We start from the raw sequence: 110,617 nt of genomic DNA, 5'->3' as shown, positions 1-110,617 counted from the left end.
ATGGCGCTGATCGCCGTGGGTTTCGCGATGTGGGCCCTCGTCGAGCCGGCCGTGGGCCGCCGTTTCTGTTTCCCGGAGAATCCGGACGACCCCGACGCGGTACCGACGGTGTGTCCGTTCGGCGACGAACCGAGCTGGTCAAGCGTGTGGTTCATCGAGTTCGTGGGGATGACGGGCGCGGCCGTCGCCGGGGCGGCGTCCCTGCGCCAGGTGCGGGGTACCGCCGGGCCCTACCACGTGGCCATGGCGCTGCTCCTGCTGAGACTTCCGGTCGGAGCGCTCACGGCCGTCATCGGGCTCCTCTTCCTCAGCGGCCGTTTCTTCCCGGGTCTGACGGGTCTCGACACCCCGACCCAGATCATCTCCTGGGCGGTCGCGTTCGGCATTCTCCAGGAGGTCGTGACCCGTTCCGTCGACCGGCAGGGGGAGTTCCTCCTGGAGAACGTCCGGACCGCCGGGCGGGATCCGGAGGTGAAGCCGGAGCGCAAGCGGCGCAGGTTCGCGAAGCCCCCTCCCAAGGACACCTGAACAGCGCGAAGGCGGCCGCCCCCGGTCGGGGTGGCCGCCTTCGGCGATGGGATCAGAGGGCCGAGCCGGCCTTCCACTGGGCCCAGTCCATGTTCCAGCCGTTGAGGCCGTTGTCCGGGGCCACGGTCTTGTCGCCGGTGTTCTGGACGACGACGACGTCACCGATGATCGAGTTGTTGTAGAACCACGAGCCCGGCGTGCTGGGGTCGTTGGCGCCCTTGGTGTCGGACAGGCCGACACAGCCGTGGCTGGTGTTCACCGAGCCGAAGATGGACTTCGCGCCCCAGTAGTTGCCGTGCACGAAGGTGCCGGAGGTGGTCAGGCGCATGGCGTGCGGCACGTCCTTGATGTCGTACTCGCCCTTGCCGTCGTCGTCGGTGAAGCCGACCGTCGCGCCGTTCATCCGGGTCTCCTTGAACTTCTCGGAGATCACCATCTGGCCCTCGTACGTCTTGTTCTCGGGCGAGCCGGCGGAGATCGGGATGGTCCTGATGGTCTTGCCGTCCTGCGTGACCTTCATCTGCTTGGTCTTCGCGTCGACGTACGTGACCTGGTTGCGGCCGATCTTGAAGGTGACCGTCTTCTGCTGGACGCCGAAGACGCCCTCGGCGCCCTCGACACCGTCGAGCGCCAGCTTCAGCGTGACGGTGGAGTCCTCCTTCCAGTAGTCCTGCGGCCGGCAGTCCATGCGCACGGTGCTGAACCAGTGGCAGGCGACCTCCTGACCGCTGCTGGAGGTGACGGTGACGCCCTTCTGGACGGCCTCCTTGTTGGTGATCTCCTTGTTGAAGTTGATCGACACCGGCATGCCCACACCGACGGTGGAGCCGTCCTCCGGCGTGAAGTTGCCTATGAAACTGTTGGCCGGGGAGACCGTGGTGAAGGACGCGTTCTCGTGGGCCTCGCGGCCGTCGGAGTCCTTCGCGGTCGCCGCGAGCTTGTAGGTGGTGGAGCGCTCGAGCTGGCCGCTCGGCTTCCAGCTGGTCTTGTCGGCGGAGAGCTCGCCCTCCACCGCGGTGCCGTCGGCGGTGGTCATCGTGACCTGGGTCAGGGTGCCCTTGCTCACCGTGACGGCCGCGGAGTTGTTGATGGAGGCGTTGTTCGAGCCGTCCGCGGGTGTGATCTTGATCTGGGCCTCGGACGCCTTCTGCGCCGCCGCCTCGTCGGCCTTGGCCTGCGAGGAACTGCCCTTGTCGCTGTCGGAGGCGCCGCTGTCACCGCCGGAACACGCAGAGAGCACCAGAACACCGCCGAGCAGGGCGGACGCGGCCATGAGACCCCTGCGCCGCCTACTGTCCGTCATCACACGCTTCTCCATCGTCGCCGATTCCCAAAAAGCCCGAGAGTCCCCGTCAAGAACTTCAACGCTACGACCGGTTCGTCCCGTTCCACATCTGTCGAATGTGTGGGCCACGCCACGCCGCCGGGGCGGGTGGTCCGCCCGGGGCCACGATGGCGCGGGTGTCGGTCAGTGCGTCCCTTGAGACGACGGAACCCCGGGGGGTGGTTGCCGCCCGGGGTCACGAATTCCCCAAGACGTTCAGCCGATGCCGCCCCCGCGGCCGTCGTCCTCGCCGGCCGCCCCGTCGTCCTCGTCGACATCATCCTCGTCCAGGTAGCGGTCCGGCGAATCGGGGTCGTGGTCGACGGATTCACAGGACCAGGAGGCCTGGTGCAGTTCGACGCCCGGGATCCTCCCCACCAGGTCGAACGGGTCGACGAGGCAGGCGAGGGCCTCCGCGGTGTCCTCCGTCACAGCGCTCTCGGCGTGCGCCCGCTCGCTCTCGGGCGTCGCCGGGTCCCGCGCCTCCTCGTCGAGCCGCCGCAGCGCGGCACGCGTCACGGCGTCCTCGTCGTCGATCTCCAGGACGAGTTCCACACGAAGCCGGACATAACGTGATGACTCTTCAGTGCTCATGCCCGGAGGGTAAGGCTCCGGGCTCCCGTGACTTTCCCGCGACCCGCGCCTTTCATTAGCATCGGTCCACACGGCCAATTCGCCAGCGTCACAAGGGGATCGATATTCCGTGTCATCCGCTCGCCGTCCGTTGCTGACCGCCACCGCCGCGGGGACCCTCCTGTGCGCCCTGTGGTTCGTCCCGAACGCCAACGCGACTCAGGACACCCCGGCCAGAACGGAGACGTCGACGCAGGTCACGACCCAGGCGCGGGCCGCCTCGGCGGACACCTCCGACGCCGCCGGGACGGACGACGGCGTCCGCCTCGCCGACACCGGAAGCTTCGACACCACCCCGTACGTGGTCGGCGGCACGACGTTCCTCGCCCTCGGCGCGGGCTTCGTGGTTTATTCCGTTCGCCGGGAACGCCTGGGTTTTTGAATTGACTTGACGCCCGCTTGACCACGCCTTCATAGTCCGCCTCATGAAAAGATCATCGGGGGCGCGGCTCTGCGCCGCGATCGCTGTGAGCGCGCTGTCGCTCGCCCTCATCACGGGCTGTTCGGACGAGGGGTCGAAGAAGGGGTCCAAGGGATCCAAGGGATCGGATTCGGACTCCTCCTCGTCGTCGGCCCCGGCCGCGGAGGCGCTGAGCGCGGCCGAGTTGGAGAAGCTGCTCCTCGCGCAGGGCGAGGCCAAGGGGTACAAGGTCAGCTCGGGTGACGACACCCTGCCGGCCTCCAAGGACCAGGTGAAGACCGACAAGGCGGAGTGCGCGCCGCTCGCCCACGCCATGTCCGGTCTGGCTCCGGGCGACACGGACGCGAACGCCAGCAACACCCTCACGGAGGACGTCGCGTCGGGCGCGGCCACCAAGGCGCCGGAGGACATCAGCGGTTCCGACATCGAGAACGCGTTCAAGGTCAACATGACCTTCGTGGGCCTGTCCTCGTACCAGGGCGACGGCGCCCAGAAGGCCGTGAAGGCCGTCTCCGACGGGGTCACGGCCTGCGCCGGCGGGTTCGGCATCACCGCCCAGGGCCAGAAGCAGAAGATCACCAAGGTCGCCTCGGAGAAGGCCTCCGGCAGCGGGGACGAGTCGGTGGCGTTCACCGTGGACTCCGACATGGACGGTGAGGGCACGGCCACCTTCCACACCGAGGTGGTCCGGGTCGGCACCATCGTCGCCACGTATTACACGGTGGACTTCTCCGGGCTCTCGGAAGGCAAGTCGACCGACGTGCCGGCGGCCGTGATCGACGCCCAGGTCGCCAAGCTCCCCAAGTAGACGCCCGGCCTCGGGGCCCCGCCGTCACCGTACGGCGGGGCCCCGAGCCGTCTCAGCGCAGCGGTCCGGTGACCTTCTCCACGGCCGTGACGAGCCGCCCCTCGCGCACGAAGGCGTCCGCCGCCGCGAGGTCGGGCGCCAGGAACCGGTCGGGCCCGGGCCCTCGCACCCCCGCCTCCCGTACGGCGTCGACGACCGCCTGTGTGGCGGGCGCCGGGGTGAGGCCCTCGCGCAGCTCCACCGCCCGCGTGGCGGCGTACAGCTCGACGGCGAGCACCCGCGTGAGGTTGTCGACGGCCGTGCGCAGCTTGCGCGCCGCCGACCAGCCCATGGAGACGTGGTCCTCCTGCATCGCGGAGGACGGGATGGAGTCCGCCGACGCCGGCACGGCGAGCCGCTTCAACTCGCTGACCAGCGCGGCCTGCGTGTACTGGGCGATCATCAGCCCGGAGTCGACGCCCGGGTCGTCCGCGAGGAACGGCGGCAGGCCGTGGCTGCGGTTCTTGTCCAGCAGCCGGTCGGTGCGCCGCTCGGCGATGGAGGCGAGGTCCGCGACGGCGATGGCGAGGAAGTCGAGGACGTAGGCCACCGGGGCGCCGTGGAAGTTGCCGTTGGACTCGACGCGGCCGTCGGGCAGCACGACCGGGTTGTCGACGGCGGAGGCCAGTTCGCGCTCGGCGACCACGCGCGCGTGCGCCATGGTGTCGCGGCCGGCGCCGGCGACCTGCGGGGCGCAGCGCACCGAGTAGGCGTCCTGGACGCGCGGCGCGTCGTCCTGGTGGTGCCCGGTCAGCCCGGAACCCTTCAGCACCGCGAGCATGTTGGCGGCGGACGCGCCCTGCCCGGGGTGCGGGCGGATGGCGTGCAGCTCGGGCACGAGCACCTTGTCCGTGCCGAGCAGGGCCTCCAGGGAGAGGGCGGCCGTGACGTCGGCGGACTTGTAGAGGGTGTCCAGGTCGGCCAGGGCCATGATCAGCATGCCGAGCATGCCGTCGGTGCCGTTGAGGAGGGCGAGTCCCTCCTTCTCGCGCAGCTCGACGGGGGCGATGCCGTGCGCGGCGAGGAGTTCGGCGGCGGGCCGTACGACGCCGTCGGGGCCCTCGGCGTCCCCTTCCCCCATGAGCGTGAGGGCGCAGTGGGAGAGGGGGGCGAGGTCGCCGGAGCAGCCGAGCGAGCCGTACTCGTGGACGACCGGGGTGATGCCGGCGTTGAGCAGGTCGGCCATGGTCCGCGCCACCTCGGGCCGGACGCCGGTGTGCCCGGAGCAGACCGTCTTCAGCCGCAGGAACATCAGGGCCCGTACGACCTCCCGCTCCACGCGCGGTCCCATGCCGGCGGCGTGCGAGCGGACGATGTTGCGCTGGAGCTGGGCGCGCAGCTCCTGGCTGATGTGCCGGGTGGCGAGAGCGCCGAAGCCGGTGGAGACGCCGTAGACGGGGTCGGGCTTGGCCGCGAGCGCGTCCACGATCTCGCGGGCCCGCGCGAGGGCCGCGACCGCTTCCCCGGAAAGCTCGACCCGGGCGCCGCCGCGCGCCACGGCGAGCACGTCGGACGCGGTCACCCCGGACGTCCCCACCACCACAGTGTGCATATCCATATTCAGGAGCGTACGCAGTGAAGACGAGGATGTCACCAGTGGGGGCCGGGTCCACCCCTTACCGACGGGTCACATGCCTGACGGCTCACCGACGGCCCCTCGTCTCACGGCCGGCCCCGGAAGCTGCGCCGCTCGGCGGCCGGTCCCCGCGGCGGCTGGTCGGCGAGGCGGACGACGGGATCGTCGGGCCCCGCCCGCCCCGCGACCACCGGCCGGGCGGCCCGTACGGCCTTCGCGCGGTACTGGGCGGCGTCCGCGAGCCGGAACAGCCGGCGGGCGGAGGACACCGGCCCGATGGGGTCCTCGGTGGAGGCGACCCCGCAGGCCACGCCCTCCCCGAGCTCCAGTTCGGCGGCCCGGCGGCAGAGTTCGTCGGCGACCTTCACCACGTCGTCGGCGGACGGCCCGACCGCAAGCAGACAGAACTCGTCGCCGCCCAGGCGAGCGGCCAGCGCCCCCGGCAGCATCGCCCCGCACAGCGACAGCACCGACCCGAACCGCTCCAGCAGCCGGTCCCCCACGGCATGCCCCTGCGTGTCGTTGACCCGCTTGAGCCCGTTGAGATCGCACACCACGAGGCTCACCACGTCCCCCCGCGTCCGGTGCCGCTCCACGGCCTCCTCCAGCCGTACGTCGACGGCGCGGCGGTTGGCCAGGCCGGTGAGGGCGTCGGTGAAGGCGAGCCGGCGCGCCTCCTCCAGCCGCTCGGTCTGCGCGATCCCGGCGGCGACGACGGCGGCCAGGACGGTGGCGAAGTCGGCGTCGGCACGGTCGAAGACGGGGGTGCCCGAGGAGCGGGCCACGTACAGCTCGCCCCAGGCGCGGCCGTGCAGCACGATCGGCGCGACCACGCACGAGCCGCGTCCGCGCCGGCGCAGGGCGGCGACCCTCTGGTGGCAGTAGCCCGGCCGGCCGGCGGCGGGTCCGTCGGCCGTCTCCACCCAGGCGTTGGGCTCACCGCCGGCCGCCCAGCGTTCGTGCAGGAACTCGGTGATCTCGGGGAACTGGTGCACCGGGTAGGCCTCACCGTCCGGGAACTCGTCCTCGTCCGCGGTGCGGTCGCCCACGTTCACCAGGACCCGCAGCCGCCCCAGCTCCCGCTCCCACACCGAGAGCGCGGCGAAGGCGCCGGCCAGCGCCCGGCACGCGCCGAGCGCCGCGGCCCGCCATGACTCCCTGGGGGTGTGTGCGGCCGCCATCCCCTGTGCGAGCGCCACCACGGCCGCTAGACGTCTGTCGTCACCCATCTCCCCAGGTTAGGGATGTTTGCCACAAAGGAGACACCCGGTGGGCACATGGAGTGACTCGCGCACCCGGCGCCGGGCACTGGGATCCGACGGAGACTCACTCCCCCGGCCACACCGGCTTGCGCTTCTCGTTGAACGCCGCGACCCCCTCCGCCCGGTCCCCCGAGAACGCCACCGCCCGCCACGCCGCGTCCTCCACCTCCAGACCGGCCCGCAGATCCAGCCCCTGCCCGAGCCTCAGCGCCCGCTTGGCCGCCCGCAGCCCCACCGGGGAGTTCGCCCCGATCCGCGCGGCCAGCGCCAGCGCCTCCTCGCGGTCCCGGCCCTCCTCCACCAGCACGTCCACCAGCCCCAGTTCCCGCGCCTCCACGGCCTCCACCCGCCGCGCGCTGAAGATCAGCTCGGCCGCCCGGGCCGCACCCACCCGCCGGGGCAGCAACTGCGTCCCGCCGCCGCCGGGGATCACACCTACGGAGACCTCGGGCAGCCCCACCACGGCCGTACGGTCGGCCACGATCACATCGCAGGACAGCGCCAGCTCGAACCCGCCGCCCAGCGCGAACCCGTGCACCGCCGCCACCGTCGGCACCGGCAGCTCCAGCACGCCGGTGTACGCGCCGCGCGCGACGGGCCGCTGGCGCACCAGGTCGGCGTCGGTGAAGGAGTTGCGCTCCTTCAGATCGGCGCCGACGCAGAAGGCCCGCTCGTGGGTGGAGGTGAGGACGACCACGCGCACGTCCCGGTCGCCGCCGAGCACCGCGCAGGCGGCGGCGACGGACCGGGCCATCTCCGTGGAGACGGCGTTCATGGCCTTCGGCCGGTCGAGGGCCAGCTCCGCGACGTGCCCGCCGCCCCCGTGCCGCCGCACCAGCACGAACTCCCCGAACCGTTCCTCGCTCATGACACCCTCCGGTTAACGCGGGTTAACAACTCTCGCCCGCCGATCATCGCAGCCGCGCCCCGCCGGCGAAAGGGCGGACCGGATGCGACATCTCGGGCCCGACCACCCGTTCGAGTGACATCTCGCCCGACTCCTCCCGCACCGCCCAGGGGAGCGCATAACGTGCGTGCGCCACGGCGTATCGGGGGCGCGCACGCATCGGGGAAAGAAGGCCATGACGACTACACCGGTGAGGACGCCGTCCGCGACCGTCGCGGAGCACACGGGACACGGCGAGTCGGGCGGCGCGGGTCCGGCCGAGCCGGCCCGTCCATGGGCACCGCGCGCCCGCGGCAGGCATCGCCGCCCGCGCCCCCGCAAGGCCCTGTTCGCCGCGGTCGGCCTCGCGCTGGTGGCCGGCGCGCTGAGCCTCGTACGACTGGCTGCCTCCGACCCGGGCGTGGGCGGTTCCGGGACCGCGGAGGCCGGGCCGTACCCCGAGCCCCTCGGCACGGCCGCCGCTACGGACACCGACCGGGCGACCCCCGCGGCGGCCACCGTGCCGGCTCCGCACGCGACGGCCCCCCTGGGCACCCCGAGCGCGAGCCCCACACCGGGCCCGACCCCGGCGACGGCGCCCACGTTCTCTCCGACCTCGCCCGTGCTCACGCCCAGCGGCCTCTACGCCCCGCGCAGCCCGGCGCGGCCCCCGGCTCCGGCTTCCGCGCCCGCGAGAACCGCCCCGCGACCGCCCGCGCCGCCCGGGCCCCCGGCCCCCGCCCCGGGCACGGCCGCTCCCGGCCCGGCGCCGGACCACCCCGGTCTGTGCGTCCCGGTCGTCGGCCTCTGCGTCGACCCGCTCAGCGCGCCCCAGCGCTGAACGGGCGACTCACACTCCGCCGCCGCGCCGGGTCAGGAGCCACGGCTCCACCACGCCGAGCCCGCGCACCGGCCGCTGCCACATCGGCTGGAGCGCGAGACGGTAGGACGGCGGTTCCTCGCCCTCCTTCTCCGCCGCGGCCGCCTCCTCGGCGGCCTCCGCCTCCGAGGCCGGGGCCTCACCGGTACGGATCAGTTCCTCCGCGAAGGCGCTGTCGACGAGGACGGCGTCCCGGGGCGCTATCGACGTCAGGCGGGAGGCCAGGTTGACGGTCGTGCCGAAGACATCACCCATCCGGGTGGTGACCGTGCCGAACGCCATGCCGACGCGCAGCTCCGGCATCGTCTCGTCGTTGCTCATCGTCTCGACGAGCCGCAGCGCGATGTCGGCGGCGACACCGGCGTCGTCGGCGGCGTAGAGCACCTCGTCGCCGAGGGTCTTGATGAGCCGTCCGCCGCGCGCGGCGACCAGGTCGGCGGCGGTGGTCTCGAAGGCCTCGACGAGTTCGCCGAGCTCCTCCTCCTCCATCCGGCGGGTCAGCCGGGTGAATCCGACCAGGTCGGCGAAGCCGACCGCCAGCCGCCGGTCGACCATCTCCTCGTCGTCGGCGGCCTGCACGACCCGGCCGGCGGAGGCGGCGAGCTGCCGGCGCCACACGTAGACCAGGAACTCCTCCAGCTCGGGCAGGAGCAGCTCGACGATGGGGTAGGTGACCTCGGTGCGGGTCATGCCCGGCTCGGGCGGCTCGGTCAGCCCCTCCAGGAAGGAGTCGATCTGCCACTCGGCCAACCGGGCGGTGGTCTGCCCGGTGGAACGGGCCACCTGCACCGCCATGGCCTCGCTCAGCAGGCCCGCCTCGACCAGACCGGCGAGCCGGCGCAGCGCGAGTACGTCGGCCTCGGTGAGCGCCTTCGCCTGGCCTATGTCGGCGAAGCCCATCGCCCGCCAGAAGCGGGACGCCAGCTCCATGGAGACACCGGCGCTGCGGGCCGCCTGGAAGGGGGTGTAGCGCCGCTCGGCGCCCAGAATCAGCTGTTCGAGACGCAGGGCGAGCGGGTCGTCGCCGGTGTCGGCGGCGTGGGGGTCCTCCCGCTCGATCGAGGTCGAGCGCGGGAGAGGGTCCACCCGGCCGTCCGCGCCCGCGCCGGAGCCCGTGTCGTCGACGGTCACGCCTGCTGCCCTTCCGATCTACCGCGGTCAGGTATCGACCGGCCTCAACTCTACGGCAGGTGTGCGCCAGCTCACTCCGTCAGGTCGAGCCGGGGGGTGGGGGGTGCGGCGCCTCCTCGGCGCCGGCGGTCCGTCGACGCGCCCCGGGGAGCCGCGCCTCCCTGGGCTCCCGCCGCGGTTCCAGGTGGGGACTGATCCTTCACGCCCGGCCGCGGGCCGTCGGCGGCCGATCGCGCAGTTCCCGCGCCCCTGGGTGGGCGCAGGCCGGCCCCGCCGTCGAGCCACCCCCGCCGCAGGAGACGCCCGACCCCGGTGCGGACCGGTCCCGTCGGTGGGTCACTGGCGGTGCAGGTGGATGATGTCGCCGGCGCCCACCGGCTGCTGGACGCCCTCTTCCGTGGCGATGACGAGTCGGCCGTCGCCGTCGACCGCGACGGCCTCGCCGGTGAGGGAGCGGTCGCCCGGCAGTTCGGCGCGGACCTCGCGGCCGAGGGTCGCGCAGCCCGCCGCGTAGGTCTCCTGGAGCCCGCAGGCGGCCGGGTCACCGCCCGCCGCGCGCCAGCGGCCGTACCAGTCCTCCAGCGAGCGCAGCACGGCCCTCAGCAGCGGGTCGCGGTCCGTGCTCACCGCGCCGGCCAGCGCCAGCGACCCCGCCTGGGGCACGGGCAGTTCGTCCGTCCGGAGGGTGACGTTGACGCCGACGCCGATGACGACGCCGTCCGGGCCGGCCCGCTCCGCCAGGATGCCGCCGGCCTTGCGTTCCTCGCCGCCGACGGTCACCAGCAGGTCGTTGGGCCATTTGAGTGCCGTGTCCACGCCGGCCGCGCGGGACAGCCCGGTGGCCACCGCGACGCCCGTCAGCAGCGGCAGCCAGCCCCAGCGCTCCACCGGGACCTCCGCGGGGCGCAGCAGGACGGAGAAGAACAGGCCCGAGCGGGGCGGCGCGGACCACTGGCGGTCCAGCCGGCCGCGCCCCGCGGTCTGCTCCTCGGCGACGAGGACGGCCCCCTCCGCCGCCTTGCCCGCGACCGCGAGGGCCACCAGGTCCGAGTTGGTGGAGCCGGTGCGTGGCACGACCGACACGTCGGACCACAGCCCGCCCTCCCGGACGAGCCCACGCCGCAGCGCGGCGGCGTTGAGGGGCGGACGGTCCAGGTCGGACCAGCGATGGGCGTCTGATGCATCTCGCGGCGTCATGCAAGCCACCCTAGGTGTGGTAAACGCCGCACTGCCGATCGTGAGGCACAGCACTACGCTACGGATGAGTAACCGTCCCCCCTTTTGAGCAGGCAGGGAGCCGCATCCCGATGTCCGAGCCGGAAGAGCGCCGCGAGATCCAAGAGTCCCCAGGGATCGACATCCACACGACCGCGGGCAAGCTCGCGGATCTCCAGCGCCGTGTCCAGGAGGCGACGCACGCCGGCTCCGCACGTGCCGTCGAGAAGCAGCACGCCAAGGGCAAGTTGACGGCCCGTGAGCGGATCGAGCTGCTGCTCGACGAGGACTCCTTCGTCGAGCTGGACGAGTTCGCCCGCCACCGCTCCACCAATTTCGGTCTGGAGCAGAACCGGCCGTACGGAGACGGCGTCGTGACCGGGTACGGCACCGTCGACGGGCGGCCGGTCGCCGTCTTCTCGCAGGACTTCACCGTCTTCGGCGGAGCCCTCGGCGAGGTCTACGGCCAGAAGATCGTCAAGGTGATGGACTTCGCGCTGAAGACGGGCTGCCCGGTCATCGGCATCAACGACTCCGGCGGCGCCCGCATCCAGGAGGGCGTGGCCTCGCTGGGCGCGTACGGGGAGATCTTCCGCCGCAACACGCACGCCTCCGGTGTCGTCCCGCAGATCTCGCTCGTCGTCGGCCCGTGCGCGGGCGGCGCGGTCTACTCCCCCGCGATCACCGACTTCACGGTGATGGTCGACCAGACCTCGCACATGTTCATCACCGGCCCGGACGTCATCAAGACGGTCACCGGCGAGGACGTCGGCTTCGAGGAGCTGGGCGGCGCCCGCACCCACAACTCCGCCTCCGGCGTGGCGCACCACATGGCGGGTGACGAGAAGGACGCCATCGAGTACGTCAAGCAGCTGCTGAGCTACCTGCCGTCGAACAACCTCAGCGAGCCCCCGGCGTTCCCGGAGGAGGCGGACCTGTCCGTCACCGACGAGGACCTGGAGCTGGACACGCTGGTCCCGGACAGCGCGAACCAGCCGTACGACATGCACACGGTGATCGAACACGTGCTGGACGACGCCGAGTTCTTCGAGACGCAGCCGCTGTTCGCGCCGAACATCCTCACCGGCTTCGGCCGGGTCGAGGGCCGCCCGGTGGGCATCGTCGCCAACCAGCCGATGCAGTTCGCCGGCTGCCTGGACATCAAGGCGAGCGAGAAGGCCGCGCGTTTCGTGCGCACGTGCGACGCCTTCAACGTCCCGGTGATCACCTTCGTCGACGTCCCGGGCTTCCTGCCCGGCGTCGACCAGGAGCACGACGGCATCATCCGCCGCGGCGCCAAGCTGATCTACGCCTACGCCGAGGCCACCGTCCCGCTGATCACCGTCATCACCCGCAAGGCCTTCGGCGGCGCGTACGACGTCATGGGCTCCAAGCACCTGGGCGCCGACCTCAACCTCGCCTGGCCCACCGCCCAGATCGCCGTCATGGGCGCGCAGGGCGCCGTCAACATCCTGCACCGCCGCACCATCGCGGAGGCCGAGGCGAGCGGCGACAGCCCCGAGCCCGTGGAGGCGGTCCGCGCCCGGCTGATCCAGGAGTACGAGGACACCCTCCTCAACCCGTACATCGCGGCCGAGCGCGGCTATGTCGACGCGGTGATCATGCCGTCCGACACCCGCCGCCACATCGTGCGCGGCCTGCGTCAGCTGCGCACCAAGCGGGAATCCCTGCCTCCGAAGAAGCACGGCAACATCCCCCTGTAAGGAGCCGCTGTGATCAAGGTCGTACGGGGCAACCCGACCCCGGAGGAGCTCGCCGCCGCCCTGGCGGTGGTCCGAGCCCGCGCCGCGGCGGCGTCCGTCACGCCGCCCGGCGCGCCGACGGCGAAGGACGCGTGGGCCGACCCGGCCAGGATCGCGGGCACCCGCCTGCCCCAGCCGGGCCCTTCGACATGGACCCGCACCTACTGGCCGAGCTGAGGGCGGCGGCCCGCCCGGCACACCGACTTGAGTACGCGTACTCAGGCGCGCCCCGCCGGGCAGGCCGCACGCTGGAAGCATGCTGTGGTCCGACCCGAGGAACGAGCCGCCCAAGGAACTCCGCGAGATGCAGGAGACCCTGAGGCGGCTCGGCTGCTTCCTCGCGTTGGCCATGGTGATCGCGATGCTCGTCATCGGCCTGCGGTGACGGCGGCCGCCCGGACCGGCGCCGGCGCTACGCTGACCGCATGACTGATCAGCCGCGCCGCCGTCTCGTGCTCGCCTCCCAGTCCCCCGCCCGGCTGGGCCTGCTGCGTCAGGCCGGGCTGGCCCCCGAGGTGATCGTGAGCGGCGTCGACGAGGACGCCGTCACCGCCCCCACCCCCGCCGAGCTGGCGCTCGCCCTGGCCGAGGCGAAGGCCTCCGTGGTGGCCGCGAAACCCGAGGTCAAGGGTGCGCTGGTGATCGGCTGCGACTCGGTCCTCGACCTGGACGGCGAGGCCCTCGGCAAGCCCGCGGACGCCGAGGAGGCCACCGCCCGCTGGAAGGCGATGCGCGGCCGGGCCGGCACGCTCCAGACCGGGCACTGCGTCTACGACACGCTCAGCGGGCGGTACGCCTCCGCGACCGCCTCCACGGTCGTCCGCTTCGGTGAGCCGACGGACGAGGAGATCGCCGCCTACGTCGCCTCGGGCGAGCCGCTGTACGTGGCGGGCGCGTTCACCCTCGACGGCCGTTCGGCGCCGTTCATCGACGGCATCGACGGCGACCACGGCAACGTGATCGGGATCAGCCTGCCCCTGGTGCGGCGGCTGCTGGGCCGGCTGGGCGTCGGCATCACGGAGTTGTGGGCGCCGGCGGAGTGACCGGAGCGGGGCCGCCGCCCCCCGGGGCGTCCTCCTGCGGGGCGTCGTCCCGGGGCGTGGCGGCCCCCGGCTCCTCGCGGCGGTCGTAGGTCATCAGCAGCAGCACGATCAGCGCCAGCACGACCATCATGAACAGGAAGGCTTTCCAGCCGACCAGCCCCCACACGAACGCGCCGAGCAGCCCGTGCACCACGGCCGCGCTGATCAGCAGGACGCGGCCGAAGCCGGCCGGCGACCGGTCGCGCACCCCCGCCAGCAGGGCGACCAGGGCGCACAGGGCGAAGTAGAGGCCGAAGACGATCCCGCCGGCCTTCGAGGACGTCGACATCATGTCCGGGTCCAGGCCCGCGAGGGACATGTCCTGGCGGTCGACGACGATCCCGAGGAACCAGTTCAGCGCCGCGACGCCGAGCGCCTCGGCGAACAGCACGACCGCCACCACGCACGCCACCGGTCTGCGCACCACCGGGATCCACCCACCTTCGACCCAGCCCCGAGCAGGACTGCGATCACCCCTAGTACGTTCGAGACATCGCGAACGCTACTAACGGGTAAACCCCGGGACAAGGGTTCTGCGCGCGGCAAAGAATCATTGGGCCATTCGTAGGGACTCCACAAAGAAACAGAGTGGGCCGCAGCACGCCCTCACAGAGACCTTGGCCACAGTAGAGGGCTAGGGTTTCCGGGAGGAGTGCTGCGTACGGCGGTACTACAAGGGATTTCGCGGTCGAGTGAGCCTCGCATCACGCTCCGTGTGGGCAAGCTCACCTTTTGGGACGGGTCGAAGAGCCGTGTCGGCAGTCCCTAAACTCGGCTTGTTTCAAGGAGGGAGCCTCAATCGTGCGCAAGGTGCTCATCGCCAACCGTGGCGAAATCGCAGTCCGTGTGGCCCGGGCATGCCGGGATGCCGGCATCGCGAGCGTCGCCGTCTACGCCGACCCGGACCGGGACGCTCTGCATGTCCGCGCCGCGGATGAGGCGTTCGCCCTGGGCGGTGACACCCCGGCCGCCAGCTACCTCGACATCGAGAAGGTGCTGAACGCCGCGCGGGAGTCCGGGGCGGACGCGATCCATCCCGGCTACGGCTTCCTCTCGGAGAACGCCGAGTTCGCCCAGGCCGTCCTCGACGCCGGACTGATCTGGATCGGCCCGCCCCCGCAGGCCATCCGCGACCTCGGTGACAAGGTCGCCGCCCGCCACATCGCCCAGCGTGCCGGCGCGCCGCTGGTCGCCGGCACGCCCGACCCGGTGTCCGGCGCGGAGGAGGTCGTGGCCTTCGCCGAGGAGCACGGGCTGCCGATCGCGATCAAGGCGGCCTTCGGCGGCGGCGGGCGCGGCCTGAAGGTCGCCCGCACTCTCGAAGAGGTCCCCGAGCTGTACGACTCCGCCGTCCGTGAGGCCGTCGCCGCCTTCGGCCGGGGCGAGTGCTTCGTCGAGCGCTACCTCGACAAGCCGCGCCACGTCGAGACCCAGTGCCTGGCCGACCAGCACGGCAACGTGGTCGTGGTCTCCACCCGTGACTGCTCCCTCCAGCGCCGCCACCAGAAGCTGGTCGAGGAGGCCCCGGCGCCGTTCCTCTCCGACGAGCAGGTCGCCGAGCTGTACCGCGCCTCCAAGGCCATCCTGAAGGAGGCCGGCTACGTCGGCGCCGGCACCGTGGAGTTCCTCGTCGGCCTCGACGGCACGATCTCCTTCCTGGAGGTCAACACCCGCCTCCAGGTCGAGCACCCGGTCACCGAGGAGGTCGCCGGCATCGACCTGGTGCGCGAGATGTTCCGCATCGCCGACGGCGAGGAACTCGGCTACGGCGACCCGGTGCTGCGCGGCCACTCCTTCGAGTTCCGCATCAACGGCGAGGACCCGGGCCGCAACTTCCTGCCCGCGCCCGGAACGGTCACCACGTTCGACCCGCCCTCCGGCCCCGGCGTCCGCCTGGACGCGGGCGTGGAGTCCGGCTCGGTCATCGGCCCGGCCTGGGACTCCCTGCTGGCCAAGCTGATCGTCACCGGCCGTACCCGCAAGGAGGCGCTGGAGCGCGCCGCCCGGGCGCTCGACGAGTTCACCGTCGAGGGCATGGCCACCGCGATCCCGTTCCACCGCGCGGTCGTGCGGGACCCGGCGTTCGCCCCCGAGCTGACCGGCTCCACCGACCCCTTCACGGTCCACACCCGCTGGATCGAGACCGGGTTCGTCAACGAGATCAAGCCCTTCACCGCGCCCGCCGACACCGAGACGGACGAGGAGCCCGGCCGGGAGACGGTCGTCGTCGAGGTCGGCGGCAAGCGCCTGGAGGTCTCCCTGCCGTCCTCCCTCGGCATGTCGCTGGCCCGCACGGGCCTGGCGGCCGGCGCCAAGCCCAAGCGGCGCGCGGCGAAGAAGTCCGGCCCCGTGGCCTCCGGCGACACCCTCGCCTCCCCGATGCAGGGCACGATCGTCAAGGTCGCGGTCGAGGAGGGCCAGGAGGTGCAGGAGGGCGACCTGATCGTCGTCCTGGAGGCGATGAAGATGGAGCAGCCGCTGAACGCGCACCGTTCCGGCACCGTCAAGGGCCTGTCCGCCGAGGTCGGCGCGTCGGTCACGTCCGGCGCGGCGATCTGCGAGATCAAGGACTGACGCCCACCCGCGCGGCCGAGGCGCCCGGCGGATCGTTCGACGCGATCCGCCGGGCGCCTCGTTCTCTCCCCGTCGCGGTGGTCAAGCCGGTGCCGTGCCGGAGGATCACCAGGCCCGCGGCACCGAAGCCGACCGCCGTCAGGGCGAAGGAGAGCAGGACGACGGGCAGCACACCGCCGACGAAGCCGGCCACGTCGACCGGCGTGGACAGGATCAGCGCCCAGGCCGCCCACGCCGGGACCGTCCGGCCGCGCGGCAGCGCTTCGTCGAGTCGGTCGTCTCGTACGGCTGCACGCTGAAGGCGGCCAGGAACAGCGGCGGGCCCAGCACCGCGCAGAGCGCGAGCAGCGCGGGCCGGTCAGCGGCGGCGCAGGTCGGCCACCCGGGCCCGCTCTCCGCCCGGCGCCTGCTCGCCGCCGAGGACGCTCGTGGCGCGCAGGCCCGTGGCCGGGACCTGGCCGCGGCGCGGGGCGGGCAGGGGAACGTCCCGGCGCTGCTGCTGGCGGCGCGCCGGGACCGTGTCACCCCCCGGGTTTCCCGACGCCCCGGCCACGGCGATCTGCACCCCCTGGTCCGCCAGGGCCTGGAGCTCGGTCTGGGCGCGGTCGTCGTGCGCGGGCGGCTCGTCCGTGACCAGACGGGTGATGACGTCGGTGGGGACCGTCTGGAACATCGTGTCGGTGCCGAGCTTGGTGTGGTCGGCGAGGACGACGACCTCCGCGGCGGCCTGCACCAGCGCGCGGTCCACCGACGCGGAGAGCATGTTGGACGTGGACAGGCCGCGCTCGGCGGTCAGCCCGCTGCCGGAGAGGAACGCGCGGGAGACCCGCAGGCCCTGGAGGGACTGCTCGGCGCCGCTGCCGACCAGGGCGTAGTTGGACCCGCGGAGCGTCCCGCCGGTCATCACGACCTCCACCCGGTTGGCGTGCGCCAGGGCCTGGGCGACCAGCAGGGAGTTGGTGACGACGGTCAGCCCGGGTACCCGTGCGAGCCGGCGGGCCAGCTCCTGGGTGGTGGTCCCCGCCCCGACCACGATGGCCTCGCCCTCTTCGACGAAGCCCGCGGCGAGGTCGGCGATGGCCGTCTTCTCGGCGGTCGCGAGATGGGATTTCTGCGGAAAGCCGGACTCCCGCGTGAAACCGCCCGGCAGTACCGCACCGCCGTGCCGGCGGTCGAGGAGTCCTTCTGCCTCCAGTGCGCGCACGTCCCGCCGTACGGTCACTTCGGAGGTCTGGACGACGCGGGCGAGCTCACGGAGCGACACGGCCCCGTTCGCTCGCACCATTTCGAGGATCAATTGGCGACGTTCTGCAGCGAACACGAAACTGACAGTAACGCGGGCGACCGTCTGCTTTCAGCTCTTTGCGCCGAATAGCAGAAGTTGTTCGCACACTGGGACGCGAGGTGGTATAGGGGTCTAGTTGCACCGCCTATGCCACCCGCACGGTCCATGCCCCTCCGTGACCAGCGGGGACTGCGGCAGGCCACCGGATGCGCGTCAGGCCTCCGCGCCCGACTTCCGGGTGTGCAGCTGCCGGGCCACCTCGGCGATCGAGCCCGAAAGAGACGGGTACACGGTGAACGCGTTCGCGATCTGTTCGACCGTCAGATTGTTGTCGACGGCGATCGAGATGGGGTGGATGAGTTCCGACGCGCGCGGCGACACGACCACACCGCCGACGACGATCCCGGTGCCCGGCCGGCAGAAGATCTTGACGAAGCCGTCCCGGATGCCCTGCATCTTCGCGCGCGGGTTGCGCAGCAGCGGGAGCTTGACCACCCGCGCGTCGATCTTGCCCGCGTCGACGTCCGCCTGGGTGTAGCCGACGGTGGCGATCTCGGGGTCGGTGAAGACGTTGGAGGAGACGGTCTTCAGGTTGAGCGGGGCCACCGCGTCACCGAGGAAGTGGTACATGGCGATGCGGCCCTGCATGGCGGCGACCGAGGCGAGGGCGAACACACCGGTCACGTCACCGGCCGCGTACACGCCCGGAGCGGTCGTGCGGGACACCTTGTCGGTCCAGATGTGCCCGGACTCGCGGAGCCGGACGCCCGCCTCCTCCAGCCCGAGCCCCGCGCTGTTGGGGACGGCGCCGACGGCCATCAGACAGTGCGAGCCGGTGATGACCCGGCCGTCGGCGAGCGTCACCTCGACCCGGTCGCCGACGCGCTTGGCGGACTGCGCGCGGGAGCGGGCCATCACGTTCATGCCGCGCCGCCGGAAGACGTCCTCCAGGACGACGGCGGCGTCCGGGTCCTCGCCCGGCAGCACCCGGTCGCGCGAGGACACGAGCGTCACCTTCGACCCCAGGGCCTGGTAGGCGCCCGCGAACTCGGCGCCCGTCACGCCCGAGCCGACCACGATGAGCTCCTCGGGCAGCTCACGCAGGTCGTAGACCTGGGTCCAGTTGAGGATGCGCTCGCCGTCGGGCTGGGCGTCGGGCAGCTCGCGGGGGTGACCGCCGGTGGCGATGAGGACGGCGTCGGCGACGAGGGTCTCCTCGCTGCCGTCGGCGGCGCGGACGACGACCTTCCGCGAACCGTCCAGGGCCTGCATGCCCTCCAGCCGCCCGCGCCCGCGCAGCACCCGGGCGCCGGCCCGGGTCACGGAGGCGGTGATGTCGTGCGACTGCGCGAGCGCCAGCCGCTTGACCCGCCGGTTGACCTTGTCGAGGTCCACGCCGACCACCCGGGCCGACTGCTCCAGCGGCGGGGTGTCGTCGGCGACGATGATGCCCAGCTCCTCGTAGGAGGAGTCGAAGGTGGTCATCACCTCGGCCGTAGCGATAAGGGTCTTCGACGGCACGCAGTCGGTCAGCACCGACGCTCCGCCCAGACCGTCGCAGTCGACGACGGTCACCTCCGCGCCGAGCTGAGCGGCCACCAGAGCCGCTTCGTAGCCGCCGGGTCCGCCACCGATGATCACGATCCGAGTCACGTACTCCATTGTCCCGCACGCTTCAACGTCGTACTTCCCCGGGGGCGGGCCGAGGGGCGTTTGTTATGGGAGTGACGCGTGTGCGACTGCCGTACCCTCGTCGCATGTCGCTCTACGCCGCGTACGCCGGCAACCTCGACGCGCGGCTGATGTCCCGCCGCGCTCCCCACTCCCCGCTGCGCGCGACGGGCTGGCTGAACGGGTGGCGGCTGACCTTCGGCGGCGAGCAGATCGGCTGGGAGGGCGCGCTGGCGACACTCGTCGAAAACCCCGCAGAGCCCGCAGACCTCGCGGACCCCGCATCCCCCGCCGCGCAGGTCTTCGTGGCGCTGTACGACCTCGCGCCCATGGACGAGGACTCCCTCGACCGCTGGGAGGGCGTGGGCCTCGGTGTCTACCGCCGTATGCGGGTGCGCGTGCACACCCTCGACGGCGAGGAGCAGGCGTGGACGTACGTCCTCAACGGCTACGAGGGCGGTCTGCCCTCGGCCCGCTACCTGGGCGAGATCGCCGACGCCGCCGAGTCCGCGGGCGCGCCGCACGATTACGTGATGGAGCTGCGCAAGAGGCCGTGCTGACGGGGGCGCGCTCATGGACTTGGGGACCGACGCGGCAACGGGAGATCGCATGGCCCCCACCACGTATGACGTGTTCCGCACGGTCGGCCGCGGTCGGCTGCTGGTCTTCGTCGTCGAGGTCTTCAACGACAAGGACGTCCTGATCACCGACGAGTGACGCCCCTCGCCGGAGACGAGCGACCCCCCTCGTTGGAAACGACAAGACAACGATCGCCATCCCGTGGGCTCTGTCATCTACGCGCGTAGGCCGAGACCGGCTACCCTCATGCGCGTGAACGCATCTCTTCTCCCGGACGACATCCAGGGCGACCCCTACGCCGCCGCCGACGCCGCCGCCACGCGCCTGCGCGAACTCACGGGCGCCGAGACCCACGACGTCGCCCTCGTGATGGGCTCCGGCTGGGCACCGGCCGTGGACGCCCTGGGCGCCCCCGACGCCGAGTTCCAGGTCACCGAGCTGCCCGGCTTCCCGCCGCCGGCGGTCGAGGGGCACGGTGGCAGGATCCGCTCGTACCGGATCGGCGACAAGCGCGCGCTGGTCTTCCTGGGCCGCACGCACTACTACGAGGGCCGTGGCGTGGCCGCCGTCGCCCACGGGGTGCGCACGGCGGTCGCGGCCGGCAGCAAGACGATCGTCCTGACCAACGGCTGCGGCGGTCTGCGCGACGGCATGCGCCCCGGCCAGCCGGTCCTGATCAGCGACCACATCAACCTCACGGCGACGTCGCCCATCGTCGGCGCGAACTTCGTGGACCTGACCGACCTGTACTCCCCCCGCCTGCGCGCCCTGTGCAAGGAGATCGACGCCACGCTGGAGGAGGGCGTCTACGCCCAGTTCCCCGGCCCGCACTACGAGACGCCGGCCGAGATCCGCATGGCCCGCGTGATCGGCGCGGACCTGGTCGGCATGTCGACGGTCCTGGAGGCCATCGCCGCCCGCGAGGCGGGCGCGGAGGTCCTCGGCATCTCCCTGGTCACCAACCTCGCCGCCGGCATGACGGGCGAGCCCCTCAACCACGAGGAGGTCCTCCAGGCGGGCCGGGACAGCGCGACCCGGATGGGCTCGCTGCTGGCGCAGCTGCTGGGCCGGCTGTAACCGTCGCCTCCGCGCGCCGGCGGGTGTCGTCCAGCCCGTCCGGCGCCCGAGGGTCGCGGCGCCCGAAAGAGGAAGGCCGCCGCGCCTGAACAGCAAGGCCGCCGCCGCGTCCGGGCGAGAGCGGGGGTCCGGGGGCCGCGGCCCCGGGACGGGACGGGTGGGGGCGGGGGGCGAACGACCCTGGGCATGCCCAGGCACCCGCACAACCACACAACGAGAGGTTGACCCGAACGTGCAGCACGACGATCTCATCGCACGGGCCCAGGCCTGGCTGTCCGAGGACCCCGACCCGGACACCCGCGTGGAACTCGCCGCGCTCCTCGACGCCGAGGACGTCACCGAACTCGCCGCCCGTTTCAGCGGCACCCTCCAGTTCGGCACCGCCGGTCTGCGCGGCGAACTCGGCGCCGGCCCGACGCGCATGAACCGCGCCGTCGTGATCCGCGCGGCCGCCGGACTCGCCGCGTACCTCAAGGCCGAGGGCGAGGAGGGCGGCCTCGTCGTCATCGGCTACGACGCCCGCCACAAGTCGGCGGACTTCGCCCGTGACACGGCCGCCGTGATGACCGGCGCGGGCCTGCGCGCGGCCCTCCTGCCCCGCCCGCTGCCCACCCCGGTCCTCGCCTTCGCGATCAGGCATCTGGGCGCCGTGGCCGGGGTAGAGGTCACCGCCAGCCACAACCCGCCCCGCGACAACGGCTACAAGGTCTACCTCGGCGACGGTTCGCAGATCGTGCCGCCCGCGGATGCGGAGATCGCGGACAAGATCGCCGCCGTGCCCTCCCTCACCGTCGTCCCCCGCCCCACCGAGGGCTGGGAGGTCCTCGACGACGCCGTCCTGGACGCCTACCTCGCCCGCACCGACGCGGTCCTCGCCCCGGACTCCCCGCGCACGGCCCGCACGGTCTACACGGCGATGCACGGTGTCGGCAAGGACGTCCTGCTGGCCGCCTTCGCCCGGGCCGGCTTCCCGGAGCCCGTGCTCGTCGCCGAGCAGGCCGAGCCCGACCCGGACTTCCCGACCGTGGCCTTCCCCAACCCGGAGGAGCCCGGCGCGATGGACCTGGCCTTCGCGCGGGCCCGCGAGACGGACCCGGACCTGGTCATCGCCAACGACCCGGACGCCGACCGCTGCGCCGTGGCCGTCAAGGACGCCGACGGCTGGCGCATGCTCCGTGGCGACGAGGTCGGCGCGCTCCTCGCCGCCCACCTGGTGGACCGCGGCGCGCGGGGCACCCTCGCGGAGTCGATCGTCTCCTCCTCCCTCCTCGGCCGCATCGCCGAGAAGGCCGGGCTGCCGTACGAGGAGACCCTCACCGGCTTCAAGTGGATCGCCCGCGTCGACGGCCTGCGCTACGGCTACGAGGAGGCCCTCGGCTACTGCGTCGACCCGGAGGGCGTGCGCGACAAGGACGGCATCACCGCCGCGCTGCTGATCACCGAGCTGGCCTCCACCCTCAAGGAGCAAGGCCGCGCCCTTCTCGACCTGCTGGACGACCTGGCCGTCGAGCACGGCCTGCACGCCACCGACCAGCTGTCGGTGCGCGTGGAGGACCTCTCCCTCATCAGCGACGCGATGCGCCGGCTGCGCGAGCAGCCCCCGACACGGCTGGCGGGTCTGCCCGTCGTGCGCACCGACGACCTCACCCAGGGCACGGACAAGCTGCCGCCCACCGACGGCCTGCGCTACACGCTCGACGGCGCCCGGGTCGTCGTCCGCCCCAGCGGCACCGAGCCGAAGCTGAAGTGCTACCTGGAGGTCGTCGTACCCGTCCCCACCCACGCCGCCCTCCCGGCAGCCCGCACCCAGGCCGCCGAACTCCTCACGGCGATCAAACGAGACCTGTCGGCAGCGGCCGGCATCTGACCCGCCGGGCCCCAAGGGGCCCTGCGTCCCACGGGGGTGCCACCACCCGGCGGCACCCCCGAGGCCCATCCGCACGGCCCCCCGGCGACACGCCACACCGGCACCCGCCGGGAAAGCCCCGACGCCACTTCATCCCGCCCCGCGGAGACCACCGAGCAGCCGGAACCCGCCGGGCGGCCCCGCCCGTACACCCGTGCGCCGGTCGCGCCCCGCACCCGTGCGTCCGTCGACGCACGGGCCCCGAGCCGGACCGCCCCGTCTACCCCACCGCCAGCAGGATCCCCAGCACCACGGCCCCCGCGATCGCCGGGCCGACGATCTCCCAGGCCCATCGCACGGTCACCTCGCCCTGGGCGCCCTCGTTCTTCTGGTGCGTGTCCTGGAGCTCCCGCAGCTCGTGCATGATCTTGTCGCTCTCGGCCCGCTCGGGACCGTCCGCCGCCCCGAGCCGCGACCCGCCGCCCGGCCGCGACGACATACCGCCGGCGAGACCGCCGAGCGCCCCGAATCCACCGCCCGAGCGGCCGCGCCCGTCCCGTTCGGCGGCCCGGTCCGCCGCGGCGCGCGCCTCCCGCCGGGCCGCCTTCTTCCGGGCGCGCAGCGAGACCGGGACGGCCCACAGCTGGAACTTCCGGCCGCCCTCGATCACGGCCTCGTTGGTGTACCCGGAGCGCAGCGACACGATCCGCCCCCAGGGCAGCACGATCACCCGGAACGGGTTGCGCACCCGCAGCCGCTCCTCGTTGGCGTACACGGCCGGCCGCAGCGTGAAGGCGACGACCAGCGGCACCACCAGGATCAGCGCCGCGAGCGCCAGCCACGGCGTCCGCCCGCTCCCCGCGACGACCGCGTCGATGCCGAGCCAGCCGACGAGAGCGAGCAGCAGCACGCCACCGGCGATGCCGGCGGGCGACCGGTAGACACGGTCCTTGGACTCGGGGCCCGAGGGCTGCGGCGCTGGTGACTGCTCTTCCGGGGTCGTCATGGCCCCGATTGTGCCGCAGCCCCCGGTACGGGACCGACCCGCCCGGGCGCCGCACCCGGTGCGGGACCTGACCCGCGGGGAGCCGTCCTCCGGGGTGTACAGCCGCTACGCGCGTAGATATGCTCGTCTGGTGACCATGCCCACCAACGCACCCACCGCAGCAGGCGCCCTCGCGGACATCACGTCGTCCGACAGCACGCTGCGCCGTTTCCTCCACGGGCTGCCCGGCGTCGACGCGGTCGGCCTGGAGGCGCGCGCCGCATCCCTCGGCACCCGTTCCATCAAGACGACCGCGAAGGCGTACGCCATCGACCTCGCCATCTCGATGGTCGACCTGACGACGCTGGAAGGCGCGGACACCCCGGGCAAGGTCCGGGCGCTCGGCGCGAAGGCCGTCCACCCCGACCCGACCGACCGCACCACGCCCGCCACCGCCGCGGTCTGCGTCTATCCGGACATGGTGGCCACCGCGAAGGCCGCCGTCGCGGGCTCCGGCGTGAAGGTCGCCTCCGTCGCCACCGCCTTCCCGGCGGGCCGCGCCGCCCTCTCCGTGAAGCTGGCGGACGTCCGCGACGCGGTCGCGGCGGGCGCGGACGAGATCGACATGGTCATCGACCGCGGCGCGTTCCTCGCCGGCGACTACCTGAAGGTGTACGAGGAGATCGTCGCCGTCAAGGAGGCCTGCGGCCCGCACGCCCGGCTGAAGGTCATCTTCGAGACGGGCGAGCTGTCGACGTACGACAACATCCGCCGCGCCAGCTGGCTCGGCATGCTGGCGGGCGCCGACTTCATCAAGACCTCGACCGGCAAGGTCGCCGTCAACGCGACCCCGGCCAACACGCTCCTGATGCTGGAGGCGGTCCGCGACTTCCGCGCCCAGACCGGGGTGCAGGTCGGCGTGAAGCCCGCCGGCGGCATCCGCACCACGAAGGACGCGATCAAGTTCCTCGTCCTGGTCAACGAGACCGTCGGCGAGGACTGGCTCGACAACCACTGGTTCCGCTTCGGCGCCTCCTCGCTCCTGAACGACCTGCTGATGCAGCGTCAGAAGCTGGCCACCGGCCGCTACTCCGGCCCCGACTACGTGACGGTGGACTGATCACCATGGCACCTGCATTCGAGTACGCACCGGCACCCGAGTCCCGGGCGATCGTCGACATCGCGCCCTCCTACGGCCTCTTCATCGACGGCGAGTTCACCGAGGCGGCCGACGGCAAGGTCTTCAAGACGATCAGCCCCAGCACCGAAGAGGTGCTGTCGGAGATCGCCCAGGCCGGCTCCGCGGACGTCGACCGCGCGGTCCAGGCCGCCCGCAAGGCCTTCGAGAAGTGGTCGGCGCTGCCCGGCTCGGAACGCGCGAAGTACCTGTTCCGCATCGCCCGCGTCATCCAGGAGCGCAGCCGCGAGCTGGCCGTCCTGGAGACCCTGGACAACGGCAAGCCCATCAAGGAGACGCGCGACGCCGACCTCCCCCTGGTCGCCGCGCACTTCTTCTACTACGCCGGCTGGGCCGACAAGCTCGGCCACGCGGGCTTCGGCCCGAACCCGAAGCCGCTCGGCGTGGCGGGCCAGGTCATCCCCTGGAACTTCCCTCTCCTGATGCTCGCGTGGAAGATCGCCCCGGCCCTGGCGACCGGCAACACGGTCGTCCTGAAGCCGGCGGAGACCACTCCGCTGTCGGCGCTGTTCTTCGCGGACATCTGCCGCCAGGCGGGCCTGCCGAAGGGCGTCGTCAACATCCTTCCCGGCTACGGCGACACGGGCGCCGCGCTCGTCGCCCACCCGGACGTGAACAAGGTCGCCTTCACCGGCTCCACGGCCGTCGGCAAGGAGATCGCCCGCACGGTCGCCGGCACCCGCAAGAAGCTCACCCTCGAACTGGGCGGCAAGGGCGCCAACATCGTCTTCGACGACGCCCCGATCGACCAGGCCGTCGAGGGCATCGTGAACGGCATCTTCTTCAACCAGGGGCAGGTCTGCTGCGCCGGCTCCCGCCTCCTGGTGCAGGAGTCGATCCACGACGAGCTGCTGGACTCCCTGAAGCGCCGCCTCTCCACGCTCCGCCTCGGCGACCCGCTGGACAAGAACACCGACATCGGCGCGATCAACTCCGCCGAGCAGCTCGCGCGCATCACCGCGCTCGCCGAGCAGGGCGAGGCGGAGGGCGCCGAGCGCTGGTCCCCGGCCTGCGAACTGCCCACCTCCGGCTACTGGTTCGCGCCGACGCTCTTCACGAACGTCACCCAGGCGCACACCGTCGCCCGCGACGAGATCTTCGGCCCGGTCCTGTCGGTCCTCACCTTCCGCACCCCGGACGAGGCCGTCACCAAGGCCAACAACACCCCGTACGGCCTGTCGGCGGGCATCTGGACGGAGAAGGGCTCCCGCATCCTCGCGGTGGCCAACAGGCTCCGGGCCGGCGTCGTCTGGTCCAACACGTTCAACAAGTTCGACCCGACCTCGCCGTTCGGCGGCTACAAGGAGTCGGGCTTCGGCCGCGAGGGCGGCCGCCACGGCCTGGAGGCGTACCTCGATGTCTGACCGGATTTCCGTGCTGAAGACCTACAAGCTGTACGTCGGCGGGAAGTTCCCGCGTTCCGAGAGCGGCCGGGTGTACGAGGTGAGCGACACGAAGGGCAAGTGGCTGGCGAACGCCCCCCTCTCCTCCCGCAAGGACGCCCGTGACGCGGTCGTCGCGGCCCGCAAGGCGTTCGGCGCGTGGTCCGGCGCGACGGCGTACAACCGGGGCCAGATCCTCTACCGCGTCGCGGAGATGCTGGAGGGCCGCAGGAGCCAGTTCGTCCACGAGGTCGCCGACGCCGAGGGTCTGTCGAAGTCGAAGGCGGCCGAGCAGGTCGAGGCGACCATCGACCGCTGGGTCTGGTACGCGGGCTGGACCGACAAGATCGCCCAGGTCGTGGGCGGCGGCAACCCGGTCGCGGGCCCGTTCTTCAACCTCTCCTCCCCCGAGCCGACGGGCGTGGTCGCCGTCGTGGCCCCGCAGGAGTCGTCGTTCCTGGGCCTGGTGTCCGTCGTCGCCCCGGTGATCGCGACGGGCAACACGGCCGTCGTGGTGGCGAGCGAGAAGTCCCCCCTGCCGGCGCTGTCCCTGGGCGAGGTCCTGGCCACCTCCGACGTCCCCGGCGGCGTGGTCAACGTCCTCTCCGGCCGCACGGCGGAGATCGCCGCGCCCCTCGCCGCCCACCAGGACGTCAACGCGATCGACCTGGCCGGCGCCGACGAGACGCTCGCCAAGGAGCTGGAGGTCGCCGCCGCGGACAACCTCAAGCGGGTCCTGCGTCCACAGCCTGTGGACGACTGGTCCGCGACTCCGGGCATCGACCGCATGACGGCGTTCCTGGAGACGAAGACGGTCTGGCACCCGACGGGATCACTGGGCGCCTCGGGCTCCTCCTACTGAGCCCCCGCACACCGCAGGGCCGCGCCTCCTCCCCGTCCGGGGGAGCCGCGGCCCTCTGCCCTGTGCCCTGGCGGCCCAGGACCTTCACGACGTCCCCCAGGACCGGAATCGCCCCGATCGACGGCGCCCGGGCCACCGGGCCGGTCACAGCCTGGCTGGTCAGCGGCTTGAAGCCGGCTAACTGGGTGCCGACGCCGGTGCCGGCCAGCGGGTTGGGCTTGAGGCCGGCGACCGGGCCGGTGACGTAGCCGACCGCGTCGGGTGAGCGTCCGCAGGCCGGCCTGGGCGTCGAGCGCGCCGAGCGGGGCGGCCGGTCGAGTGGGAGGAGGAGTCGTGTCGGGCCATCATTTCCGCCACCTTCTGTCGCATTGGGTAACCGGGTCGACACGAAGGGTGGTTGAGGTGTGACGCGCGCTTCAAAGCCGACCCGCGGGGTCGTTACCGGCCCGGGCGATGCCTCACACTGGTGACCCGTGAGTTCCCAACCGCCCGTTCCCACGCGAGTCGTGCTGCTCTGCGGCCCTTCCGGCTCCGGCAAGTCCCTCGTCGCGGCCCGTTCCGGTCTCCCGGTCCTGCGGCTCGACGACTTCTACAAGGACGGCGACGACCCGACGCTGCCGCTGGTGGCGGGGAGCTCCGACATCGACTGGGACCACCCGGACTCCTGGGACGCGGACGCGGCGCTCACCGCGATCACCGACCTGTGCCGCACGGGCCGTACGGACGTGCCGGTCTACGACATCGCGCTCAGCGCCCGCACCGGCCACGACGCCGTCGACATCGGGCGGACCCCGGTGTTCATCGCGGAGGGCATCTTCGCCGCGGAGATCGTCGAGCGCTGCCGGCGGCTCGGTGTGCTGGCCGACGCGCTGTGCCTGAGCCGGGGGCCGGTGAAGACGTTCCGCCGCCGCTTCCTCAGGGACCTCAAGGAGGGCCGCAAGTCCGTCCCCTTCCTGCTGCGGCGCGGCTGGCGGCTGATGCGGACCGAGCGCTCCATCGTGGCCCGGCAGACCGCGCTGGGCGCGTACGCCTGCGACCGGGACGAGGCGATGGGCCGGCTGGCGTCCGCGGCGGCGGGCGACCACACCCCGACGGCCCGTACGGCCGTCTGACGGCCACCGGGACACACGGAAAAGCGGGACTGGACGGACCCCCCGGCCCTCCAGTCCCGCTTCTGTGCTCCCCCGTGTCCCCCCGGTGGTGCTTCCCCCGTGCTGTGCGCGGTACCGCTGTCCCCGACGTCCCCCGTTGGGTCCCCCCGGTACCGCTCCCCCGTGTCCCCCGTTTCTTCCCCCGTACCTTCCCTCGTCGCCGAGGAAAGCCTTCCCCCGTTACCTCAGGCGACGAGCTCGCCGAAGGCGTCCTCCTGGTCACGGCCGAAGCTGAGGACCTCGTCCTCGCGCAGCCGGCGCAGCGAGCGCCAGATGCTGGACTTCACCGTGCCGACACTGATGTCGAGGATCTCCGCGATCTCCGGGTCGGTACGGCCCTCGTAGTAGCGCAGGACCAGCATCGTCCGCTGGAGTTCGGGCAGCCGGGCCAGCGCCTGCCACAGGACCGCGCGCAGCTCGGTGCCGCGCATCGCGTCCGTGTCGCCGGGCGTCTCCGGCAGTTCCTCGGTCGGGTACTCGTTGAGCTTGCGGCGCCGCCAGGCGCTGATGTGCAGGTTGGTCATGGTGCGCCGCAGGTATCCGCCGACGGCGGCCTTGTCGCTGATCCGGTCCCAGGCCCGGTAGGTCGAGAACAGCGCGCTCTGCAGCAGGTCCTCGGCCTCGAAGCGGTCACCGGTCAGGTGGTAGGCGGTGGCGTACAGGGAGGCGCGGCGCTCCTGGACGTAGGCGGTGAACTCCGCCTCCGACAGCGAGCGACGCTCCCCCGAGTCCTCCCTGTACGCGGCTCCCCCGTGAGCCCCTTCCCCCGTGTGCGTGTCGACCACCGTCATGAAGGCGGTGTGCTGACGCCCGGTGCCGCGAGCGCACCCCCGCCCGCTCACGGCACCGGACTTCTCGGAAACCCGGTGCACGTCGTGCAGGCGCGTGACCACTGCGCTGGTGCTCATGCCGTGCAGCGTGTTCATCTCGCGCCCCCCGTCGTGGACTTCCGGTGTTTCGGCTTGTTTCCGTCGGCCCGGCGTACTGCCTTGCCTGTGCCGAAAAGCTTGCCCGGGCCACTTCATCGCCGTGTCCGTCGACTGTCACAGAGCTGTCACAGGGATCGGTCATGGCGACACCACGGCGTCCGCACGGACAACGGCGTTACGGCGCCCCGGAGACCGGCCCGCGGAGGGCGTGCAGGATCGGTGGGCCCCACAGGTCGAACCACAGTGCCTCCATGGTTCAGAATGAGCCCGTGCCTTCCCTGTTGCTGATCGAGGACGACGACGCCATCCGTACGGCCCTGGAGCTCTCACTGACGCGCCAGGGACACCGCGTGGCGACCGCTGCGAGCGGTGAGGACGGTCTGAAGCTGCTGCGCGAACAGCGGCCGGATCTGATCGTTTTGGACGTGATGCTGCCCGGCATCGACGGTTTCGAGGTGTGCCGGCGCATCCGGCGCACCGACCAGCTGCCGATCATCCTGCTCACCGCGCGCAGCGACGACATCGACGTGGTCGTGGGGCTGGAGTCCGGCGCCGACGACTATGTCGTCAAACCGGTGCAGGGGCGGGTCCTGGACGCCCGGATCCGGGCCGTGCTGCGGCGCGGCGAACGAGAGTCGAACGACGCGGCGACCTTCGGCAGCCTGGTCATCGACCGCGCGGCGATGACGGTGACGAAGAACGGCCAGGACCTCCAGCTCACCCCGACCGAGCTGCGGCTGCTGCTGGAGCTGAGCCGGCGGCCCGGTCAGGCGCTGTCCCGGCAGCAGTTGCTGCGCCTGGTGTGGGAGCACGACTACCTGGGCGACTCCCGGCTGGTGGACGCGTGCGTCCAGCGTCTGCGCGCCAAGGTCGAGGACGTGCCGTCCTCCCCCACTCTGATCCGTACCGTGCGCGGCGTCGGCTACCGCCTGGACGCGCCTCAGTGACAGAAGCACAGGGGGGGTTCCGCGGCTGGACCGCGGTTCGTAAGGGACATCTGTCACGGCTGCGCTTCACCAGCCTGCGGCTGCGGCTCGTCGTGGTGTTCGGGCTGGTGGCGCTGACCGCCGCCGTGTCCGCGTCCGGCATCGCCTACTGGCTCAACCGTGAGGCGGTGCTCACGCGCACCCAGGGCGCGGTGCTGCGGGACTTCGAGCAGGAGATGCAGAACCGGGCCGGCTCGCTGCCCGAGCACCCGTCGCAGGACGAGCTCCAGCACACCGCCGGGCAGATGGCCAACAGCAGCCAGCGCTTCAGTGTGCTGCTCGTCGCCACGGACGCCGGCGGCCGGACGGTGTACGGCAACTCCGGGGGTCTGAACGGCTTCTCGCTGGACGACGTGCCCGAGTCGCTGCGCGCGGCGGTGAACAAGCAGCAGGCCACCACCGGCGGCAACAAGTCGCCGTACCACCTGTACTGGCAGCGGGTCGTCGATCACGGGACGCCGTATCTGGTGGCCGGGACGAAGGTGATCGGCGGGGGGCCGACCGGTTACATGCGCAAGTCGCTGGAACCGGAGGCCAAGGACCTCAACTCGCTGGCCTGGTCGCTGGGGATCGCCACCGGTCTGGCGCTGATCGGGGCCGCGCTGCTGGCACAGGCCGCCGCCACGACCGTGCTGAAGCCGGTGCACCGGCTCGGGGTGGCCGCGCGGCGGCTGGGCGAGGGCAAGCTGGACACCCGGCTGAGGGTGTCCGGCACCGACGAACTCGCCGATCTGTCACGGACGTTCAACCGCACGGCCGAGGCGCTGGAGAAACGGGTCGCGGACATGGCGGCCCGGGACGAGGCGTCCCGCCGGTTCGTCGCGGACATGAGCCACGAACTGCGTACGCCGCTCACCGCCATCACCGCCGTCACGGAGGTGCTGGAGGAGGAACTGGACGCGGAGTCGGGCGGTATCGACCCGATGATCGAGCCGGCCGTGCGGCTGGTGGTCTCCGAGACCCGGCGGCTGAACGACCTGGTCGAGAACCTGATGGAGGTCACGCGCTTCGACGCGGGGACGGCCCGGCTGGTCCTGGACGACGTCGACGTGGCCGACCAGATCACCCACTGCATCGACGCGCGCGCCTGGCTGGACGCGGTCGACCTGGACGCGGAGCGCGGCATCCACGCCCGTCTCGACCCGCGCCGCCTGGACGTGATCCTCGCCAACCTGATCGGCAACGCCCTCAAGCACGGCGGCTCGCCGGTGCGGGTGTCGGTGCGCGAGTCGGCCGAGGAGGTCGTCATCGCCGTCCGCGACCACGGGCCCGGCATCCCCGAGGACGTCCTGCCGCACGTCTTCGACCGCTTCTACAAGGCGAGCGCCTCCCGGCCGCGCTCCGAGGGCAGTGGCCTGGGGCTGTCCATCGCCCTGGAGAACGCGCACATCCACGGCGGTGGGATCACGGCCGCCAACTCGCCCGAGGGCGGCGCGGTGTTCACGCTCCGCCTGCCGCGGGACGCCTCGGAGCTGGCGGAGCAGGGGGAGAAGAAGGACGAGGGGGACACCTGATGACCGTACGCCGCCTGCTCGCTCTTCCGCTGCTGGCCGGGCTGCTCGCCGGCTGCGGGATCCGGGCGACCGAGGTACCGACCGACTTCGGTCCCGCGCCCTCCCGGGTGCGCTGCTCCCTCAGCGAGCCGGACGTGACGACGCAGAGCGCGCGGGGCGTACCGGTCAGGGTGTTCCTGCTGTGCGGCTCCTCCCTCGTCGCCGTGGACCGCAGTGTGCTGGTCCCCGACGGTGCCGCCGGGGCGGCGCGCCGGGTGCTGGTGGCGCAGGGGCTGCTCGACGAACTCGCCGAGTCGCCGTCGTCGGCCGAGAAGGCGGCCGGCTACACCACGGACGTGCGCGGCGGCATCAAGGTGAGCGGCCCGGGCGCGAAGGACCCGGACGACACCCTGCGCCTGAGCACCTCCCCCACCGACCTGACCTCCTACGCCCTGGCCCAGCTGGTGTGCACCTTCTCCGACTCGGCGGCGGCCGAGGGGGACGGTTCGGTGGTCCTGGGCGGCCCCGCCGAGGCCCCGCGCCGCTACGAGTGCACGGACGAGGTCCGCTCCCGCCCGGGCAGCAAGGAACCGCCGTCGACGGAGGTCAAGGACGGCTGAGGCGCCGCGGGTCCGTGCCGAGTGTGGCGCACGCCTCCCGGGCCCGTCCGGAACCGACAGCCCCGGGGGGCGCGTCTAGGGGGTCGTGCAGCGTCAAGGCTCCATCGGCGGCAGCGCCGCGATCCGTGTCCGGGTGGCCGGGAGTGTCCTCCTGGTCGCGCACCTCGTATTCGTCGCCTGGTTCACGCTGCGGCCGCTGCACGTTCCCTGGGTGATGCCCACCAATCTGCACCCGTTCGCGGGCATCCGCGCGGACCTGGAGCTGGGCTGGCCGCAGGCGGTCCGGCGGATCGGTGCGGGGCTGGCGCTGCTGGCGCCCCTGGGTGTCCTGCTGCCCCTGGCCCACGGCCGACTGCACGTCTCCCCGCTGGCCTCGATGGTGCGTACGGTCGCGGCGGGCGCGCTGCTCTCGCTGGCGATCGGGCTGTTGCAGACGGGTGTGCCGGGCCGGGTGGTGGACGTCGACTCCCTGCTGCTGAACACCGTCGGCGTGGCCCTCGCGCACGGCGCGGTGGTCCCGGCGGCCCGGACGTGGCTGCGGCGCAGGAGCGGGCGGGAGGCGTCGGGGGCGGTGCGCCGCGAGGACGCGGAGCCGGAGACGGCTCAGGGTCGGACCCCGACGATTCCCAGGGTCGGGATCGCCCCGTAGAGCGACGCTTCGTCCGGTTCGTCTTCGTAGCGTGGACGGCAGATGAGGCAGCCGGCCGGGCCGCCTCGGACCGACGCTCGCGAAGGAGCCGCACATGTCCAGCCTCGCCCGCCCCACCCATGGCCGCATGATCGGCGGAGTGTGCGCCGCGCTGGCCCGCCGCTTCGGCACCTCCGCCACGACGATGCGTGTGATCTTCCTGGTGTCGTGCCTGCTGCCGGGCCCGCAGTTCCTGCTGTACCTCGCGCTGTGGCTGCTGCTGCCCTCGGAGGACAAGGCGGCCCGCGCGGCCTGGTGAGGTCGTGGGGCCGTGAACGCCGTCGGGGCGCACCCGGTGACTCCGGGGCGCCCCGATGGCGTGCGGGAGGGGTTCAGCCCAGCGGGATCCCGTTCACCGGCAGGTCGTGCGTGGGCAGGCCCTGGCCGACCGGGAGGCCGCCGATGAGACCGGCGGCGGGAGCGGTCGGGCTGGTGGCGAGCGCCTGCTCGGCGGCCGGCTGCACGGCGTTGAGGCTCGTGCCGAGCGCGGGCTGGGCCTGCTCCAGCACCTCACCGGCACCGGGCAGCGAGCCGGTGAGGTTCTCCGCCGGCAGCGTCTGGGTGAGGCCGCTCAGGGTCTGGGTGGCGTCGGGGACGGCCGGGGCGGCGTTGGCGGCACCCGCACCGGCGGCGGCGAAGGCGGCACCGAGAGCGGCGACACCGATGGTCTTGGCAGCAGACTGCTTCATGATAAATGCGTCCTCGAAATGGGATACGGGGAACCGAGCGGTCCCCGACCGTAAAACCCGAAAGGCGCCGACGGCAAACATCGAGATGCGGACGGATCGTGAAGGCCCGTCCGCATTCCATGCCGCACAGAAGCTGCCCGTCAGCCCTCCGAGGATGCGGAACCGCTGGTGGAGACAGTCTGCTGGAACAGCCATTCGGATTTCAGTTCCGCATATCCGGGCTTGATGACGTCATTGATCATCGCGAGCCGTTCATCGAAAGGAATGAACGCTGATTTCATCGCATTGACGGAAAACCACTGCATGTCATCGAGCGTGTAGCCGAATGCGTCGACAAGATGCTCGAATTCCCGGCTCATGCTCGTCCCGGACATCAGCCGGTTGTCCGTGTTGACCGTGGCCCGGAAGTGCAGCCGGCGCAGCAGCCCGATGGGGTGCTCGGCGTACGAGGCGGCCGCTCCGGTCTGGAGGTTGGAGCTGGGGCACAGCTCCAGCGGGACCCGCTTGTCGCGGACGTAGGAGGCGAGGCGGCCGAGCTTCACCGAGCCGTCCTCGGCGATCTCGATGTCGTCGATGATCCGCACGCCGTGGCCGAGCCGGTCGGCGCCGCACCACTGCAGCGCCTGCCAGATGGACGGCAGTCCGAAGGCCTCGCCGGCGTGGATGGTGAAGTGGTTGTTCTCGCGCTTGAGGTACTCGAAGGCGTCGAGGTGCCGGGTGGGCGGGTAGCCGGCCTCGGCTCCCGCGATGTCGAAGCCGACGACGCCCAGGTCGCGGTAGCGGTTGGCGAGTTCGGCGATCTCCAGGGCGCGGGCCGCGTGCCGCATGGCGGTGAGCAGGGCGCCGACGCGGACCCGGTGGCCGTTCGCCCGGGCCCGGCGCTCGCCCTCCCGGAAGCCCTCGTTGACGGCTTCGACGACCTCTTCGAGGGTGAGTCCCTTGTCGAGGTGCTGCTCGGGGGCGTAGCGCACCTCGGCGTAGACGACGCCGTCCTCGGCGAGGTCCTCGGCGCACTCGGCGGCGACACGGACGAGGGCGTCCCGGGTCTGCATCACGCCGACGGTGTGGGAGAAGGTCTCCAGGTACCGCTCCAGGGAACCGGAGTCGGCGGCCTCCCGGAACCAGACGCCGAGCTTGTCCGGGTCGGTCTCGGGGAGGCGGGTGTACCCGGTGTCCCGGGCGAGGTCGACGACGGTGCCGGGGCGCAGCCCGCCGTCGAGGTGGTCGTGCAGCAGAACCTTGGGCGCCCGGCGGATCTGGTCCGAGCTGGGGGTGGCGCCCGTGTGGATGCTCTGGCTCGTCATTTCCGCACTCTAACGCCTACGCGCGTAGATCGTGCGGTGTACAACTCCGTCGATACGTAACGGTGACCGCACGGACGGGTGGAGTACACCGGCCCTTCTGACACTGTTCTGTCATGGCACAGCAAGCGACGCCGGTTCGCACGGCCCGGCTGGGCAGGGCGATCGGTCAGGAGCCGCAGACGGTGGGCGGGGTGGTGCTGCTGCTCCCCGGCGGCGAGGAGGTCTCCGCCCGCAGACCCTCACCCCTGTGGGCGGCCGCCTCGGTGCGCGCCCTGGGGCGCAGACTCGCGCGCGCGGGACGGCAGGAAGGACTCGCCGTGCACGTCGTGCACTACCGCTACCGCGGCTGGAACGGCACCGAGGCCCATCTCGCCGCCGACGCCGCCTGGGCCGCCGAAGAGGTCGTACGGCGCTACGGCGACGTCCCCGTGTGTCTGGCCGGGGTCGACATGGGCGGGCGGGCGGCGCTGCACGCGGGCGGGCACGAGGCCGTCAACTCCGTCCTGGCGATCGCCCCTTGGCTGCCGGAGGAGGACGTGGCCGCGCCACCCGAACCGGTGAAGCAACTGGTGGGGCGGCGGGTGCTGATCGTGCACGGCACGAACGACCAACGGACCGATCCCGAGCTGTCGTTCCGGCTGGCGGCCCGGGCGAAGAAGGCGAACCGGGAGGTCTGCCGGTTCGAGGTGCACTCGGACGGGCACGGTTTGCACCAGTACCGGGACGAGGTGCTCTGCCTCGCGGAGGACTTCGTGATGGGCGGGCTGTTCGGGAAGGTGTTGTCGCGGCCCGTACAGGACGCGTTGGCGGCTCCTCCGCCGCTGGGGCTGAGGATGCCGTTGGCCGTGGGGTTCGGCCGGTCGTTGCGGCGGTAGCGACGGGGTTCAGGCCAGCAGGCTGCCCCTCCTGGAGAGCAGGAACTTCTTGAAGGCCGCGACCGGGGGTGTGTCGGGGTGGCCGTCCAGCCAGGCCACACCGATCTCGCGCACCGCTCGCGGGGCCGTCACGGTCAGCTCCACCACTCCGGGGCGCGGCACCGCCGGAGGGGGCAGCAGGGCCACACCGAGCCCCGCCGCGACCAGGCCCCGCAGGGTTTCCGCCTCCTCGCCCTCGAAGGCGACCCGGGGGCGGAAGCCGGCCTCCTCGCAGAGGTCGTCGGTGATGCGGCGGAGGCCGTAGCCGGGCTCCAGGGTGACGAAGGCCTCCTCGGCGGCCTCGGCGAGCCGGACGCGTCTGCGGGAGGCGAGGCGGTGGTCGGCGGGGACGACCAGGCGGAGTTTCTGCTCGTCCAGGCGGCGGGCGACCAGGTCGGGGGCGTCGGGGACCGGCGAGGTCAGGCACAGGTCGAGTTCGCCCGCGCGCAGCCGCTCCAGCATGGCCTCGCCGTAGTTCTGGACGAGGCTGAAGCGGACCCGGGGGTGGTCGGCGCGGAAGGCGTGGATCAGGCCGGGGACGGTCTCGGCGCCCAGGGTGTGCAGGAAGCCGAAGGCGACCTTGCCGGTGGCCGCGTCGGCGTCGGCGCGGACCTCGTCGGCGGCCTTCTCGATCTCGGCGAGGGCGCGTTCGACGGAGGTGAGGAAGGTGCGGCCGGCGGGGGTGAGGGAGACCGTGCGGCCGCGGCGGGCGAACAGATCGACGCCCAGGTCCTCCTCCAGGCGGACCATCGCCCGGGAGAGGGTGGACTGCGGGACCTGCATCTCGTGCGCGGCCCGGGTGACGTGCTCGGTGCGGGCGACACCGGCGAAGTACGCGAGCCGCGGAGCGAGCAACATCGCCATGTCTTCTGTGTCACTGGACGGTGACAGGCGAGCCTGTGACCTCTGCTGATGCGCCATGGGAACGATTATGGCGATTCCATGCATTGGACGGATGAGCGGGGCCGTCCGTAGGTTCGAGGCATGTCTCCCGCCAGTACCGGGGCGTCCACCACCGTGGGCGCCGGCACGTTCGTTCCTCCCTCCGACTCCCGCATGGCCCCGGGTGGCCCCGGCTACCGCCGGATGAGCCTCGCCCTCTTCCTCGCCGGTGTGGCGACCTTCGCCCTGCTGTACTCCACGCAGGCGCTGCTGCCGTTGATCTCGGGTGAGTTCGGGGTCGCGGCGAGCGAGGCGAGCTGGACGGTGGCGGCGGCGACCGGCGGGCTGGCGCTGTTCGTCCTGCCGATGAGCGCCCTGTCGGAGCGCTACGGCCGCCGTGCGGTGATGACGGCCTCGCTGGGCGTCGCGGTGGGCCTCGGGGTGCTGGTGCCGTTCGCCCCGTCGCTGGGCGCCCTGGTCGTGCTGCGCGGCCTTCAGGGCGCGGCGCTGGCCGGGCTGCCCGCGTCGGCGACCGCGTATCTCGCGGAGGAGGTGCGGCCGCGGGCGCTGGTCACGGCGATCGGTCTGTTCGTGGCCGGCAACAGCGTCGGCGGGATGAGCGGCCGGGTCATCACCGGCTGGGTCGCGCAGGAGTGGGGCTGGCGGGTCGCCGTCGGGGTGATCGGCGCGGTCGCGGTGGCGTGCGCGGTGGCCTTCCGGCTGCTGCTGCCGGCGCCCCGGCACTTCACGCCGGGCTCACTGCGCCCGCGGGTCCTGGCCCGCACGGTCCGCGACCACCTGGCCGACCCCCTGCTGCGCCGGCTGTACGCGATCGGCGCGCTGTTCATGACCGTCTTCGGCGGGGTGTACACCGTCATCGGGTACCGGCTCACGGAGGCGCCGTTCTCGCTGCCGCAGGGCATCGTCGGCTCGATCTTCCTGGTGTACCTGGTCGGGACGGTGTCGGCGTCCGCCGCGGGCCGGCTGGTGGGCCGCCTGGGCCGGCGCGGCGCGCTGTACCTGGCGGGCGGTACCACGGCGACGGGCCTGCTGCTCTCCCTCGCGGACTCGCTGGCGCCGGTCCTGGCGGGCCTGGTGCTGATCACGGCGGGCTTCTTCGCGGGGCACGCGGTGGCGTCCTCGGCGGTCAGCAAGGCGGCGACGACCGGGCGGGCGCAGGCCTCCGCCCTGTACCAGTCGGCGTACTACATCGGCTCCAGCGTGGGCAGCACGGTCGGTGCCATGGCCTTCCACGCGGGCGGCTGGGCCGGCACGGTCGGGGTCGGCGTGCTCGCGGTGCTCGGCGTCGTGACGATCACGGTGTTGGGGACGCGGGCGGCGCGGCGGGAGGTTGTGGCGGGCGCGCGCTGAGGCCCGCTTCCGCGCGCCACTTCCTCGTGTCCCCTCCGCGCGTGTTCGTGTCCCTTCGGCGCGCGCCTCCTCTCCTCGCTTCATCTTCACGTTTCCCCTGTTCAGGGTCCGGTGCTGCGGCTGGAGCTGCTGGGGACGGGGCAGCGGGCGCTGCTGGGCGCGGCGGACGCGCCGGAGGTCCACCGGCATCTGCTGATGTCCGTGCGGCAGCTGGACTGAGCGCCACTGGGAGCGGCCCTGACCTGCGGCTTCGTCGGCTCGGGGGGCCGTTGTCAGTGGGCTGCGGTAGCTTCCGAAGTGCTGGGCGCACAGGCGCGTGACAGAACGGCCACAGGGGTGGGTGGACGACGATGAGTGACGGTACGGCGACGGTGGACGACCTCGACATCAGGCTGGAGAAGCACCGGGTCGAGCTGACCGGCTACTGCTACCGGATGCTGGGCTCCTCCTTCGAGGCGGAGGACGCGGTGCAGGACACCCTGGTGCGCGCCTGGCGGAACTACGACAAGTTCGAGGGCCGCTCCAGCCTGCGCTCGTGGCTCTACCGCATCGCGACGAACGTCTGCCTGGACATGCTCACGGCGGGCAACAAGCGCGCCCGGCCGATGGACCTGAGCGAGTCGACGCCGCTCGCCCAGGCGGCCCTCTCGCCCCGCCCCGACAACACCTGGCTGGAGCCGATGCCGGACGCACGTGTACTGCCCACGGTGGAGGACCCGGCGGAGGCGGCCGTGGCCAAGGAGTCCGTGCGGCTGGCCTTCATGGCCGCGTTGCAGCAGCTGCCGCCCAAGCAGCGGGCGGTGCTGATCCTGCGCGAGGTGCTGGCGTGGAAGGCGAGCGAGGTCGCCGAGCTGCTCGACACCTCGGTCGCCTCGGTGAACAGCGCGCTCCAGCGGGCCCGCGCGACCCTCGCCGAACGGGCGGACGCGGGCGCCGACGCGGCGGTCTCCGACCCGCTGGACGAGCGGCAGCAGAAGCTCCTGGAGCGCTATGTGGCCGCGTTCGAGGGCTACGACATGACCGCGCTGACGGCCCTCCTGCACGAGGACGCCGTGATGACGATGCCGCCGTTCGACCTCTGGCTGACCGGCCACGGCGACATCACGGGCTTCATGACCACGCTCGGTTCGGCGTGCGCGGGCTCCCGTCTGCTGCCGGTGCAGGTCAACGGGCTGCCGGGGTTCGCGCAGTACAAGCCGGACCCGGAGGCGGGCGGGTTCACGCCGTGGGCGATCCAGGTGCTGGAGATCTCAGACGGCCGCCTCACCGGGTTCCACTTCTTCCTCGACACCCAGCGCTGGTTCCCGCTCTTCGGGCTCCCCCTCCATCTCGAAGCGGAGTCCGACGAGGTCCAGCAGGGCGCGTAGCGCGGGGTCGGGGTCGCGCAGGCGGATGCGTCCGCCGGCCCGGCGGGCGGTCAGTTGCAGCCGGGCCAGCAGGTCGACGGCGGTGAGTCCCGGCGGCCCGAGCCCCGCGAGATCGCAGACGACGACCCCGGCCCGGGTCCTCTCCAGCAGTTCCCGTACGGCGTCGCAGAGTTCCGGCACCCGGTCGCGGGTGACGGGCGCGGTCAGGGCGAGTACGGGCGGTGTCGTCGCATCCACGAACGGTAGACCTGGCGGGGGCGCGGAACTCATCGGCGCGGGCTGTGACTGCCGCATGCCCTCACCTGACGCCCTAATATCAATCTGTGGTTGCCTAATGGTTTTAGGTAAGTTACTGATACCCGATGGGCTCTGCCCAAGGCATGGGAGGACCGGGACGCCATGGTGCGCGCAGGGCTGACACCGGAACGCCTCGCCCGGGCGGGAGCCGAGCTGGCCGACGAGGTCGGCTTCGAGCAGGTGACCGTCTCGGCGCTCGCCCGGCGGTTCGACGTCAAGGTCGCGAGCCTCTACTCCCATGTGAGGAACTCCCAGGACCTCCGCACCCGGATCGCCCTGCTCGCCCTGGAGGAGCTCGCCGACCGGGGCGCGGCGGCGCTGGCCGGACGGGCCGGCAAGGACGCCCTGGCCGCCCTGGCGAACGTCTACCGCGACTACGCCCGGGAGCACCCCGGCCGCTACGCGGCGGCCCAGCTGCGGCTCGACCCGGCGACAGCGGCAGCGAGCGCGGGCGTCCGGCACGCCCGGATGACCCGGGCGATCCTGCGCGGCTACGACCTGGCCGAACCCGACCAGACCCATGCGGTGCGACTGCTGGGCAGCGTGTTCCACGGATACGTCAGCCTGGAGCAGGCCGGGGGCTTCAGCCACAGCGCCCCCGACTCCCAGGAGTCCTGGACCCGTGTCCTGGACGCCCTCGACGCCCTGCTGCGGAACTGGCCCGCGGACCCCCTGGCACCGCCCACCGACAGGTAGACGCACCATGCATCCCGCACACGACTGGATCACCACGCCGCTCACCGCCGCCTTCCTGCGCGGCGCGCTGGAGGTGGAGCAGACCGAACGCGGCCTGCTGCCGCACCGCCTGCCCGCCTGGGCCCGCGCCCAGTGCGCCGACGGCCAGCTGGCCATGGTCGAGTCGCAGCCGTCGGGCGTCCGGCTGGCCTTCCGTACCCGGGCCACCGCCGTGGAACTGGACACGCTGCCCACCAAGCGGCTCTACGTCGGCGCCCCGCCCCGCCCGGACGGTGTGTACGAGCTGCTCGTCGACGGCCGTCCGGCGGGGCGGGCGAGTGCCGAGGGCGGCGACGTCATGACCATCGACATGGTCGCCGGGACCGTCGAGCACCGGCCCGGTGAGCCCGGCACCCTCCGCTTCCCGGGACTGCCCGGGGGCGTGAAGGACGTCGAGATATGGCTGCCGCACAACGAGACCACCGAGCTGGTGGCCCTGCGCACCGACGCCCCGGTCGAACCCGCGCCGGCCCCGGACCGCCGGGTCTGGCTGCACCACGGCAGCTCCATCAGCCACGGCTCCGACGCGGCGACTCCGACCACCACATGGCCGGCGCTGGCCGCCTCCCTCGGCGGGGTCGAGCTGATCAACCTCGGGCTGGGCGGCAGCGCGCTGCTCGACCCGTTCACCGCCCGGGTGCTGCGGGACACACCCGCCGACCTGATCAGCGTGAAGATCGGGATCAACCTGGTCAACGCCGACCTGATGCGGCTGCGGGCGTTCGGGCCGGCCGTGCACGGCTTCCTCGACACCATCCGTGAGGGCCGTCCGACGACCCCGCTGCTGGTCGTCTCGCCGATCCTCTGCCCGGTCCACGAGGACACGCCCGGCCCGAGCGCGCCGGACTTCTCCGGGCTCGGGGAGGGACGGCTGCGGTTCGTTCCCATGGGGTCGGCGGCGGAGGTCGCCGGGGGCAAGCTGACCCTGCGGGTCATCCGGGAGGAGCTGCGGCGGATCGTGCGGCAGCGGCGTGCGGACGATCCGCACCTGCACTATCTCGACGGGCGGGAGATGTACGGGGAGGCTGACGCGCGGGAGCTGCCGCTGCCGGATCAGTTGCACCCGGACGCGGTGACGCACCGGCGGATGGGCGAGCGGTTCGCCACGCTGGCCTTCGGGGAGGGCGGCGCCTTCGCGTGAGGGCGGCGGATTTCCGCGCCGCGGCGTCTTCGCGTGCGGGGCGGCGGATCCCGAACGCCGCCGAGGGCGGTGAGGCCGTGGGTGCGCGGGGTGAAGCCGGGGTCCCCCGCCGCCCCGCGCCACCCCAGGCCGCCGCCCCCTTCGCGACTCGCTCAGGCGATCCGCCGCCCCCGTCGCGGCTGCCTCAGGCGATGCGCTCCAGCACCACCGGGCTCGCCGTGTGTTCCGTCCCCGGTGCCGCGATGTCGTAGGAGCCCTGCACCGCCTGGAGGGCGTACTCGAAGCGCTCGGGGGTGTCGGTGTGGAGGGTCAGCAGGGGCTGGCCCTCGGTGACCGGGTCGCCCGGCTTGGCGTGGAGTTCGACGCCCGCCGCCGCCTGCACCGGGTCCTCCTTGCGGGCGCGGCCCGCGCCCAGGCGCCAGGCGGCGATGCCGATGTCGTAGGCGTCGAGGCGGGTCAGCACACCGGAGGACGGGGCCTTGACGACGTGCTGCTCGCGGGAGGTGGGCAGGGGGGCGTCCGGGTCGCCGCCCTGCGCGGCGATCATGCGGCGCCAGACGTCCATCGCGGAGCCGTCGGCCAGGGCCTTCGCCGGGTCGGCGTCCTGCACGCCGGCCGCGTCCAGCATCTCCCGGGCCAGGGCGATCGTCAGTTCCACCACGTCGGACGGGCCGCCGCCGGCCAGGACCTCCACCGACTCACGGACCTCCAGGGCGTTGCCCGCCGTCAGGCCCAGCGGGGTCGACATGTCCGTGAGGAGCGCGACGGTCTTCACACCGTGGTCGGTGCCGAGGCCCACCATCGTCGACGCGAGCTCGCGGGCGTCCTCGATGGTCTTCATGAAGGCACCCGTGCCCACCTTCACGTCCAGGACCAGGGAGCCGGTGCCCTCGGCGATCTTCTTCGACATGATCGAGGAGGCGATCAGCGGGATCGCCTCGACCGTGCCGGTGACGTCGCGCAGGGCGTACAGCTTCTTGTCGGCGGGGGCCAGGCCGTCACCCGCCGCGCAGATCACCGCGCCGGTGGTGTCGAGGACGTGCAGCATCTCCTCGTTGGACAGCAGGGCCCGCCAGCCGGGGACGGACTCCAGCTTGTCCAGGGTGCCGCCGGTGTGGCCGAGGCCTCGGCCGGAGAGCTGCGGGACCGCCGCGCCGCAGGCGGCGACCAGGGGGGCGAGTGGCAGGGTGATCTTGTCGCCCACGCCGCCGGTGGAGTGCTTGTCGGCGGTGGGGCGGGACAGGGACGAGAAGTCCATGCGCTCGCCGGAGGCGATCATCGCGGCCGTCCAGCGGGCGATCTCCCGGCGGTTCATGCCGTTGAGCAGGATCGCCATGGCGAGCGCGGACATCTGCTCGTCGGCGACCTCGCCGCGGGTGTACGCGTCGATGACCCAGTCGATCTGCTCGTCGCTGAGCTCACCGCGGTCCCGCTTGGTGCGGATGACGGAGATGGCGTCCATGGCCATGGCTTTCCTTCCGGATGTTCAGGAATCAGAAAGTGTGCGGCCCCTCTGCGCTTCTTCAGCTTCGTCAGAGGGGCCGCACGGGAGTTACTTGGTGAGATGGTCCGGGCCGAAGGCCTGGGGCAGCATCTCGGACAGCGGCAGGATCCCCGCCGGGGTCTCCAGGAGCAGGCCCGGGCCGCCGAACTCGTACAGCAGCTGCCGGCAGCGGCCGCACGGGACGAGGATCTCGCCCTTGCCGTCCACGCAGGTGAAGTGCGTGAGCCGGCCGCCGCCCGTGTTCTGCAGCTCCGAGACCAGCCCGCACTCGGCGCACAGGCCGAGGCCGTAGGAGGCGTTCTCGACGTTGCAGCCGGACACGGTCCGCCCGTCGTCGACGAGGGCCGCCACGCCGACCGGGTAGCCGGAGTACGGGGCGTACGCGCGGGACATGGCGTCCCGGGCCGCCGCGCGCAGCTTCTCCCAGTCGACGGCCCGGTCGGCGGCGGTCACTTGCCTTGTCCCTTCCGGTACGGCAGACCGTCCGCCTTCGGCATGCGCAGACGCTGGGCGGACAGGGCGAGCACCAGCAGGGTGACGAGGTACGGGGCCGCGGAGACGACCTGGCGCGGGACCTCGTCGGTGTTGGCGTACCAGAGGAACATCACGGCCGAGACCACCAGGGTGACGACGGCGCCGATGTACTTCTTCTTCCAGGCCAGGTAGGCCGCGCCGACCACCAGCAGGATCGCGATGAGCAGGATCAGCGCGTGCACGTTGGTGGTGCCGCCGCGCAGGTTGAGGCTGTCGGTGTAGCCGAACAGGCCGGCGCCGAGGGCGAGGCCGCCCGGCATCCAGTTGCCGAAGATCATCGCGGCGAGGCCGATGTAGCCGCGGCCCGCGGTCTGGCCGTCGAGGTAGACGTTGGACGCGACGATCGACAGGAAGGCGCCGCCGAGGCCGGCGAAACCACCCGAGATGATCACGGCGATGTACTTGTACTTGTAGACGTTCACACCGAGGGACTCGGCCGCGACCGGGTTCTCGCCGCAGGAGCGCAGGCGCAGGCCGAAGGCCGTCCGCCACAGCACCCACCAGGTGGCGGGCACCAGGGCGATCGCGATGACCGTCAGCGGCGAGAGGTTGGTGACCAGACCGCCGAGCAGGCCGGCGATGTCGGAGATCAGGAACCAGTGCTTGTCGTTCAGGGTCTCCAGCCAGTCGGACAGGCCCGGGATGCTGAAGTTGCCCAGCGACTCGATCGGCGGGGACTGCTTGGAGGAGCCCTGCGGGGCGTCCTCGAAGGTGAACTTCGACAGGTAGCGGGTGGTGCCCAGGGCCAGGATGTTCAGCGCCACACCGGAGACGATGTGATTGACGTTGAAGGTGACGGTGGCGATGGCGTGCAGCACGGCGCCGAGCGCGCCGCCGATGATGCCGAAGACGACACCGGTCCACGGGCCCCACTGGTAGCCGGCCCAGGCGCCGAACCAGGTGCCGAGGATCATCATGCCCTCGAGGCCGATGTTGACGACGCCGGCGCGTTCGGCCCACAGGCCGCCGAGGCCGGCCAGGCCGATCGGCACGGCCAGCCGCAGGGCCGTGGACATCTGGCCGGTGGAGGTGATGCCGTCCGCGCCGGAGATCAGGCGGACGACCGAGACCAGGATCAGCACGCCCGCGATGACGAGCAGGAGGACCGGGAGCGAGAAACGGCGGCTGCCCTTGCCGGGCTGCTTCGCCTGGGGCTTGGCGACGGTCGCGGTGGACATCAGGCCGCCACCTCCTTCTTCGAGTTGTTGGCGGCCTCCGCGGCGAGCTCCGCGCCGACCTGCTTCTGCTGGCGGCGCAGACCCCACTGGCGGACGGCCTCGTAGGAGATGACGACCGCGAAGACGATCAGGCCCTGCATGATCGTGGCGATCTCCTTCTCGTACGCGACCGGGGTGGCGTAGTCGAGGGCGGGGGACGCCTTGTCGAGGAAGGCCCACAGCAGGGCGGCGAGGGCGATGCCGCCGGGGTTGTTGCGGCCGAGCAGGGCGATGCCGATGGCGGTGAAGCCGAGGCCGGCCGGGAAGCTCAGGCTGTAGGTGTGGGCGTCGCCGAGCAGCAGCGGCAGGCCGGAGACACCGGCGACGGCGCCGGAGATCAGCATCGCGGTGAGGACCATGCGCTTGGCGTTGACGCCGGAGGCCGCGGCGGCGGTCTCGGACTCACCGGTGGCGCGCAGGTCGAAGCCGAAGCGGGTGCGGTTGAGGACGACCCAGTAGCCGATGCCGAGGGCGACGGCGAGGAAGACCAGGCCGTAGATCTCGCCGACGTCCTCGCCCAGGTCGATGCCGGGCACCCAGCCGGACTCCTTCATGATGCCGGTCGTGTTGTTGTCGCCGACCAGGACGCCGAAGTTCTCGGTGAGGGTGAGGTAGCCGATGAGGCTGGTGGCGATCGAGTTGAGCATGATCGTCGCGACGACCTCGCTGACGCCCCGGGTGACCTTCAGGACGCCCGCGATACCGGCCCACATCGCGCCGGTGAGCGCGCCGACCAGCAGCAGCAGCGGGATCTGGAGGAACGACGGCAGCGCGACGTGCGCGCCGACCACGGCCGTCATCATCGCGCCGAGGCGGTACTGGCCGTCGACGCCGATGTTGAACAGGTTCATGCGGAAGCCGAGGGCGACCGCGAGGGCGGCGATGTAGTACAGCGACGCCTGGTTGATGATCAGGACCTGGACGTCGGAGAAGCCGAGCTGCTCCAGCATCAGCGCGTACGGCTCGAACGGGTTCTTGCCGGAGGCGATCAGCACGATCGAGGTCAGCAGAATCGCCGAGACCAGCGCGATGACCGGACCGGCCACCGCGAGGAGCAACCGCTCCTTGTCGAACTTCTTCATCGGGCCTCGTCCTCCGGGGCGGCTTCTTCTTCGGCGTGCTCGAGGTGTCCGGACGCGGCACCGGTCATGGCCGACCCCAGCTCCTCCGGGGTGATGGTCGCCGGGTCGGCGTCCGCGACCAGCCTGCCGTCGTAGATCACCCGCAGGGTGTCCGACAGGCCGATCAGCTCGTCCAGGTCGGCGGAGATCAGCAGCACGGCCAGGCCTTCGCGGCGGGCCTCGCGGATGCGGTCCCAGATCTGCGCCTGAGCGCCGACGTCCACACCGCGGGTGGGGTGGGCGGCGATCAGGAACTTCGGGTTGTGGCTCATCTCACGGCCGACGATCAGCTTCTGCTGGTTGCCGCCGGAGAGGGAGGCGGCGGTGACGTCGATGCCGGGGGTGCGGACGTCGAACTCCTCGACGATCCGGCGGGTGTCGGCCTGGGCGCCCTTGGGGTTGAGCCAGAAACCCTTGGCGTTGGGGGCCTCGGTGACATGGCCCAGGATGCGGTTCTCCCAGAGGGGGGCTTCCAGGAGCAGGCCCTGGCGGTGACGGTCCTCGGGGATGTAGCCGACACCGGACTCGCGGCGCTTGCGGGTGGGCCAGGGGGTGATGTCCTCGCCGAGGAAGGCGATGGTGCCGGAGTCGGCGTGCTTGGTGCCGATCAGCGCGTCGATCAGCTCGGTCTGGCCGTTGCCCTCGACACCGGCGATGCCCATGACCTCACCGGCGTGGATGGTGAAGGTGACGCCGTCGAGGACCTTCTTGATCTCGCCGCCCTCGGGGGCGAGCGTGGTGCCGCCGCTGGGCTCGGCCTCGATGCCCAGGGAGGCGCCGCCGCTGGCGTAGACGGTGAGGCCCTCGACCGCGATGACGGGCTGGTCGGTGACCGTGGACTCGGCGGTCTCCGGGGTGGGCAGCTCGCTGCCGACCATCATCTCGGCGAGCTGGCGCGGGGTCGTCTCGGAGGGGACGGCCGTGCCGACGGTGGTGCCGCGCCGGATGACGGTGATCTCGTCGGCGACGGAGAGCACCTCGCCCAGCTTGTGGGAGATGAAGATGACGGACAGGCCCTCGGACTTCAACTCGCGCAGGTTGGCGAAGAGGGCGTCGACCTCCTGCGGCACGAGGACGGCGGTCGGCTCGTCGAGGATGAGGGTGCGGGCGCCGCGGTAGAGGACCTTGAGGATCTCCACGCGCTGGCGGTCGGCGACACCGAGGTCCTCGACCAGGGCGTCGGGGCGTACACCGAGGCCGTAGCGGTCGGAGATCTCCTTGATCTTCCTGCGGGCGGCGCCGCCGATGCCGTACAGCTTCTCGCTGCCCAGGACGACGTTCTCCAGGACGGTCAGGTTGTCCGCGAGCATGAAGTGCTGGTGGACCATGCCGATGCCGCGTGCGATCGCGTCGGCGGGGCTGGAGAAGGCGACCTGCTCGCCGTCGACCTCGATGGTCCCCTCGTCCGGCTTCTGCATGCCGTAGAGGATCTTCATCAGGGTGGACTTGCCGGCGCCGTTCTCACCGACCAGGGCGTGCACGGTGCCCTTGCGGACGGTCAGGTGGATGTCGTGGTTGGCGACCACACCGGGGAATCGCTTGGTGATGCCCGCGAGCTCTACCGCGACTGTCGACTGGGCGGTGAGCGGAGGGCTGCTGGACGCGTCGATGGCGCACTCTCCTCGGGAAAGGGGCCGCTCTACGCGCGTAGCGCCCCTGCTTTAAATAGTGCCCGGACCTGATCGGTCTTGTACCAGTACCCGATCCGTTCCGAGCATTCTGCCGCGCGAACGGGGCGCGGGGAGGTCATCTTCCCCGTGCCCCGTTCCGTGGCCGTAACGCTGTCATCACAGCGCTCTTTTGGCCATGCCTGGGACAAGGCCCGATACGGTCGTCAGGAGCTCTTCACCGTGATGGTGCCGCTCTTGATGCCCTCCGCGGCCTTGTTCACCGCGTCCTGGATCTCCTTGTTGCCGGAGAAGGCCGGGTTGGAGGCGGACAGGCTCACACCGCCGTTGGACAGGCTGCCGCGGATCTCGCCGCTCTGCGGCTTGCCGTCCTCGACGGACTTGGCGAGCTCGAAGACCGCGCCCTCCACGTTCTTCATGGCGGAGGTCAGGATCGAGGCCTTGTAGGCCTTCAGCGCGTCCTGCTTGTACTGGTCGGAGTCGACGCCGATCGCCCACACCTTGTTGGCGTTGGCGGCCTTGATGACGCCCTGGCCGGAGAGGCCGGCGGCGGCGTAGACGACGTCCGCGCCCGCGTCGATCTGGCCCTCGGCGGCGCTCTCGCCCTTGTCGGGGCTGGAGAAGCCGCCCTCGGCCGCGGTCTCGGTCAGGTACTGCTCCTTGACCGTGACGCCCTTCTTGGTGTCCTGGACGCCCTGCTTGAAGCCGGCGCCGAACTTGTGGATCAGCGGGATGTCGACACCGCCGATGAAGCCGACCACGTTGGACTTGGTGGCCTTGGCGGCGGCGACGCCGGCCAGGTAGGAGGCCTGCTCCTCGTGGAAGACCAGGTCGGCGACGTTGTCGGCCTTGATGGTGTTGTCGTCGACGATGCCGAAGGTGACCTTCGGGAACTTGGCCGCGACCTCCTTGACGGCCGGCGCGTAGGCGAAGCCGACGCCGATCACCGGGTTGTAGCCCTGCCGGGCGAGGTTCTCCAGGCGCTGGACCTTGTCGGCGTCCGACTCGCCGTCCTGCGGCTCGACCGCGGTCGACTTGTAGCCGAACTCCTTGTCGGCCTTCTCCATGCCCGCGGTGGCGGCGTCGTTGAAGGACTGGTCGCCCTTGCCGCCGATGTCGTACGCGAGCGCGAGGCCCAGGTTCTTGTCGTCGCCGGCGGAGGACGACGAGGAGGACGAGGACGTGCTTCCGCAAGCGGAAATCGTGACGGCGAGGGCTGCGGACGCAACACCCGCAACGGCGATACGGGACACCCGGCGCATGGAACGTGACTCCTTTGTGCAAGCGCCCATACCAGGCGCTGGTTCCGCCGCAGCGTAACGCGCGTAGACCAGACGGAAAAACCCTTCTGTCCGGTCCGTTATCGAGCTGTGGCCGCAGTCGCCGTCCAGATTACGGACAGCGAAGCGCCCCTTGCGGGAAGCAAGGGGCGCCTGGGCTGCGAGGACCTTCGAAGGGCCCGTCCGGCCGGGAACCGGCTACTTGGTGTTGACCTTGACCGTGCCGTCGATGATTTCCTTCTTGGCCTTGTCGACCGCGGCGACGACGTCCGTCATGGCCTTGTACTTCGGGTTGGTGTCGGCGAAGCCGACGCCGTCGTTGGCGAGGCTGCCGCGGACCACGCCGGACAGCGGCTTGCCGTCGTGCACCGACTTCACCAGGTCGTAGACGGCACCGCCGACGTTCTTCAGCGCCGAGCCGAGGATGTAGTCCTTGTAGGCCTTGAGCGCGCTCTGGTTGTACTGGTCGGAGTCGACGCCGATCGCCCACACCTTCTTGGACGCGGCCTCGGAGATCACGCCCTGGCCGGAGAGGCCGGCCGCGTGGTAGATGACGTCGGCGCCGGCCTCGATCTGCCCGCTCGCCGCGTCCTTGCCCTTGTCGGGGCTGGAGAAGCCGCCCTCCTGGGCCGTCTCCGTCAGGTACTGCGACTCGATCTTGATCTTCGGGTTCACGGACCGGGCGCCCTGGACGTATCCGGCTTCGAACTTGTGGATCAGCGGGATGTCCACGCCGCCGATGAAGCCGATGTGCGCCTTCTTGGAGGCCTTGGCGGCGGCGACGCCCGCGAGGTAGGAGGCCTGCTCCTCGTGGAAGACCATGTCGGCGACGTTCTTCGCCTGCACGGTCTCGTCGTCGATGATCCCGAAGGTGGTCTTCGGGAACTTGGCGGCGACCTCCTTGACGGCGCCCGCGTAGATGTAGCCGACGCCGATCACCGGGTTGTATCCGGCCTGGGCCAGCTGGGTCAGGCGCTGCACCTTGTCGGCGTCCGACTCGCCGTCCTGCGGCTCGACGTCCCGGCCGCCGATGCCGAACTCCTTCTCGGCCTTCTGGAAGCCGGAGTAGGCGGCGTCGTTGAACGACTGGTCGCCCTTGCCGCCGATGTCGTACGCGAGGCCGATGCCCTTGCCGGAGTACGTGCCGGACTCGGTGTCGGTCGTCTTGGAGCCCGTGCTGGACTCACCGCAGCCGGCGGCCGCGAGGGCGATGACCGCGACGGTCACCGCTGCCTGGGAGAACCTGGTCCTCCGAGAGTTCCGAGATATCAGACGCACAGCAAGCACCCTTCATCCCCACGGCACCGTCACCGGCCCGCTGTCCCCATTGTCGCGATTGTCGCGCCCTTTCGGCACGGCTTCCCCAACAGGCCGTTCCGGATGGCGGTTTCGGCGCACAGTAACGCGCGTAGAAGGGGAGGGGAACGGGATTCCAGGCGGCCGTTATCGATTCGTGCCACCCCCGCGTCACAACCGGTTCCCGCGGGTTACACCTGGGTGACACAAGGGGACGAAGGGGGACCTTTCGGGCACCCCTTCGGCCGTCGGGAGGGTGCGGTTCAGGCCACCCGGGTCGCCGCGTCCAGCAGCGCGGCGGCCGTGAACAGCTCCACGCCCACGGTGATCGCGCGCTCGTCGGCGTCGAAGTCGCCCTGGTGCAGGTCACGCACGGTGCGCTCGCCCGGGTGGCGCACGCCGAGGCGGGCCATGGCGCCGGGGACGCGCTCCAGGTACCAGGAGAAGTCCTCGCCGCCGAGGCTCTGCTGGGTGCTCTCCACGGAGTCCTCGCCGCGCCGGGCCACCATGGCGTCCCGCAGCAGGGCGGTGACGTCGGGATCGTTGACGACCGGGGGGACACCACGGACGTAGTTGATCTCGGACTTGGCGCGGTGCAGGTTGGCGACCTCGTCGATCGCGGCGACGACCAGGTCGGGGGCCTGCCGCCAGGCCTCGATGTCCAGGCAGCGCACGGTGCCGGAGAGCTCGGCGTGCTGCGGGATGACGTTCGGGGCGTGGCCGCACTCGATCCGGCCCCAGGTCACGGCGAGTCCGGCGCGGGTGTCGACGCGGCGGCCGACGAGCGCGGGGACGTCGGTGACGACCCGGGACGCGGCGGTGACCAGGTCGGTGGTGAGGTGGGGGCGGGCGGTGTGGCCGCCGGGGCCGTCCAGGGAGATCTCCAGCCGGTCGCAGGCGGAGGTGATGGCTCCCTCGCGCAGCCCGATCAGCCCGGCGTCGACCCGCGGGTCGCAGTGCACGGCGATGATCCGGCCGACGCCGTCCAGCGCGCCGTCCTCGATGGCGTCGGCGGCGCCGCCGGGCAGCACCTCCTCGGCGGGCTGGAAGATCAGCCGCACCGGGCGCGGCAGCCGGCCCTGCCGGTGCAGGTCGGCGAGGACCAGGCCGGCGCCGAGGACGACGGTGGTGTGCACGTCGTGACCGCAGGCGTGGGCGCGGTCGGGCACGGTGGACCGGTAGGCGCACTCGGTCTTGGTGTCCGGGATGGGCAGCGCGTCGATGTCGGCGCGCAGGGCGAGCACCGGGACGCCTCCCGCCCAGTCCCCGATGTCACAGATGAGTCCGGTGCCGCCGGAGAGCACGCGCGGCTTCAGGCCCGCCTGTTCCAGGCGCTCCTTGATCGCCGCGGTGGTACGGAACTCCTGGTTGCCCAGCTCAGGGTGCATGTGCAGGTCGCGGCGGAAGGCGACCAGCTCGGCGTGCAGGGCCTCCGGCAGGACGCCGGGGAGCACGGCTTCCCAGGAGGGATCGGCCTCGGACTCTCGGGACATCAGTTGCTTCACCCTCTGAAGGGTAGGACGCCACGGCGGTCGACTGACCCACGATCAACAAAAGATCAGCCCGTTAGGGGAAGAAAAGTTGGCCGCGCGGCGTGTGGCTGCCGTTCGGGATGGGTAAACTCGGCCGGCTTCGGCCGAGCGGATCATGGGATCCGGGCCCGTCCCTCTTTTTTCCTCTCCTCCACGGATACCACGGGCCGCCCGGACCACGCGGGGCTGTCCCAAGGAGCGGAACCACTTCCGTGCGGTCCCCTGGGTACCGGGGGCTGCCGTCCGGGTCCCGGAAGCATCACCTCCACGCGGCGGTTCCGCCACGCCGGGCGGCGGGCGGGGGCGGGGCGGGCAGAGTCCCCTCATGGTGATGATGTGGGAGCCGGCGGAGCCGGTGTGGGCGTGCGCGTGCGGTGAGGACCGGATCCCGGGGTTCCTGGCCCGCCATGCGGCGGGGCTGGTGGTGCTCGTGGTGGTCGTGATGTTCCTGACGGCTTGTGCGATCGCCGTGGCGATGTGGGTTCTCTCGTGGTGGCGGCGGAGGAGGGAGGAGCCCGCCCCGGCGGGTGAGGCGGCGGGCGAGGAGAGTTTCTTCGGGTGGTTCGGCCAAGCGGAGGAGACGCGGGCGGCGGCGGAGCGTCCACCGATGGTCCGACGGGATGAGCCGCCCGGGTGACGGCGGAGGCTGTGGGGTGGGATCGCGGGGGGCGCGGGGTGGGTTCGCGACGGCGGGTTCCGGGGGCGGGGTCGCGCGGCGGGGTCCCAGGGGGGCGGGGTCGGTCCGCGTGAACGCCGTTCCGTGGTCGGGGCGCGCCGGTAGAGTCCGGGTCCGTGAGCGAACCGAACGCCCTCGCGGGCTCGACGGACGCGGAATTCGGCTTCGTACGGGAGGTCCGGGCCTCGTACGACGCGATCGCCGAGGAGTACGCCCGGGAGTTCCCCGACCGGCTGGGGACGCGGCCCCTGGAGGCGGCGCTGCTCTCCGGGTTCGCCGAGCTGGTGAAGGCGCGGGGCGGGGAGCCGGTCGCGGATGTGGGGTGCGGGCCGGGGCATGTGACGGCTCGTCTGAATGCGCTGGGTGTACCAGTGTTCGGGGTCGACGTGTCGCCGCGCATGGTGGCGCTGGCCCGGCGGGCCCATCCCGAACTGCGGTTCCACGTCGGGTCGATGGAGTCGCTGGACCTGCCGGAGCGGACCCTCGGGGGCCTGCTCGCCCTGTACTCCGTCATCCATGTGCCGGACGACCGACTCCCCGTGGTCCTCGCGGAGTTCCGGCGGGTGCTGGCGCCCGGCGGGTATCTGCTGCTGGCCTTCCAGACCGGGGACGGCGAGACGCAGCGGCTGACGGAGCGGTTCGGGCGGGAGATCTGCCTCGACTACCACTGGCGCGATCCGGAGACGGTCGCCGGGCAGCTCGTGCGGGCCGGGCTGGAGATGCGGGCGCGGGTCGTCCTGGAGCCCGACGAGGGCGCGAAGCGGCCCCGGGCCTTCCTTCTGGCGCACCGGCCCGGCTGAGTCCGGGCCGTGGGGCCGTGGTCACCGCGGCCGGGCCGTCGTCACCGGGTTCGGGCCGTGGTCAACCCACCGCTGGGCGGTCGCCGTGGCGGCTGTGGCTACGCGCCGGCCAGGGACAGTTTGGCCGCGAAGCCGAGGAACAGGGCGCCCGCCGCTGAGGTCGCGCCTGCCGAGAGGCGCTTGCGGCGGCGGAAGGCCGCGGCCAGTCTGGTGCCGCCGAATATCAGAGCGCTGAGGTAGAGGACGCTGGCGAGCTGGGCGAGTCCGCCGAGGACCACGAAGGAGAGCGCCGGGTAGGCGTAGCCCGGGTCGACGAACTGCACGAAGAAGGCGACGAAGAACAGGATCGCCTTGGGGTTGAAGAGACTGATGACGAGCGCGCGGCGGAAGGGCCGCTCGTCGGTCGCGGCGGAGGCGTCGCCGTCGGCGGTCTCCTCACTCCGGCTCCGCCACATCGCCCACGCGGCCCGCAGCATCCCCACCGCCAGCCAGGTCAGATACCCGGCGCCCGCGTACTTCACGATCCCGAACAGCACCGCGTTGGCCTGGAGCAGCGAGGCGACACCGGCTGCGGAGAGCGTCATCAGCACGGCGTCCCCGCACCACACCCCGGCCGCCGCGGTGTACCCGGCCCGCACGCCGCGCCGGGCGGCCACGGACAGCACGTAGAGCGAGTTGGGCCCGGGCAGCAGGATGATCAGGACGAGGCCCGCCAGATAGGTGGGAAGGTCGATGACACCGAACATGGAAAGGAGTGTCGCACGCGGGTACGACACTCCCCTCGGTCAGCCGATCAGCGCAGTTCAGAACGCGTCCGACGGCACATACGTCCCCCACACGCCGCGCAGCGCGTTGCACACCTCACCGACCGTCGCACGGGCGCGCAGCGCGTCCTTCATCGGGTAGAGGACGTTGTCCTCGCCCTCGGCCGCCTTCCGCAGGGCGGCCAGCGCCGTGTCGACCGCCGACTGGTCGCGCTCCGCCCGCAGCTTGGCCAGACGCTCGGCCTGCTGCGCCTCGATGGCCGGGTCGACGCGGAGCGGCTCGTACGGCTCCTCCTCGTCGAGCTGGAAGCGGTTGACGCCGACGACGACCCGCTCGCCGGAGTCGGTCTCCTGGGCGATGCGGTAGGCGCTGCGCTCGATCTCGTTCTTCTGGAAGCCGTGCTCGATCGCCGCGACCGCACCGCCGAGGTCCTCGACCTTCCGCATCAGCTCGACGGTGGCCGCCTCGACGTCGTCGGTCATCTTCTCGATGACGTACGACCCGGCGAACGGATCGACGGTCGCGGTCACGTCCGTCTCGTAGGCGAGGACCTGCTGGGTGCGCAGGGCCAGCCGGGCGGACTTGTCGGTGGGCAGGGCGATGGCCTCGTCGAAGGAGTTGGTGTGCAGCGACTGCGTGCCGCCCAGCACCGCGGCGAGGCCCTGCACGGCCACCCGGACCAGGTTCACCTCGGGCTGCTGGGCCGTCAGCTGCACGCCCGCCGTCTGCGTGTGGAAGCGCAGCATCAGCGACTTGGGATTCTTCGCCCCGAACTCCTCCCGCATCACCCGCGCCCAGATCCGGCGCGCGGCACGGAACTTGGCGACCTCCTCCAGGATCGTCGTACGGGCGACGAAGAAGAAGGACAGACGGGGCGCGAAGTCGTCGACGTCCATGCCGGCCGCGACCGCCGTACGGACGTACTCGATGCCGTCCGCGAGGGTGAACGCGATCTCCTGCGCGGGCGAGGCACCGGCCTCCGCCATGTGGTAGCCGGAGATCGAGATCGTGTTCCACTTCGGGATCTCGGCCTTGCAGTACTTGAAGATGTCGGCGATCAGCCGCAGGGAGGGCTTCGGCGGGAAGATGTATGTGCCCCGCGCGATGTACTCCTTCAGCACGTCGTTCTGGATCGTGCCCGTCAGCTTGTCCGCGCTGACGCCCTGCTCCTCCGCGACCAGTTGGTAGAGGAGCAGCAGCAGCGCGGCCGGCGCGTTGATGGTCATCGACGTGGACACCTTGTCCAGCGGGATGCCGCCGAACAGCACCCGCATGTCGTCGATCGAGTCGATGGCCACGCCGACCTTGCCGACCTCGCCGTGCGCGATCGGGGCGTCGGAGTCGTGGCCCATCTGGGTGGGCAGGTCGAAGGCGACCGACAGGCCCATCGTGCCGTTGGCGATGAGCTGTTTGTAGCGGGCGTTGGACTCCACCGCCGTGCCGAAACCGGCGTACTGGCGCATGGTCCAGGGGCGGCCCGTGTACATCGTCGGGTACACGCCACGGGTGAAGGGGTACTTGCCCGGCTCGCCCAGCTTCTCGGCGGGGTCCCACTCGTTCAGGTGCCCCGGTCCATAGACCGGTTCGATCGGCAGTCCGGACTCCGACTCGCGCGCCATGGTGTGATGCCTCCCGCTGAGCAGTTCTCGGGTTACTCGCCAGTTACCCGCCAGTTCGGTCCGACCCTTCGACGGACTGTAGCGGCGGGAGTGCATCCAGTGGAGGGGAGCACGCTGGGAGCTTCCTCACAGGGTGATTGCGGTGCTGGTCACAAGGGTGCACGGCCCGGGCGGGGAACGGCGACAGGGCCGACGTCCGCCGGGGGGGGGAGGGGGAGGTGTGTGGGGCGCGGGCGGAACCGGGGGAACGTGTCCCGCCCGCGCCAGGTGCACGAGCCGTAGGTACGGGGGGAACCCCGGCTCTGTGCGAGGGCCGATGACCAGTCGGCTCACTACTTACTGCGCCCGAGCCGCCGAAAATGTCACACCCGCTGCCAAGAAATTTTCAGCGACTTATAAAACCGCAGGTCAGCGAGTCAGAGGCGGCTGAGGGCGGAGCGCTCGGGCAGCAGTGCGGAGCTGTGGTCGACGCGGTCGCCCTGGCCGGAGCCGGTGGAGCCGCCGGGCCGTCCGGAGCCGGATGACCCGGCGGACCCGGTGGACCCGGTGGAGCCGCCGGGCCGTCCGGAGCCGGTGGAATTGCCGGAACCCCCGCCACCGCCCTTGTCGCCCTTGCCGTCGTTCCCTTCCCTGCCGTCCTCGTCGCCCCTGTCGCCGCCGGTGCCGCCGACGCCGCCGGTCGGGGCGCCGCCCCGGGTGTCGTCCTTCCGGCCGTCGTCGGTGCGAGGGGCCTGGCCGGTCGGGTTCTCCAGGACGCCGGCGCAGTACGCGGGCACGCGCGCGGGGCCGCCGGCCGCGCCCTCCAGGGTGCGGCGGCGGGTGGCGTCCAGGACCTTGCCGTCGCGTACGTCCCGGCAGGCCGAGGGGATCCCGCTCGGCCAGGAGCGGTCGCGGTCCCGGGCGGCCGGGTCGTCGCCGGTGCCGTCCGCGTCCGGGGCCGGTGAACCGCTTACGGCGCCGGGAGCCCCCGTTTCCTTGCCCGCGCCCGGCGTCGCCTTGGGCGAGGGCGACACGAGCGGGCGGTTCGGGCCGGGCGTAGGGGTGGCGGAGACGGAGGCCGCGGGTCCCGGCTCGGCGGTGTCGAACGGTGTCGGCAGCACACCGGTACCGGCCGCGACCGCCACCCCGCCGACCATCCCGACGGCCAGCGCGGCAGCCGTCCCCAGCCGGGCGGGCCTGCTCCAACCGGAACGACGCGCCCGGGAACCCCGTCCGCCGATCCGGACGAGCCCGGCGTCCTCCACCTGTCGGCCGGAAGCCTCGGCGGCCCGAGCGGCACGGAACGCGGCCGCCGCTCCGGCCTCACCACCGCCGTTCGGTTCCGCATCACGGACGACAGCCGACGCGCCCGAGCCCCGTGCGGCACGGAACGCGGCCAGCGCGGCGGCCTCACCACCGCCGGCCCCCTCCGCATCACGGACGACACCGGACGCCCCCGAGCCACGCGCGGCACGGAACGCCGCCAGCGCGGCGGTCTCACCACCGCCCGCTCCCCCGGGCTTGCCGACGACACCCGGCGGCTCCGAGCCACGCGCCTCGCGGAACACGGCGAGGGCCGCCGTCTCGGTGGCGGGGGCGGGGGCCGGGTCGGGGGAGTTCTCGGCGTGCGCGGTGGCCGGTGTCGTCGTGGGGGTGGCGTCGGCCCGGGCCTTGCGGAAGGCCGCCAGGGCCGCCGCCTCGCCGGGGAGTTCCTCGTCCAGGGGGAGCGCGGGGGCCGCCAGGGCGGCCAGGGTGCGGGCCAGGCGGTCGGCCTCGGTGCGGTGCTCGGGGGCGACAGCGTTGTCCGGGGACTCGCCGTTCAGCAGGCGTTCCGCCGTCTCGCGGTCCAGCCACCGACGGGGGTTACGGCCCGTGGGGGACTCCCCGTCCCCGGGGAAGACACAGCGATCGTCGGCCATCACATGTCCTTCTGCGTCCGCGCGCACGCGTGCGCCACACCGGCGGACGTCACCGCGCGCGAGCGCGGTCCTCGCTGGGGCGGCAGTGCGTCGAGCACGCCGGCCGTTTCCGGATCCTCGCCGAGCAGCTCGGCGAGTTTCTTCAGACCGCGGTGGGCCGCCGTCCGCACGGCGCCGGGCCGTTTCCCGAGGGTCTCCGCGGCGGTCTTGGCGTCCAGTCCCACGACGACCCGCAGCACGACCGCCTCGGCCTGGTCCTGCGGCAGCCGGGCGATGAGGTCGAGGGTGCGGCCGGTGGCGAGCGCCTCGATGGCCTCGCCCGCGGTGTCGGACTCGGCGGGCCGGCCGGTCAGCTCGGTCTCGTCGCCGACCGTCGCGGGCCGGCGCCCGCGCATCCGGATGTGGTCCAGTGCGCGATTGCGGGCGATCCGGGCGGCCCAGCCGCGGAACCGGTCGGCGTCGCCTTCGAACCGCTCCAGGTCACGGGCTATCTGCAACCAGGCCTCGGAGGTGACGTCCTCGGCGTCGAGGTCGCCGACGAGCGTCCGGACGTACCCGAGCAGCCGCGGGTGCACCGCGCGGTACACGGCCCGGAAAGCGGTCTCGTCCCCGTCCTGTGCCGCAAGCACCGCGGCTGTCAGCTCCGCGTCGTCCCCCACGTCGTGGTTCCTCGGTTGATGGTTGGTGGTGTCCTCGACCGCAGATGGTCGCGTCGCCCCAGCCGCTCCGCCGTCCGGCGCGAAAGGCACGTTACGACCTGAAACCGCCAGACGTCCATGTCCGTACAACATGCAACTAACTCGTGACGGGGTTCCGGGCCCCGAGGTGTGACAGAAAAGGCACGCACGGCGCTGTAAGGAATACGGGCCGCCGCGCGGCCCGTGCCGCGCGACGGCCGGGGCCTCTCCTGTGGGGGGTGGCGGCCCCGGTCGTTGCCTCGGCTCCACCGCTCCGACACTCGTCGCGCTCGTCGCCTCAACCGGGTCTCACGACCGGGTTCCCTCGGTCGGTGCCGGCCCGGTGCTTCCGGGCCGATCGACATTCACCCTGAACGCCGCAGGTCAGCTACTGGCGCGACGGCTCGCGGGGGCCGACCCGATGGTGGGACGCGCGGCTGCGGCAAGCGGCCGGGACGGCGCCGGTCCTACTGGTTCTTCGGGTCGGCCTTCGGCGTCGTCTTCCCGGCCTGCCGGCCGCTCCCGTCGCCGTCGCCGCTCCCGGCATTCGCGCCGCTGCCGGCGTCCGTCCCGCTGCCGACGTCCGTCCCGCTCCCGGCGCCGTCGGCGTTCTCGGCGTTCTCGGCGTTCTCGCTGTTCTCGGCGTTCTCGCTGTTCTCGCTGTTCCCGTTCTTGTCGGCGGCGCCGCCGTTCTGGCCGCCCTGGCCGTTGCCCGGTGTCGCGGACGGCGAGGCCGGCGCGGTGTGCGCCGCGCAGTACGCGGCCACTTTCCGCTCCCCGCCCGCGGCCGTCACCAGCCGCTCCCAGGCCGCCGAGTCCATCGCCCTGCCCCGGCCCTCGACCTGCTCATAGGCACGGCACTGCGCCTCGGTGTCCTGGGCGGTCTCCGGGCGGTCCCGGTCCGCGGAGGCGCCGGGGGACGGGGTGGCGGAGGGGTCGGCCGCGCGGTTCTCCGACGCGCTCGCCGACTGCCCGGCGCGCCCGCCCCCGCCCTGGGCGTCGTCCGTCGACGACCCGCCGGAACCGATCGCGGCGACCGCGACACCGCCGAGGGTGAGGCTCGCGACGAGCACGGAGAGGGTGGCCTTCAGGGGTCGTGCCGTGTGCCGCTGCCCGCGTGGGCGCCAGTCGTCCCGGCGCCGGGTGCGGGCGGCGGCGTACGTGCCGGCGTCGCGCGCCGCCCGGAAGGCGGCGACGGCCCGGCGCTCGCCCTCGTCGGCGTCGGCGTGAGCGTGGGCGCCGACGGGTGCCCGTGTGCGCAGGGCGTCCGCGAGCAGCGCCTCCAGCCCGGCGGTGTCACCGGTGCCGTGCGGTGCTGAGGGGCCGCCGCCAGGGTGCGCACGCCGACGGCCGAGGTCACCGTCGTCGCTCATCCGTTCACCCATGTCCGTTCCGCCTCTGTCCCGTCCTGCCGACCGCCGGAGCGACCGGCGCGCATGCCACACGCGGCCACCGGCCGGGGCCGCACCCGTCGCCGATCCCTACGGGTCCATACGGACCACGACCGGCACCGTTCATATCGACTCCCCCAGCGTCCGGGGGCCGTCTTCCGTCACACCCTCGCCGTTCACGCCCGTGACACCCAGTTGGCGGGCCAGGCGCTTGAGGCCCCGGTGGGCGGCCGTGCGGACGGCGCCCGGGCGTTTGCCGAGGACGCGCGCCGCGGCGGGCCCGTCCAGGCCGACGACCACCCGCAGCAGCACCGCCTCGGCCTGGTCGCGCGGCAGGCCCCGGATCAGTTCCAGGGCCCGCTCGGTGGAGAGGGACTCCAGGACCTGATCGTGGGTGCTGTGCGGGCCCGGCAGCTCCAGGACGTCCTGCTCCAGCACCGCCGACCGGGGCCGCACCCGCAGCCTGCGCAGGTGGTCCAGCGCCCGGTGCCGGGCGATGGTCGCGGTCCAGCCGCGGAAGCCGGCGCCGTCCCCCTTGAAGCGCCCCAGGTCACGGGCGATCTCCAGCCAGGCGTCGGAGGCGACGTCCTCGGCGTCGTCGCCGACGAGGCCGCGCAGATAGCCGAGCAGCCCCGGTTGCACGATCCGGTACGCCACGGCGAACGCTTCCTCGTCGCCGTCCTGGGCCCGTGCCACGGCCGCACCCAGTTCCCCGTCGTAGGCGTGCGCACGCCGGGGTTCCCCTCCCTGGCCCAAGACTGTCCTCGTTCGTACGGAGTTCGAGACGGGTGCGTGGCGTGCTCGCCGGGGAGTCGATCCGGCCGCGTCCGCGCCCCCACGGTCATCAGCGCCGGGCCTCACAGAAGTGTCACAGCGGGCCGACGCGACGGAGGGGTCACAGTGGGCCGGCACGACAGTGGTGTCACAGCGGGCCGGCGCGACCGAGGGGTCACAGCGGGCCGGCGCACAGCCCTCGCCCCGGCACCCGACGGCCTCCTCGGCCTCGGTCACCGCCGCGCCCGCGTCCACCCCCGCCGCGGCGCCGCTCACGCGGGTCCCGTCGTCACGCCGCCGCCCGTCGGGCCCGGCCGTGCAGGGTCAGGTAGAAGGTCCGGAGTGAGTCCTCGGGGCCGCCCGCCTCGAAGCGGTTGACGACCTTGCCGAGGGGGTTCCAGACCCGCCCGTCCGGCATGCGCACGCCGACCGACTGGCCGAACCAGGAGCGCTGGTCGGCGTCGAGGTCCACCCACACCGCGCCCGCCCGGCGGACGAGCACCTCACCGACGTACGCGCCGAGGCCGACGAGGGTGTCGTGGACGTGTTCCCGGTCGGCACCGCCCTTGCGGACCCCGTCCACCAGGAAGTCCACGACGCGCAGGCTGGCCGGCGAGTAGTCGAGGGGGAGCCGGTGGCGGGCGGTGGCCCGTGCGACGAAGGCCGTGGCGCATGCGCGCATGCCTCTCGCGTCCGGCGTGTGCGCGTCCGTCCTGCTCATGGGTCCCCACCCCTTGCCTCGTCCCGGGGAGACCTGGTCCGGCCCCCGCTGTCCCAGCGGATCGAGGGGGCCGAACATCACAGGTCCATGAGGTGTCGCTTGTCACACCCGTCACGGCCGTCTCCGCGGTGACGCTCCCACCGGTCGGCGCGCTGTACGGGTGCCGCCCGCGTCCGACGAGCGGTCTGATCATGCTCGTTTTCCAGAGGTGGGGAAGTTGAGTCCTCGCAGGACCCACGCGTACAGACCGCTGAGCATCAAGCGCAGAGCCTGGCTGACCCTGGGGGCGGTCGTGGTGAGCGGGGCGGGTGTCGTCACGTACGCCATCGCCGATCCCGGCGCGCAGGCCGGCGGCAAGAGCGCCGCCCGCAAGCCGGTCACGCACACGCTGAAGCTCAAGGACCACGGCGGTGGCCGCAAGGGCCTGGAACAGCGGGAGACGGAACGTTTCAGCGCGGTCGTCGTCACCTGGGACGACCCGCGCGCCAGCGCCAAGGGCACGCCCGAGGTGCGTACCCGGGACCTGGACAGCGGGGCCTGGTCCGACTGGCAGCGGCTGCCCGCGGAGCCGAACCAGGCCGACGGCGCCGAGGGCGCGCGGGCGGGCCTGCGCGGTGCCACGGAGTCGCTGTGGACCGGTGACGCGGACGGTGTGCAGGTCCGTGTCGTCGCCGCCGACGGCAAGGAGGCGCCCGGCCAGCCGGCCGGCATGGACATCCGGCTGATCGACCCGGGCACCGACCCGCAGGGCACCGGCACGTCCGCCCTGGAACCGGCCGCCTTCGTCGCGGAGGGCACCCCCACCGCCACGGACACCGCTTCCCCGAGCGACTCCCCCTCCCCCACGGACACGGCCTCCCCCGGCGGCACCGCCACGCCCACCGACTCCGCCTCACCGACGGATCCGTCCTCCCCCACGAGCACCGGCTCCCCGACGGCGTCCCCGTCCCCCTCACCCACCTCCACGATCCCGGCTCCGCGACCCTCCACCGTGGTGAAGCCGCCGATCATCACCCAGGCGCAGTGGGGCGCCACCACGCAGTACAACGGCACTCCGAGCTACAGCACCGAGATCAAGGCCGCGGTCATCCACCACACCGGGGTGAGCAGCGACAACACGATCTCCTGCGCGCAGACGGCGGCCCGGCTGCGCTCGATCCAGCAGGCGCACATCGCCCAGGGCTACTTCGACATCGGCTACAACTTCGTCGTCGACAAGTGCGGCCAGATCTTCGAGGGCCGGAGCGGCGGCGTCGACCTGCCGGTGATCGGCGCGCACGACATCGGCTTCAACACCAACACCGTCGGCATCTCCTACCTCGGCAACTACGAGACCGCGACCCCGAGCCGGGCCGGTCTGGACGCGATCGCCCGGATCGTCGCGTGGAAGTTCGGGATGTACGGCATCGACCCGACCGGCCGGGTCACGCTGACCTCCGGCAGCGCCAAGGGCGTCGACGGCAACCTCGTCGAGAAGGGCACGTCGATCGAGGTGCCGCGGGTGCTCGGGCACCGCGACACCAACGCCACCGCCTGCCCCGGCAAGAACCTCTACCCCAAGCTGTCCCTGATCAGGGCGCTCGCCAAGACCCCGGGCATCTCGCACGCCCTGCCCACCTCCGACTACAACCGGGACGGCCTCACGGACCTGGTCGCCGGCACCCCGCGCGCCAACTCGGTGACGGTCGTGCCCGGCACCGTCGACGGCCCGTCCGCCGCGCGCAGGCTCACCCTCACCCAGAACAGCGCGGGTGTCCCCGGCGACACCGAGTCGGGTGACGGCTTCGGCGCGTCCACGGCGTGGGGCGACGTCAACGGCGACGGCCGCGCGGACCTCGCGATCGGCGCGCCCGGCGAGGACGACACCGCGGGCACCGACCGCGGCTCGGTCACCGTGCTGTACGGCCCGGGCCTGAACACCGGTTTCTCGTACGCCACCACGGGTGTCACCGCGGCCGGCGCGAAGCTCGGCTCGGCCGTCACCGTCGGAGACTTCAACGGCGACGGCAAGGCCGACGTGTTCGCGGCCGGTACCGGCCGGGGCGGCAACTGGAACGTGAAGCTGACCGGCGGCGCCACCCAGTACGGCACGCTCACCGCCGCCACCGGCGCCCTCGCCTACCTGGACGCGGCGACCGGCGACTTCAACCGGGACGGCTACGCCGACGTCGCCCTCAACTACCGCGACACCACCGGCGTCGGCCGCGTGGTCCGCTTCGCCGGCTCCCGCACGGGTCTGGTCAAGGCCGGCGTGATCTCCGTCAAGGGTGGCCGCTCGATCGCCGCCGGCGACCTCAATGCGAACGGCTACGACGACATCGTCATCGGGCAGCCGGTGGCCGCCGAGTCCGGTGCCAGGCCGGGCGGCCAGGTCACGATGCTGCTGGGCACCGCCACCGGCTTCACCACCACCGGCATGCGGGTGCTGCACCAGGACTCCGCGTACGTGCCCGACTCCGACGAGCCCGGCGACCTGTTCGGCGCCTCGGTCGCGGTCGGTGACGTCAACGCCGACGGCTACCCCGACGCCCTGGTCGGCGCCCCCGGCGAGGACCTGACCCGCGACGGCGCCAACCGGGGCGACGCGGGCGCCGGGTACCTCCTCAAGGGCACCTCCACCGGCCTGACCGGCACCGGCTCGGTCCGGGTCTCGCAGGACACCTCCGGAGTCCCGGGCGCGACCGAGACCAGCGACAAGTTCGGCTCGGCGGTGACCCTGGCCGACCTGTCCGGCTACGGCCGCGCCGACCTGACGTTCGGCGTGGAGGGCGAGGACACCGGCAACGGCCTGCTGATGTACGTCCCGAGCGGCAGCACCGGCATCGGCTACGCCCAGACCCTCTCCCTGACCCGGACGGCGCTGGGCACCCCGGCGGCGGCCCGGCTGGGCCAGACGCTGACGCCGTAACCGGCGGACGCACGGCACACCAGGGCCCCCGCGCGGCACCACGCGCGGGGGCCCTTCGGTTCGCCCCGCCCGGGGACCGTCCCGCCGGCGGTGAGGCGACGGGCCCGGGGCGGCCCGCTCAGCGGTGTCGCGCGCCGCCCGTCGCGTCCACGCACAGCAGCCGCAGGGAGCCGTGGCCGGCGAAGCAGCGGCGGGCCTCGTCGACGGGGTCCCACAGACGGCCGTCCGGGGTGCGCACCCAGTGGTCGCCGCCCGTGGCCCACCACTCGGCGCCGGTCTGCCGCGCGATCACCTCACCGGCGTACGCCCCGAGCCCGCGCAGCACGCCCTCCACGGCCGCGTACGGCGTGTCCTCGCGGCGCAGGTCGTCTATGAGCCGGTCCACGCGCCACAGACTCTGCGCCGAGTAGTCGAGGTGCAGCCGCCCGCCCTCGCGCAGCATGACGACGGCGTCCGCCGCCCACCGCACGGGTTTGACGGCGGCCTGCGGCCGGGCCTGCTGGGTCTGCTGTGTCGTCGCACTGGTCACATACGGGAAAGCGGCGTGAGTCCATGATCCGTCACCCTGTTCGCGGACGTCCCCAGGACCGGTGCACGACCGCCGCACCGCCCCCGCGACACGGACACAGAAGTGACGCTTCGGGGCCCTGTCGCGCTCCTTGAGTGATGAGCGCGTACTTCCACCTCCGCGCCGTACCGCCCCCGGCGCTGCGCAACAGCACGAACTGGCTGCGAAGACTCTTCGACGACGACCGGGACGCCGTGCGGCACCGGGTCGACCGGCACCGCGAGGAGGTCCTGGACGGCCGGTACCCCGACCACCAGCTCCTCTACGCCGACGCTCCCCCGCTGAGCCGCGAGAGCGGCCCCGGTGCCCCGGTGGTGCTGGGCGGCCGGCCGCTGTACGCCGGGCCGCGGCAGCCGCCGTTCCTGGTGCTCACGCCGGCCCAGACGAGCCGGGTCGCCGCGTTCCTGGCCGCGGCCGACTTCGAGGAGCTGTGGCGCCCGGCCCGCGCCGCCCTGCTGCCCCGCTACGGCGGTCCGGCCGAGGAGTCGCGCACCCGCGCCTCCTTCGCCTCCGCCCACCACGACCTGACGGCCTTCTACACGACCACCGCCCGCCACGGGGACGCCGTGGTGAAGTGGCTGCTCACCTGACCCGCCCCGGGGTGTGCACCTGACCCACCCGGGTGCGGACCTCACCCGCGTACCCGGGCCCGCCGGGACACCACCGCCCGCAGCACCCTGCGCCCCTCGGTGGACACGTCCAGGGCACGGCGCAGCCCGGCCGCGCCGTGCCCGGCGAGCAGTTCCAGGACGGTGACCTGGCGGCGCAGCTCGGCGGCGACGAGCGGCGGCATGTCCTGGGTGCGGCCCGCGCGGCGGGAGTCGAGGGGGGCCGGGTCGTCGGCGGGGTCGAGGAGCCGGTGTATCTGGAGCGAGGCGACCGAGCAGGCGTCGGCCCACACCCGCACCTCGGCCGCCGTCCGCTCGGCGGGCGCCGCCCCGAGCATCCGACGCGCCAGTACGACGGCCTCGTCGCCGTCCTCGCCGCCGTCCGGGCCGGCGGTGTCCAACTTGCCGCGCACCTGTTCCAGCAGTCCGCCCCAGGCGGTCGCGTCGGAGGCGTCCGTGAGGTTCCCCCACAGCGGGCGCAGAATCTCGTCGTCGCCGCCGAGGAGAGGCACGCACCGATCCAAACAAGCCAGTCCGCTCGCGGTCAGTCCGCGTTCGTCGGCCCGGGCGATGAGGTCCATCAGGCTCATTCACGCCTCCCTGTCCGGGGCGCCATCCTTACGGAGCCCGCACTTCCCCTTACTGCGTGCGACAGCCGAGGAGTGTCACAGGAAGCCGGCAGCGGCACTTTTCGGCCAGTTCGGATACGGCGTCCACGGCTCAGCCGAGCCGGTCCGCGAGCGCCCGGAACCGGGTCCAGGACAGCGCGGGCGTGCCGGGGTCCCACAGCTTCTGCGCGGTGGCCCGCAGCGGCATCCGGATGCCGGCCGCGACCTGCGCCTGCGTCTGGGACTCCGCGCGGTCGCACCACACGGCGAAGGTCCCGCCGAGGATCTGGCCGTCGTAGCGGGCGGGCACCGGCGTCGTGCCGCGCAGCACCCTCGGCGTCCACTGCTCGTAGATCCGCTCGCCGGTCGGGTAGACGAAGGTCTGCGGCTCGCCGAGCACGTAGTACAGGTACTCGTCGTTGTAGTTGATCACCTTGCGGCCCGCGCTCAGGTACTCGACGGGCGGACGCGCCCCGATCTCCTTGCCGGTCCAGTAGGCGACCACCAGGTCGGCGGCGGGCCGCACCGACGTCCCCCGGTAGAAGCCGTCGTTCCAGGCGCGCATGGCGCGGTCGTGGGCGCGGACGGTCTCGGCGCGGTCGTTGAGCCAGCCGGTGGCGAGGTCGGCGACGCCCGCGCCCGAGCCGTACGCCTCGCGGGCGGCAGCGGCGAGCTGCGGGTAGGAGGCCTCCGGGTCGGACCGGGTCAGGGCCTGGTACTCGTCGCCGCCCAGGTGCCACTGACCGCCGGGGAAGAGCCCGGCGAACTCGTCCAGCAGGTCGTCGAGGAGCGCGCCGGCGTCGCTGTCGGAGATGTCGATCGCCCCGCGCGTCGCCACGCCCCGCGCGTCACGCAGCTGGAGCTCGGGGTGCGCGGCGAGCACGGCACCGAGGTGCCCGGGCGAGTCGATCTCCGGTACGACGGTGATGTGCCGGCTCGCCGCCAGCGCCACGATCCTCTTGACCTGCGCCTTGGTCAGGTGCGGCGTGGAGACGATCTCGGGGTGGGTGTCGGATTCGATCCGGAAGGCCTGGTCGTCGGAGAAGTGCAGGTGGAGCTCGTTGAACTTCAGGTCGCCCAGTTCGCGGACGCGGTCCTCTATCCAGCCGGGCGTGAAGTGCTTGCGGGCGATGTCCAGGAGGAACCCGCGCTGCGGCTTCGCCGGCTCGTCGCGCACGACGCCCTCCGGCGCCGTGCCTCCGCCGCGCACCGCCTGCTTGAGGGTGCGGGTGCCGTAGAACACGCCGGCGTCCGACGGACCGCTGACCGTCACCCGGCCCCCGCGCACCGTCATGGCGTACGACTCCGGGTCCGCGCCCTCGTCGTCGTTGAGCGCCAGCCGCAGGTCACCGGCGCGCACGTCGTCCCGCTCCCCCGCGTACTTCAGCCCCAGCTCGCTCGCGATCAGCCGCCCCTCGTCGACGAGGTCGGCGTCGCTCACCACCACCCGGTGGGCCGCGGCGGGCCGCCAGCCCGGGCCGCGCGCCGGGGTGTGGGCACGGACGGCGGGTATGGTCCGCGGGGTCTGCGAGAGCGCGTACGACCGACTGGGTGTCGGGCTGGGTGACGGTCCGGTGGGGGACGGGGAGGTGTCACCGCCCGTCGGGGTGGATCCGCCGTCGGTGGTCTGCCCGGCCGCCGCCCCGGCCGGCGCCCCTCCGCCGTCCCCGGACGTCCACACCCCCACTCCCGCGCCCAGGACGACGACGAGCCCGCCGGCCAGCAGAGCCCGCCGCACCACCTTCTGCTGCGGGGTCTTCTCCGGCGCCCGGCGCCGGTGCCTGTGCCTGCTCACCCCGCCAACGTACGACCGCCGGGCGAACGAAGCGCGCGGAAGGGGTCCACCCCTCCTTTCGAAACTCTCCCGTTCGAGTGAAATTCGGGCATCCGTCGGACACGTCATGACCACTCTCGATAACGTGAGATCACACCTTTCACTGCATCCCCTGCCACACCACAAGTGACGCGAGGATCCACGCTGCCTGCGCACCGTCTCTCCCACCTTCCGGGCCGCCTCGCCATACCGGCGTTCCCGGAGCAGACCCGGACCCTTCCGTCGCCGCATCTGCTGGAGGGGTTCAACGGCGCGTCCGCCGACGAGGCGCACCGCGCCCTGCTGACCTGCCTGCGCAGCCCGCGCTGGGCCCGCCGGGTGGCCGACCACCGTCCCTACCCCACCGTGGACGCCCTGCTGGCCGCGTCGGACGAGGCGGCCTACGACCTGACGGCGGCCGACCTGGCCGAGGCGCTGTCCGGCGAGTCGCTGCCGCCCCTGCCCGAGGACACCTACGAGGCCGCCCACATGGCCCTGGACGCGGCCCACGCCGCGTACGAGGCCCGCTTCGGGCACGCGTTCGTCCTCTATCTGGGTGACACCCCGCCCGACGAAACGCTCGACCACCTCCTGGAAGCCATCCGGTCACGATTGGCGAACGATCCTGAGAGGGAGCGGGAGCTGGCGGCGGAGGAGCTCCGGCGCATCGCGAGAGACCGTCTGGTGAGACATCTGAGGGGTGCGGGCAACGGCGCGACCAGCCACAACGGCTTCGCGGCCGGCGGATAACAGGACGAACCAGCATCATCCTCGTCCGCGCTCACCCATCCGCGTGCCACTTTGATCACACCGCGAGACCCCCGCTGAGCCCAGCGCCGACGCGTCGCTACGATGCTGGGGGCCGGTGGACCGTACCCGGCCGGGCCCGTCCGACACGAAGCCGGCAGGCCCCAGTCCCCGCTCCCGGAGGGTTCTTCCGTGCCGGCTGGAACGCTGTACCGCGGCCGGGAAGGAATGTGGTCCTGGGTGGCTCATCGAGTCACCGGCGTCCTCATCTTCTTCTTCCTGTTCGTACACGTGCTGGACACCGCACTCGTGCGGGTCTCCCCCGAGGACTACGACAAGGTCGTAGCCACGTACAAGACCCCGATCGTCGCCGTGCTGGAGTACGGCCTCGTCGCGGCCATCCTCTTCCACGCGCTCAACGGCCTGCGCGTCATCGCCGTCGACTTCTGGTCGCAGGGCCCGCGCTACCAGAAGCAGATGTTCTGGACGGTCATCGGCATCTGGGTCGTGCTGATGCTCGGGGCGATCTACCCCGTCCTCGGCCACGCCGCTCGTGAAGTCTTCGGGAGCTGAGACAGATGGCCACCACTGAAACCACCGCGTCCGGGATCGGCCCCGTCGAGGGCGGTTCCGTGTACAACGTCGACAACCCGGCGCCCCTGATCGAGGCCCCGCGCAAGCGCACCAAGAAGTCCCCGAGGTCCGCCCGGGGCAACTTCGAGATGGCCGCCTGGCTGTTCATGCGCCTGTCCGGCATCGTGCTGGTCGTCCTGGTCATCGGCCACCTGCTCATCCAGCTCGTGCTGGACGGCGGCGTCTCCAAGATCGGCTTCGCCTTCGTGGCCGGCCGCTGGGCGTCCCCGTTCTGGCAGGTCTGGGACCTGCTGATGCTCTGGCTCGCGATGCTGCACGGCGCCAACGGTCTGCGCACGGTCATCAACGACTACGCGGAGCGCGCGAACACCCGGCTGTGGCTGAAGGGCCTGCTCTACACCGCCACGGTGTTCACCATCCTGCTGGGCACGCTGGTGATCTTCACCTTCGACCCGAACATCCGCTAGGCACGGGGCTGCGAGAATCATGAAGATCCACAAGTACGACACCGTCATCGTCGGCGCCGGTGGCGCGGGCATGCGCGCGGCCATCGAGTCCACCAAGCGCAGCCGTACCGCCGTCCTGACGAAGCTCTACCCCACCCGCTCCCACACGGGCGCCGCGCAGGGCGGCATGGCCGCCGCGCTGGCCAACGTGGAGGAGGACAACTGGGAGTGGCACACCTTCGACACGGTCAAGGGCGGTGACTACCTGGTCGACCAGGACGCCGCCGAGATCCTGGCGAAGGAGGCCATCGACTCCGTCCTCGACCTGGAGAAGATGGGTCTGCCGTTCAACCGGACGCCGAACGGCACGATCGACCAGCGCCGCTTCGGCGGTCACAGCCGCAACCACGGCGAGGCCCCGGTCCGCCGCTCCTGCTACGCGGCCGACCGCACCGGCCACATGATCCTCCAGACGCTGTATCAGAACTGCGTCAAGGAGGGCGTGGAGTTCTTCAACGAGTTCTACGTCCTGGACCAGCTGATCACCGAGGAGGACGGCGTCAAGAAGTCCGCCGGTGTGGTCGCCTATGAGCTGGCCACCGGTGAGATCCACGTCTTCCAGGCGAAGGCCGTGATCTACGCCTCCGGCGGCTGCGGCAAGTTCTTCAAGGTGACGTCCAACGCGCACACGCTCACCGGTGACGGCCAGGCGGCCGTGTACCGGCGCGGGCTGCCGCTGGAGGACATGGAGTTCTTCCAGTTCCACCCGACCGGCATCTGGCGCATGGGCATCCTGCTGACGGAGGGCGCCCGCGGTGAGGGCGGCATCCTGCGCAACAAGGACGGCGAGCGCTTCATGGAGAAGTACGCGCCGGTCATGAAGGACCTCGCCTCGCGTGACGTCGTCTCCCGCTCCATCTACACGGAGATCCGTGAGGGCCGCGGCTGCGGTCCCGAGGGCGACCACGTCTACCTGGACCTGACCCACCTGCCGCCGGAGCAGCTGGACGCCAAGCTCCCGGACATCACCGAGTTCGCCCGCACCTACCTGGGCATCGAGCCGTACACCGACCCGATCCCGATCCAGCCCACCGCGCACTACGCGATGGGCGGCATCCCGACGAACGTCGAGGGTGAGGTGCTCGCCGACAACACCACAGTCGTCCCGGGCCTCTACGCCGCCGGCGAGGTCGCCTGTGTGTCCGTGCACGGCGCCAACCGTCTGGGCACGAACTCCCTGCTGGACATCAACGTGTTCGGCAAGCGGGCCGGTATCGCCGCCGCCGAGTACTCCCAGCGGGCCGACTTCGTCGAGCTGCCGGAGAACCCGGCGCAGCTCGTGATCGACCAGGTGGAGCGGCTGCGGACGTCCACGGGCACCGAGCGCGTGGCCACCCTCCGCAAGGAGCTCCAGGAGACCATGGACGCCAACGTCATGGTGTTCCGCACCGAGCAGACGATCAAGACGGCGGTCGAGAAGATCGCCGAGCTGCGCGAGCGCTACAAGAACGTGGCGATCCAGGACAAGGGCAAGCGGTTCAACACCGACCTGCTGGAGGCCATCGAGCTGGGCAACCTGCTGGACCTGGCCGAGGTCATGGCGGTGTCGGCCCTGGCGCGCAAGGAGTCCCGAGGCGGTCACTACCGCGAGGACTACCCGAACCGCGACGACGTCAACTTCATGCGCCACACCATGGCGTACCGCGAGGTCGGCGACGACGGCACCGAGACCGTCCGGCTCGACTACAAGCCGGTCGTCCAGACCCGCTACCAGCCGATGGAGCGTAAGTACTGATGGCTACCCCCGTTCTGGACAAGGTCGAGGCGGAGTCCGCGGCCTCCCCGTACATCACCGTCACCTTCCGGGTCCGCCGGTTCAACCCGGAGGTCTCGGCGGAGGCGACCTGGGAAGACTTCCAGCTGGAGATCGACCCCAAGGAGCGCGTCCTCGACGGCCTGCACAAGATCAAGTGGGACGTCGACGGCACGCTGACCTTCCGCCGCTCTTGCGCGCACGGCATCTGCGGCTCCGACGCGATGCGGATCAACGGCAAGAACCGCCTGGCGTGCAAGACGCTGATCAAGGACATCAACCCCGAGAAGCCGATCACGGTCGAGCCCATCAAGGGCCTGACGGTCCTGAAGGACCTGGTCGTCGACATGGAGCCGTTCTTCCAGGCTTACCGGGACGTGATGCCGTTCCTGATCACCAAGGACACCAACGAGCCGACGCGTGAGCGGCTCCAGTCGGCCGAGGACCGCGAGCGTTTCGACGACACCACGAAGTGCATCCTGTGCGCCGCCTGCACGTCCTCGTGCCCGGTGTTCTGGAACGACGGCCAGTACTTCGGTCCGGCCGCGATCGTCAACGCGCACCGCTTCATCTTCGACTCGCGTGACGAGGCCGGCGAGCAGCGGCTGGAGATCCTCAACGACCGGGACGGCGTGTGGCGCTGCCGCACGACCTTCAACTGCACGGACGCCTGCCCGCGCGGTATCGAGGTCACGAAGGCGATCCAGGAGGTCAAGCGGGCGCTGATCACGCGCCGCTACTGAGACCGGCGCGCACCCGCGCACCACACGCCGAGGGCCCCGCTCCTGCACGGAGCGGGGCCCTCGGCGTGTGTCACCGGGTTCAGCCGCGCAGGACGCGGCCCTGCTTGTCGGTGCGGTCGTTGCTGGTGAGGAAGAGGATGCCGTCGATCAGCGCCCAGAAGCCCAGGCCACCGCAGGTGAGGAGCTGGGCGACACCGACGCCGACGGAACCGACGTAGAAGCGGCCGATGCCGAGGGTGCCCAGGAAGAGCTGGAGGATGCCCGCGACGATCTTCGACTTGTCGGAGTACGGACGGCCGAGCGGGTCGACACCGTAGGGGGCGTCAGGGGTGGGGACGGTCATGAGTACTGCTCCTGGAATGACGCGAATGGGGAGTCCAGGAGGGATGCGACGAGAAACGCACGTACGCGCCGACCGTGCATGGACATGACGGAACGTCCCCCCTGTGAGCCGTGAGCCTAGAGAAGCCGGTGAGACAAAAGGGAGTGGGGGCGAGCGATCGTTCCTATTCCGTGATCAAATCACGCCACGGTGGGAAGTATTCCGGTCATTTGTGCAGAGCCGGCGAAGGATCGCCCGCCGCGCCGGGTGGCCGGCTCAGAGGGCGTTGCGCAGCACGGTCCACAGGACGGCGAGGCCGAGGATGACGGCCTGGGCCGGCCGGCCGAGGCGCGGCTGCCAGCGCCGGCCGTGCAGCCCCTCCCACATCCACCGCCCGAGCAGGGCCAGCGCGAACGGCGAGGCCAGCAGCAGGGCCCGGTTGTCGAGCCAGGCCTGGGTGAAGTGACCGTGCATCAGGTCGTAGGCCATGCGGGTGCCGCCGCAGGCGGGGCAGAGCAGGCCGGTGACGTACCGGAACGGGCACTGGGGCAGCAGGTGCCCAGGCTCGTGGGGGTCGGTGACGTACAGGTAGGCGGAGCCGGCCGCCCCGGCGACGAGCACCGCGAGGGGTGCCGCCGCCGGGTGCCGCAGGAACGCGGCGCGCGCTCCGCCCACCGCGTCAGCCACGCAGGATCCGGCCCTGACCGTCGGTCTTGTCGTTGCTCGTCAGCAGGATGATGCCGTCGATCAGCGCCCAGAAGCCGAGGCCGCCGCAAGTGAACAGCTGGGCGAGGCCCATGCCGACGTTGCCGATGTAGAACCGGCCGACACCGAAGGTGCCCAGGAAGAGCTGGAGGATGCCCGCGACGATCTTCGACTTGTCGGAGTACGGACGGCCGTAGGGGTCGTAGCCGTAGGGGGCGTTGGGGTCGCCGGCGTAACCGGCCTGCGGGTAGCCGCCCTGGGCGGGGTAGCCCGCCTGCGGGTAGCCGGGCTGCGGCTGACCGGACTGCGGGTAGCCGTACGGGCCGGGCTGACCGCCCGCGTAGGGGCCAGAGCCGGACTGGGGGTAGCCGTAGCCCGGCTGCGGGGGCTGGGGCGGCTGATGCGGCTGTTCGGACAAGGTGATTACTCCCCGAGGCCATTGATCGGATGTACGACACATGAGTGAGTTCAGGTCATCTTGCAGGAGAAGGGCGGGCGATGAGAAGCCGGGTCGGCGGCAGGGCGGGACAATCACCGTTTCCTGACGGTATTGCACCTATTCTGACGGTATGTCAGATGACGAGTCCTACGAACTGCTCGGGTTCGACAACGTGCTGCTGCCTGTCGGGGACCTCGGCGAGGCCGTGAGCTTCTACGAGCGGGCCGGGTTCGCGGTGGCGTTCCGGTTCGACGAGGCCGGGATCGCGCTGCTGAAGGTGGGGGGTGAGACGCCCGGGGTCCTGCTGCGGCAGGAGGACTGCTTCGGCCACCGGCCGCCGCCGTGGCCCTCCCCGCGCGTGTGGCTGGAGGTCCCGGACGCCCGCGCCGCCGCCCACCGGCTGACGTCCGCCGGCCTCCCCCCGCTCGACGGCCCCTTCCCGGTCGCCACGGGCTGGACGGTCGAACTGGCCGACCCGTGGGGAAACGTGCTGGGCTTCACCGACTACTCCAAACGCCCCGAACTCGCCCGCACCCGCCGCCCCTGCTCCAGGGCATGACGGCGACTGGCCCAGGGCCGACGGGCCGCCCCGCCGCCCCCTGCGACGGCCCCGGGGCAGAGAGGGAGGCCGACTGGGCTCCGCCCGGGGGCGGGACGGAGGCCGGGGTTTCGGGACCAGGCCGGGGCCGAGGGCCGAGGCAGGGACAGGGGCTCCGCCCGGGGGCCGAGGCACCCCGGGGCTCCGTCCCGAGCCCGGCCTGAGGCCGGCGGAACCCCGCTCAGGCCCTGCGGGGCCGAGACCGGAGGCTTGCCCCAGGGCCGGAACGAAGGCCGAGGGCTGAGGCGGGCAGGGCTCCGCCCAGGAGCCGAGGCGAGACCGGGCACCGCCCAGAGCCGGGCCTGAGGCCGGCCGGCCCCGCCCAGGGCCTGTGGGGGCCGATCGGGGCTCCGGCGGCCCGAGGGCTGAGGCGGGCAGGGCTCCGCCCGGGAGCCAAGGCGAGACCGGGCTCCCCCCAGAGCCGGGCCTGAGGCCGGCCGGGCCCCGCCCAGGCCCTGTGAGGGCCGATCGGGGCTTTGGCGGGCAGCCGAGCGCTCCGCGGGCCGACCGAGCGCTCCCCGGCGCCCCAGCCGTCGGCTCAACGCCCCGCGCCACGTCACAGGCCCGCCTGCGCCCCACCTACCGCAGCCCGCCCCCTGCCGCCGCGCCTGCGCCCGAGTTCTGGAGCAGAGGCCCGGCGGCTCCAGCCGCGAGTGCGGGTTCGCTGCCGAGGCGGCGGGTTGTCCTCGGGCCCCGGGGCCCGGGTGGGCTCTGCCCTGCCCTGGGGCTGAGGATCCGGCCGCGTGGCCGACCGCTCCAGGCGGTCAGGTACTCCCGGCGCCCCAGCCGTCGGCTCAACGCCCTGGCGCATGCCACGGGCCGCCGGTGCTCACCGCGCCGAACCGGTGGCCACGGGACGGGCGTGTTCGGTGTCGAGCGGTGGTCGGGGGGGTGGGGGTGTCACTCGTTAGGCTTTGGTGTCGTGCCCGTGAACAGTGACGGCCCTGACGAGGCCGCTTTCCCGACCGAGCCCCCGCGGGGCGCCGCCCGGTCCAAGTCCGAGCAGACCCGCGCACTGATCCTGGAGACGGCGATGCGGCTGTTCCAGGAGCGGGGCTACGACCGGACGACGATGCGGGCCATCGCCCAGGAGGCCGGGGTCTCCGTCGGCAACGCGTACTACTACTTCGCCGGCAAGGAGCACCTGATCCAGGGCTTCTACGACCGTCTCGCCGCCGAACACCGCGCGGCCGTGCAGGAGGTGCTGGACCGGGAGACGGGGCTGGAGGAGCGGCTGTCGGGGGTGCTGCGGGTGTGGCTGGACGTGGCCGCCCCGTACCACGAGTTCGCGGTGCAGTTCTTCAAGAACGCCGCCGACCCGGACAGCCCGCTCAGCCCGTTCTCCCCGGAGTCCGAGCACGCGCGCGTGGAGGCCATCGGCGTCCACAAGGAGGTCCTCGCGGGGAGCAGGACGAAGGTGCCGGAGGAACTGCGGGAGGTGCTGCCCGAGCTGATGTGGCTCTCGCAGATGGGCCTCGTCCTGTACTGGATCTTCGACCGCACGGAGGGTCGCGAACGCAGCTACCGCCTCGCCGCCCGAGGTGCCCGCCTCACCGCCCGTGGTGTGGCCCTGGCCCGCTTCCGCGTCCTGCGCCCACTGGTGCACGAGGTGCACGAACTGTTCACGGACTTCCTGCCCGGGATGACGAAGGCCCTGCCGGACCCGGCGAAGAAGACCGCGCCGGGGGCGGCGGACCACCCCGAGTAGAGCGCCCCGAGCAGGCCCACGCGGACGCGGTCAGGGCTCGGTGGGGGTGGTGACCAGGGCCCAGACCGTCTTGCCGTGCCGGCCCCGCCCCCACACCCCCCACGCCGTGGCGATGTGTTCCACGACGAGCAGGCCACGCCCGTGTTCCGCCTCGTCACCGACCGTCCGCGGCCGTGGTTCGGACCGGCCCTCGTCCGACACCTCCACGAGACAGGAACCGTCGGCGAGGGCGGTCACGGCCACCTCGAACTCCCGCTCCCGCAGCGGCCCGTGCCGTACGACGTTGGTGGCCAGCTCGGACACGAGCAGGACCGCGACCTGGACCGCCGGTTCGTGCGGGCCGTGCCCCCAGGCGGCCAGGTGCTCGCGCACCCGGCGCCGGGCGAGGCCGACGGAGGCCGGGTGCCGGGCCAGCCGGAACGAGTCGCGTCTCACCACATCCGCTCCTCAGACCGTGCACACCCGTGCACACCTCCGCCACATGGCGCCCCGTCAGGTCACTGCCCGCAGCCGCGGGCCCGCATGCCACGCCCGGGGCCGCTCCGCCGTGCCGTGGCTCAGATCCAGTCCAGCTTCCACAGCCGGAACACGCCGTTGCCGTCCGCGAGGTACTGGCCGCCGCCGACGTCCGCACTGGTGACGACGTACTCCTTGCGCTGCCACAGCGGGATGATCGGCACGTCGCCGGCGACGGCCTCCTGCACGTCGCGGAAGTCCTGGGCGGTGCGGCCGCGGTCGGCGTACTGCCGGCTTTCCTGGATGTACGCGTCGACGGCCTTGCTGCTGTACCCGGTGTTCATGGTGGCGCCGGTGCCGACGAACGGCGCGGCAAAGGTGTCCGGGTCCGGGTAGTCGGCGATCCAGCCGACGGCGTACGCGTCGAGCTTGCCGCTCGCCCACCGCTTCTGGAAGTCGGTCCGCTCGTAGCCCTTGACCGTCACCTTGAACAGTCCGCCGGCCTCCAGTTGCCGCTTCAGCTCCTGCGCCTCGGCCGCCGCGGCGCCACTGCCCACGCCGTAGCCGTAGGTGAAGCTGACCGGGAGGTCGACGCCGGCCTCGGTGAGCAGCTTGCGGGCCTTCTCCTCGTTGCGCGCGGGGTAGTTGTCGAAGAACGACGTGGTGTGGCCGGTGATGCCGGTCGGGATCAGCGAGTACAGCGGGTCGACGGTGCCGTCGTACACGGTGTCGGCGAGCTGCTCTCGGTCGATCAGCCAGGCCAGTGCCCTGCGGACGTCCACCTTGTGCAGCGGTGAGCCGGACCGGGTGTTGAGGTACAGGTTGCGGGTCTCGGAGCTGTCGGCCACGGTGACCCGCTGGTCCGGGTCGCTGGGGTTGAGCCCGGAGAGGACCCGCGGCGGCAGCTGGCGCGTGGCGACGTCGACCTGCCTGGCCTTCCACGCCTTCTCCAGGCCGTCGGGGTCGGAGTAGTAGCGCAGCTCCACGGGCGGGCCGGTGTCCACCGCGCCCCGGTAGCGGGAGTTGGGCGTCAGCTCGGCCGTCCTGCCCCTGGTGTAGCCGGCGAGCCGGTACGGCCCGGTGCCGTCGACCTGGCCGCCGGAGCGCAGCGCGTCGGCCGGGTAGCGCTCGCGGTCCACGATCGAGCCGGCGCCGGTGGCCACCTTGAACGGGAACGTGGCGTCCGGCACCGCCAGATGGAAGGTGACGGTGTCGCCGCTCGCCTCCACCGACTTCAGCGTGGACAGCAGGGACGCGGGACCGACATCGGAGTCGATCTTCTTGACCCGGTCGAAGGAGTACTTCACGTCCTCCGCGGTCACCGCGCGCCCGCTGGGGAAGGTCAGGTCGTCGCGCAGCTCGCAGGTGTACGTCGTCAGCCCGCCCGTGGCGAAGGAACACCGCTTCGCCGCGTCCGGCACGGGGTCGACGCCGCCCGGTTCGTACGTCAGCAGCGACTGGAAGACATTGCTGAACAGCGCCCAGGATCCGGCGTCGTAGGCACCGGCCGGGTCGAGCGAGGTGACGGGGTCCGTCGTGCCGACCCTGACGGTCCGGCCCGAGTCCTGCTGCGACGGCAGCAACTGCCAGCCGCCCACCGCGACGACCGCCAGGACCAGCAGCGCCACGAGTACGCGCAGGCGAACAGATCGCATGGTGGTGCCCTGCCTCCCCGGGCCCCGCGAGCCCGCACTCCACAGGCCGCTCCCCTTGGCGGCGGGGCTCACCCAATCACACGCGTTTCAGCCCGGGGAAGAGGAATCTGACGACATGGGAAAAAACTTACCGAGCGGTTGATTCCGCCCGGTTTCACAGCTCCCTCTCAGCTTCGTCAGGCCTGTTTCGAGGCCAGTTCGACGACCGTGATGTCCGACGGCGCCCCCACCCGCGTGGGCGGGCCCCAGGCGCCCGCGCCCCGGGAGACGTACAGCTGGGTGTCGCCGTAGCGTTCCAGGCCCGCCAGGGTGGGGTTCGCGGCGGCGGCGAGGAGGTTGCCGGGCCAGAGCTGGCCGCCGTGGGTGTGGCCGGAGAGCTGGAGGTCGACGCCGTGGTCGACGGCGTCGTGGATCTGGACCGGCTGGTGGGCGAGGAGCACGCATGCGCGCGTGCGGTCGCGGTCGCCGAGCGCCTTGGCGAAGTCGGGGCCCTGGCCCTCGCTCTCGCCGGCCACGTCGTTGACGCCCGCCAGGTCGAACCAGGGAAGTTCCGTGCGCGCGTTCTCCAGGGGGCGCAGCCCGAGCCGGCGCACCTCCTCGACCCACTGCTCGGCGCCGGAGAAGTACTCGTGGTTGCCGGTGACGAAGAAGCTGCCGTGCCGCGCCTTCAGCTGCGCGAGGGGGGCCGCCGCCGGACCGAGGTCCTTCACGCTGCCGTCGACCAGGTCGCCGACGACGGCGATCAGGTCGGGCTGGGTGCCGTTGATCGTGTCGACGACCTTCTGGGCGAAGCCGCGGCCGAGGACCGGGCCCAGGTGGACGTCGCTGACGACGGCGATCCGGTAACCGTGCGCCGCGCGCGGCAGCTTGGCCAGCGGGACGGTGACCCGTTTCACCTTGGGACCGCTCAGCACGCCGTAGGTGCCGTATCCGACCGTTCCCACGGCGGCCGCGGCGGCGGCACCACCGATGACCCGGGAGACGAAGAGCCGGCGGGAGGGGGCGGGGCGCGGGGCGGTGGGGTCGTTTTCCGGTCTTTCGCGCCCCTCGGCTTCCGGGGAGCCGACGCCGGCGGCCCCCGTGTCCTCGGCCGGCGGGCCCGCCGTGTCGGTCGCCCGGGGTGCCGTGCCCGCCGTGTCCGCGGTGCCCGCCGTGTCGGTCGCCTCGGGTGCCGTGCCCGCCGGAACGCGTTCCGGTTCCGGCTCCGGCCGGGGCTCGGGCGTCGCGGCGGACGCCCGCCGTTCCAGGTAGCGCCGCAGCAGCGGACGTACCGGCTCGCCCGCGAGGACCGCCAGCAGCAGGTAGATCGACAGCGCCAGCCAGAGGAAGCCCGGCCAGGCCAGGACCTGCTGGAGCCAGAAGGGTGCGCCCGTGCGCTCGGCGACCAGCGCGCCGACCGCCAGGGCCCAGCCGCCCGCCACGAGCACCGCGCCCGCACGGCGGACCGGGCCCGGGGCGCTGGTGGTGTCACGGAAGAGACGGCGCCACAGGTACCAGTTGGCCGTCACCAGGACGGCCAGGGCGAGCAGCACGAAGAGTATGGCCACGGTGTCCTTGATCTCTGCTGAGAGGGTCCCGGCTATGACGTTCGGCGCAGGGCGCGCAGTCCGCGCAACCCGATGCCCCCGACGACCGTCCCCAATACGAAGGAAACGACGGCGAGCGTCAGGTGCACCCAGAAATACGCCGTGGGGTCGCCGTCGTCGAAGGCGAGACCGCTGCTGTCCTTGATCAGGTTTTTGACGAAAGTGACCCAGATGACCCAGCTCCACACCCCGAAGGCGAGCAGGAACCAGGACACCGGGCGGCTGAGCTTCATGGGTTCAGTATCGCCGCCCGGTGTCCGGTTCCGTGACGGGGGTGGGGAGGGGCGCGGGACTTCCCGTGAGGTGCCAGGTACGTTCTCCGTCGTGCCCGCACCCTTGAAGACGGCCACCAGGCGAACCCTGCTGGTCACCTCCGCGACCCTCGCGTCCCTCGCGCTGACCGCGCCCGTGTCCCTGGCGGCCCCGAGCCCGTCACCGAAGCCGTCGGCGTCACCGTCGGCCTCGGCCAGTCCGTCGGCCACTCCCCCGGCGGGCATGTCGACCGTGGGCGGCGCCCGCCTCGGGCGCGCCGGGACGCAGGTGGAGCTGACGGGCGGCGCGCCGGTCCTGCCGAAGGGTCTCACCGCGCGGTCGTGGATCGTCGCCGACGCCGAGTCCGGCGATGTGCTCGCCGCGCACAACGCGCACTGGCGGCTGCCCCCGGCGAGCACCCTGAAGATGCTCTTCGCCGACACCGTCCTGCCCCGGTTCCCCAGGACCACCCAGTACAAGGTCGCCCGCAAGGACCTGGAAGGCGTGGGGTCCGGCTCCAGCATGGTCGGGATAAAGGAGGGCGAGACCTACTCGGTGCACGACCTGTGGCTCGGTGTGTTCCTGCGCTCCGGCAACGACGCCGTGCACGTGCTGTCGTCGATGAACGGCGGCATCCCCAACACCGTCAAGGAGATGAACGAGCACGCCGCCGAGCTCCAGGCCCTCGACACCCATGTGGTCTCCCCCGACGGCTACGACGCCCCCCGCCAGGTGTCGTCGGCGTACGACCTGACGCTGATCGCCCGCTCCGGGCTCCAGAAGAAGGACTTCCGCGAGTACTGCTCGACACTGACGGCGAAGTTCCCGGGCGCGACGAAGAAGGACAAGAAGGGGAAGGTCTCACGCGGGACCTTCGAGATCCAGAACACCAACCGGCTGCTGACCGGCGACTACGACATCTCCCAGTACCAGGGCATCGCGGGCGTCAAGAACGGCAACACCACCAACGCGGGCGCGACCTTCACGGGCGTCGCCGAGCGCAACGGCAAGGTCCTGCTCGTCACGGTGATGAACCCGGAGAAGGACGACCACAACGAGGTCTACAAGGAGACCGCCGCCCTGTTCGACTGGGGCTTCCAGGCGGCCGGCAAGGTGACGCCGGTCGGCGAGCTGGTCCCGCCGAGGAACGCGGCGCAGGCGAGCGCTCAGCCGGGCGCCAACGCCTCCTCCGAGGAGTCCGGGGACTCCGGTGACGCGGGTGTCGCCGGGAACGTCTCGGAGAAGCCCGTGGCCGGCGCGGTCACCGAGGACGGCTCCGGTGGCGTCGGAATCGCGATGGCGATCACCGGCGGGGTGCTGGTGCTGCTCGCCGGCGCGGCGTTCCTGGTCAACCGCCGTTGGCCACTGCCGGATCTGGTCCGCCGCCGTCGGTGACCGGCTCCGGGCCGGTCGCCTCGGCGTCCTTGCTCTGCGTCGCCGTCCACGCGGCGCAGAACAGCACCAGTTTCGCGGTGAAGTTGATCCACAGCAGCAGCGCGATGGGCACGCCGAACGCGCCGTACATGCTCTTCGCGGCCACGCCCTGGAGGTAGCCGCTCAGCAGCAGCTTCAGCAGTTCGAAGCCGACGGCGCCGGTGAGCGCGGCGACGACCAGGCGGCGGCGCTTCGGCTCGACGCCGGGCAGCAGCGTCAGGACGTACAGCAGCAGCAGGAAGTCCGTGAGGACGGCGACGAGGAACGCGGCGATGTGCAGCAGGACGCCGCCCCAGCCGGACTCGTCGATGCCGAGGTGCCGGATGAGCCAGCCGACCAGCGCGGAGGCGACCGTGGAGGCGGCGAGGGTGACGAGGAGGGCGCCGCCGAGGCCGAGGAGGATGCCCGTGTCCTTGGCCTTGCGCAGGACGGGGTTCTCCTCCTCGTCGGGCAGCTCCCACACCGCGCGCAGGCACTCGCGCATCGAGCCGGCCCAGTTCACGCCGGTGAACAGCAGGACGGCGCCGGCGATGAGACCGACGGTGCCGGCGTTCTGCACCAGGCCCTCGATGTCCAGCTGGTCGGAGATGCCGGGCACCTGCTCGGTGATCTTGTCCTGGAGTTCCTTCTGCTGCTCGGTGCTGAGGGTGGCGGCGGCGATCGTGGCGGCCACGGTGAGCAGCGGGAAGAGCGCGACGAAACTCGTGAACGTCATCGCGGCGGCCAGCCGCGTCCACTTCACCCGGTCGAGCCGTTCGAACGACCGCCACGCGTGCGTGGCCATCAGGCGCGTGAGGTACGGCCCGATCCCGGGGAGCCTCTTCAGCCAGTCCATGATCCGACTCTGCCCTCCTCGCGGCGGCTGACGCGGAAGACAAAAACGCGTGTACCCCGAAAACCGTGAAAAAGGGCGCCGCGTGCCGTGGGGCTCAGCGGGTGGGCAGCGTGCCCCGGTCCAGGGGGGCGGCCTGCGGGGGCACCAGGGGGCCGCCGAAGGCGTACTCGCGGAGCTTGCGCCAGATGCCGTCGGCGCCCTGCTCGTAGAGGGCGAAGCCGGTGCAGGACCACTGGGCCTCGTAGTCGGCGAGTTCCTCGTACGCCCGGTCCATCGCGGCGTCGTCGATGCCGTGGGCCACGGTGACGTGCGGGTGGTAGGGGAACTGGAGTTCGCGGTCGAGCGGGCCGTCGGCGTCGCGGACCTGCTTCTGGAGCCAGGTGCAGGCCGCGGCTCCCTCGGCGATCCGCACGTACACGACCGGCGACAGGGGCCGGAACGTGCCGGTCCCGGACAGCCGCATCGGGAACGGCCGGCCGGCCGCGGCGACCTCGGTGAGGTGGGCCTCGACGGCCGGGAGGTCGCTGTGGTCGATCTCCGTCGGCGGGAGCAGTGTGACGTGCGTGGGGATGCCGTGAGCCGCGGCGTCGCCGAAGCCCGTACGGCGCTCCTGGAGCAGGCTGCCGTGAGGCTCCGGGACCGCGATCGACACGCCGATCGTTACGGTCCCCACGTCGTCTCCTGTCGTCGTACCGAAGGTGCTGCCGGGTTCGTGGCCGGTCGTGGTCTGTCGTGGTCTGTCGTACACAGTCGTACGGTTATCGACTGTACGGCCATGGCTGTGCTGTGGGCAGGCGCAGCGGAAGTGATGTGCAGCGCTCTGCCCGGGAAACAGGCGCTCGATGTGCGCCCAGGGGGTCTTGTGGATCAGCTCTGCGCCGAGTGACACCCCTAGTGCTTCGCGGGCAGGAAGCCCACCCTCTCGTACGCCTGGGCGAGGGTCTCCGCGGCGACCGCGCGGGCCTTCTCGGCGCCCTTGGCCAGGATCGAGTCGAGGGTCTCGGGGTCGTCGAGGTACTGCCGGGTGCGGTCCCGGAAGGGCGTCACGAACTCGACCACGACCTCCGCGAGGTCCGTCTTCAGAGCGCCGTAGAGCTTGCCCTCGTACTGCTGCTCCAGCTCCTGGACGCTGGTGCCGGTCAGCGTGGAGTAGATGGTGAGCAGGTTGCTCACGCCGGGCTTGTTCTCGGTGTCGTAGCGGATGACCGTGTCGGTGTCGGTGACCGCGCTCTTGACCTTCTTGGCGGTGGCCTTCGGCTCGTCGAGCAGGTTGATGAGGCCCTTCGGCGTGGACGCCGACTTGCTCATCTTGATCGACGGCTCCTGAAGGTCGTAGATCTTCGCCGTCTCCTTCAGGATGTACGGCTTCGGGATCGTGAAGGTCTCGCCGAAGCGGCCGTTGAAGCGCTCGGCGAGGTCACGGGTCAGCTCGATGTGCTGGCGCTGGTCCTCGCCGACCGGCACCTCGTGGGCCTGGTAGAGCAGGATGTCGGCGACCTGGAGGATCGGGTACGTGAACAGGCCGACGGAGGCGCGGTCGGCGCCCTGCTTGGCGGACTTGTCCTTGAACTGGGTCATGCGGGACGCCTCGCCGAAGCCGGTGAGGCAGTTCATGACCCAGGCGAGCTGGGCGTGCTCGGGGACATGGCTCTGGACGAAGAGCGTGCACCGGTCCGGGTCGAGACCGGCCGCCAGGAGCTGGGCGGCGGCCAGCCGGGTGTTGGCGGTGAGCTCCTTCGGATCCTGCGCGACCGTGATCGCGTGCAGGTCGACGACCATGTAGAAGGCGTCGTGGGACTCCTGGAGGGAGACCCACTGGCGGACGGCGCCGAGGTAGTTGCCGAGGTGGAACGAGCCTGCCGTGGGCTGGATTCCGGAGAGCACGCGGGGTCGGTCTGAGGCCATGTTTCTCATTGTCTCAGAGGTGTGGGGGTGGTTCCGGTGCGCGGGGATCGGCCGGCCGGTGGGGCCGCGGACCCCCGCGCGTCTCACGGACGGGCTCAGCCCAGGTCGATCTCCGGGTACAGCGGGAAGCCCGCCACCAGGTCCGTCGCCCGGCGGGAGATCTCGTCGGCGATCTTGGCGTCGAGGACGTGCGCGGCCTTGGAGGGCGCGCCGGACTTGGTGGTGCCGGGCTCGGCGGTGGTCAGGACGCGGTCGATGAGGCCGGCGACCTCGTCCATCTCGGCGGTGCCCAGGCCCCGGGTGGTCAGGGCGGGGGTGCCGATGCGGATGCCGGAGGTGTACCAGGCGCCGTTGGGGTCGGCGGGGATGGCGTTGCGGTTGGTGACGATGCCGGACTCGAGCAGGGCGGCCTCGGCCTGGCGGCCGGTGAGGCCGTAGGAGGAGGCGACGTCGATCAGGTTGAGGTGGTTGTCGGTGCCGCCGGTGACGAGCGTGGCGCCGCGGCGCATCAGGCCCTCGGCGAGCGCGCGGGAGTTGTCGACGATGCGCTGGGCGTAGTCGCGGAAGGACTCCTGGCGGGCCTCCGCCAGGGCGACCGCCTTGGCGGCCATGACGTGCGGCAGCGGGCCGCCGAGGACCATCGGGCAGCCGCGGTCGACCTGGTCCTTGAGGGAGTCGTCGCACAGGACCATGCCGCCGCGCGGGCCGCGCAGCGACTTGTGGGTGGTGGTGGTGACGATCTGGGCGTGCGGGACCGGGTCGAAGTCGCCGGTCAGCACCTTGCCCGCGACGAGGCCGGCGAAGTGCGCCATGTCCACCATCAGCGTGGCGCCGACCTCGTCCGCGATCTCCCGCATGATCCGGAAGTTCACCAGCCGGGGGTAGGCGGAGTAGCCGGCGACGATGATCAGCGGCTTGAACTCGCGGGCGGAGGCGCGCAGGGCGTCGTAGTCGATCAGGCCGGTGGCGGGGTCGGTGCCGTAGGAGCGCTGGTCGAACATCTTGCCGGAGATGTTCGGGCGGAAGCCGTGGGTGAGGTGGCCGCCGGCGTCCAGGGACATGCCGAGCATGCGCTGGTTGCCGAAGGCGCGGCGCAGTTCGGCCCAGTCGGCCTCGGAGAGGTCGTTGACGTTGCGGACGCCGGCCTCGGCGAGGGCGGGGGCCTCGATCCGGTCGGCGAGGACGGCCCAGAAGGCGACGAGGTTGGCGTCGATGCCGGAGTGCGGCTGGACGTAGGCGTGGCGGGCGCCGAAGAGCTCGCGGGCGTGCTCGGCGGCGAGGGCCTCGACGGTGTCGACGTTGCGGCAGCCGGCGTAGAAGCGGCGGCCGACGGTGCCCTCGGCGTACTTGTCGCTGAACCAGTTGCCCATGGCGAGGAGGGTCGCCGGGGAGGCGTAGTTCTCGGAGGCGATCAGCTTGAGCATCTCGCGCTGGTCGGTGACCTCCTGGCCGATGGCGTCGGCGACGCGCGGCTCGACGGCGCGGATCACGTCGAGCGCGGCGCGGAAGGCGGTGGACTCGTGGGAGAGGGGCTGCTGTTCTGGCATCTCGGCCTCCGGGCGGCGTGGCTGAAGCGGTCACGATTCTCGGTTCGGCCCAGGCGCACGGCACTTGTCACTCAGGCCGCTCCCCGATGGTCCGTCCCATCCCTGCGCGCCAGTCACGGCCTGCCGGAAGCCTACCGGTCGGCCCGGCCCGCGCCCGCGCCAAGTCCATCATCCGGTCGGCGTGGCGCCGACGCGGTTTCGGACGGTACGGCGTGGCGTCCGGCGTGGCGCTAGAGGATCACGTGGGGCAGGAAGCGGGCGTACTCGTCGGTGATCAGGCCGGAGGACTCGCGGATGCCGAGCCCCGCGGACTCGTCGCCGACGACCCAGGCGCCGAGGACGACGTGGTTGCCGTCGAAGGCGGGCAGCGGGGCGAGCTGCTGGTAGCAGCAGGGTTCGTCGGCGCGGACGACGGGGTCCGTGCCGGGCGGGTGGACGGTGACGCCGGCGCCCTCGCGGCCCAGGAGGGGCTTGGCGACCCAGCCGGTGGTCTCGGCGAGGTCGCGGGGGCCGTCGAGGAAGGCGGGCAGGAGGTTGGGGTGGCCGGGGTACAGCTCCCACAGGACGGCCAGCAGGGCCTTGTTGCTGAGCAGCATCTTCCAGGCGGGTTCGATCCACAGGGTGCTGCCGGTGCCGCCGCCGTTGTCGAGGGTGTCCAGGACGTGGTCGGCGAAGCGGTCGGTGGTGAGCCACTCCCAGGGGTAGAGCTTGAAGCAGCTGCGGATGAACCGGAGCCGGTTGTCGACGAAGCGGCCGGAGAGCGGGTCCCAGCCGATCTCCTCCATGGAGATCCAGTCGGTGACCAGCCCCGCCTGGTCGGCGGTCTCCTTGAGGTAGGCGACGGTCATGAGGTCCTCGCCGAGTTCGTCGGCGGAGGAGTGCGCGAAGTACAGGGGTGCGCCGGGGGGCAGGAGGCGGGCCTGGTTCTTCCAGGCGTCGATGAGGCGTTCGTGGAGGGAGTTCCACTGGTCGGCGCCGGGAAAGCGTTCCTCCATCCAGAACCACTGGGGCGAGGCGGCCTCCACCAGGGAGGTGGGGGTGTCGGCGTTGTACTCCAGGAGCTTGGCCGGGCCGGTGCCGTCGTAGTGGAGGTCGAAACGGCCGTACACGGAGGGCAGTTCGGCGCGGCGGTGCCAGGCCTCGGTGACCGCCCGGGCGACGCGCGGGTCGGTGATGCCGAGGTCGGCCAGGCGGTCGGTGGTGACCAGGTGGTCGGCGGCGGCGAGGCACATGCGGTGCAGTTCCTCGACGGTCTCCTCCAGCGCCTCCACCTCGTCGAGGGTGAAGGCGTAGTAGGCGCTCTCGTCCCAGTAGGGGCGCAGGGTGCCGTCCGGGTGGCGGGTGAGCGGGTAGATCAGGCCCTGTTCCTCGACGGTCCGTTGCCAGCCGGGGCGGGGTTCGATGGTGTGGCGTCGCATGGTGTGTGTCCGCTCAGCCGCCGCTGCTGCCGCCGTCGCCGCCGCCGAAGCCGCCCCGGTCGACGCCGCCGCTCCCGCTGCCGCCGCTGCTCGAACCGCCGCTCTTGCCCGGCTTGCTGAAGGAGCCGCCCTCGACGTAGGAGCCGTTCTTCTTGCCGCCGTAGTACCAGGCGTTGCCGGAGGAGGAGGTCTTGGTGGACTTGCAGTTCTTGTCGGCGACGACCTTGTAGCCCTTGGAGAGGGTGTAGCTGTCCCGGTCGACGCAGCGCTTGTCGGGGTCGTCGGAGAAGCAGGCGGTGAGGGCCGCCGCGAGCAGGCCCATGCCTCCGAGTACGACCGTGCCCGAGCGAAGTTGCCTGCGGGTGTCCGCCATGTCCTTGTCTCCCCGTTGATCGTGCGCGGCGATCTTGTGTCGCCTTTTCGGCGGTCAGCCTAGAGAGAGGAGGGCCGGCGCCCGTGCAGGGGGGCCGGGACCGTCCGCTCGACCGCGGCCCCTTTGGGCTGATTCGGGATGAAGGCTTCCGTCGGATTTCCATGATCGCCACAAGGTCTTGACGAGTGCTTTTCACCCAGGGAGGGTGCTGGAGGCCGCCACGGCGAGTGTCCTGTGGTGGGGGGGCGGCACGCTGTGTCTGCCGCCGCCGTGGGGCGGTGCGGTCATTCGGGCAGTGCCGCGCACAGAGCGGCCAGCGCCCCGGACCACGCGTGGTCCGGCGGTGTCCCGTACCCGACCACGAGGGCGTCCACCGGCTCGGTGAGTGCGTCGGGGTGGCGGTAGCGGGCGAGTCCGTGGACCGCGAGGCCGTGCCAGGCGGCGGCCCGGATCACCTGCTGCTCGGTGCCGGGCGGCAGCCGCAGCACCGCGTGCAGCCCCGCCGCGATGCCGGTGGCCCGCACCTCGGGAGCCCGCTCGGCGAGGGCGGCGACGAGGGCGTCGCGCCGGCTGCGGTACCGCAGCCGCGCCGAGCGGACGTGCCGGTCGTGCGCCCCGGAGGTGAGGAACTCGGCCATCGTCAGCTGGTCCGTCACCCCGCACGTGTCGAGGGCGCCCTTCGCGGCCGCCACCTCCCCCACCAGGCCCGGCGGCAGCACCGCCCAGGCCAGCCTGAGGCCGGGGGCGAGGGACTTGCTGGCGGTGCCGAGGTACACCACCCGGTCGGGGTCCAGGCCCTGGAGGGCGCCCACGGGCTGCCGGTCGTAGCGGAACTCGCCGTCGTAGTCGTCCTCCAGGACCAGGCCGCCGGTGCGCCGCGCCCAGTCCACGACGGCCGCCCGCCGGTCGTGGTGCAGCGGGACGCCCATCGGGAACTGGTGGGCGGTGGTGAGCAGGACCGCGCCGGCGTCGGTCAGTCCGCCGGGGTCCGTGCCCAGGGCGTCGAAGGGCAGCGGGACGACGCGCAGTCCGGCCCCGCGCAGCAGCGCCCAGTGCTCGTCCAGGCCGTACGACTCGACGGCGATCGTGTGGACGCCGCGGGCCCGCAGGACCGCGCCGAGCAGCTTCAGTCCGTGCGCGACCCCGGCGCACACCACGATCCGCTCGGGGTCGGCGCGCACGCCCCGGACCCGGGCGAGATAGCCGGCGAGCGCGGTGCGCAGCGGGAGCCGGCCGAGGGGGTCGCCGTAGCCGAACGCGTCGTACGGGGCCGCGTCGAGGGCCCGGCGGTGGGCCCTGGCCCATTGCGCGCGCGGGAAGGCGGAGAGGTCGGGGAAGCCGGGGCGCAGGTCGTAGGCGGGCCGGGCGGGGGCACGTGGACGGGGTGCCGCGCCGGCCGGCGGGACGACCGTGCGCGCCGCGACGCTCGTGCCCGAGCCCTGCCGGGCGCTGAGCCAGCCCTCGGCGACCAGCTCGGCGTAGGCGTCGGCGACCGTGTTGCGGGCGATGCCGAGGTCGGCGGCGAGGGCGCGGGAGGACGGCAGCCGGGTGCCGGGGGCGAGCCGGCCGCCGCGGACCGCCTCGCGCAGAGCGTCGGTCAGGCCCCGGCGCAGGTGGGGCCCGGTCGGTTCGAGGTGGAGGTCGACGCCCAGAGTGGCCCAAGGTTTCGCCATGGAAATGGACCATACCCGTGGGCAGCCTCCCTCCTAGGGTCGATGCCATGACCACAGAGGAAACCGTTCACTACGCCCCCGAGCGCACCCCCCGACTCCAGTTGGCCGAGCACGCCCCCGAGGTGTACAAGGCGATGGTCCGGCTCGACGCCGCCGCCCGGAAGGGCCTGGACCCGAAGCTGCTGGAGCTGGTGAAGATCCGCGCCTCCCAGATCAACCACTGCGCCTTCTGCGTCGACATGCACAGCAAGGACGCGCTCGCCGCCGGTGAGAGCGTCGAGCGGATCATCCAGCTCAGCGCGTGGGAGGAGTCGGAGCACTTCTACACCGGCAAGGAGCTGGCGGCGCTCGGCCTGACCGAGGCGGTGACCGTGCTGACCGACGGTTTCGTGCCGGACGAGGTGTACGAGCGGGCCGCGAAGCACTTCGAGGAGGCGGAGCTGGCGCAGCTGATCTCCGCGATCGCGGTGATCAACGCGTGGAACCGGATCGGCGTGACCTGCCGCATGGCGCCCGGTCACTACGAGCCGGGGCGGCACGGGTGACGTCGCGGACACGGCTGCTCGACCCGGAGGTCGGCCGGGCCATGTCCGCGCTCAGCGCCGCCGCGAAGCGGGGGCTCGGGGATCCCGGGCTGGCCGAGCTGGTGGCCATCCGGGCCTCGCAGATCAACCACTGCGCGTTCTGCCTCGACATGCATCTCACCATCGCCCGGGAACTCAACGTCCCCCGATCGAAGTTGGATCTCTTGAACGCCTGGGAGGAGGCCGGAGACATCTTCGACGAACGGGAGCGGGCCGCGCTCGCGCTGACGGAGGCGGTCACGGTCTTGACGGACGGTTTCGTGCCGGACGCGGTGTACGAGCAGGCGGCGAAGCACTTCGACGACGGCCGGACGGCGCATCTCCTCGCGCTGATCGTCGCCATCAACAACTGGAACCGGGTGATGGTCGGCCGCCGGATCCCGCCGGGGGAGTATTCATGACCGACGCCCAGACCTTCCGTGCCCTGCACCGCCGCAGCTCTCCGGCCGACCCCCTGGTCCTGCCGGGCCCGTGGGACGCGGCGAGCGCCCGCGCCTTCGTCGACGCCGGTTTCCCCGCGCTGGCCACGCCCAGTGCCGGGGTCGCGGCCGCCCTCGGATACGAGGACGGGCGGACCCCCGCCGTCGAGATGTTCGCGGCGGTCGCGCGGATCACCCGGGCCGTGGACGTGCCGGTGTCGGCGGACGTGGAGGGCGGGTACGGGCTGGCGCCGAAGGAGCTGGTCGAACGGCTGCTGGAGGCGGGCGCCGTCGGCTGCAACCTGGAGGACTCCGAGCACGGCGTCCTCAAGGACCCGCAGGCGCACGCCGACTGGCTGGCGGAGGTCCGCTCCGCGGCGGCCGACCGGCTCTTCGTGAACGCGCGGATCGACACCTTCGTCCGGGGCGTCACCGACCCGGCGCGCGCCATCGAGCGGGCCGCGCTGTACGTGGCGGCGGGCGCCGACTGCGTGTATCCGATCGAGGCCCCCGTCTCCGTGCTGCCTCTGCTGCGGTCCGGGATCCAGGGGCCGGTCAATGTGTTCGCGACCCTCGACGAGGGTCCTTCGCCCGCCGAGCTGGGTGAACTCGGCGCCACCCGGGTGACGTTCGGCCCGGGGTTGCAGAGGCGGGCGACGGCCGCCGCGCGGGATCTCGCCGCCCGCCTCGCGGGGTGACCGTCAGGGCAGCCACGCGCGCCAGGTCGACGCGTGGCTGTCCACCCACTTCTTCGCCGCCTCCTCGGGGGTGAGCTTCTGATCGGCGATCATCAGGGAGACCTCGTTCTGGTCGTCGGTGGTCCACCTGAACTTCTTCAGGAAGGCCGCCGCCTTGCCGCCGGTGCGTGCGAAGTCCGCGTTGAGGTACTTCTCCAGCGGGGTGTGCGGGTAGGCGCAGGCGACCTTCTCCGGGTCGGCGTCGCAGCCCTCCTTGTGGGGCGGCAGCTTCACCTCCGTCATCGGCACCTTCTCGAACAGCCACTGCGGGGCGTACCAGTACGTCAGGAAGGGCTTCTTCTCCTTGGCGAACTGCCTGATCTGGGTGATCTGCGCGGCCTCGGAGCCGGCGAAGACGACCTGGTAGTCCAGCTTCAGGTTCTTCACCAGCGCCTTGTCGTTGGTGACGTAGGACGGGGAGCCGTCCAGCAGCTGGCCCTTGCCGCCGCTCTCGGCGGTGCGGAAGAGCGACGCGTACTTGTTCAGGTTCTTCCAGTCGGTGATGTCCGGGTGCCGCTCGGCGAGGTACGTCGGGACGTACCAGCCGATGTGTCCGGTGACGCCGAGGTTCCCGCCGCGCGCGATGGTCTTCTTGTCGTCGACGTAACGGCTCTCCTGCTCGGGGTGGCCCCAGTCCTCCAGGATCGCGTCGACGCGGCCCTGGCTGAGGGCGTCCCAGGCGGGCACCTCGTCGACCTGGACGGTGTCGACGCGGTAGCCGAGTTCGTGCTCCAGCAGGTACTGGGCCACGGCGACGTTGGCCTGCGCGCCCACCCAGGACTGCATGGACAGGGTCACCGTCCGCGCGCCCTGCGCGTTGGCGAAGGGCGAGGCCTGCTTGGTCATGTCGGCGGCGCCGCAGCCGGTCAGCAGCGCCAGCCCCGCCGCCAGGGCGGTGATACGGAGTCGCATGTCACGCTCCCTTCCTCGCGCGTCGGTCGGCCGGCTGGGTCACCCGGTCGAGCATCAGACCGAGGCAGACGATCGCGGCGCCGGCCACCAGACCGGTCGCCAGGTCGCCCTGGGCGAGGCCGAAGACGACGTCGTAGCCGAGCGCGCCGCCGCCGACCAGGCCGCCGATGATGACGACGGCGAGGACCAGGACCACGCCCTGGTTGACGGCGAGCAGCAACGCGGGCCGGGCCAGCGGCAGTTGGACCTGCCGGAGCTGCTGCCCGCCGGTCGCGCCGAGCGAGCGCGCCGACTCCATGGCCGCCGGGTCGACCTGGCGCAGGCCCTGGGCGGTGATACGGACGACAGCGGGCAGCGCGTAGACGACGGCCGCGGCGACGGCGGGGGCGCGGCCGACGCCGAACAGCGCGACGACCGGGATCAGGTACACGAACTGCGGCATCGTCTGGAACACGTCCAGGACGGGGCGCAGCACGCGCTCGAACCGGTCGTCGCGGGCGGCGGCGACACCGGTCGCGAAGCCCAGCACGAGGGTGACGGCGACGGCGGCGAGGACCTGGGAGAGCGTGTCGAGGGACGGCTCCCACACGCCGAGCACCCCGATCGCGGCCATGGCGAGGACGGCGGTGAGCGCGGTGCGCCAGGTGCCGATCAGCCAGGCGAGCGCGGCGACCAGCAGCAGCACCGCCCACCAGGGCAGCCACTGGAGCCCGCCGCGGAGCGGGTCGAGGACCCAGGTGGTGAAGTGGGCCGCCCAGTCGGCGGTGCCGCCGACGACGGGCACACCGGAGTAGAGGTGGGCGGTCATCCAGTCGACGGCACGGTTGACCGGCTCGGCGATGGCGACCGTCCAGGACTCGGGCCAGTCCAGGCGCCCGGCCAGACGGCCCGCGACGGCCACCGCGACGGCGGCGAGCAGGGCGTACAGCCAGTACGTCGGCCGTCGGTGGGGGCCGGCGTCGCCGAGCCGCCCGGCGGCGGCCGTCACCCGGTCCAGGACGACCGCGAGCAGCACGATCGGGATGCCGGCGGCCAGGGCGGCGCCCACGTCGACCGAGGCCAGCGCCTGGTAGACGCGGTCACCGAGGCCGCCCGCGCCGATCACCGACGCGATGACCGCCATCGACAGCGCCATCATGATCGTCTGGTTGAGGCCGAGCAGGAGTTCCTTGCGGGCCAGCGGGATACGGGCGGTCAGCAGGCGTTGGCGTGCGGTGGCGCCCAGCGACTCCACCGCCTCCAGGACCTCCTTGTCGGCGCCGCGCAGACCGAGCGCGGTGAGGCGGGCCATGGGCGGGGCGGCGTAGACGACGGTGGCCAGGACGGCGGCGGGGACGCCGATGCCGAAGACCAGGACGACGGGCAGCAGGTAGGCGAAGGCCGGCAGCACCTGCATGGTGTCCAGGACCGGGCGCAGGGCGCGGTCCATGCGGTCGGAGAGGCCGGCGGCCAGGCCGAGGAGGGCGCCGACGACGACGGACGCGAGAACGGCGACGACCATCAGGGCGAGGGTCTGCATGGTCGGCACCCACATGCCGAGCAGGCCGCAGGTCAGGAACGCGACGGCGGTGCCCAGCGCGAGGCGCGTCCCGGCGGCCCGCCAGGCGACGAGCGCGGCGAGCGCGGTGACGCCGGCCCAGCCCGCGGCGAGGAGCACCAGGTAGACGGCGCGGACGGAGAGCACCACGGCGTTGCTGACGTGGCCGAGGAAGTAGAGGAAGAGGGGGTGGCTGTCGCGGTTGTCGATGATCCAGTCGCTGGCTCGGGACAGGGGGTCCGAGAGGTCGACGGTGAGGGCGCCGGGCCAGGTCCCGCTGTGCCAGCGGGCGTCGGCGAGGGGGGCGAGGATCGCCGCGGCCAGGGCCAGGACGAGGAGTTTGCGGACGGCCCGGTGTTTGAGGAAGCCGGGGACGGAGACACGGAGGGCCGGTGCGGTGATCGTCGCCATCAGACCGCCTCCTTGCTGGGTTCGCCCCTGCCGGGCTGCGGCAGCGTGGTCGGTTCCGTGCCCGCGACCACGCCGAGGAGGGCGTCGGAGTCGACCACGCCCACGCACCTGCCCCGGTCCACCACCCGGGCCGGGGTTCCCGCCCGCGCGACGGCCTCGATGGCCTGGGCGACCGTGGCGTCGGGGGAGACGGCGGGGCCGGTGCCGGTCTCGTCCGGGGCCGGGGTGCGCATGGCGGTGCGGACCGTCATGACCTGTTCGCGCGGTACGTCGCGGACGAACTCGCGGACGTAGTCGTCGGCGGGCGAGCCGACGATCTCCTCCGGGGTGCCGAGCTGGACGACGCGGCCGTCGCGCATGAGGGCGATGCGGTCGCCGAGCTTGAGGGCCTCGTTCAGGTCGTGGGTGATGAAGACCATCGTGCGGCCCTCCTCGCGGTGCAGGCGGACCACCTCCTCCTGCATGTCCCGCCGGATCAGCGGGTCGAGCGCGCTGAACGGCTCGTCGAAGAGGAGGACTTCCGGGTCGACGGCCAGCGCCCGCGCGAGGCCGACGCGCTGCCGCTGGCCGCCGGACAGCTGGCCGGGCCGGCGTTGCTCCATGCCCTCCAGGCCGACCTTGGCGACGACCTCGCGGGCGCGCGAGCGGCGCTCGGACCTGCTGACGCCCTGGATCTCCAGGCCGTAGGCCACGTTGTCGAGGACCGTGCGGTGCGGGAGGAGGCCGAAGTGCTGGAAGACCATCGCGGCCCGGTGCCGGCGCAGTTCGCGCAGGCGGGCGCGGTCCATGGCGCGGACGTCCTCGCCGTCGACGGCGATGGCGCCGGCGGTGGGTTCGATGAGCCGGGTCAGACAGCGCACCAGTGTGGACTTGCCCGAGCCGGACAGGCCCATCACCACGAAGACCTCGCCCTTGCGGACGTCGAAGGAGACGTCCCGGACGGCGGCCGTGCAGCCGGTGCGGGAGCGGAGTTCGGCGGCCGGGAGGGAGGCCAGCCCGGGGTCCACCGGGACGCGTTCGGGCTTGGGGCCGAAGACCTTCCACAGGCCCTCGACGGAGAACACGGGGGTGTTGGGCAGCGTGGTCATCGTGCGCCACCTCCGATCAGGTCGGCGGCCCGTTCCCCGACCATGAGCACCCCGATCATCGGGTTCACGGCGGTCATGGTCGGGAAGACGGAGGCGTCGGCGACGCGGATGCCGTCCAGGCCCCGGATCCGCAACCGGGGGTCCACCACGGCCAGTTCGTCGTCGGCGGCGCCCATGCGGCAGGTGCCCGCCGGGTGGTAGACGGTGTGCGCGACCTTGCGGGCGTACTCGCTGAGCTCGGCGTCGCCCACCACGTCGGGCCCCGGGCACACCTCCCGCTTCAGCCAGCCCGCCAGCGGCTCGGTCGCGGCGATCTCGCGGGCGATGCGGATGCCGTCGACGAGGGTGCGGCCGTCGTAGTCGTCCTCGTCGGTGAAGTAGCGGAAGTCGAGCGCGGGCTTGACGGACGGGTCGGCGCTGGTCAGGTGGAGCCGGCCGCGGCTCTTCGGCTTGGGGATGTTCGGGGTCATGGACACCCCGAACGGCGGGCGCTCGTAGCCGAGGCGCTCCGGGTTGTCGGTGAAGGGGATCTGGTAGAAGTGGAACATCAGGTCGGGGCCCGCGTGTTCGGGGTCGCGGCGCACGAACAGGCCGGCGTCGGAGTCCATCGCGGAGTTCTCGGGGATCGGGCCGTGCGTCTCCCAGACGATCACCGACTCGGGGTGGTCGAGGAGGTTCTCGCCGACGCCGGGCAGGTCGTGGACGACGGGGATGCCGAGCGCGTCCAGGTCGGCCTTGGGGCCGATGCCGGAGTGCAGCAGCAGACGGGGCGAGTCGACGGCGCCGGCGCACAGCAGCACCTCCTCGCGGGCCCGTACGACGAACTCCTCGCCGTCCTTCGCGCGGACGTGCACGCCGCGCGCCCGGGTGCCCTCCAGCTCCAGCCGGTACGCCCAGGTCTCCAGCAGGAGGGTCAGGTTGGGGCGCTCGTCCATCACCGGGTGCAGGTAGGCCACCGAGGCGCTCGACCGTTTGTTGTTCTCCGGGTGGTAGGCGAGGTCGAAGAAGCCGACGCCCTCGTGGAAGGGCTTCTTGTTGAAGCCCTCCACGCGCGGCACGCCCAGGGCGGCCTGCGCCGCGTCGACGAAGTCGCGGGCGATGGCGTTCCGGTCCTTCTCGTCGACCGGGACGATGTTGTTCAGCAGGCGCGCGAAGTACGCCTCCATGGGGACCGCGCCCCAGCCCTCGGCGCCGGCCGCCTCCCACTCGTCCCAGTCGGACGGCAGCGGCTTGAAGGCTATGAGGGTGTTGTGGGAGGAGCAGCCGCCGAGGACGCGGGCGCGGCTGTGCCGGATGTGGGAGTTGCCGCGCGGCTGCTCGGTGGTCGGGTAGTCGTAGTCGAGTTCGCCGCCGAGCAGGCCCATCCAGCGGCGCAGGGTGAGGACGTCGTCGCGGCCGACGTCGCTCGGGCCGCCCTCGATGACGGCGACGGTGACGTCGGGGTTCTCGGTGAGGCGGGAGGCGATCACCGAGCCGGCTGTGCCACCGCCGATCACGACATAGTCGTAGACGGGGTTGTTCTCGGACATGGGGGTACTCCAGGTGGGGCTGGGGCGCGGAAGCAGGGGGTGAGCGGGACGTCGGCAGGGGGTGGGCGGGAACGGTCAGCCGGCGAACCAGCGGACCGGCTTCGGGGCGAGGTTCTGGTAGACGTGCTTGGTCTCGCGGTACTCGGCGAGTCCGGCGGGGCCGAGTTCGCGGCCCACTCCGCTCTTGCCGAAGCCGCCCCACTCCGCCTGCGGGAGGTAGGGGTGGAAGTCGTTGATCCAGACGGTGCCGTGCCGCAGCCGTCCGGCGACCCGGCGGGCGCGGCCGGCGTCGGCGGTCCAGACGGCGCCCGCGAGGCCGTACTCGGTGTCGTTGGCGAGGGCGACGGCCTCGTCCTCGGTGCGGAAGGTCTCGACGGTGAGGACCGGTCCGAAGACCTCCTCCCGGACGACCCTCATCTCCCGGTGGCAGCGGTCGAGGACGGTCGGCTCGTAGAAGTAGCCGTTCGCCGGCCGCTCGGGGGACGGCTCGGGGCGGCCGCCGCCGCAGCGCAGCACCGCGCCCTCCGCCAGCGCGGAGGCGACGTAGGCCTCGACCTTGGCGCGCTGCTGTTCGGAGACGAGGGGGCCGCACTCGACGCCGTCCCCGGTCCCGCGCCCGAGGCGGATACGGCCGGCCCGGCGGGCGAGTTCGGTGACGAAGCGTTCGCGGACGGACTCCTCGACGATGAGCCGGGCGCCCGCCGAGCAGACCTGGCCGCTGTGGATGAACGCCGCGTTGAGGGCCTGGTCGACGGCGGTGTCGAAGCCGTCCTCGGTGGCGCAGGCGTCGGCGAAGACGACGTTGGGGTTCTTGCCGCCGAGTTCGAGGGCGACCTTCTTGACGGTGGGGGCGGCTGCCTGGGCGACCTTGGTGCCGCTGGCCAGGCCGCCGGTGAAGGAGACCAGGTCGACGTCGGGGTGTTCGGCGAGGCGGGCGCCGACGGAGTGGCCGGGCCCGGTGACGATGTTCGCGACCCCGGCGGGCAGCCCGGCCTCGGCCAGCAGGTCGATGAGCGCGACGGTCGTCAGGGGGGTGATCTCGCTGGGCTTGACGACGAAGGTGTTGCCGGCGGCGAGGGCGGGCGCGATCTTCCAACTGGCCTGGAGGAGCGGGTAGTTCCAGGGGGTGATCAGCGCGCACACGCCGACCGGTTCGTGGACGACGACGCTGTGGATGTCGGGGGAGCCCGCGTCGACGACCCGGCCGGGCGCCTCGGCGGCGACGAGGTCGGCGAAGTAGCGGAAGGCGTCGGCGACACAGTCGATGTCGACGCGGCCCTCCTCGACGGTCTTGCCGGCGTCCCGGCTCTCCAGCAGGCCGAGTTCCTCGCGGTCGCGTATCAGGAGGCCGGCGACGCGGCGCAGCAGCGCGGCGCGTTCGGCGGCCGGGGTGCGCGGCCAGTCGCCGTGGTCGAAGGCACGCCGGGCCGCCGCGACCGCCAGGTCGGTGTCCTTCTCGTCGCCCTCCGCGACCACGGCGAACGGCAGGGCGTCCGCGGGGTCGAGGATCTCGCGCGTGGCGCCGGAGGAGGCTTCCCGCCATTCCCCGCCCACGTGGATGGTCTTCCGCGCCGGGAGTTCTGTTGTGTCCGCCATGATCGGGTGTGCCTTCCGTTCCTGTTCAGTGCCCCTGTGTCACACGGGTGTCACTCACCGGGACCGTGAGCGCATGCCCCGGCCGGGGGATTGCATGCGCAATCGATGGCCGAAAGTGCGCTGTGTCACTGAACGCGGGGCGGGAAGGCGAGTCCGGTCACATGGCGTCACCCGCGCGGTGGCCTGGCATCGGGAAGTCGCCCGGCGGGTCCTCCCCCACCCGGCCGTCGATCGACTCCCGGATGAGGTCGGCCTGGCCGACGTGGCGGGCGTACTCCTCGACGAGGTCGACCAGTACGCGGCGCAGGCTCGGGGACTCGCCCCGGGGGCTGGTGTAGGCGGTGAGGAAGCCGGGGCCGCCGGCGGCCAGGGCCTCGCGGACGTGGGCGCGGGAGCGGGCCACGGCGGACTCGTACAGCGCGAAGAGCTGCTCGGGCGTGTCGGAGGCGGCGGAGCGCCACTCCCAGTCGGTCTGCGCGTCCCAGTCGACCGTGTCCCAGGGCGCGCCCAGCTCCTTGCCCAGCAGACGCCGGGTGAGGTACTCGTCCTCCACGAGGGCGAGATGCTTCAGCAGACCGCCCAGGGTCACCGAGGAGGAGCCGAGGCGGGTGTTCAGACCGGCCGCGTCCAGGCCCTCGCACTTCCAGGCCAGGGTTCTGCGCTGGCGTTCCAGGGAGCCGACCAGGGTGTCGGCCTCGCTGCCCGCGACGGGGGGCTCCCACAGCGGCTGGGGTTGGGTGTGCTCGCTCATGCTCGGCAGGCTACGGCCGGTTCCGGACGATCCACTGCCGGAATTCCCTTCTGCTCTCCACCCGGGAGCACCAGGCGCCGCACCAGCTGCCGCGCGGTCTCGGAGTCAGGGTGCTGAACCGGTTCGGGGAGGCGGTGCAGCAGGACGAGAGGGCACCGAACATGACGATCCCCGGACGGCGGGCCGCCGTCCGGGGATCGTCATGTGAGGGAACCTCAGATGAGGCCGAGGGCGCGGACCGCCTCGCGCTCCTCCTCGAGCTCCTTCACGGAGGCGTCGATACGGGCACGGGAGAACTCGTTGATCTCCAGGCCCTGGACGATCTCGTACTTGCCGTCCTTCGTGGTGACCGGGAAGGAGGAGATCAGGCCCTCGGGGACGCCGTAGGAGCCGTCGGACGGGATGCCCATGGAGACCCAGTCGCCCTCCGGGGTGCCGTTGACCCAGGAGTAGACGTGGTCGATGGCGGCGTTGGCGGCGGAGGCCGCGGAGGAGGCGCCGCGGGCCTCGATGATCGCCGCACCGCGCTTGGCGACGGTCGGGATGAAGTCCTCGGCGAGCCACTTCTCGTCGTTGACGACCTCGGCGGCGTTCTTGCCGGCGACGGTGGCGTGGAAGATGTCCGGGTACTGGGTGGCGGAGTGGTTGCCCCAGATCGTGAGCTTCTTGATGTCCGCGACCGTGCTGCCCGTCTTCTTCGCGAGCTGGGTCAGGGCGCGGTTGTGGTCCAGACGGGTCATGGCGGTGAACCGTTCGGCCGGTACGTCCGGGGCGGCGGCCTGGGCGATCAGCGCGTTGGTGTTGGCCGGGTTGCCGACGACCAGGACCTTGATGTCGTCCGCGGCGTGGGCGTTGATGGCCTGGCCCTGCGGCTTGAAGATGCCGCCGTTGGCCTCCAGCAGGTCACCGCGCTCCATGCCCTTGGTGCGGGGGCGGGCGCCCACGAGGAGCGCGACGTTGGCGCCGTCGAAGGCGACGTTCGGGTCGTCGGTGATGTCGATGCCCTGGAGCAGCGGGAACGCGCAGTCGTCCAGCTCCATGGCCGTGCCCTCGGCGGCCTTCAGCGCCGGGGTGATCTCCAGCAGGCGCAGCTTGACCGGCACGTCCGCGCCGAGCAGCTGGCCGGAGGCGATGCGGAAGAGCAGGGCGTAACCGATCTGGCCGGCCGCGCCGGTGACGGTGACGTTCACGGGAGTGCGGGTCATGGCGTTCTCCGTATGACAGCTGGCGGTGGGGCGTCCCTGCCCCGGACGTTTGATCGATCTCTTGGTATCAAGAGATCCATCCAGCGGTCAGGCTATCGCGCATCCAGGATCCCGGACCTCCCGGGCTGTGTGGCCCGTCCCACAGAGTCACCCGCCCGGAACGGCGACCGGCGGCCGCCGGTCCGGGAGAGAGGAACCGCGCGGCCGCCGGGCGGGGGTTGCCGGTCGGGGCCGGACTCCCGTGGGGGTACGGTTCGCGTGCCCCGACCGGCCACGGGTATTCCGGCACCCGCAGCTTCTTCACACATGTGAAGATCGCCGGGCGGGGTCCCTCTGCCGCGTCACCGGCAACCCGGCAGGTCAGCGCGTGCAGCCCTGTTCGCCCGAGGCGAGGGCCGCGCATACCTGTGCGGTGGCCGGGTCGTCGGTCGCCAGCATCGGGGTGTACGCGATCGTGTCACCGGCGGCGGTGATGTCACCGGCCTGCCGGGCGGAACCCACGGTCAGGCGGACCTGGTCGCCTTGGGCCGCCCGGGTGATCCGGCCCCAGACCGCGCCGCAGGTCTCGCTGTAGCGGACCTCCACCAGGGTCCCCCCGACGGTGACGCTCCGCGCGGTGGTCGCGAGGGGGCCGCCGCAGCCCATCTTCTCCGCGTCCTTGCCGGCGCAGCCGGCGCCGACGCAGCCGACCCCGGCCGGCGGGGTCGGGCTGGACACCGCCGACGGCGGCGGGGAGGCGGCGGCGGTCCGGTCCGGTGGCGGGGTGCCGCCGTCGGTGAGGAGGAACGCGCCCACGGCGACCAGGACCACGCCGACGGCGGCGGCGAGGAACACCGCCGGGCGGCGCGCGTGCGGTCCGGGCGGCGCCGCCGGGCGCGCGTCGGCGGGCTCCGCCGTCGTCCGGGGCAGGGCCGGGGAGACGCCCGCCGGGCCCGCGATGCCGGGGGTCGGGCTCGTCACCGTCCGCGCGCGAGAGAGCCGTACGGCCTCCGCGGCCCGGTCCTGGCGCAGCTCCGAGCGGCTCCAGGCGCGCTCGGCCGGCTCCCACAGGGCGATCAGACGGGCCGGGTCGGTGCCGGTGACCTCGGCCAGGGCGACGACCGCGCCCTTGGGGGCGAGCAGCCGGCCGTTGAGGTAGCGCTCCCAGGACGCCCTGCCGTAGCCGGTGCGGTCGGCGAGCGCGGCGACGCTCAGCCCGGCGCGGTCCACGATCTGCCGCAGATGACCGGTGAACTCCCCGACCTGTGGGTCGAGTTCGTCCGGCAGGTCCTTCCAGCGGGGCATCGTCCCCCCTCCCTCCGCCGCGGCCCTCCCGGCCACGGTAGCGCTCAGCCGAACACCACGGCTCCCCCGACGGCCGTGAGCAGCAGCACCAGCAGGAGCACGACCGCGGCGAGGAGGACACGTCCGGCGGGCCGTGGCGCGGGCGGCCGCTCCTCCAGCCGGTCCCACCAGGGGATGGTGGGCTCGTCCTCGTAGTCCGCGGTGTCCACGGCCCGCGCGGTGTCCGGGGTGTCCGGGGTGTCCGCCGCGTCCGCCGACGGCGGCTGCGCGGGCCGGGGCCAGGCCTCGACGGCGAGTTCCCAGCGCACGCAGTGGCGTTCGGCGTCCGGGCCCGTCAGGCCCGCGACCCGGCACAGCGCGGCGACGGCCTGCCGGGGTGGCGGCTGCACGGCGTTGAGGTAACGCTGCCAGGACGACTTGCTGTACGCGGTCCGGGCTCCGAGCGCGGCCAGGCTGAGGCCCGTGCCGTCCTTCAGCTGCCGCAACTGCTCCACGAAATGCCGTACCTCCGGCGGCAGTTCGTCCGGCAGCGGCTGCCAGGCGCCCATCGCGCACCCTCCTTCGGTCCTCCCCCTCCGGTCCGATCAAGGGACGACGTCCGGCGGCCGGTCGGTTCCCGGACCGGCGGCGACTGTGGCGCGGCCCGGACACGATGGCGGAACGGTCACCTCCGTGCCACAGCGGCCGGACAGCCGTTGAACGGCCGGCCGGACGTGCGGCAGCGTGGAACGCGTCGGCGGCCCGTCCTGGCTCGGGGGAGAGGACGGGCCGCCGTACGCCTGCGGTGGGTCAGCTGCTGACCGTGAAGTGCAGGGTGTCCTTCAGGAACGGGATCTCCAGCAGCGGATTCGGCTGGGCCATCAGCGCCAGCAGCACGATCGCCGTGCCGAGCACCCCGTAGGTCACGATGTCCGTGAAGCGGGAGCGGACGGCGAGCATGCCGACGCCGGGCAGCAGCCAGCGCAGCACCGCCCCGCCGAGCAGGGCGACGCCGACCAGGATGGCGCCGGCGCGGAACAGGTCGAAGGCGAGCAGCAGCAGACCGAGCGCGACCAGGCCCAGCACGGCGATGATCGGCCACTGCCGGGCCGCGAGGGCGTCACCGGAGGCGGCCCGTCCGGCGCCCTCGGGGCGCGCGGTGTCCCGGGTGAACAGGGGGAAGCGACGCGTGGTGCGGCGCGGCACACCGTCGGCGTCGGGGGCGCTGACGGGGTCGCGCACCTCGATGTCCTCGGCCCGCGGGCCGGTCTCGGCGGGGGTGTCCCCGCGTTCAGCCGACACTGCGCTCCGCCGCCTCGACCACGTTGACCAGCAGCTGCGCGCGGGTCATCGGGCCGACCCCGCCCGGGTTGGGGGAGATCCAGCCGGCGACCTCCCGGACGTCCGGGTGGACGTCGCCCACGATCTTGCCCTCGGCGCTGCGGGAGACGCCGACGTCGAGGACGGCCGCGCCCGGCTTGACGTCCTCGGCGCGGATCAGGTGGGCGGAACCGGCGGCGGCGACGATGATGTCCGCCCGCCGCAGGTGCGCCGCCAGGTCGCGGGTGCCGGTGTGGCACTGGGTGACGGTCGCGTTCTCGCTGCGCCGGGTCAGCAGCAGCGGCATCGGCCGGCCGATGGTCACGCCGCGGCCGACGACCACGACCTCCGCGCCCTTGATCTCGACGCCGTGGCGGCGCAGCAGGGTGAGCACGCCGTTGGGGGTGCAGGGCAGCGGCGCGGGCTCGTTGAGGACGAGCCGGCCCAGGTTCATCGGGTGGAGTCCGTCGGCGTCCTTGGCCGGATCCATCAGCTCCAGGACCCGGTTCTCGTCGATGCCCCGGGGCAGCGGCAGCTGGACGATGTACCCGGTGCAGGCCGGGTCCTCGTTCAGCTCGCGGACGACCGCCTCGATCTCCTCCTGCGTGGCCGTGGCGGGCAGTTCGCGCTGGATGGAGGCGATGCCGACCTCGGCGCAGTCGCGGTGCTTGCCGGCGACGTACTTCTGGCTGCCGGGATCGTCCCCGACGAGGATCGTGCCGAGGCCGGGCGTGACGCCCTTCTCCTTCAGCGCCGCCACGCGGGCGGTCAGATCCGACTTGATCTCGGCTGCGGTGGCCTTGCCATCGAGAATCTGGGCGGTCATGGGCCCATCCTCCCGGATGACGGCCTCCCGGTTCCAATCCGCCGGGCGCGACTCCCCCGGAATGCCGCTGGACAAGGAACCGGCCACGACGGAACGATTGGCGGGCAGTGCCGCGGGCAGTACCGGGGGGACCAACCGCACTCGCACCACCTTCCTTCCGCACATGCCGCGCGTCGTCCCCGCACCCGAACGCACTCGGAGGAAGGACCGCCATGAGCTACGGCGAGCCGCACAACCCCTACGGGCCGCCGCCCCAGCAGCCCCCGGTCCCCCAGCCGCCGCAACCGCCGGCCGCCCCCGGCTACGGACCCGCCCAGCCGGGCTACGGCTTCCCGCAGGCCCCGGCGTACCCCCAGCAGCAGTACGGCCAGCAGCCGTACCCGCAGTTCCCGGGCGACCCGCAGTTCCCCGGCGCGCCCCTGACCATGCCGGGCATCACGCGCGCCGCGCGGATCATGCTGGGCCTGGTCGTGGTGGCCCACCTGATCGTCGCGGGAGCGTACGGGTGGGTGCTGTCCCGGTGGGACGAGGAGATGCTGAAGGCGGGCATCACGGGCGACGCGCAGGCGGAGAACTACGCCGACCTGGGCAAGGGTGTCGTGGTGTTCCTGATGGGCCTGGCCGTGGTGTTCGCGCTGCTCGGCGTGGCGCTGCTGGCGCAGTACGCCAAGGGCGGCAACGCCGTGCGCGTGTGCTCGATCGTCTACGGCTCGTTCGCGATCATCACCGGCATCTTCATGCTCTCGGCGTACGGGCTCGGCCTGCTCCTCATGGTGATCGCGATCCTGCTGATCGTCTTCTCCGCGAAGCGTGACAGCGCGGCCTGGTTCCGCCGTCCGCGGTACTGAGCGGGGCGAGGCGGGCGCCTCCCCGGTGGTCCGACACGCCCGGCAAAGGCATGAGAGTCACGAGAGAAAGCTCTTACCCTGAGTCGTCCGACCAAGGGGGAGGCCGATGGCCGTGTCGTTGGACAGCATCATCGTCGTACCGCCGCAGTGCGAGGGGCCCCAGGAGCAGCTGAGGCTCGGTCCGGGCGAGCGACTCGCCTTCGGCCGGGCCGCGACCGGCAACGACCTGGTGATCGCCCACGCGGGCGTGTCCCGGGTCGCCGGGGAGATCACCGCGCACCGCGCGTACTGGATCCTCAGCAACCACAGCGCCCACCAGACCTACGTGGTGGAGAACCCGGAAGGGGCGGGCGAGCACATCAAGATCGCCCCGGGCCGGCAGGACGCGCCCATCCCGTTCGAGTTCTCCCGGGTCGTCCTGCCCGCCGCCGGCGACCTGCTCAGCTTCGACGTGTGGGCGCCGTGCCACGGCTTCCGCGCCCGCGCCCTCGGCCCCGGGGTCCCCGGCGCCACCACGGCCCCCGCGTTCGCGCTCGACCGCACCAAGCGGTACTTCGCGGTGCTGACCGCCCTGTGCGAGCCCCGGCTGCGGCACGCGCCGCACGCCCCGCTGCCGACCGTCGACGACGTGGTGGAACGGCTGCGCCCCACCTGGCCCGGGGCCAGCCGCTCCGCCGTCAACTGGAACATCGACTACCTCGCCCTCAAACTCCGTCTCAGGCCCGGCCCGGAGACCCCGGAGCCCGGCCGGCGCCTCAACGGCAAGAAGGAGTCGCTGGTCTCGCTGGCCCTGCGTTTCGACCTCGTCCGTGACGAGGACCTGCTCGCGCTCTCCTCCCCGGCCCATCGCGAGGTGGCGTCATGACCGGGCCGGGGAACGAGCGGCCGCACGTCGTGCCCGTGCCGAAGGGCTACCGGGTCGGCTCCTGGGAGGTGCGCGAGCCCATCGCGTCGGGCGCGTTCGCCACCGTGTACTCGGCGTACTCGGCGGGCTCGGCGGACGACACCCGCACGGGAACGGCGTCGCCGCGGGTCGCGGCGCTGAAGTTCCTGCCGACCGGCACCCGCACCCCGCGCCAACTGCGCCACCTGCGGGAACTGGCCGAGCGTGAGGTCGAGCTGCTCAGCCGGCTGAGCGCGCCCCGGCTGATCCGCATGTACGAGACCCTCACCGTCGACGACCCGGACCACCCCGAACTCGACGGCGCCACCGTCCTCGTCCTGGAGCGGGCCGCGGGTTCCCTGGACGCCGTGCTCGACCGGGGCCTGGATCCCGGCCACGGCGCCGCGCTCCTCGCCCAGATCTGTGAGGGCCTGAGCCAGCTGCACCACGCCGGCTGGGTCCACGGCGACCTCAAGCCGGGCAACGTGCTCCTGATGGACGACGGCTCGGTGCGGCTGGGCGACTTCAGCACGGCCGCCGAACTCGAAGGCACCCACGCCTACTCCCCCGCGTTCGCCACCCCCGACTACACCCCGCCCGAACTCCTGTGGCCCGAGGTCAGCGAACGCGGCACCCGCATCCGCCCCACCGCCGACGTCTGGGCCTTCGGCGTCCTGGCGCACCTGGTCCTCACCGGCGGCCATCCACTGCCCGGCGCCACGACCGAGGCCCGCACCGACGCGGCCGTGCGCTACGCCCGCGGCACCGAGGAACTCCGCCTCTCGCCCCGGCTGCCCGCCGCCTGGCGGCAGATCGTCACCGACTGCCTCTCCCGCACCCACGAGGAGCGCGCCGCCCACACCACGGCCACGCTGCTGCGCCGTGTGGAGGCGGCCGCCGGCACCGCCCCCTCCGCCCGCCTCCCCCGGTTGCGGCCCCGCCGCTGGCGCCGCCCCGCCCTGGTGACCGCCCTCGCGGCCGTACTGCTGGCGGGGGCGGCGACGGTGCCCTACGCGCTCCTGCGGGACGAGGGGCCGTCGTACGGCTACCACCGCTGCCCGGCCAAGTCCGTGTGCTTCTTCAGCGGGCCGAACGGCACCGGGGAGCTGTGCGACTGGCAGGGCAGCGACCCCGACTGGCTGTCGGGCGAGGAGACCTGCATGTGGACCGTCGACCGGCCGGTGAGGTCCGTCTTCTACAACGGCGACGAGTCGACGGGCCTGGGCGGCGTGGCCTACTACCGGGGCCGTGACTACACCCCCGTCGGCCTGGACGTCACCCGCCCCAACAACCGCAAGCGCACCGGCTGCACGGGACAACGCGCCCAGGGCAACCTGGCGGGCACCTACGCCCCCCGCTCCCACCAGCTGATCGTGCACTGCGGGGACCTGACGAGCGGCGACGGCGGGCCCTGATGCCCTGGAATGTTGCAGGTACCCCCGTTCGCCCGCCCCGGACAGCATGGCCATGGCACCGGGACCTGGTGCCACGAGCAACGGGGAAGGGACCATCATGAGTCTTCGTACGACACGCAAGCGTCTGGGTGCCGCGGTCGTCGCCGCACTCGCCGTCGGGGCGATGGCGGTGAGCGCGTCGCCGGCTTCCGCGAAGATGTCCGACGGATACGTTCGTGGGTACGACGAGTTCGCGGGCGACTGGGGGGACGAGGGGGAGCTGGGCAGGGAACTCGGCCAGACGCCCGACGTCTCCGTCTCCAACGCCGTCTGCCTGTGGCAGCGGATCCTCTGGGCGGAGGGCGCCCGCAAGACCCACCAGCCGGGCTCACCGAAGTTCAGCAAGTCGGACATCGACGGCGTCTTCGGCTGGGACACCTACTACGCCACCGCCAACCTCCAGAGGCAGTGGGACATCGGTGTGGACACGTGGGTCGGCAACGAGACGTTCGGCAGGGCCGACAACCAGCTCGTGAAGACCGGCGGCAGCATCGACCGCGGGGAGACGTTGTACCTCAAGTACAACGGCAAGGAGCACGACTTCAACCTCCGCCGCAACACCCAGGGGATCTACCTCTTCCCGGACGCGAACGACGACTGGCGGCAGGCCGGCTACAACTACCTCAGCTGCGGCTGACACCTCACCGCGCGGGGGCCGCCGGTCCTGGACGACCGGCGGCCCCCGCGCGGGTGCGGCTCAGTGGAAGAAGTGGCGCGTGCCCGTGAAGTACATCGTGATGCCGGCCTTCTCGGCGGCCTCGACGACCAGTTCGTCGCGGACCGAGCCACCGGGCTGGACGATGGCCTTGACGCCCGCGGCGCCCAGGACGTCGATGTTGTCGGGGAACGGGAAGAACGCGTCGGACGCCACGTACGCGCCCCGGGCCCGCTCCTCGCCGGCCCGCTCCACCGCCAGCTTGCAGGAGTCGACGCGGTTGACCTGTCCCATGCCGACACCCACCGAGGCGCCGTCCTTGGCGAGCAGGATGGCGTTGGACTTCACGGCGCGGCAGGCCTTCCAGGCGAAGGCGAGCTGCTGGAGCTCCTCCTCGTTCAGCGCCTCGCCGGTGGCCAGCGTCCAGTTGGCCGGGTCGTCGCCGTCGGCCTGGAGGCGGTCGGTGACCTGGAGGAGCGCGCCGCCGTCGATCGGCTTGACCTCGACGGGGGCCGCGGGGCCCTCGGGGCAGCGCAGCACGCGGATGTTCTTCTTCTTGGTGAGGGCCTCCAGCGCCCCCTCCTCGTAGTCCGGCGCGACGATGACCTCGGTGAAGATCTCGGCGACCTGCTCGGCCATCTCCTTGCTGACCGGCCGGTTGACGGCGATCACACCGCCGAACGCCGACAGCGGGTCACAGGCGTGCGCCTTGCGGTGCGCCTCGGCGACGTCCGCGCCGACCGCGATGCCGCAGGGGTTGGCGTGCTTGATGATCGCGACGGCCGGCTCGTCGTGGTCGTACGCGGCACGGCGCGCGGCGTCCGTGTCCGTGTAGTTGTTGTACGACATCTCCTTGCCGTGCAGCTGCTCGGCCTGTGCGAGGCCGCCGCCGGTCGCGTCGACGTAGAGGGCGGCCGGCTGGTGCGGGTTCTCGCCGTAGCGGAGGGTGCTCTCCCGCTCCCAGGTGGCGCCCAGGAAGTCGGGGAACCGCGAGTCGTCGACGGGCGCGTACGAGGATGCGAACCAGCTCGCCACCGCCACGTCGTAGGCCGCCGTGTGCTGGAAGGCCTCGGCGGCGAGCCGCTTGCGGGTGGCGAGGTCGAAGCCGCCGCCCGTGACCGCCGCGAGGACGTCGGCGTAGCGCGCCGGGCTGGTGACGACGGCCACGGAGGGGTGGTTCTTGGCGGCCGCGCGGACCATCGACGGGCCGCCGATGTCGATCTGCTCGACGCACTCGTCGGGGGTCGCCCCGGACGCGACGGTCTCCCGGAACGGGTAGAGGTTCACCACGACCAGGTCGAACGGCTCGACGCCCAGCTCCGCCAGCTGCCGCCGGTGGTCCTCCAGCCGCAGGTCGGCGAGGATGCCCGCGTGGACCTTCGGGTGCAGGGTCTTGACCCGGCCGTCCAGGCACTCGGGGAAACCGGTGAGCTCCTCGACCTTGGTGACGGGCACCCCGACGGCGGCGATCTTCGCGGCGGTGGACCCGGTGGAGACGAGCTCCACGCCCGCCTCGTGCAGCCCGCGCGCGAGGTCTTCGAGGCCCGTCTTGTCGTAGACGCTGACGAGCGCCCGTCGAATGGCCCGCTTGTTGCTCTCGGCGGTGACGGTCACTGGATTACTACCTTTCGTCCCTCAATGCGATAGCCGTTGCGGGCGAGGCGCCCCACGACCTCGACGAGCAGCCTTCGCTCGACTTCCTTGATGCGCTCGTGCAGCGCGCTCTCGTCGTCCTCGTCCCGGACCTCCACCACGCCCTGGGCGATGATCGGGCCGGTGTCGACGCCGTCGTCGACGAAGTGGACGGTGCAGCCGGTGACCTTGGCGCCGTACGCGAGTGCGTCGCGCACCCCGTGGGCCCCCGGGAAACTGGGCAGCAGGGCGGGGTGGGTGTTGACGAACCGCCCGCCGAACCGCGCCAGGAACTCCTGCCCGACGATCTTCATGAACCCGGCGGAGACGACGAGGTCGGGCTCGTGGGAGGCGACCGCCTCGGCGAGCGCCGCGTCCCACTCCGCGCGGCTGCCGTAGTCCTTCACCTTCCGCACGAAGGTGGGGATGCCTGCGCGCTCGGCACGGGCGAGCCCTTCGATGCCCTCCCGGTCCGCGCCGACGGCCACGACCTCGGCGCCGTACGCCTCGGCTCCGGTGGCGGCGATCTCGTCGAGCAGCGCCTGAAGGTTCGTACCGGATCCGGAGACCAGCACGACGAGGCGCTTGGCCACGGGCTTGGCGGCCACGGCGGGGGCCCTTTCTCGGGGGTGCGTTCGTATGGCCGGCTGTGCATTCATACGAATGCTTCGCGCCCCGGTATACGGGGAAGTCTACGAAGCGGCCGACCGTCAGCAACGATACCGGCACTCCGGACGGCCCCCACGGGACGGGGGCGTGGCCGGAAGGTAGCGTCTGGGACGAGCGGGCTCGGGAACGCGGTCGTCGTGCGGTGCGTTTTCGAAGTGACAGCTCACACCAGACAGCCGTATCACCTAGGGGAAGACGCTCACTTGATGCCGGACCGCAGTCTGCGACTCCTCACGTTCCCCCCGCAGTCGCCGCAGGGAGGGGAGCGCGGCGCGGCGCTGCTGAGGGAGCGGCGCCCGGCCTCCCCGCCCGATGCGCAGGGCGGCGACCAGGACGACAACCCCTTCGCCCCGCCGCCGGAGGGCACCCCGGACCGCCCGTGGCGGCCCCGCCACCCCTCCCCGGGCCACGACGACTCCGGCGACCCCGACGGCAGGCGCGGGTCCACCGGCTCTCCCTGGGGCAGCCAGTGGAGCGACCGCCAGCCCGGCCGTTCCCCCGAGGGCGGCTTCGGCGAGCGCCCCCGCGGTGGCGGCCCCGAGGGCGGCGGCCCCGGCTCCGGCGGCCCCACCCCCCGCTGGGACCCCAAGGACCCCGCCCAGCGCCGCGCGCGCTACGCCCTGCTGTGCGGCATGTGGGCCTTCTTCTTCGCCCTCTTCGGCTGGCCGTACGTCGCCCTGCTGCTCGGCGCGCTCGCCCTGCACTGGGGCATTAGCGCCCTGCGCGCCAAGCCCCGCACCCCCGACCCGAACACCCCGCCCACTGAGACCACGGGCCGTCCCCAGACCACCGCGGCGATCAGCGGCCTGGTCACCGCCTCCCTGGCGCTGGCCCTGGTCGCGACCACCTTCACGGCCCAGCTGGTCTACCGCGACTACTACACCTGCACCAACGACGCCCTGACGAACGAGGCGAAGCAGGCATGCAGCGATCTGCTGCCGGACCAGCTGCGGGGCATCCTGGGGGCGAACAGCTGAGGGTCCTTCTTGGCCCGGAGCGGCGTCGATCAGCCCGTCCGACGACAACTGAGGGCGGACTTCGCAGCGCGGTCGGCACAGTCAGCCCGTCCAGCGCTTGAGGACAAGGCCCATTCGGGGCCGAAGCGGGGGGCCGGGGGCGGCAGCCCCCCATACGGGACTCGCCAGCGCAGGGCGGCGCAGTCAGCCCGTCCGACGACAGCTGAGGGCGGGCTTCGCAGCGCAGGGCGGCGCAGTCAGCCCGTCCGGCGCTTGAGGACGAGGCCCGTTCAGGGCCGAAGCGGGGGGCCGGGGGCGGCAGCCCCCGGGGGACGGGGAAGGGTAGGGGCGGCGGGGGCGAAACCACCTGACGGTCACCCCGCCGACGCCCCTCCCCCCTCGGCCACCCTCACCTCCCGCAACACGCCCCACCACACCACCCGAGCGGTATCGCCACCACGCCACTCGCCCTCCGCCTCGGCAACGTCGTACACGTCGTCCCCGTCCTCCGGGACAACCCTCGAGCCAGACACAGACGCAGAGGCAGAACCGGCCACAGAGCCAGCCGCCACAGAGGCAGC

The 110,617-nt window shown here is 72.3% G+C and carries 109 protein-coding genes, 1 pseudogene and 1 riboswitch (1 of these 111 cut by a window edge); of the genes and pseudogenes, 46 read left to right on the top strand and 64 right to left on the bottom strand.

Features of this window, described 5'->3' with window-relative positions; all coding sequences use genetic code 11:
- Positions 1 to 528: the end of a hypothetical protein gene (locus tag ALMP_RS38490; protein ID WP_264936627.1), read on the top strand. 546 nt of this gene lie to the left of the window's left edge; only the last 528 of its 1,074 coding nucleotides appear in the window; the start codon falls outside the window, past its left edge; it ends in the stop codon at positions 526 to 528.
- Between the two features lie 52 nt (positions 529 to 580).
- Here the strand turns inward: ALMP_RS38490 and ALMP_RS38485 are convergent, their stop codons facing one another.
- On the bottom strand, positions 581 to 1,831 hold the full coding sequence (locus ALMP_RS38485) for an Ig-like domain-containing protein (RefSeq protein ID WP_264936626.1): 1,251 nt from the start codon (positions 1,829 to 1,831) through the stop codon (positions 581 to 583).
- Positions 1,832 to 2,068: 237 nt separating this feature from the next.
- On the bottom strand, positions 2,069 to 2,446 hold the full coding sequence (locus ALMP_RS38480) for a hypothetical protein (RefSeq protein ID WP_264936625.1): 378 nt from the start codon (positions 2,444 to 2,446) through the stop codon (positions 2,069 to 2,071).
- A gap of 130 nt (positions 2,447 to 2,576) precedes the next feature.
- Between ALMP_RS38480 and ALMP_RS38475 the strand changes: the two genes are divergently transcribed.
- Positions 2,577 to 2,867, top strand: a complete 291-nt coding sequence (locus tag ALMP_RS38475) for an LPXTG cell wall anchor domain-containing protein (RefSeq protein ID WP_264936624.1) — start codon at positions 2,577 to 2,579, stop codon at positions 2,865 to 2,867.
- A gap of 43 nt (positions 2,868 to 2,910) precedes the next feature.
- Positions 2,911 to 3,714 (top strand): hypothetical protein, encoded by an 804-nt coding sequence (locus tag ALMP_RS38470; protein ID WP_264936623.1) that lies wholly within the window; start codon positions 2,911 to 2,913, stop codon positions 3,712 to 3,714.
- Positions 3,715 to 3,766: 52 nt separating this feature from the next.
- On the opposite strand, the gene hutH is transcribed toward ALMP_RS38470, so the two are convergent.
- The 3 genes from hutH to ALMP_RS38455 form a co-directional block, all read right to left on the bottom strand.
- Positions 3,767 to 5,305, bottom strand: a complete 1,539-nt coding sequence (hutH, locus tag ALMP_RS38465; protein ID WP_264936820.1) for a histidine ammonia-lyase — start codon at positions 5,303 to 5,305, stop codon at positions 3,767 to 3,769.
- Positions 5,306 to 5,415: 110 nt separating this feature from the next.
- A complete protein-coding gene (locus tag ALMP_RS38460; protein ID WP_264936622.1) occupies positions 5,416 to 6,558 on the bottom strand; it encodes a GGDEF domain-containing protein in 1,143 nt (380 codons plus the stop codon).
- Positions 6,559 to 6,655: 97 nt separating this feature from the next.
- Positions 6,656 to 7,459, bottom strand: a complete 804-nt coding sequence (locus ALMP_RS38455; RefSeq protein WP_264936621.1) for an enoyl-CoA hydratase/isomerase family protein — start codon at positions 7,457 to 7,459, stop codon at positions 6,656 to 6,658.
- Between the two features lie 214 nt (positions 7,460 to 7,673).
- Between ALMP_RS38455 and ALMP_RS38450 the strand changes: the two genes are divergently transcribed.
- The gene (locus tag ALMP_RS38450) at positions 7,674 to 8,318 is read left to right on the top strand and encodes a hypothetical protein (protein ID WP_264936620.1); all 645 of its coding nucleotides are present in this window, start codon (positions 7,674 to 7,676) and stop codon (positions 8,316 to 8,318) included.
- Between the two features lie 9 nt (positions 8,319 to 8,327).
- On the opposite strand, the gene ALMP_RS38445 is transcribed toward ALMP_RS38450, so the two are convergent.
- Both ALMP_RS38445 and ALMP_RS38440 read right to left on the bottom strand, forming a co-directional pair.
- Positions 8,328 to 9,488 carry an adenylate/guanylate cyclase domain-containing protein gene (locus ALMP_RS38445; protein ID WP_264936619.1) on the bottom strand — a complete coding sequence of 387 codons (1,161 nt, stop codon included), beginning with the start codon at positions 9,486 to 9,488 and terminating at the stop codon, positions 8,328 to 8,330.
- 336 nt (positions 9,489 to 9,824) lie between these two features.
- Positions 9,825 to 10,685 (bottom strand): biotin--[acetyl-CoA-carboxylase] ligase, encoded by an 861-nt coding sequence (locus ALMP_RS38440; protein WP_264936618.1) that lies wholly within the window; start codon positions 10,683 to 10,685, stop codon positions 9,825 to 9,827.
- A gap of 110 nt (positions 10,686 to 10,795) precedes the next feature.
- Between ALMP_RS38440 and ALMP_RS38435 the strand changes: the two genes are divergently transcribed.
- The 4 genes from ALMP_RS38435 (at position 10,796) to ALMP_RS38420 (ending at position 13,509) form a co-directional block, all read left to right on the top strand.
- Entirely contained in the window at positions 10,796 to 12,427 is a 1,632-nt protein-coding gene (locus tag ALMP_RS38435; RefSeq protein WP_264936617.1) for an acyl-CoA carboxylase subunit beta, read from the top strand.
- Between the two features lie 9 nt (positions 12,428 to 12,436).
- Positions 12,437 to 12,643 (top strand): acyl-CoA carboxylase epsilon subunit, encoded by a 207-nt coding sequence (locus tag ALMP_RS38430; protein ID WP_264936616.1) that lies wholly within the window; start codon positions 12,437 to 12,439, stop codon positions 12,641 to 12,643.
- Positions 12,644 to 12,722: 79 nt separating this feature from the next.
- Positions 12,723 to 12,851 (top strand): morphogenic membrane protein MmpB, encoded by a 129-nt coding sequence (mmpB, locus tag ALMP_RS38425; protein WP_264936615.1) that lies wholly within the window; start codon positions 12,723 to 12,725, stop codon positions 12,849 to 12,851.
- 40 nt (positions 12,852 to 12,891) lie between these two features.
- The gene (locus tag ALMP_RS38420; protein WP_264936614.1) at positions 12,892 to 13,509 is read left to right on the top strand and encodes a nucleoside triphosphate pyrophosphatase; all 618 of its coding nucleotides are present in this window, start codon (positions 12,892 to 12,894) and stop codon (positions 13,507 to 13,509) included.
- Here ALMP_RS38420 and ALMP_RS38415 read toward each other — a convergent pair.
- Positions 13,481 to 13,975: a hypothetical protein gene (locus tag ALMP_RS38415; protein WP_264936613.1), complete on the bottom strand. Its 495-nt coding sequence runs from the start codon at positions 13,973 to 13,975 to the stop codon at positions 13,481 to 13,483. The two genes, ALMP_RS38420 and ALMP_RS38415, sit on opposite strands and share 29 nt — an antisense overlap.
- Positions 13,976 to 14,349: 374 nt before the next feature.
- On the opposite strand from ALMP_RS38415, the gene ALMP_RS38410 reads away from it, so the two are divergent.
- Positions 14,350 to 16,122 (top strand): biotin carboxylase N-terminal domain-containing protein, encoded by a 1,773-nt coding sequence (locus ALMP_RS38410; protein WP_264936612.1) that lies wholly within the window; start codon positions 14,350 to 14,352, stop codon positions 16,120 to 16,122.
- On the opposite strand, the gene ALMP_RS38405 is transcribed toward ALMP_RS38410, so the two are convergent.
- From ALMP_RS38405 to ALMP_RS38395, 3 genes are all read right to left on the bottom strand, one after another.
- Positions 16,112 to 16,315, bottom strand: coding sequence for a hypothetical protein (locus tag ALMP_RS38405; protein ID WP_264936611.1), 204 nt, complete (start codon positions 16,313 to 16,315; stop codon positions 16,112 to 16,114). The two genes, ALMP_RS38410 and ALMP_RS38405, sit on opposite strands and share 11 nt — an antisense overlap.
- 165 nt (positions 16,316 to 16,480) lie before the next feature.
- Entirely contained in the window at positions 16,481 to 17,443 is a 963-nt protein-coding gene (locus ALMP_RS38400) for a DeoR/GlpR family DNA-binding transcription regulator (RefSeq protein WP_264936610.1), read from the bottom strand.
- Positions 17,444 to 17,620: 177 nt separating this feature from the next.
- A complete protein-coding gene (locus tag ALMP_RS38395) occupies positions 17,621 to 19,069 on the bottom strand; it encodes an NAD(P)H-quinone dehydrogenase (RefSeq protein WP_264936609.1) in 1,449 nt (482 codons plus the stop codon).
- 95 nt (positions 19,070 to 19,164) lie between these two features.
- Between ALMP_RS38395 and ALMP_RS38390 the strand changes: the two genes are divergently transcribed.
- The 3 genes from ALMP_RS38390 to ALMP_RS38380 all read left to right on the top strand — a co-directional run bounded on the left by ALMP_RS38390 (position 19,165) and on the right by ALMP_RS38380 (position 22,601).
- Positions 19,165 to 19,638 carry a gamma-glutamylcyclotransferase gene (locus tag ALMP_RS38390; RefSeq protein WP_264936608.1) on the top strand — a complete coding sequence of 158 codons (474 nt, stop codon included), beginning with the start codon at positions 19,165 to 19,167 and terminating at the stop codon, positions 19,636 to 19,638.
- A gap of 271 nt (positions 19,639 to 19,909) precedes the next feature.
- Positions 19,910 to 20,734 (top strand): purine-nucleoside phosphorylase, encoded by an 825-nt coding sequence (locus ALMP_RS38385; protein WP_264936607.1) that lies wholly within the window; start codon positions 19,910 to 19,912, stop codon positions 20,732 to 20,734.
- A gap of 232 nt (positions 20,735 to 20,966) precedes the next feature.
- Entirely contained in the window at positions 20,967 to 22,601 is a 1,635-nt protein-coding gene (locus tag ALMP_RS38380; RefSeq protein WP_264936606.1) for a phospho-sugar mutase, read from the top strand.
- 259 nt (positions 22,602 to 22,860) lie between these two features.
- Here the strand turns inward: ALMP_RS38380 and ALMP_RS38375 are convergent, their stop codons facing one another.
- Positions 22,861 to 23,586, bottom strand: a complete 726-nt coding sequence (locus tag ALMP_RS38375) for a PH domain-containing protein (protein WP_264936605.1) — start codon at positions 23,584 to 23,586, stop codon at positions 22,861 to 22,863.
- A gap of 136 nt (positions 23,587 to 23,722) precedes the next feature.
- Here ALMP_RS38375 and deoC point away from each other — a divergent pair, with 136 nt between their 5' ends.
- From deoC to ALMP_RS38360, 3 genes are read left to right on the top strand one after another with little or no spacing between them, the layout of a single operon-like run.
- Positions 23,723 to 24,685, top strand: a complete 963-nt coding sequence (deoC, locus tag ALMP_RS38370; RefSeq protein WP_264936819.1) for a deoxyribose-phosphate aldolase — start codon at positions 23,723 to 23,725, stop codon at positions 24,683 to 24,685.
- A 5-nt stretch (positions 24,686 to 24,690) separates the two neighbouring features.
- On the top strand, positions 24,691 to 26,127 hold the full coding sequence (locus tag ALMP_RS38365; RefSeq protein WP_264936604.1) for an aldehyde dehydrogenase family protein: 1,437 nt from the start codon (positions 24,691 to 24,693) through the stop codon (positions 26,125 to 26,127).
- Positions 26,120 to 27,007, top strand: coding sequence for an aldehyde dehydrogenase family protein (locus tag ALMP_RS38360; RefSeq protein ID WP_264936603.1), 888 nt, complete (start codon positions 26,120 to 26,122; stop codon positions 27,005 to 27,007). The genes ALMP_RS38365 and ALMP_RS38360 overlap by 8 nt, the downstream gene beginning before the upstream one ends.
- Positions 27,008 to 27,080: 73 nt before the next feature.
- On the opposite strand, the pseudogene ALMP_RS38355 reads toward ALMP_RS38360, so the two are convergent.
- Positions 27,081 to 27,327 (bottom strand): annotated as a pseudogene (locus ALMP_RS38355) (hypothetical protein); the annotation flags it as partial.
- A gap of 153 nt (positions 27,328 to 27,480) precedes the next feature.
- Here ALMP_RS38355 and ALMP_RS38350 point away from each other — a divergent pair.
- Complete coding sequence (locus tag ALMP_RS38350) at positions 27,481 to 28,119, top strand: uridine kinase (protein WP_264936602.1); 639 nt, start codon at positions 27,481 to 27,483, stop codon at positions 28,117 to 28,119.
- A gap of 224 nt (positions 28,120 to 28,343) precedes the next feature.
- Here the strand turns inward: ALMP_RS38350 and ALMP_RS38345 are convergent, their stop codons facing one another.
- Entirely contained in the window at positions 28,344 to 29,084 is a 741-nt protein-coding gene (locus ALMP_RS38345; RefSeq protein WP_264936601.1) for a SigE family RNA polymerase sigma factor, read from the bottom strand.
- A 272-nt stretch (positions 29,085 to 29,356) separates the two neighbouring features.
- Here ALMP_RS38345 and afsQ1 point away from each other — a divergent pair, with 272 nt between their 5' ends.
- From afsQ1 to ALMP_RS38320, 5 genes are all read left to right on the top strand, one after another.
- Entirely contained in the window at positions 29,357 to 30,034 is a 678-nt protein-coding gene (afsQ1, locus tag ALMP_RS38340; protein ID WP_264936818.1) for a two-component system response regulator AfsQ1, read from the top strand.
- Entirely contained in the window at positions 30,031 to 31,587 is a 1,557-nt protein-coding gene (locus ALMP_RS38335) for a HAMP domain-containing sensor histidine kinase (RefSeq protein ID WP_264936600.1), read from the top strand. The genes afsQ1 and ALMP_RS38335 overlap by 4 nt, the downstream gene beginning before the upstream one ends.
- Positions 31,587 to 32,186, top strand: coding sequence for a hypothetical protein (locus tag ALMP_RS38330; RefSeq protein WP_264936599.1), 600 nt, complete (start codon positions 31,587 to 31,589; stop codon positions 32,184 to 32,186). Before ALMP_RS38335 ends, ALMP_RS38330 begins: the two co-directional genes overlap by 1 nt.
- Positions 32,187 to 32,271: 85 nt before the next feature.
- Positions 32,272 to 32,835, top strand: coding sequence for a VanZ family protein (locus tag ALMP_RS38325; RefSeq protein WP_264936598.1), 564 nt, complete (start codon positions 32,272 to 32,274; stop codon positions 32,833 to 32,835).
- 94 nt (positions 32,836 to 32,929) lie between these two features.
- Positions 32,930 to 33,133, top strand: coding sequence for a PspC domain-containing protein (locus ALMP_RS38320; RefSeq protein ID WP_264936597.1), 204 nt, complete (start codon positions 32,930 to 32,932; stop codon positions 33,131 to 33,133).
- A gap of 73 nt (positions 33,134 to 33,206) precedes the next feature.
- Here ALMP_RS38320 and ALMP_RS38315 read toward each other — a convergent pair whose 3' ends face one another.
- Together ALMP_RS38315 and ALMP_RS38310 are read right to left on the bottom strand one after the other, a co-directional pair.
- Positions 33,207 to 33,563 (bottom strand): ATP-binding protein, encoded by a 357-nt coding sequence (locus tag ALMP_RS38315; protein WP_264936596.1) that lies wholly within the window; start codon positions 33,561 to 33,563, stop codon positions 33,207 to 33,209.
- 140 nt (positions 33,564 to 33,703) lie between these two features.
- Positions 33,704 to 34,867 (bottom strand): adenosine deaminase, encoded by a 1,164-nt coding sequence (locus ALMP_RS38310; protein ID WP_264936595.1) that lies wholly within the window; start codon positions 34,865 to 34,867, stop codon positions 33,704 to 33,706.
- A 113-nt stretch (positions 34,868 to 34,980) separates the two neighbouring features.
- On the opposite strand from ALMP_RS38310, the gene ALMP_RS38305 reads away from it, so the two are divergent.
- Positions 34,981 to 35,742, top strand: coding sequence for an alpha/beta fold hydrolase (locus tag ALMP_RS38305; protein WP_264936594.1), 762 nt, complete (start codon positions 34,981 to 34,983; stop codon positions 35,740 to 35,742).
- Between the two features lie 9 nt (positions 35,743 to 35,751).
- On the opposite strand, the gene ALMP_RS38300 is transcribed toward ALMP_RS38305, so the two are convergent.
- The gene (locus ALMP_RS38300; protein ID WP_264936593.1) at positions 35,752 to 36,702 is read right to left on the bottom strand and encodes a LysR family transcriptional regulator; all 951 of its coding nucleotides are present in this window, start codon (positions 36,700 to 36,702) and stop codon (positions 35,752 to 35,754) included.
- Between the two features lie 63 nt (positions 36,703 to 36,765).
- Here ALMP_RS38300 and ALMP_RS38295 point away from each other — a divergent pair, with 63 nt between their 5' ends.
- Both ALMP_RS38295 and ALMP_RS38290 read left to right on the top strand, forming a co-directional pair.
- Entirely contained in the window at positions 36,766 to 38,034 is a 1,269-nt protein-coding gene (locus ALMP_RS38295; protein WP_264936592.1) for an MFS transporter, read from the top strand.
- Between the two features lie 350 nt (positions 38,035 to 38,384).
- Complete coding sequence (locus ALMP_RS38290; RefSeq protein WP_264936591.1) at positions 38,385 to 39,401, top strand: sigma-70 family RNA polymerase sigma factor; 1,017 nt, start codon at positions 38,385 to 38,387, stop codon at positions 39,399 to 39,401.
- Here the strand turns inward: ALMP_RS38290 and ALMP_RS38285 are convergent.
- Complete coding sequence (locus ALMP_RS38285) at positions 39,285 to 39,671, bottom strand: STAS domain-containing protein (protein WP_264936817.1); 387 nt, start codon at positions 39,669 to 39,671, stop codon at positions 39,285 to 39,287. The two genes, ALMP_RS38290 and ALMP_RS38285, sit on opposite strands and share 117 nt — an antisense overlap.
- A gap of 129 nt (positions 39,672 to 39,800) precedes the next feature.
- Here ALMP_RS38285 and ALMP_RS38280 point away from each other — a divergent pair, with 129 nt between their 5' ends.
- A complete protein-coding gene (locus tag ALMP_RS38280; protein WP_264936590.1) occupies positions 39,801 to 40,394 on the top strand; it encodes a TetR/AcrR family transcriptional regulator in 594 nt (197 codons plus the stop codon).
- Between the two features lie 7 nt (positions 40,395 to 40,401).
- Positions 40,402 to 41,574, top strand: a complete 1,173-nt coding sequence (locus tag ALMP_RS38275) for a GDSL-type esterase/lipase family protein (RefSeq protein WP_264936589.1) — start codon at positions 40,402 to 40,404, stop codon at positions 41,572 to 41,574.
- 184 nt (positions 41,575 to 41,758) lie between these two features.
- Here ALMP_RS38275 and ALMP_RS38270 read toward each other — a convergent pair whose 3' ends face one another.
- From ALMP_RS38270 to ALMP_RS38235, 8 genes are all read right to left on the bottom strand, one after another.
- The gene (locus ALMP_RS38270; RefSeq protein WP_264936588.1) at positions 41,759 to 43,042 is read right to left on the bottom strand and encodes a thymidine phosphorylase; all 1,284 of its coding nucleotides are present in this window, start codon (positions 43,040 to 43,042) and stop codon (positions 41,759 to 41,761) included.
- Positions 43,043 to 43,126: 84 nt separating this feature from the next.
- Positions 43,127 to 43,531 (bottom strand): cytidine deaminase, encoded by a 405-nt coding sequence (locus ALMP_RS38265; RefSeq protein WP_264936587.1) that lies wholly within the window; start codon positions 43,529 to 43,531, stop codon positions 43,127 to 43,129.
- The gene (locus ALMP_RS38260) at positions 43,528 to 44,790 is read right to left on the bottom strand and encodes an ABC transporter permease (protein ID WP_264936586.1); all 1,263 of its coding nucleotides are present in this window, start codon (positions 44,788 to 44,790) and stop codon (positions 43,528 to 43,530) included. Before ALMP_RS38260 ends, ALMP_RS38265 begins: the two co-directional genes overlap by 4 nt.
- Positions 44,790 to 45,911 carry an ABC transporter permease gene (locus ALMP_RS38255; protein WP_264936585.1) on the bottom strand — a complete coding sequence of 374 codons (1,122 nt, stop codon included), beginning with the start codon at positions 45,909 to 45,911 and terminating at the stop codon, positions 44,790 to 44,792. The genes ALMP_RS38260 and ALMP_RS38255 overlap by 1 nt, the downstream gene beginning before the upstream one ends.
- The gene (locus ALMP_RS38250; RefSeq protein WP_264936816.1) at positions 45,908 to 47,560 is read right to left on the bottom strand and encodes an ABC transporter ATP-binding protein; all 1,653 of its coding nucleotides are present in this window, start codon (positions 47,558 to 47,560) and stop codon (positions 45,908 to 45,910) included. The genes ALMP_RS38255 and ALMP_RS38250 overlap by 4 nt, the downstream gene beginning before the upstream one ends.
- Before the next feature lie 224 nt (positions 47,561 to 47,784).
- A complete protein-coding gene (locus tag ALMP_RS38245) occupies positions 47,785 to 48,840 on the bottom strand; it encodes a BMP family protein (RefSeq protein ID WP_264936584.1) in 1,056 nt (351 codons plus the stop codon).
- Positions 48,841 to 49,056: 216 nt separating this feature from the next.
- Positions 49,057 to 50,085: a BMP family protein gene (locus ALMP_RS38240; protein WP_264936583.1), complete on the bottom strand. Its 1,029-nt coding sequence runs from the start codon at positions 50,083 to 50,085 to the stop codon at positions 49,057 to 49,059.
- Between the two features lie 332 nt (positions 50,086 to 50,417).
- Entirely contained in the window at positions 50,418 to 51,647 is a 1,230-nt protein-coding gene (locus ALMP_RS38235; RefSeq protein ID WP_264936815.1) for a M20 family metallopeptidase, read from the bottom strand.
- Positions 51,648 to 52,011: 364 nt separating this feature from the next.
- Between ALMP_RS38235 and ALMP_RS38230 the strand changes: the two genes are divergently transcribed.
- Together ALMP_RS38230 and ALMP_RS38225 are read left to right on the top strand one after the other, a co-directional pair.
- Positions 52,012 to 52,323 carry a hypothetical protein gene (locus tag ALMP_RS38230; protein WP_264936582.1) on the top strand — a complete coding sequence of 104 codons (312 nt, stop codon included), beginning with the start codon at positions 52,012 to 52,014 and terminating at the stop codon, positions 52,321 to 52,323.
- Positions 52,324 to 52,478: 155 nt separating this feature from the next.
- Positions 52,479 to 53,162 carry a class I SAM-dependent methyltransferase gene (locus ALMP_RS38225; protein WP_264936581.1) on the top strand — a complete coding sequence of 228 codons (684 nt, stop codon included), beginning with the start codon at positions 52,479 to 52,481 and terminating at the stop codon, positions 53,160 to 53,162.
- Between the two features lie 98 nt (positions 53,163 to 53,260).
- On the opposite strand, the gene leuE is transcribed toward ALMP_RS38225, so the two are convergent.
- The 7 genes from leuE to ALMP_RS38190 all read right to left on the bottom strand — a co-directional run bounded on the left by leuE (position 53,261) and on the right by ALMP_RS38190 (position 61,007).
- Positions 53,261 to 53,908 carry a leucine efflux protein LeuE gene (gene leuE / locus ALMP_RS38220; protein ID WP_264936580.1) on the bottom strand — a complete coding sequence of 216 codons (648 nt, stop codon included), beginning with the start codon at positions 53,906 to 53,908 and terminating at the stop codon, positions 53,261 to 53,263.
- A 57-nt stretch (positions 53,909 to 53,965) separates the two neighbouring features.
- Positions 53,966 to 55,546, bottom strand: a complete 1,581-nt coding sequence (locus tag ALMP_RS38215; protein ID WP_264936579.1) for a methylmalonyl-CoA mutase — start codon at positions 55,544 to 55,546, stop codon at positions 53,966 to 53,968.
- A 416-nt stretch (positions 55,547 to 55,962) separates the two neighbouring features.
- Complete coding sequence (locus tag ALMP_RS38210; protein WP_264936578.1) at positions 55,963 to 57,444, bottom strand: hypothetical protein; 1,482 nt, start codon at positions 57,442 to 57,444, stop codon at positions 55,963 to 55,965.
- Positions 57,444 to 58,103 (bottom strand): RNA polymerase sigma factor, encoded by a 660-nt coding sequence (locus ALMP_RS38205; RefSeq protein ID WP_264936577.1) that lies wholly within the window; start codon positions 58,101 to 58,103, stop codon positions 57,444 to 57,446. The genes ALMP_RS38210 and ALMP_RS38205 overlap by 1 nt, the downstream gene beginning before the upstream one ends.
- A 485-nt stretch (positions 58,104 to 58,588) precedes the next feature.
- A complete protein-coding gene (locus tag ALMP_RS38200; protein ID WP_264936576.1) occupies positions 58,589 to 59,494 on the bottom strand; it encodes a hypothetical protein in 906 nt (301 codons plus the stop codon).
- 141 nt (positions 59,495 to 59,635) lie between these two features.
- Entirely contained in the window at positions 59,636 to 60,268 is a 633-nt protein-coding gene (locus ALMP_RS38195; RefSeq protein WP_264936575.1) for an RNA polymerase sigma factor, read from the bottom strand.
- A gap of 307 nt (positions 60,269 to 60,575) precedes the next feature.
- Entirely contained in the window at positions 60,576 to 61,007 is a 432-nt protein-coding gene (locus ALMP_RS38190) for a hypothetical protein (protein WP_264936574.1), read from the bottom strand.
- 208 nt (positions 61,008 to 61,215) lie between these two features.
- Here ALMP_RS38190 and ALMP_RS38185 point away from each other — a divergent pair, with 208 nt between their 5' ends.
- Positions 61,216 to 63,915 carry an FG-GAP-like repeat-containing protein gene (locus tag ALMP_RS38185; RefSeq protein WP_375803604.1) on the top strand — a complete coding sequence of 900 codons (2,700 nt, stop codon included), beginning with the start codon at positions 61,216 to 61,218 and terminating at the stop codon, positions 63,913 to 63,915.
- 118 nt (positions 63,916 to 64,033) lie between these two features.
- Here ALMP_RS38185 and ALMP_RS38180 read toward each other — a convergent pair whose 3' ends face one another.
- Positions 64,034 to 64,444 carry a hypothetical protein gene (locus tag ALMP_RS38180; protein WP_264936572.1) on the bottom strand — a complete coding sequence of 137 codons (411 nt, stop codon included), beginning with the start codon at positions 64,442 to 64,444 and terminating at the stop codon, positions 64,034 to 64,036.
- Between the two features lie 137 nt (positions 64,445 to 64,581).
- Here ALMP_RS38180 and ALMP_RS38175 point away from each other — a divergent pair, with 137 nt between their 5' ends.
- Entirely contained in the window at positions 64,582 to 65,073 is a 492-nt protein-coding gene (locus ALMP_RS38175) for a YfbM family protein (protein WP_264936571.1), read from the top strand.
- Between the two features lie 41 nt (positions 65,074 to 65,114).
- Here the strand turns inward: ALMP_RS38175 and ALMP_RS38170 are convergent, their stop codons facing one another.
- Both ALMP_RS38170 and ALMP_RS38165 read right to left on the bottom strand, forming a co-directional pair.
- Positions 65,115 to 65,681: a hypothetical protein gene (locus tag ALMP_RS38170; protein WP_264936570.1), complete on the bottom strand. Its 567-nt coding sequence runs from the start codon at positions 65,679 to 65,681 to the stop codon at positions 65,115 to 65,117.
- Positions 65,682 to 65,811: 130 nt separating this feature from the next.
- Positions 65,812 to 67,494 carry a glycoside hydrolase family 20 protein gene (locus ALMP_RS38165; protein ID WP_375803603.1) on the bottom strand — a complete coding sequence of 561 codons (1,683 nt, stop codon included), beginning with the start codon at positions 67,492 to 67,494 and terminating at the stop codon, positions 65,812 to 65,814.
- Between the two features lie 165 nt (positions 67,495 to 67,659).
- Here ALMP_RS38165 and ALMP_RS38160 point away from each other — a divergent pair, with 165 nt between their 5' ends.
- From ALMP_RS38160 to ALMP_RS38140, 5 genes are all read left to right on the top strand, one after another.
- Positions 67,660 to 68,262, top strand: a complete 603-nt coding sequence (locus tag ALMP_RS38160; protein ID WP_264936569.1) for a 2-oxo-4-hydroxy-4-carboxy-5-ureidoimidazoline decarboxylase — start codon at positions 67,660 to 67,662, stop codon at positions 68,260 to 68,262.
- A gap of 189 nt (positions 68,263 to 68,451) precedes the next feature.
- The gene (gene sdhC, locus ALMP_RS38155) at positions 68,452 to 68,832 is read left to right on the top strand and encodes a succinate dehydrogenase, cytochrome b556 subunit (protein WP_264936568.1); all 381 of its coding nucleotides are present in this window, start codon (positions 68,452 to 68,454) and stop codon (positions 68,830 to 68,832) included.
- A gap of 5 nt (positions 68,833 to 68,837) precedes the next feature.
- Positions 68,838 to 69,320, top strand: a complete 483-nt coding sequence (locus ALMP_RS38150) for a succinate dehydrogenase hydrophobic membrane anchor subunit (protein WP_264936567.1) — start codon at positions 68,838 to 68,840, stop codon at positions 69,318 to 69,320.
- 19 nt (positions 69,321 to 69,339) lie between these two features.
- Positions 69,340 to 71,094, top strand: coding sequence for a succinate dehydrogenase flavoprotein subunit (gene sdhA, locus ALMP_RS38145; protein ID WP_264936566.1), 1,755 nt, complete (start codon positions 69,340 to 69,342; stop codon positions 71,092 to 71,094).
- A complete protein-coding gene (locus tag ALMP_RS38140) occupies positions 71,094 to 71,855 on the top strand; it encodes a succinate dehydrogenase iron-sulfur subunit (RefSeq protein ID WP_264936565.1) in 762 nt (253 codons plus the stop codon). Before sdhA ends, ALMP_RS38140 begins: the two co-directional genes overlap by 1 nt.
- Positions 71,856 to 71,934: 79 nt before the next feature.
- On the opposite strand, the gene ALMP_RS38135 is transcribed toward ALMP_RS38140, so the two are convergent.
- The 3 genes from ALMP_RS38135 to ALMP_RS38125 all read right to left on the bottom strand — a co-directional run bounded on the left by ALMP_RS38135 (position 71,935) and on the right by ALMP_RS38125 (position 73,342).
- Positions 71,935 to 72,198 (bottom strand): TM2 domain-containing protein, encoded by a 264-nt coding sequence (locus ALMP_RS38135; RefSeq protein WP_264936564.1) that lies wholly within the window; start codon positions 72,196 to 72,198, stop codon positions 71,935 to 71,937.
- Positions 72,199 to 72,453: 255 nt separating this feature from the next.
- A complete protein-coding gene (locus ALMP_RS38130) occupies positions 72,454 to 72,864 on the bottom strand; it encodes a DUF2752 domain-containing protein (RefSeq protein ID WP_264936563.1) in 411 nt (136 codons plus the stop codon).
- Complete coding sequence (locus tag ALMP_RS38125; RefSeq protein WP_264936813.1) at positions 72,857 to 73,342, bottom strand: TM2 domain-containing protein; 486 nt, start codon at positions 73,340 to 73,342, stop codon at positions 72,857 to 72,859. The genes ALMP_RS38130 and ALMP_RS38125 overlap by 8 nt, the downstream gene beginning before the upstream one ends.
- A 109-nt stretch (positions 73,343 to 73,451) precedes the next feature.
- Between ALMP_RS38125 and ALMP_RS38120 the strand changes: the two genes are divergently transcribed.
- Both ALMP_RS38120 and ALMP_RS38115 read left to right on the top strand, forming a co-directional pair.
- Positions 73,452 to 73,880, top strand: coding sequence for a VOC family protein (locus ALMP_RS38120; RefSeq protein ID WP_264936562.1), 429 nt, complete (start codon positions 73,452 to 73,454; stop codon positions 73,878 to 73,880).
- A 961-nt stretch (positions 73,881 to 74,841) separates the two neighbouring features.
- Positions 74,842 to 75,627 carry a TetR/AcrR family transcriptional regulator gene (locus ALMP_RS38115; protein WP_264936561.1) on the top strand — a complete coding sequence of 262 codons (786 nt, stop codon included), beginning with the start codon at positions 74,842 to 74,844 and terminating at the stop codon, positions 75,625 to 75,627.
- A 30-nt stretch (positions 75,628 to 75,657) separates the two neighbouring features.
- Here the strand turns inward: ALMP_RS38115 and ALMP_RS38110 are convergent, their stop codons facing one another.
- The 4 genes from ALMP_RS38110 to ALMP_RS38095 form a co-directional block, all read right to left on the bottom strand.
- Positions 75,658 to 76,065: an ATP-binding protein gene (locus ALMP_RS38110; RefSeq protein ID WP_264936560.1), complete on the bottom strand. Its 408-nt coding sequence runs from the start codon at positions 76,063 to 76,065 to the stop codon at positions 75,658 to 75,660.
- A gap of 119 nt (positions 76,066 to 76,184) precedes the next feature.
- Positions 76,185 to 77,738: an ABC transporter substrate-binding protein gene (locus ALMP_RS38105; protein ID WP_264936559.1), complete on the bottom strand. Its 1,554-nt coding sequence runs from the start codon at positions 77,736 to 77,738 to the stop codon at positions 76,185 to 76,187.
- A 176-nt stretch (positions 77,739 to 77,914) separates the two neighbouring features.
- The gene (locus tag ALMP_RS38100; protein WP_264936558.1) at positions 77,915 to 79,285 is read right to left on the bottom strand and encodes a metallophosphoesterase; all 1,371 of its coding nucleotides are present in this window, start codon (positions 79,283 to 79,285) and stop codon (positions 77,915 to 77,917) included.
- A gap of 32 nt (positions 79,286 to 79,317) precedes the next feature.
- Positions 79,318 to 79,557, bottom strand: a complete 240-nt coding sequence (locus ALMP_RS38095; protein WP_264936557.1) for an SCO4848 family membrane protein — start codon at positions 79,555 to 79,557, stop codon at positions 79,318 to 79,320.
- Positions 79,558 to 79,648: 91 nt separating this feature from the next.
- Between ALMP_RS38095 and ALMP_RS38090 the strand changes: the two genes are divergently transcribed.
- A complete protein-coding gene (locus ALMP_RS38090) occupies positions 79,649 to 80,971 on the top strand; it encodes a D-alanyl-D-alanine carboxypeptidase family protein (protein WP_264936556.1) in 1,323 nt (440 codons plus the stop codon).
- On the opposite strand, the gene ALMP_RS38085 is transcribed toward ALMP_RS38090, so the two are convergent.
- From ALMP_RS38085 to ALMP_RS38055, 7 genes are all read right to left on the bottom strand, one after another.
- A complete protein-coding gene (locus ALMP_RS38085) occupies positions 80,925 to 81,845 on the bottom strand; it encodes a YihY/virulence factor BrkB family protein (RefSeq protein ID WP_264936555.1) in 921 nt (306 codons plus the stop codon). The two genes, ALMP_RS38090 and ALMP_RS38085, sit on opposite strands and share 47 nt — an antisense overlap.
- A 94-nt stretch (positions 81,846 to 81,939) precedes the next feature.
- On the bottom strand, positions 81,940 to 82,518 hold the full coding sequence (locus ALMP_RS38080) for a 2'-5' RNA ligase family protein (protein ID WP_264936554.1): 579 nt from the start codon (positions 82,516 to 82,518) through the stop codon (positions 81,940 to 81,942).
- Between the two features lie 218 nt (positions 82,519 to 82,736).
- The gene (trpS, locus tag ALMP_RS38075; protein WP_264936553.1) at positions 82,737 to 83,750 is read right to left on the bottom strand and encodes a tryptophan--tRNA ligase; all 1,014 of its coding nucleotides are present in this window, start codon (positions 83,748 to 83,750) and stop codon (positions 82,737 to 82,739) included.
- 95 nt (positions 83,751 to 83,845) lie between these two features.
- Entirely contained in the window at positions 83,846 to 85,297 is a 1,452-nt protein-coding gene (locus tag ALMP_RS38070) for a glycine hydroxymethyltransferase (RefSeq protein ID WP_264936552.1), read from the bottom strand.
- Between the two features lie 40 nt (positions 85,298 to 85,337).
- A riboswitch (ZMP/ZTP riboswitch) is annotated at positions 85,338 to 85,424 on the bottom strand.
- 103 nt (positions 85,425 to 85,527) lie between these two features.
- Entirely contained in the window at positions 85,528 to 86,715 is a 1,188-nt protein-coding gene (locus ALMP_RS38065) for a glutathionylspermidine synthase family protein (RefSeq protein WP_264936551.1), read from the bottom strand.
- Between the two features lie 13 nt (positions 86,716 to 86,728).
- Positions 86,729 to 87,088 (bottom strand): hypothetical protein, encoded by a 360-nt coding sequence (locus ALMP_RS38060; protein WP_264936550.1) that lies wholly within the window; start codon positions 87,086 to 87,088, stop codon positions 86,729 to 86,731.
- 284 nt (positions 87,089 to 87,372) lie between these two features.
- Complete coding sequence (locus ALMP_RS38055) at positions 87,373 to 88,761, bottom strand: PLP-dependent aminotransferase family protein (RefSeq protein WP_264936549.1); 1,389 nt, start codon at positions 88,759 to 88,761, stop codon at positions 87,373 to 87,375.
- Positions 88,762 to 88,808: 47 nt separating this feature from the next.
- Here ALMP_RS38055 and ALMP_RS38050 point away from each other — a divergent pair, with 47 nt between their 5' ends.
- The 3 genes from ALMP_RS38050 to ALMP_RS38040 are packed head-to-tail and all read left to right on the top strand — an operon-like array spanning position 88,809 to position 90,462.
- On the top strand, positions 88,809 to 89,306 hold the full coding sequence (locus tag ALMP_RS38050; RefSeq protein ID WP_264936548.1) for a carboxymuconolactone decarboxylase family protein: 498 nt from the start codon (positions 88,809 to 88,811) through the stop codon (positions 89,304 to 89,306).
- Positions 89,303 to 89,746, top strand: a complete 444-nt coding sequence (locus ALMP_RS38045; protein WP_264936547.1) for a carboxymuconolactone decarboxylase family protein — start codon at positions 89,303 to 89,305, stop codon at positions 89,744 to 89,746. The genes ALMP_RS38050 and ALMP_RS38045 overlap by 4 nt, the downstream gene beginning before the upstream one ends.
- A complete protein-coding gene (locus tag ALMP_RS38040; RefSeq protein ID WP_264936546.1) occupies positions 89,743 to 90,462 on the top strand; it encodes an isocitrate lyase/phosphoenolpyruvate mutase family protein in 720 nt (239 codons plus the stop codon). The genes ALMP_RS38045 and ALMP_RS38040 overlap by 4 nt, the downstream gene beginning before the upstream one ends.
- 3 nt (positions 90,463 to 90,465) lie before the next feature.
- On the opposite strand, the gene ALMP_RS38035 is transcribed toward ALMP_RS38040, so the two are convergent.
- The 11 genes from ALMP_RS38035 to ALMP_RS37985 form a co-directional block, all read right to left on the bottom strand.
- The gene (locus ALMP_RS38035; RefSeq protein ID WP_264936545.1) at positions 90,466 to 91,413 is read right to left on the bottom strand and encodes an ABC transporter substrate-binding protein; all 948 of its coding nucleotides are present in this window, start codon (positions 91,411 to 91,413) and stop codon (positions 90,466 to 90,468) included.
- Position 91,414: 1 nt separating this feature from the next.
- A complete protein-coding gene (locus ALMP_RS38030) occupies positions 91,415 to 93,361 on the bottom strand; it encodes a proline/glycine betaine ABC transporter permease (protein WP_264936544.1) in 1,947 nt (648 codons plus the stop codon).
- Entirely contained in the window at positions 93,361 to 94,449 is a 1,089-nt protein-coding gene (locus ALMP_RS38025; protein WP_264936543.1) for a glycine betaine/L-proline ABC transporter ATP-binding protein, read from the bottom strand. The genes ALMP_RS38030 and ALMP_RS38025 overlap by 1 nt, the downstream gene beginning before the upstream one ends.
- Entirely contained in the window at positions 94,446 to 95,978 is a 1,533-nt protein-coding gene (locus ALMP_RS38020; protein WP_264936542.1) for a GMC family oxidoreductase, read from the bottom strand. Before ALMP_RS38020 ends, ALMP_RS38025 begins: the two co-directional genes overlap by 4 nt.
- A 75-nt stretch (positions 95,979 to 96,053) precedes the next feature.
- Positions 96,054 to 97,574: an aldehyde dehydrogenase family protein gene (locus tag ALMP_RS38015; protein ID WP_264936541.1), complete on the bottom strand. Its 1,521-nt coding sequence runs from the start codon at positions 97,572 to 97,574 to the stop codon at positions 96,054 to 96,056.
- Between the two features lie 157 nt (positions 97,575 to 97,731).
- Positions 97,732 to 98,325, bottom strand: coding sequence for a DinB family protein (locus ALMP_RS38010; RefSeq protein WP_264936540.1), 594 nt, complete (start codon positions 98,323 to 98,325; stop codon positions 97,732 to 97,734).
- A gap of 215 nt (positions 98,326 to 98,540) precedes the next feature.
- Positions 98,541 to 99,530, bottom strand: coding sequence for a malate dehydrogenase (locus tag ALMP_RS38005; protein WP_264936539.1), 990 nt, complete (start codon positions 99,528 to 99,530; stop codon positions 98,541 to 98,543).
- Between the two features lie 360 nt (positions 99,531 to 99,890).
- Positions 99,891 to 100,814: an XRE family transcriptional regulator gene (locus tag ALMP_RS38000; protein WP_264936538.1), complete on the bottom strand. Its 924-nt coding sequence runs from the start codon at positions 100,812 to 100,814 to the stop codon at positions 99,891 to 99,893.
- Positions 100,815 to 100,858: 44 nt separating this feature from the next.
- Positions 100,859 to 101,362, bottom strand: a complete 504-nt coding sequence (locus ALMP_RS37995; protein ID WP_264936537.1) for a helix-turn-helix transcriptional regulator — start codon at positions 101,360 to 101,362, stop codon at positions 100,859 to 100,861.
- Between the two features lie 241 nt (positions 101,363 to 101,603).
- Positions 101,604 to 102,095, bottom strand: coding sequence for a DUF3017 domain-containing protein (locus ALMP_RS37990; RefSeq protein ID WP_264936536.1), 492 nt, complete (start codon positions 102,093 to 102,095; stop codon positions 101,604 to 101,606).
- Positions 102,085 to 102,939 (bottom strand): bifunctional methylenetetrahydrofolate dehydrogenase/methenyltetrahydrofolate cyclohydrolase, encoded by an 855-nt coding sequence (locus tag ALMP_RS37985; RefSeq protein ID WP_264936535.1) that lies wholly within the window; start codon positions 102,937 to 102,939, stop codon positions 102,085 to 102,087. Before ALMP_RS37985 ends, ALMP_RS37990 begins: the two co-directional genes overlap by 11 nt.
- 212 nt (positions 102,940 to 103,151) lie before the next feature.
- Between ALMP_RS37985 and ALMP_RS37980 the strand changes: the two genes are divergently transcribed.
- From ALMP_RS37980 to ALMP_RS37965, 4 genes are all read left to right on the top strand, one after another.
- Complete coding sequence (locus tag ALMP_RS37980; RefSeq protein ID WP_264936534.1) at positions 103,152 to 103,787, top strand: hypothetical protein; 636 nt, start codon at positions 103,152 to 103,154, stop codon at positions 103,785 to 103,787.
- A 106-nt stretch (positions 103,788 to 103,893) separates the two neighbouring features.
- The gene (locus ALMP_RS37975; protein ID WP_375803602.1) at positions 103,894 to 104,652 is read left to right on the top strand and encodes an FHA domain-containing protein; all 759 of its coding nucleotides are present in this window, start codon (positions 103,894 to 103,896) and stop codon (positions 104,650 to 104,652) included.
- Complete coding sequence (locus ALMP_RS37970) at positions 104,649 to 106,085, top strand: serine/threonine-protein kinase (protein WP_264936533.1); 1,437 nt, start codon at positions 104,649 to 104,651, stop codon at positions 106,083 to 106,085. Before ALMP_RS37975 ends, ALMP_RS37970 begins: the two co-directional genes overlap by 4 nt.
- A 97-nt stretch (positions 106,086 to 106,182) precedes the next feature.
- Complete coding sequence (locus ALMP_RS37965; protein ID WP_264936532.1) at positions 106,183 to 106,761, top strand: peptidoglycan-binding protein; 579 nt, start codon at positions 106,183 to 106,185, stop codon at positions 106,759 to 106,761.
- Between the two features lie 60 nt (positions 106,762 to 106,821).
- Here ALMP_RS37965 and purH read toward each other — a convergent pair whose 3' ends face one another.
- Both purH and purN read right to left on the bottom strand, forming a co-directional pair.
- Entirely contained in the window at positions 106,822 to 108,393 is a 1,572-nt protein-coding gene (gene purH / locus ALMP_RS37960) for a bifunctional phosphoribosylaminoimidazolecarboxamide formyltransferase/IMP cyclohydrolase (protein ID WP_264936531.1), read from the bottom strand.
- The gene (gene purN / locus ALMP_RS37955) at positions 108,390 to 109,019 is read right to left on the bottom strand and encodes a phosphoribosylglycinamide formyltransferase (protein WP_264936530.1); all 630 of its coding nucleotides are present in this window, start codon (positions 109,017 to 109,019) and stop codon (positions 108,390 to 108,392) included. Before purN ends, purH begins: the two co-directional genes overlap by 4 nt.
- Positions 109,020 to 109,286: 267 nt before the next feature.
- Here purN and ALMP_RS37950 point away from each other — a divergent pair, with 267 nt between their 5' ends.
- On the top strand, positions 109,287 to 110,057 hold the full coding sequence (locus ALMP_RS37950) for a hypothetical protein (protein WP_264936529.1): 771 nt from the start codon (positions 109,287 to 109,289) through the stop codon (positions 110,055 to 110,057).
- Positions 110,058 to 110,410: 353 nt separating this feature from the next.
- Here ALMP_RS37950 and ALMP_RS37945 read toward each other — a convergent pair.
- A partial coding sequence (locus ALMP_RS37945; protein ID WP_264936528.1) for a hypothetical protein occupies positions 110,411 to 110,617 on the bottom strand: 207 nt, incomplete at its 5' end.

The organism is Streptomyces sp. A012304 (assembly GCF_026008495.1).
GTDB lineage: Bacteria > Actinomycetota > Actinomycetes > Streptomycetales > Streptomycetaceae > Streptomyces.
This window is presented reverse-complemented; position numbering and strand designations above follow the sequence as displayed.

Bases quoted from the DNA above. Each gene is read 5' to 3' on its own strand.
- ALMP_RS38485 (WP_264936626.1), bottom strand. From the start codon at position 1,831: ATGACGGACAGTAGGCGGCGCAGGGGTCTCATGGCCGCGTCCGCCCTG.
- ALMP_RS38480 (WP_264936625.1), bottom strand. From the start codon at position 2,446: ATGAGCACTGAAGAGTCATCACGTTATGTCCGGCTTCGTGTGGAACTC.
- ALMP_RS38470 (WP_264936623.1), top strand. From the start codon at position 2,911: ATGAAAAGATCATCGGGGGCGCGGCTCTGCGCCGCGATCGCTGTGAGC.
- hutH (WP_264936820.1), bottom strand. From the start codon at position 5,305: ATGCACACTGTGGTGGTGGGGACGTCCGGGGTGACCGCGTCCGACGTG.
- ALMP_RS38460 (WP_264936622.1), bottom strand. From the start codon at position 6,558: ATGGGTGACGACAGACGTCTAGCGGCCGTGGTGGCGCTCGCACAGGGG.
- ALMP_RS38455 (WP_264936621.1), bottom strand. From the start codon at position 7,459: ATGAGCGAGGAACGGTTCGGGGAGTTCGTGCTGGTGCGGCGGCACGGG.
- ALMP_RS38450 (WP_264936620.1), top strand. From the start codon at position 7,674: ATGACGACTACACCGGTGAGGACGCCGTCCGCGACCGTCGCGGAGCAC.
- ALMP_RS38440 (WP_264936618.1), bottom strand. From the start codon at position 10,685: ATGACGCCGCGAGATGCATCAGACGCCCATCGCTGGTCCGACCTGGAC.
- ALMP_RS38435 (WP_264936617.1), top strand. From the start codon at position 10,796: ATGTCCGAGCCGGAAGAGCGCCGCGAGATCCAAGAGTCCCCAGGGATC.
- mmpB (WP_264936615.1), top strand. From the start codon at position 12,723: ATGCTGTGGTCCGACCCGAGGAACGAGCCGCCCAAGGAACTCCGCGAG.
- ALMP_RS38420 (WP_264936614.1), top strand. From the start codon at position 12,892: ATGACTGATCAGCCGCGCCGCCGTCTCGTGCTCGCCTCCCAGTCCCCC.
- ALMP_RS38395 (WP_264936609.1), bottom strand. From the start codon at position 19,069: ATGGAGTACGTGACTCGGATCGTGATCATCGGTGGCGGACCCGGCGGC.
- ALMP_RS38390 (WP_264936608.1), top strand. From the start codon at position 19,165: ATGTCGCTCTACGCCGCGTACGCCGGCAACCTCGACGCGCGGCTGATG.
- ALMP_RS38375 (WP_264936605.1), bottom strand. From the start codon at position 23,586: ATGACGACCCCGGAAGAGCAGTCACCAGCGCCGCAGCCCTCGGGCCCC.
- deoC (WP_264936819.1), top strand. From the start codon at position 23,723: ATGCCCACCAACGCACCCACCGCAGCAGGCGCCCTCGCGGACATCACG.
- ALMP_RS38365 (WP_264936604.1), top strand. From the start codon at position 24,691: ATGGCACCTGCATTCGAGTACGCACCGGCACCCGAGTCCCGGGCGATC.
- ALMP_RS38360 (WP_264936603.1), top strand. From the start codon at position 26,120: ATGTCTGACCGGATTTCCGTGCTGAAGACCTACAAGCTGTACGTCGGC.
- ALMP_RS38345 (WP_264936601.1), bottom strand. From the start codon at position 29,084: ATGAACACGCTGCACGGCATGAGCACCAGCGCAGTGGTCACGCGCCTG.
- ALMP_RS38330 (WP_264936599.1), top strand. From the start codon at position 31,587: ATGACCGTACGCCGCCTGCTCGCTCTTCCGCTGCTGGCCGGGCTGCTC.
- ALMP_RS38320 (WP_264936597.1), top strand. From the start codon at position 32,930: ATGTCCAGCCTCGCCCGCCCCACCCATGGCCGCATGATCGGCGGAGTG.
- ALMP_RS38315 (WP_264936596.1), bottom strand. From the start codon at position 33,563: ATGAAGCAGTCTGCTGCCAAGACCATCGGTGTCGCCGCTCTCGGTGCC.
- ALMP_RS38310 (WP_264936595.1), bottom strand. From the start codon at position 34,867: ATGACGAGCCAGAGCATCCACACGGGCGCCACCCCCAGCTCGGACCAG.
- ALMP_RS38305 (WP_264936594.1), top strand. From the start codon at position 34,981: ATGGCACAGCAAGCGACGCCGGTTCGCACGGCCCGGCTGGGCAGGGCG.
- ALMP_RS38300 (WP_264936593.1), bottom strand. From the start codon at position 36,702: ATGGCGCATCAGCAGAGGTCACAGGCTCGCCTGTCACCGTCCAGTGAC.
- ALMP_RS38295 (WP_264936592.1), top strand. From the start codon at position 36,766: ATGTCTCCCGCCAGTACCGGGGCGTCCACCACCGTGGGCGCCGGCACG.
- ALMP_RS38290 (WP_264936591.1), top strand. From the start codon at position 38,385: ATGAGTGACGGTACGGCGACGGTGGACGACCTCGACATCAGGCTGGAG.
- ALMP_RS38285 (WP_264936817.1), bottom strand. From the start codon at position 39,671: ATGAGTTCCGCGCCCCCGCCAGGTCTACCGTTCGTGGATGCGACGACA.
- ALMP_RS38280 (WP_264936590.1), top strand. From the start codon at position 39,801: ATGGTGCGCGCAGGGCTGACACCGGAACGCCTCGCCCGGGCGGGAGCC.
- ALMP_RS38275 (WP_264936589.1), top strand. From the start codon at position 40,402: ATGCATCCCGCACACGACTGGATCACCACGCCGCTCACCGCCGCCTTC.
- ALMP_RS38270 (WP_264936588.1), bottom strand. From the start codon at position 43,042: ATGGCCATGGACGCCATCTCCGTCATCCGCACCAAGCGGGACCGCGGT.
- ALMP_RS38260 (WP_264936586.1), bottom strand. From the start codon at position 44,790: ATGTCCACCGCGACCGTCGCCAAGCCCCAGGCGAAGCAGCCCGGCAAG.
- ALMP_RS38255 (WP_264936585.1), bottom strand. From the start codon at position 45,911: ATGAAGAAGTTCGACAAGGAGCGGTTGCTCCTCGCGGTGGCCGGTCCG.
- ALMP_RS38245 (WP_264936584.1), bottom strand. From the start codon at position 48,840: ATGCGCCGGGTGTCCCGTATCGCCGTTGCGGGTGTTGCGTCCGCAGCC.
- ALMP_RS38235 (WP_264936815.1), bottom strand. From the start codon at position 51,647: ATGTCCCGAGAGTCCGAGGCCGATCCCTCCTGGGAAGCCGTGCTCCCC.
- ALMP_RS38230 (WP_264936582.1), top strand. From the start codon at position 52,012: ATGGTGATGATGTGGGAGCCGGCGGAGCCGGTGTGGGCGTGCGCGTGC.
- leuE (WP_264936580.1), bottom strand. From the start codon at position 53,908: ATGTTCGGTGTCATCGACCTTCCCACCTATCTGGCGGGCCTCGTCCTG.
- ALMP_RS38215 (WP_264936579.1), bottom strand. From the start codon at position 55,546: ATGGCGCGCGAGTCGGAGTCCGGACTGCCGATCGAACCGGTCTATGGA.
- ALMP_RS38210 (WP_264936578.1), bottom strand. From the start codon at position 57,444: ATGGCCGACGATCGCTGTGTCTTCCCCGGGGACGGGGAGTCCCCCACG.
- ALMP_RS38200 (WP_264936576.1), bottom strand. From the start codon at position 59,494: ATGAGCGACGACGGTGACCTCGGCCGTCGGCGTGCGCACCCTGGCGGC.
- ALMP_RS38190 (WP_264936574.1), bottom strand. From the start codon at position 61,007: ATGAGCAGGACGGACGCGCACACGCCGGACGCGAGAGGCATGCGCGCA.
- ALMP_RS38175 (WP_264936571.1), top strand. From the start codon at position 64,582: ATGAGCGCGTACTTCCACCTCCGCGCCGTACCGCCCCCGGCGCTGCGC.
- ALMP_RS38170 (WP_264936570.1), bottom strand. From the start codon at position 65,681: ATGAGCCTGATGGACCTCATCGCCCGGGCCGACGAACGCGGACTGACC.
- ALMP_RS38150 (WP_264936567.1), top strand. From the start codon at position 68,838: ATGGCCACCACTGAAACCACCGCGTCCGGGATCGGCCCCGTCGAGGGC.
- sdhA (WP_264936566.1), top strand. From the start codon at position 69,340: ATGAAGATCCACAAGTACGACACCGTCATCGTCGGCGCCGGTGGCGCG.
- ALMP_RS38140 (WP_264936565.1), top strand. From the start codon at position 71,094: ATGGCTACCCCCGTTCTGGACAAGGTCGAGGCGGAGTCCGCGGCCTCC.
- ALMP_RS38135 (WP_264936564.1), bottom strand. From the start codon at position 72,198: ATGACCGTCCCCACCCCTGACGCCCCCTACGGTGTCGACCCGCTCGGC.
- ALMP_RS38125 (WP_264936813.1), bottom strand. From the start codon at position 73,342: ATGTGTCGTACATCCGATCAATGGCCTCGGGGAGTAATCACCTTGTCC.
- ALMP_RS38120 (WP_264936562.1), top strand. From the start codon at position 73,452: ATGTCAGATGACGAGTCCTACGAACTGCTCGGGTTCGACAACGTGCTG.
- ALMP_RS38105 (WP_264936559.1), bottom strand. From the start codon at position 77,738: ATGCGATCTGTTCGCCTGCGCGTACTCGTGGCGCTGCTGGTCCTGGCG.
- ALMP_RS38095 (WP_264936557.1), bottom strand. From the start codon at position 79,557: ATGAAGCTCAGCCGCCCGGTGTCCTGGTTCCTGCTCGCCTTCGGGGTG.
- ALMP_RS38085 (WP_264936555.1), bottom strand. From the start codon at position 81,845: ATGGACTGGCTGAAGAGGCTCCCCGGGATCGGGCCGTACCTCACGCGC.
- trpS (WP_264936553.1), bottom strand. From the start codon at position 83,750: ATGGCCTCAGACCGACCCCGCGTGCTCTCCGGAATCCAGCCCACGGCA.
- ALMP_RS38070 (WP_264936552.1), bottom strand. From the start codon at position 85,297: ATGCCAGAACAGCAGCCCCTCTCCCACGAGTCCACCGCCTTCCGCGCC.
- ALMP_RS38065 (WP_264936551.1), bottom strand. From the start codon at position 86,715: ATGCGACGCCACACCATCGAACCCCGCCCCGGCTGGCAACGGACCGTC.
- ALMP_RS38060 (WP_264936550.1), bottom strand. From the start codon at position 87,088: ATGGCGGACACCCGCAGGCAACTTCGCTCGGGCACGGTCGTACTCGGA.
- ALMP_RS38055 (WP_264936549.1), bottom strand. From the start codon at position 88,761: ATGGCGAAACCTTGGGCCACTCTGGGCGTCGACCTCCACCTCGAACCG.
- ALMP_RS38050 (WP_264936548.1), top strand. From the start codon at position 88,809: ATGACCACAGAGGAAACCGTTCACTACGCCCCCGAGCGCACCCCCCGA.
- ALMP_RS38040 (WP_264936546.1), top strand. From the start codon at position 89,743: ATGACCGACGCCCAGACCTTCCGTGCCCTGCACCGCCGCAGCTCTCCG.
- ALMP_RS38035 (WP_264936545.1), bottom strand. From the start codon at position 91,413: ATGCGACTCCGTATCACCGCCCTGGCGGCGGGGCTGGCGCTGCTGACC.
- ALMP_RS38030 (WP_264936544.1), bottom strand. From the start codon at position 93,361: ATGGCGACGATCACCGCACCGGCCCTCCGTGTCTCCGTCCCCGGCTTC.
- ALMP_RS38025 (WP_264936543.1), bottom strand. From the start codon at position 94,449: ATGACCACGCTGCCCAACACCCCCGTGTTCTCCGTCGAGGGCCTGTGG.
- ALMP_RS38020 (WP_264936542.1), bottom strand. From the start codon at position 95,978: ATGTCCGAGAACAACCCCGTCTACGACTATGTCGTGATCGGCGGTGGC.
- ALMP_RS38015 (WP_264936541.1), bottom strand. From the start codon at position 97,574: ATGGCGGACACAACAGAACTCCCGGCGCGGAAGACCATCCACGTGGGC.
- ALMP_RS38010 (WP_264936540.1), bottom strand. From the start codon at position 98,325: ATGAGCGAGCACACCCAACCCCAGCCGCTGTGGGAGCCCCCCGTCGCG.
- ALMP_RS38005 (WP_264936539.1), bottom strand. From the start codon at position 99,530: ATGACCCGCACTCCCGTGAACGTCACCGTCACCGGCGCGGCCGGCCAG.
- ALMP_RS38000 (WP_264936538.1), bottom strand. From the start codon at position 100,814: ATGCCCCGCTGGAAGGACCTGCCGGACGAACTCGACCCACAGGTCGGG.
- ALMP_RS37995 (WP_264936537.1), bottom strand. From the start codon at position 101,362: ATGGGCGCCTGGCAGCCGCTGCCGGACGAACTGCCGCCGGAGGTACGG.
- ALMP_RS37985 (WP_264936535.1), bottom strand. From the start codon at position 102,939: ATGACCGCCCAGATTCTCGATGGCAAGGCCACCGCAGCCGAGATCAAG.
- ALMP_RS37980 (WP_264936534.1), top strand. From the start codon at position 103,152: ATGAGCTACGGCGAGCCGCACAACCCCTACGGGCCGCCGCCCCAGCAG.
- ALMP_RS37975 (WP_375803602.1), top strand. From the start codon at position 103,894: ATGGCCGTGTCGTTGGACAGCATCATCGTCGTACCGCCGCAGTGCGAG.
- ALMP_RS37970 (WP_264936533.1), top strand. From the start codon at position 104,649: ATGACCGGGCCGGGGAACGAGCGGCCGCACGTCGTGCCCGTGCCGAAG.
- ALMP_RS37965 (WP_264936532.1), top strand. From the start codon at position 106,183: ATGAGTCTTCGTACGACACGCAAGCGTCTGGGTGCCGCGGTCGTCGCC.
- ALMP_RS37950 (WP_264936529.1), top strand. From the start codon at position 109,287: ATGCCGGACCGCAGTCTGCGACTCCTCACGTTCCCCCCGCAGTCGCCG.